The sequence below is a fragment of the Cytobacillus oceanisediminis 2691 genome (genome assembly GCF_000294775.2).
Taxonomy (GTDB): Bacteria; Bacillota; Bacilli; order Bacillales; family Cytobacillaceae; genus Cytobacillus; species Cytobacillus pseudoceanisediminis.
This window is the reverse complement of the sequence record NZ_CP015506.1, coordinates 960,245-1,075,587: the sequence shown is the minus strand read 5'-3', so window position 1 is coordinate 1,075,587 and position 115,343 is coordinate 960,245. Positions and strand designations below refer to the sequence as shown.

The following is a 115,343-nucleotide window of genomic DNA, read 5'->3' as shown; positions in this document are numbered from 1 at the left end:
ATAAAATGATTAATTCACAAGAAGTCCAATATACTAATGAATTTGTAAAACATTTAGTAAGCATTCTTAATCCCAATAACATCACCATTACTCTTAGTCATTTTAATATTTTATCAGCATCAAGTTGGTTATTAAATCAATTTAAAGAAATTACAGATTTATTACCAAGGGAATTTGAAAATAAATTAATTGAAGTATTAAAGGAACATTTAGAAAATCCTAATAACATTTTATATCTAGAATCTATCTGGCCTATTCTTCAAGAATTCGGAGAGAATGAAGTTTTAAGTAAGTTATATTCATATTGGATGGATCATGAAGGGAAAGTGTGGGGAGAAGAGTTTTCAGAATTACAAAGATTAGCTAATTTATTCTTAGATTTATCTAAAGGTGTGATTGATTCATCTAGGATATTAGCTGCTGAAAATATTTTATCATCTAAATTTCTTGGGTATATTGGCAGGAAAGAATATTCGTTATTCAATTTACTCGAATGGTTCGAGATTGTATCAGATAATCACCCAGCTATTTGGAAAACAACAGGGATTGAATTATTAAATATCAACAATATAGCTTCTGAATTAGGCGATAATAGAGCTTCAATTTATTTAAAAAACGCTGTTTCTAAAGCTGCTATAAACAGTGGTCCCAATGATTTTAATAGATTTTTTAATCTAGAGCATATGTACGACCCTGAATGGATGAGAACAATTTTTGATGGAATTATCTCTAATATGGAAAGTCATATATTCACAGATGATGAATGCAATTTTCTTATAAAGGCAGCTAAAAGAGTATTCCCCTGTAATGAATCTTTTAGAAATCAAAGCTTTTACAACTTAAATTGTATTTATCTTTCAGATGTTAGAGATGCCATAATAGCAAGCAAAAATAGAGAAGATAATATAGCTTACATTGAGAAAATGAAAAAACAATATTCATTTTTATTTAAACTACCTAAGGTGTCTAGAGATGCGTATAGAATTGAGGAACGTTTTTTCAATAAAAAGGAACCGAATATCAAATTAAAAAGTGTGATAGAGATTCCACAAATTTTAGATTTAATTAAAGAAAATCATTTTGAGAAGGATAAGTACGTCAACTTTAATGAACTATTAGATGATATTAAATGTATAGATCCACTTATATCTCGAAAAAATGCAAAAATGCTCTACAACTCTATATATCATTTAATTTGTACTAGAGAAAATACTCCCTGGTTCTATGATGGCGTAGGCACTATATATAAGCATATTGTTTCTTCTATTGATGAGGAATATAAAAAACAAATTCTCTCAAATATAATTCAATTATTTAGAAAGCCAAATCAATTACTTGATAGTAAAATATACTCCTTAGCTAGTGATATAGAAAACTATATTATTGCTTACTGTAAAGGATTACCTCTTGAAAAGAAAAAATCTTTTTTAAATGAATTAATAAATCTGCATAAATTGTGGATTACGGGTAATTATACAATCACATTTAAGATTAAATATAAAATTAATAGCAAAGATGATGTCGTTGATAATTGGTCAGAATTTTTTTCTATATTATAATTAGAAAACTAAAGCAGCTTATAAATGTATAGCTGCTTTAGTTTTAACTTTATTCAGATTTAAAACCTTTTAATAAATCAGCAAAAGGATTATTTAAAGGTACCTCTTTCTCCTGCTGCTTCATATACTTCTGTACACTTCGCTTATCTACTTTACCGCTGCCTTCTTTTTTACGACGAGCTTCAAATGCAGATAGCTTTTCACGGTGACCACATTTACATACGAAAATTTGACCATCGCCTTCGCCTCTAAGCTCCAGCTTTTTCTTACATTGAGGACAACGAGCATTTGTTACACGTGCCACAATTTTCTTATGGCCACATTCACGATCTTGGCAGACAAGCATTTTACCTTTCTTACCATTCACTTCAAGCATTGGCTTACTGCAATCAGGACATGATTTTGTTGAAATATTATCGTGCTTATATTTCTTATCGCTTGATTTGATTTCAGCAACAATTTTTTGTGTATGCTGCTTCATTTCATTGATAAATACTTCTTTTTTTAATTTCCCTTTTGCAATTAATTCTAGCTTTTGTTCCCATTCAGCAGTAGTTGCAGGTGAGCGTAATTCTTCAGGCACTAGATCTAAAAGTTGACGACCTTTTGAAGTAATATAGATTTCTTTACCGCCACGTTGCTCAATCATAAATGAATTGAAAAGCTTATCGATAATATCCGCACGAGTTGCTACAGTACCTAATCCACCAGTTGATTTTAAAGTATCAGCTAACTGTTTATCGGTAGTTTCTAAATACTTTGTTGGGTTTTCCATTGTAGATAGTAATGTTGCTTCGTTAAAGCGAGCTGGAGGCTTTGTTTGGCCTGAGGTTTGAGCAATTAAACGAACTTCTAACGTTGAACCATTTTCGATTAGTGGGAAAACCTGTTCCTTTAAATCGTCATTTGATTCTTCGTCATCAAAGCGATTTTCATATACTTCTTTCCAACCTGGCACTGTAATTGTTTTACCTTTTGCAACAAAGTTTTCATCACCAATTTTTGCACGTAACGTTAGTTGCTCATATTCATGAGCAGGGAATAAAACTGCTAGGAAACGTTTTACGACTAAATCATAAATTTTACGTTCCTTATCATTAAAGTTTGCGAAGTTTACGTATTCTTCCGTTGGGATAATTGCATGGTGATCAGATACCTTAGAATCATCTACAAACGCTTTTGTTGCTTTTATAGGCTTAGATAATACTTTGTTAGCAAACGGGCGGTATTCGCCAATACCACACGCTTTTAGACGTTCTGGTAACGTTGCTACGATATCACTTGATATATAGCGTGAATCAGTACGAGGATACGTTAATACTTTATGTTGCTCATATAGCTTCTGCATAATATTCAAAGTATCTTTTGCAGAGTAACCAAAAATTTTATTCGCATCACGTTGTAATTCTGTTAAATCATAAAGGCCAGGTGCAAATAATTTTTTAGGCTTGCGTTCCACTTCAGTAACTTTTGCATTGTTATTACCTAATTTTTTTATAATGCTATCGATTTTTCCTTTATCAAAGCTACGGCTATTGCCCTTTGCATCTTGCCAAGTAAGTTTTAAATTATCTTTTGTTTTTGCTTCAATACCATAGTATGTTTGAGGCTTAAAGTTTTTAATTTCATCTTCACGAACTGCAACCATGGCAACGACTGGCGTTTGTACACGACCACAGTTTAATTGCGCATTAAAACGTGTAGTTAAAGCACGTGTAGCATTCAAACCAATATACCAGTCTGCTTCAGAACGAGCGACTGCCGCATGATAAAGGTTTTCGTAGTCTTTACCTGGCTTTAAATTCGCGAAGCCTTCTTTAATAGCCTTATCCGTTACCGATGAAATCCATAGGCGTTTAATAGGCTTTTTCACGTTTGCTTTTTCAATAATCCAACGTGCAACTAATTCGCCTTCTCTCCCTGCATCCGTAGCTACAATTATTTCGTTTACATCACTACGACTTAATTGCGATTTCACTGTATTAAACTGTTTACCTGTTTGCTTCATTACGACTAATTTCATCTTTTCAGGTAACATCGGTAAATCTTCTAAATTCCATGTTTTATATTTAGAATCATATGTTTCTGGATCTGCTAATGTTACAAGATGTCCAAGTGCCCAAGTAACAATATATTTATCACCTTCTAAAAAACCATTCCCTTTTTTTGAACACTTCAGCACATTTGCTATGTCACGTGCTACTGAAGGCTTCTCGGCAATTACTAAACTTTTTACCATATTAAAAACTCCTTTATTTACATCTGTAATGTTAAATATACCATAAGTAAGAGTTTCCTTTATTTAATACAGCATTACTTAGTAGCCAAAATAGTCATTGCTTGTTTTAGAATAGCTACTTCCTTTTTTAATCTCTCATTTTCTATCTGTACGAATTGATACTGCGGAGATTTCTGGCCATTTTCCATAACCCTTATAAGTATGAAACCATCCATGCTTCGATAGAAGTTAACAGTGAGACATTCACTGCCAGGGAAACAGCAGTTATCGACCTGGGTTATCGCAAGGTTGAACGCAGCAGTGATGAAGAAACAGGAAAACAGAGCCTTAGGAACATCTCAAAAGGACAGAGCTTTACGGTACAAACGGCTGAATTGTCCGCCAAGCTTACTGAACCTCCTCTTCGCTATTCCGAAGCTGACATATTGACCCAGATGGAAAAATACAGCTTGGGAACACCTGCGACTAGAGCGGAAATCATTGAACGGCTCCTTGATACGGAAGCGATCGAAAGGCAAAATGGACGTCTGTTTCCGACTAAAAAGGGCAAACAGCTGATGGACCTGGTGAATGAAGATCTGAAATCACCGGAACTGACTGCTAAATGGGAACAGGAATTGGAGAAAATCGCACGCGGAAAAGCAGATCCCAAAGAGTTTTTGCAGAATATCCGCAAGCAGACACGGACATTGGTTTCAGAAATTAAAAAGAGCGATAAATCTTACCGTGCCCATAATCTCACGGGCTCAAAATGTCCAGAATGCGATTCCTTCCTAAAAGAAAGAAATACCAAGGACGGAAAAATACTTGTCTGTTCCAATCTTGATTGTAATTTCCGAAAGCGCAAAGATCCAAAGCTTTCAAACCGCCGCTGCCCTCAGTGCCGCAAAAAAATGGAAATCCACCAGGGCAAAGCAGGAGCCTACTTCCAGTGCCGGCCATGCAATGTGGTGGAAAAAGCACAGGACAAAAAGAAAGCCGTCAACAAACGGGAAGAGCGAAAACTTGTTCAGAAATACACCCAGAAGGAAGATTCCTTTGGAACAAGCCTTGGCGATTTGCTTAAGGCTGCCATGGAAGATAAGGATTAATATATAGCCCTGGCTGATGCCAGGGCTCTTTCTTTATGAACAGGCATACACAGCTTGTCCTCTCCATAGCATGTACTAATACTGAAAGGAGAGTGAAGAGATGTTAACCAGAGTGGCAGACCGTTTCTCCAAGCTTGTGGAAAGGTATCTCCCAGACGCCTTTGTCATTGCGGTATTAATGACTCTGTTTGTGTTTATTGCAGGGTTTTTCATGAAGCCTTCCGAACCTGTTGAGCTATTTAAATCCTTCGGTGACGGCTTCTGGGTGTATCTTGCTTTTACCATGCAAATGGTGCTCCTCCTAATGACAGGCATGGCGCTTGCTTCAGTTCCTTCTGTACAGCGTATACTTGAAAAGCTGTCCTCAAAAGCGAAGACTGCCAACCAGGCCTACGTGCTGACTTTTCTCGTTTCATCTGCTGCTTATTATATTAACTGGGGCCTTGCTGTTGTCGTTGGCGCCATTATTGCCCGTGAAGTTGGGAAAAGAAATCAGAACGCACACTTCCCCCTATTGGTGGCTGCAGCCTATGCACCAACTGCTCTTTATACGGCTGGTTTATCAAGCTCAATTGGTTTGACTGTTGCGACCAAGGGCCATTTTCTCGAGGAAGCGGCTGGCGTCATCCCCACTTCGGAGACCATTTTCCATCCTGGAACAATTGCGATTTTAATTGCTCTTGTAATGACTATGCCAATTTTCATTGTGCTGATGGCACCCAAAAAAGGCATTATCTCATACGTTCCCCCTAAGGCACCCAAGCAGGACGCTGAACAGAAGGAAGTTTTAAAAACTCCCGCCGGAAAGCTTGAAAGAACACCCTTTCTCGGCATCATTACCGGATTAATCGGGGTAATCTATGTCATATTTGAGTTTGTAAACGGGCGTGACCTTGACTTGAATATTATCAATATTGCCTTTTTATCGTTAGGCCTCATCCTTCATAAATCGCTCGTACAATACGCCAATGCTTTTAAAGAAGCGGGTTCTGCCATTTCTCCTATCATTCTGCAATTTCCATTTTACGCCGGGATTATCGCCGTTCTCGGCAGCTCCGGGTTAGCAGAGTCTATAATTAATGGGATGGCATCCATAGCAAGTAAAGACACCTTTGATATATTCACCTATTGGTCCGCCGGTCTCGTCAATATTCTTGCTCCTTCAGGCGGCGGGCAGTGGGCATTGCAGGGGCCGCTTCAAGTGCCTGCCGGTCTCCAGCTTGGTGTGGATCCTGCCATTACGGCTATGGCTGTAGGCTGGGGTGATGCCTGGACGAATCTGATCCAGCCTTTCTGGGCCCTTCCTATACTGAGTGTGGTTGGCCTTCATATTCGTCATATAATGGGCTACTGTGCATTACTGGCCATATGGGTTGGCATAGTTACTACGGTCTTGATGTTTTTTGTATATTGATTAAGAAAAGCCAAGCCTAATCAAGGCTTGGCTTCAGTTTGTAGACAAAAAGAGTTCGGAATAGTCTCATTCCGAACTCTTTTTGTCATTTTTTGTAGGACTTCAAGTAATTACAGAGAATTGCAGACCTCTCCGAGGTTATCATTTAGGCCATTTCTGGACCTTGCCAAGTCCAGTTGGCCATTTTCTTCAAATTCATGGCAGCGAAAGTAAGCATCGCCTGCATCGACATTTTTTTAAGTCCCCTGAGGGTTGTCCAACGCATGCCATGCTTTTCTTTTGCATCTGCGAATACTCGTTCAATTGTTTCTTTGCGTTTTTCATAGATCGGTTTGACGTCTTGATGGTGGCGAAGATGATCTGCTTCTTCCACATGTTCCTCCCACACATGACGTTGAATCAGTTTTTGATGTGCTTGACTCTGTGTGCATTGAGACAAGAAAGGGCATCCAGCACAAATTCGAGGATCTGATTTATATTGACGATACCCTTCCTTTGTAGTTGTAGTATATTTTAATATCTCACCAGTTGGGCAAATGTAACAGTCAAAATGCTCATCATAAACATACTCATGTTTTCTGAAGAAACCCTCTTTTGTGCGAGGTCGTGTGTAAGGTAAAGCAGGTGTGATGTCGTTTTTCAATAAGTAGCTCGTGATAGCAGGTGTTTTATAGGCTGCGTCTGCCGCAACAGCTTTTGGTTTACTAACTTTCTCAATGACTTGTTCTACCAATGGCTCTAAAATATGACTATCATGCGTGTTACCAGGGGTTACAATTGCGCCTAACACGAAGCCGTTGCGGTCTGCGGCCGCATGGAAAGAATAAGCGAACTGTTTTGTACGCTCATCTTTTACATAGTAGCCACTCTCTGGATCTGTTGTACTTTCCTTGATTTCTTTGTATTCTTCTTTATCAAACTTATCTGGTGGAAACGGCTTTTTTCCATGATCCTCGCGGTCTTGGTTAATCTCCTCTTGAAGGCGTTCTTGATAAGCACGGGTTTCTTTTCGAACAACTTTCTTTTCAAATTTGCGTTTATTTGCACTCGCTTTTACATGAGTAGAATCTACAAAAACGTGTTCAGCACTAATTAAATTCTTTTCAGCTGCGGTTTTTAAGATTCGGTAAAATATTTGTTCAAAGAGATCGGTGTCTTTAAATCGGCGCTCATAATTTTTACCGAAAGTTGAGAAGTGAGGAACTTTATCGTGAAAGCCATATCCTAAAAACCATCGATAAGCCATATTCGTTTTCAATTCTTCAATTGTTTGACGCATGGAGCGAATACCGAAGGTATATTGAATAAATGTGAGTTTAATTAATATTACAGGGTCAATACTTGGGCGGCCTTTTTCTGAATACTTATCTTTTACCAAGTCATAGATGAATGAGAAATTAATCGCCGCTTCAATTTTGCGGACCAAATGGTCCGCCGGTACAAGTTCGTCTAAAGCAACCATTTCAATTTGATCCCGTTGAATTGGATTATGTTTTGAAAGCATTTAAATCACCTCAAGCATTGTATTACTTCTATTTTAAAATAAAAAAGACTGCAGACAAGCACGATTTTCATCGAGTTTGTCGACAGTCTGAAGCCAAGCCTAATCAAGGCTTGGCTTTTTTGGAAAAAGTCTTCTTGTGTTTTTTTCAATTTTGGTAGTATGATAGCGTTATTCTGAGATTGAAGTTGGGGAAACAGCATGAAAATAAAAGATTGGGATAAGAATTTAAAAGTAAGGTTATTTGGGGAAGCGCTTATGAATATTACATTCTGGATGTTCTTCCCGTTTTTAACGATTTATTTCGCGGATGAATTCGGAAAAGACAAGGCTGGTTTATTGCTCATTTTTTCTCAGGTATTCTCCGTACTTGCCAACTTAATGGGCGGTTATACAGCTGACCGCTTTGGCCGCAAGAAAATGATGGTTCTCTCTGCATTTGGACAGGGACTTTCATTCATCATTTTTGGATTTGCCAGTTCACCCTGGCTGGATTCTCCGGTGCTTGGCTTTATCTGCTTTGCTTTTGTGGGAATATTCGGTTCATTTTATTGGCCGGCAAGCCAGGCAATGGTTGCAGATGTGGTCGAGGAAAAGGACAGAAGCCAGGTATTTGCTATTTTTTACACTTCAATTAATATTGCTGTTGTGGTGGGTCCCATTTTAGGAGCCATTTTCTATGTCCATTACCGTTTTCAGCTTCTTATGGCCGCCGGCATTATCTGTATCCTATTATCTTTCATCCTTTCCCGGTGGACAAGGGAAACATTGCCAATACAAATACTTGCAGAAAGCGGAAATAGTAAATGGCATGCAGTTTTATTAAAGCAAACGAAAGATTATGGCATTATCTTCAGGGACAAAACCTTTCTCCTTTTTATCATAGCAGGTGTTCTGGCTGCACAGACTTTTATGCAGCTTGATCTATTATTACCTGTCTATACAAATGAAGCTGTTCATAATCAGGCGCTTTTTAAATGGAATGACTGGTACTTTTCTGTTCAGGGAGAACAGGCTTTTGGCATTCTGCTGTCTGAGAACGGCTTCCTCGTAGCCTTATTTACCGTAGCCGTAACGAAAATGATGTTAAAGTACAAAGAAAGAAATGTCTTTATTTTATCATCTCTTACTTATGCAGCAGCCATCATCATGTTAGGGCAAACGCAATGGATATGGGGATTAATTCTGGCTATGGCCGTTTTCACTATGGGTGAATTAATGACAGCCGGCCTTCAGCAGAGCTATGTATCAAAAATTGCTCCAGATCATATGCGGGGTCAGTACTTTGCAGCTGCCTCCCTTCGATTTACAATCGGGAAAACCATTGCACCTATCTCCATTCCGCTTACAGTCTGGATCGGATATGACTGGACGTTCTTCATACTGGCGCTGCTGGCTGTTGGAAGTGCGTTTTTGTATTGGCTGATGTTTGCTTTGCCTGAAAGAAATAATGCATCCCATGCCAAAAAGGAATCTGTATAAGGTTCCTTTTTAATTATGTCTCCGTCCATAGATGGAGACCCAAGGTTCTCGAGCACGAATTTCAATTCAATAGGTTTCTTTTTGCGAACAGAACAGCTACAATGAAAATGAAGATTCTGACAAAGGAGAATACATAATGAGTCATTTTCAAACGAATTTAGAGAAATACGCAGAGCTTGCCGTAAAAGTTGGTGTAAACGTACAAAAGGGACAGACGCTTGTAATTAACACAACGCTTGATGCAGCTGAACTGGTTCGTACAATTGTTAAAAAGGCCTATGAAGCAGGAGCTCATAACGTAGTTGTGAACTGGAGCGATGATGCGGTCACTCGCACAAAGTACGACTTGGCACCGGATGAGTCTTTCTCCGAATACCCTGAATGGCGTGCGAAGGAAGTCGAAGATTTAGCTGAAAAGGGTGCGGCATTCATGTCAATCGTTTCGGCAAGCCCTGATTTGCTGAAAGGCGTGAAATCAGAACGAATCTCAAGCTTCCAGAAAGCTGCAGGACAGGCGCTGGCAAAATACCGCAAATTCATCCAGTCCGATAAAGTAAGCTGGACAGTCATTGCAGCTCCATCTAAAGCCTGGGCAAACATGGTATTCCCTGACGCACCGGAAGAATCACGTGTGGATATGCTTTGGGAAGCTATATTCAAAGCAACTCGCGCTGATTTGGATAACCCGGTTGAAGCCTGGAAAAAGCATGATGAAACACTTCATGAAAAAGTGGATTATTTGAACAGCAAGCGATATCAGAAGCTTCATTATAAAGCTCCAGGTACAGACCTGACAATCGAGCTTCCAAAAGGCCACTTATGGGTGGGGGCAGGCAGCATAAATGAACAGGGACACGAATTCATGGCTAACATGCCAACTGAAGAAGTATTTACGGTACCTTACAAGACAGGTGTTAACGGCACGGTTTCCAGCACAAAACCTTTAAGCTATGGCGGAAATATCATCGACAAATTCAGCCTGACATTTGAAAACGGCCGTATTATCGATGTGAAGGCCGAAGAAGGCGAAGAGATTCTTAAGCAGCTTGTTGAGACAGATGAAGGCTCCCACTATCTTGGTGAAGTGGCTCTGGTTCCTTTCAACTCGCCAATTTCACAGTCCAACCTGCTTTTCTATAATACTTTATTTGATGAAAATGCTTCAAACCACCTTGCGATCGGCAGTGCGTATGCATTCTGCATTGAAGGCGGCAAGAAAATGTCTAGTGAAGAACTGGCTGAAAACGGCTTGAACGAAAGCTTAACACATGTTGACTTCATGATCGGCTCCGCTGAAATGGATATCGATGGAATTACTGAAGACGGCAACGCTGAACCCGTGTTCAGGAAAGGTGATTGGGCATTTTAAAGCTGAACCGCATTGCCCGGAACGCAGACTAAGTACGCCACGTCCTGTGGCAACGTCTGCATGACCCACATCCTGTGGGCCTCAAGCACAAGACGAGCCTCCCGGAAAGGCGTCCTTTGCCTTTTGGGTGGCTTGCCCGAAATGTGGAGGCGACTGCCCAGGGACGACAGGCATAAGACGGTTCCTGTAAGAAGGCATTATTCCTTCTGAAAGGAAATGGCTTATGACCCCGAGTCCCTAGGAGCCGGAGCTAGACAAGCTTGTGACCCTGAGGGGGTAGGCTGCTTGCGCTAGACGGTTCTTGAAGTTCAAAGTATAATACTTTCTTATTTTACAAAAAAATCATGCGGTCATTGTGCCGCATGGTTTTTTGTTTTCATCAATACTATTTCACTAACATTTCCTTCAAAATCGGAAATGAATTCGATGGAATATTTATCTGCCAGGTAGGTGGAAATGGTTTTACCTGACAGCACCTCTTCCCTTACTTCAAGAGGAGTGCCAAACATAGCAGTAATCTCGTCAATGAAAGTTCTCACCCGCTGTCCAGGAATAGAAATTGCGGTTACATTTCCGGTTTCCCGTTCAAAATAATAGCTGATTTCAGGGTACATGACAAAAGGGCTTCCATTTTCAAACCCTTCCTTAATATAATTTGGATCTGACTTCTTAATTTCAGATATGTTTGTGCCAATTGGATAAGGGCTTCCGAGCGGAATTCCCTGTTTGGCTTTTTCAATGGCATCCACGCTGAGTGCCAGGTTTTTAAAAGGATAGTATAGGGCTTCCTCTTTTAACCACAGATTCATCCAGTCGATATCAGAATGATCTTCTTTGTTCAGCTCTATTCGGTCATGCAGGCTCATCGAAAGGGTTTCTTCATTAAATAGCCATGTTGAAATAACCCATCTATCATTCTTATTTTGGGCAGTTTGAAGATACTTCTGATTAATATTTTTTATTTTCGCTTTGGAGGAAGTGACCACTTCTTTTTCTGTATTGATTTTAAGCACTTCTCCATCTTTAATCGCCAGCAGCTGGCCCTTAACCGCATTTTCCCCCTTGGACTGAAAAATCGAAATGATGGTTTTATTCCTCATTTTCTGAGTGTAAACCTGCTCCTTCGAAGGGTTAAATGACAATTCAGCACTGTTATTCAAAGCTTCCTGTCTATAAGCCTCTTTCGACCCTTTCTCAGCCAGGTAAACTGAGTAATGTCCTGTAAAATAAGAATCGCCTTTCTTCCCTTTCGCACTGTCCTCTTCCAGAATGGTTCTTCTTTCATCTTCAGCATATAGATAAACTGTATATTTCATTTTTCCATCTGTTGCGTCCACCTGGAATAGTGACTTGCCTTCAAGCCAAACAGTATCTTTTTTCTCTTTCCCGACCTCTTGTACAGCTGATGTATTCTGTTCAGCTTCCACTTTATCTTCTTTTTCAAATTTTATTTCTTCTGTATTTAAAGATGCATTTATTTCATTTGAACATCCTGCTATAACGGATGACAGCATGGCAATCATGATCATATTTATTAAATTTTTCATTATATTCTCCCTAATGTTATAAAAACATTTCCATTTAAAGTCAAATGTTACAATTACGTTTCAACTAATTAAGTGTAACAAATAGGGATCGTTTCTACAAACCTATCAATATGCTCATTTTTTTACAAAAACAAGGGTTTCCTCCCGTTTCCTTTATATATGACTCTTCTCCTGCTTTACTTACACGGTTGAATAAAACGCCATATGCCCTATTTATCAGCGTTTTACAGTAAGAGACAAGAGGCCCCGGAATAGTTTCCGGAGCCTAATGCTTATATTTCTGCTGGTGCCGATGCATGTTTTTCGGTCAATAGACTTACAGATACGTATGCAGCAAGTGACAAAGCAATAGGCAATACGACTGTATTCATGCCTAATGCATTTGGATAAAAAGTATGGAATAAAATATACGAAGCAGTTCCGGTTATCATCGAGGCCACAGCCCCATATCTATTTCCCTTAGCCCAATATAGGCCCAGCACAACTGGCCATATGAATGCTGCTTCCAGTCCCCCAAAAGAAAAGAGATTCAGCCAGATCAGCAAATCGGGCGGACTGAGAGCCATGATGCAAACCAGAATTCCAAGCAGGGCTGTAACCGCAAAACTCAGTTTCTTTATGGCAGCTTCTTTGGCATCAGGCTTAATGTAATTAATATAGACATCTTTCACAATCGCCGAGCTGACCAGGAGGAGCAGGGAATCCACTGTTGACATGATGGCAGCCATCGGTGCAGCCAGTACAATTCCCGCAAGCCATGGAGGAAGAACTTCCATGGCAATCAACGGCATAACTTTATCTCCCACTTCAATCCCCGGAAGAATAGGACGGGCAAATACGCCAATTAAATGCATGCCAAGCATGATAAAGCCGACTACTATTGTTCCGATTATAATGGCCCTGTGCATGGCTCTGGCATTTTTATATGACATGGCCCTCACTGCGACCTGAGGAAGGCCTACAACTCCAACTCCCACAAGAATCCAGAATGAGGATACATATAAAGGAGTCAATCCGCCATCAAAGCCAAACGGTGTAATCAGATTCGGATTTTCTGAAGACAGGTCGCTGATAATATTCGGTATTCCTCCACCTGCCATAATAACAGCAACCAGAAGGATCATGGTGCCGATGAACATGATTCCGCCTTGGACAGCATCCGTTACGGCAACAGCACGGAAGCCGCCGATAACCACGTAGACCATAACAGAAGCCGCAAAAATGAATAAAGCAGACAAATAGCTTAATCCTGTCAGTGACTCAATTAATCTTGCTCCGCCAACCCATTGGGCAGCCATGGCAGAAAAAAGGAAAATAATGATGCTGAGAGAGGATAGCCAGACAACCCATCTGCTGTTATATCGTTCTTTTAGAAAATCGATGAGCGTCACAGCATTATACTTTCTTGCTGTGATGGCAAACTTTTTCCCCAGTACCATGAGAACGAAATAACCTGTGACAACCTGTGACATCGCAAGCAGCACCCAGCCAAGCCCCTGTGTGTAAGCAACGCCGGGACCTCCAATGAAACTGCTGGCACTTCCGTAGGTTGCAATCATCGTCATAGCCAGAATAAAACCGCCAAGCTGCCTTCCCCCAAGAAAATAATCCTGCAGGAACGAACTCCCGGTATCAATCTTTCTGCTGGACCATAAGCCTACGAGAAAAATAATAATTAAAAAGATGAGAAGAGGAAAAATTACCTGCCAATTCATTCAGATTCTCCCCCTTCCCCGTTTTCTTCAAACGGCACTTCTTTAAACAGGAACTTAACAGCTGCTGTTACCAGAATCACCATTACGGCAAATCCTGCTGCGCAGCTCCAGAAAAACCAGGCAGGCAACCCCCAAATATATGTATACTCACCAGCAGGCCCAGACCCCATCCCATAGGCAAACCCATACCACCATACAAAATTGAAGAGCACCAGACCAATGCCAATCCACGCCTCTCTCTCTGCGATTTTAAAGCGCGGATCTTTTTTATGTACGCCTTTCTTCATTTTGTCCCCCTTCAGAGCTTTATTATAGTAACGTACCATAAAATACAGAATATTCCCTGAATATAATCCCACTTATGTATATTTTCTGCAACAAAAAAAGCAGATTGCTCTGCCTTTTTGATATTATTTTAAAATTTCACTTTAAGCAAGCTAGGATCTTAACGATTGTCAATTGTCTCCGGGTAAAGGTCATGGTTCATTAAACGGTATTCTGCCATTTTTTCATATTTCGTCCCCGGCTTGCCGTAGTTGCAATACGGATCAATGGAGATTCCGCCACGTGGCGTAAATTTGCCCCAAACCTCAATATAGCGCGGGTCCATTAATTCAATAAGGTCGTTCATAATGATGTTCATGCAGTCTTCATGGAAATCGCCATGATTTCTAAAGCTGAAAAGATATAGCTTTAATGACTTGCTCTCTACCATTTTCTGATCCGGAATATAGCTGATATAGATGGTCGCAAAATCCGGCTGTCCTGTTTTCGGGCAAAGACTCGTAAACTCAGGGCAATTAAACTTTACAAAATAATCGCGGTTTGGATGCTTATTGTCAAAAGCCTCCAGAATATCAGGCGAGTATTCAAAAAGATATTTTGTACCCTGATTTCCCAATAGCGTAATATCCGTTAATTCCTCATCTTTTCTTCCTGACATAAAAAAGCCTCCCTTTATACGATCCCGCTGATCTTAAGAAGAGGTCCAAAAGTACAGCTTAAAAAATAAAAACCATATCCTCTTATGGATATGGTTGATTATTATAATCAAAGCCATAGTTTTTTATAGAGGGTGAAGCTATGAACCTCTCCCGCTCACACGGGAATATTCGAAATATAATTGTCATTGTTACTATAGAGAAAAAGCCTGTTTCTGTCAATAGGGGCTTCTTTATCTGGTTTTCATTTATTCTTCTATAGTATAATTACGTTAATTTTATTAGAAAGGTGACATGTTATGTGGAATGAGTTTAAAAAATTTGCCCTGAAGGGAAATGTGCTTGATTTGGCTGTCGGGGTTGTTATCGGAGCTGCCTTCGGAAAGATTGTATCTTCTCTTGTAGATGATATCATCATGCCGCTTGTTGGATTGCTGATGGGCGGAGTTGACTTTACGGATCTGATGGTAAAAGTTGGAGGAGCTGAGGTCAAATACGGTTTATTCATACAGAATGTGGTTGATTTCTTCATCGTGGCATTCTCTATTTTCATCTTTATCAGGATTATCAACAATCGTTTTAAAAAGAAAGAAGAAGCAACACCTGCACCAGCTGTGGATAAAAACGTTGAGCTATTAACGGAAATAAGAGACCTTTTAAAAAACCAATAAATGATGAAACTTATATAATAGTTTTGACGTATATACATATACAAATGATTTTAGGGGAGAAATGAAACAAATGTATGTACAGCAAACCGCAAATAATAGTTATTTGCCTTCTGTTTTACGGGCATTCGCCTTATCATTGGGTATTGCTTTTATCGGAACGATGGCGGGTGTTTTCGTCCCTCCAGCCCTGTTTTTACCGCTCATGATTCTTGAACTCGGAATGCTGCTTTTCGCTTTCCTGCTTCGCCGCAAAAAGGCCATCGGGTATCCATTCCTGTATGTATTTACATTTATTTCAGGGATGACGACCTATCCGATTGTTGCCCATTACCTGGCTGCCATTGGCCCGAACCCCGTACTGGTCGCACTTGCAGCGACAACGGTTGTGTTTACAGGCCTGGCTGTATACGCTACGACAACCAAGCGGGATTTATCTTTTCTTGGCGGCATGCTGATGGCAGCATTGCTTGCCCTTATTGCAATCTCTATTTTCAGCATCTTCTGGCCGTTAAGCTCTAACGCGATGCTGGCATTCTCCTTCATCGGAGTGCTTGTATTCAGCGGATATGTGCTATTCGATTTCAACCGCATGAAGCATTATGGAGTTTCACCGGAAGAAGTGCCTTTAATGGCTCTTAACCTATACCTTGATTTTATTAACCTGTTCATTAATATTCTTCGTATTTTTGGAATTTTGGGGAGCAGGGACTAAACAGGAGTGCGAACTCCTGTTTTTTTATGTGCAAGCATCATTTCTTTATTCCTTCAAAAAGATTAGGTATGATCAGAAGTAAATCCGAAAGGCGGGATAATAATGAATTATATTTTGGAAACCCAAAATCCTGATAAAAATATTACGCTTGAACAGGCCATTAATGGCCAATATACAATGGCTGTTTTCGTCCGCCATCTTGGCTGACCGGTGTGCAGAGAATATCTTGCGCAGTTGCGCGAGCGCATAAGTGAATTGGAAGCCAGAGGTTTTCAAGTCATTGTCATTGCTCCTTCTAAAGGAACATTCATCAATCAATTCCTTGAGCAATTCGGCCCGTTCCCTTTTCCAATCCTTAGCGATCCATCCCGGGAAGCTTATAGAGGAATGGGACATAAAACAATGCCAAAGTGGAAGCTCCTTTCAAAAGCAGCATTTGGATTTATAACAGGAAAAGTGAAGGGCTTTGTCCCTGATAATGAAAAACAGAAGGAATTTGTCATGAAATCCATGAAGACCCAGGATGTCTACATTCAAGGCGGGACATGGCTTTTCTCGCCACAGGGAAAGATTTTATGGAAGCATATTGATGAATCCCCTGAAAATCACGCAAAGATTGATGATGTTTTAAAGAAAATGGATGAAGTGAAAGCTTGAAAGGCAGTCAATTACTTGGCTGCCTTTCCTTTTGTTAACTCCCATATTTCACGCAAAACCGGCATCTCTTCCATTTCCTTCTCCGTTACAAGATCCCATTGAATCCCGTTTGGTTTTGGATATGGCGTGTTGGTTTTGATCAGTTCCTTTTCAGTGGCAATCCAGTCGATAGTCAAATCATATGGGTCCCTCGGGATATCTGCCTCTGTAACCTGGGCGCTATTCACTGTTCCAATTACAGGGATTTCGGGATTTCCCAATTCTCTGATTATCGCATATTCACGGTCGGCATAGCCCTCCCCTTTTCCGACACGCCGGCCATCCCGGTGAAGACCCACTGATCCGGCAAAAAACAAATCAATTTTCGGCAATTCGGTGAGAGGAACTTCTTTACCATATGAGTGGATATGCTTAAGGCTCGCTGCTTTTCTCTCCTCCCCGGCTGGGACCCATTCCGGCTTTACCATAATAAATCCTGCTTTCAGCCTTGGAGTTGGAACCAGCAATGTCTTTCCATCTTTCAAAATTTGTGCACGGACCGGCAGCTGCGGAGAATCAGGATTAACTTTAATTACCTTAGCCTCTTTATACTCAGGCATAGTAAAAACAAATGCAGCCGCTTTTTCAGCTCCTTTGAAATTGGGGATTCTATTTTTTAAAGGAAACGGAAAGCGGCCAAGCTTGTTTTCCTCGAGAAAATTCCATATGTACTCACGGATTTCTTTCTTCGTATTCATTGCGTTTCACTTCCTTTCTTTTATTTTATCCATAAGGGATAAAACTGAATAGAAAAAGAACTTCATTTTTTTAAAGAAATAGGTTTTAAGTCAAGATCTCGTGGTAAACAAATAATGCAAGGCCAATAACAAAACAGAAGGGACTGGTTGACGATGAAAAGCGTAACAGCGACTTCAAGGTTCGTCATTGGCATTGCAAGAAACCAGGGAGGGTTTGCAGAGCGTTCGAAAGGCACTCTCGTCTATAACCGATATATTTAAAATCGGTTCGGCCCTATGCAAATCATAATCCTCAGGTTGTCCGTCATCGGACTTAAAAAAGGTGCAGACCAATCGGTTTGCATCTTTTTTAATGCCTTAAATCCCCTAAAACCCCTCTTCTTTTCTCCCTATCTGCTAAAAAAATTCCTGATCATTGTTTAGACATGTATTTTTTTCACCATAATGGCAAATAAAAGGAGGTTTCTAGATAAATGTCTGAACATGAACAAAAACAAGAATCAACCATGTCCCGGAGGAGATTCATCCGTAATTCCGGGTTAGTTGCCGGCGGTTTGGTAGGAGGCGGCATTCTTGGCGGCTTAATTGGCGCAAACATGAATAAAGACGGTACAGCAACGGAAGAGAATGCCCATACAAACGGGCATGATCAGGTTGCCTATCAGCAGTCACCTTTATATTTCACAAACCCCGAGATATTCGGAATCCTTCAGGCGGCCGTTGAGAGAATTTATCCAAAGGATGAAAATGGCCCTGGCGCTAATGATTTGGATGTTCCATTTTTTATTGACCACCAGCTTGCGGGCTCATGGGGAAACAATACAAGGGAATATATGCAGGGCCCTTTCTTCCCAGGCTCAAACTTTCAGGGTTACCAGTCCCCTTTAAAACGGCATGAAGTCTTTGATGTCGGCCTTGTTGCCCTGCAGACCTACAGCAATGATAAGTTCAATAAGCCTTTCGCTGAACTGGAGGGTGAACAGCAGGATGAAATCCTTACCGCTTTTGAGGAGGATAAAGTAGAGCTCCGGGGTGTCACTTCCAGGACATTTTTTAATATTCTCCGGGCAGCAACTATTGAAGGCGTTTACGCAGATCCTGCCTATGCCGGAAACAAGAATATGGAAGGCTGGAAAATGAAAGACTTTCCTGGCCATCAGATGAGCTATATCAATCAAATTGAGTCTGAAAAATTTGTGGAAATTGAACCAAATAGCCTCCATTCATATACGAAATAGAACTATCTCTTAAGGAAGTGATAAAAAATGGCTAAAACATTGCCTAAAACCGATGCCGTCATTGTAGGAGTTGGATGGGCCGGCGGAATCATTGCGGCTGAACTAGGGAAACAGGGATTAAAAGTGGTCGGCCTGGAGCGGGGAAAAGAGCGCGGTGTCAAGGACTACTATGTTGTCCATGATGAACTTCGCTATGGAATCCGCTATGAATTAATGCAGGACCTTTCAAAAGAAACGATTACCTTCCGTAACCAGGGGAAAGAAAGAGCTCTTCCGATGCGTCAGCTTGGTTCCTTTTTGCTTGGTGAAGGCTTAGGAGGATCCGGTGTCCACTGGAATGGCCATACTTTCCGCTTTTTGCCTTATGACTTCGAAATTAAATCACAGACGGTTAAAAAATATGGAGAAGCAAAGATTAAGGGGCTTCAAGTTCAGGATTGGGGCATTACATACGATGAATTGGAGCCTTATTTCTATGAATTTGAGAAAGCAGCAGGAATTGGCGGTGAGGAAGGTGAGCTAGGGCCAAAGAGAGCGAATCCGTTCCCAAATCCTCCAATGAAGGAAACACCCATTACAGCAAGATTTAAAGAGGCAGCGAAATCATTGGGAATGAAACCTTACCATATGCCATCCGGCAATATGAGCCAGGCATATGAAAACCAATATGGCGCCAAGCTGGCTCCATGTCAGTATTGTGCGTTTTGTGAACGCTTCGGCTGTGAATATGGTGCCAAGGCAGATCCGACCGTTGCCGTCATTCCGTTTGCCAAAGAAACTGGCAATGTGGATATCCGCAACTTTTCGAATGTAACAGAAATTATTCACGACGGCAAAAAAGCAACTGGAGTACGCTATGTGGATGTGCAAACGAAGGAAGAATTCATCCAGCCGGCAGAAATGGTTATTCTGACAAGCTATGTCATGAACAACACCCGCCTGCTGCTGACATCCAAACTGGGGCGTCCATACAATCCTGACACAGGGTCAGGGGTTATTGGAAAGAATTATTGCTACCAGATCCTTCCCGGATCAGCTGGATTTTTTGATGAAGAACAATTTAATACATTCATGGGTGCCGGTGCTCTTGGTGCTACTGTGGATGATTACAATGGAGACAATTTTGACCACTCGGATCTGGGCTTTATCCATGGGGGCTCCATTTCCCTCAACCAATCAGGATACCGTCCGATTCAATATAATATGGTTCCGACTGATACACCGAAATGGGGCAGCAAGTTCAAGGAGAATTCCATTAAGTATTTCACAAGGGCTTTAAGCATTGGGACACAGGGAGCTTCCATGCCTGTGCAGCACAATTATATGGACTTAGACCCTTCTTATAAAGATGCCTACGGGCTTCCTCTGCTTCGTCTGACATATGATTTTACCGAGCAGGATAAGAACCTTTATAACTATATTGGAAAAATCACAGACAACATCATGAAGGAGATGGGACCATCAAAAATTAACGACCGACAGCAGCTGGAGCACTATGACATCGTCCCTTATCAGACAACACACAATACCGGCGGCGTGATCATGGGGGCTGAGCCCGAAACATCAGCTGTAAACAACTATCTGCAGATGTGGGATGCAGAAAATGTATTTGTCATTGGCGCATCCGCTTTCCCTCACAACGGAGGGTATAACCCGACAGGAACAGTTGGTGCACTCGCCTACCGTGCTGCTGAAGGAATCATCAAGTACAGCAAAGAAGGCGGCCTGCTTGCATAAGAAAGGCGGAAGCGCCTTGCCCACCCCCGAAACCAAAGGGGGCAGGCGCACTTACTCACCTTTTTAAAAATCCACAAAAAGGAGTGAACATCATGGGGCTTTCAAATATCGGAATTCCCGGATTAATTATCATCCTTGTTATTACCTTAATTATCTTTGGTCCTAAAAAGCTTCCGGAAATCGGGTCTGCCTTTGGAAGGACCTTATCAGAATTCAAGAAATCAGCCAGAGAAATTATGAGTGATGATGAGGAACCCGATTCAAAAAAACGTCCAATCGAAACGGCTGACCGGAAGGATAAACCGCTTTAATAGGAGGGTTTAGATTGAAAACGGATGAACAAACCCTTGTAGAGCATTTAACAGATCTAAGAAAAGTGCTGATTCGATCACTGATTTTCTTTATAGCCAGCTTTGCCCTTTGTCTGTTTTTCATCAACAGACTGATCCCTATGCTCGCGAATGATCATGAGCTTGTCATGCTTGGACCGCTGGATGTGATTAAGATGTACACGGGAATTGCAGGAAGCATCAGCCTTGGGCTTTCGCTTCCTTTTATCTCATATCAGGTCTGGCTATTTGTGAGGCCCGCATTAACGGAAAAAGAAAGCAAAGTATCATTGATATTTTTTCCGGCTATTCTCTTCAGCTTTATCGGCGGTCTTTGCTTCGGCTTTTTTATTATATTCCCTGCTATTTATCAGTTTTTAATGCTATTGGGTGAATCTCATTTTGCGATGATGATCACTGCCAGGGAATATTTTTCTTTTCTGCTGATGTCGACCATTCCTTTTGGTTTTCTGTTTGAAGTGCCTTTGCTGTTATTGTTTCTGACAACTATCGGCATTGTTACCCCAGTCATGCTCAGCTCGATGCGAAAATACGCTTACTTGATCATGGCTGTTGTATCAGCTCTAATTACACCGCCTGATTTATTTTCACAGATTCTTGTCCTTGTGCCCCTTATCGGGCTATATGAAATTGGCGTTATTATGTCAAAATTAAAATTCAAGAAATTGAAAGCTGTTCAGGAATCTCCATCCAGCGAGATATAAACAAGTTTAGGTTGGCCCCCAAAAGGATATTTAATAAGAAAACGTTCTTTTGGGAGGTCTGTTAAATGAATGAACAGGATCATGTAATCAAACAAGATGGTGAATTTGATACAAAAAATATCAAGAATGTAATGGACAAAATGTCAAATGAAAGGGCCGAAGATATTTTAAGCAATTTCGACGAGTTTAAAAGCTATCTGGCTGAAAGAATCGAGCTTGGCAAAAAGCTGGGATTAAATGAGGAACAGCTTGCGGTAACAGCGGAAAAGGTGGCTGGCTACCTGGCTGAAAATGTGGAGCCAAAAAACCGCGAGGAACAGCTTCTGAAAGAATTATGGAAAGCTGGCAATGATAAAGAGAAGCATAAGCTGGCCCATATGCTTGTACGACTGGCCGAACAGGCTTAATAACAAAGCCGGAATTGTTGTGCATGACAATTCCGGCTTTATTACTTTTTCAGATTTCTATAAAGATTTATAAACTGGTTTGGCTCAGACTTTACTTGAAAAGAGAATAGCCCCCGATTGGTATGAAGATAGAGAAAACCAATTTCGCAATTGGAAGATCTGTATGACATATCCCAAACTTCATCAAGGAGAAATTTATCCGTTGGCGAAAGGATGTGATCCTCAAATAAATGAAGATAAAGTTCCTTTTCAATGTATTGCTGCTGATTCCAATCGATCTTCCGGCTGACTGTTATAAAAGGATGGGAAGCAATGATCCGCACATGAACCTCCATATAAAAAATGATTTGCTTCCATTGAAACATAATGCGGACAGCGATTCAAATGGCTGAACCTTCCCCTATATATTCCTCCAGCAATATCGCATAATAAGTCAGGTCTACCGGCCTGCCGTCTTTTATTACATGCTGGCGCAAAATTCCTTCATGCTTCATTCCTGACTTCTCCATAATCCTCCATGACCCAGGATTGTCTGTAAAAGCAAGGGCATAAATGCGGTTATGGTTCAGCTCTTCGAATCCATATTTAATAACTGCCCTGGCTGCCTCTGTACCATAACCTTTCCCCCAGAACGGCTTGCCGATCCAATAGCCGATTTCTGCTCTTCTGTTTGCATTAGTGCCTGTAATATTGATGAGTCCTATTAAGCTATTATCCTCTTTTTTCGTTATGGCGAAAATCGCGATTTTACCTTTTCTCTCTGCTTCCAGGATGCTTGTAATAAACTCCCTTGCTCCCCCTTCCGGATAGGGATGGGGAATATTTAGTGTTGTTTTGGCCACATCATAATCACTGGCATATTCTTCTACCTTGAGTGCATCGTCAAGGGTAAGACTGCGAAGAATTAGGCGGCTGGTTTCAATTAGGTCCATCTCATTGCCTCCTTTTTTGTTTAACAGCAATATTTCTATTCTTTGAAAGAATATCCTTTATTTTTCCAGAAGACTTTTCAGCTTATACAGCAGCTTATTATTTATATCTAGATACTTTTAATTCTCACACAATTAAAAAAGCACACCACGATTACAGTAGTGTGCCATTATCTTTTAATTATTCAACCGTCACAGCCAGTTCCCTGATTAATAGAGATGGCGAACCAATGTAGCCTGTGGCCATGAATCCCATCGAAAATTCCAGGTCTGAGCCGATGGCTTCAATATTATTCAATAGCTCATAGAAGTTTCCGGCAATCGTCATTTGGTTTACTGCATTTTGCACTTTACCGTCTTTGACATAATAGCCATTAGCCGCAATGGAGAAGTCCCCTGATACGGTGTTGGCACCGGAATGGAGGCCGGATAATTCGGTTATGATTATGCCCTCTGACAGCGATGATAACAGCTCGTCATAGCCTTGATCAGATGGAATGACATGAAGGTTCGTTGGAGCTACCGTTAAAGCGCCCTTATAAGAAGCTTTGTAAGCATTGCCCGTCGATTCCACACCATCTTTTTGAGCCGTTTTGCGGTTATGCATCAAGGTAACAAGTCTGCCGTCTTTCACAATATCTTTCCTGGCAGTGGCGACCCCTTCGCTGTCGAAATTTGAGCTTAGCAGACCTTCCTCTAAAAATGGATCATCCACTATATTCAATGACGCTGCCGCAATGATCTCCCCTGTTTTGCCCTTTAAAGCCGATTGCCCTTTTTGAGTATTTTCCGCTGAGAAGATAGGGATGTATGTCTGAAGGAGGGCGCTGGCAGCATCATTTCTCAATAATACGGGATATTTCTTGCTTTCAGCACTTCTGGCATTAAGCTGAGATAATGCTTCTTCTACTGCATGCTTGGCAATTTCCTCAGGATTCAAGATGGAAAAGTCTCTCGTAAACTTGGAGTATTCTCCGTTTTTCACTAGATCTCCCTGCTTAACGATAACTGATACATAAATGCCGGCATGATTGTTCTTTTCGCTGAGTTTCAGGCCTTTGCTGTTGAGAAGAACCCTTTCCGTTTCACCGCTTTTCAGCATGAAATAATCAGTCCCGGTTACCCGCTCATCATATGCATAGATGTGCTTTTCTATTTCCTTAAGCAAATTTATTTTTTCAGCGATCGTAACTTCAGCAAGACTGCTTGAATAGTAGCTTCCTGCCTCATACTTTTCGCTGCCGGCAAAGATTTCTTCCTGTACTTCATCTTCAATAAACTGAGAGTTTTCCTTTGCATTCTCGACTAGAAAAGACAGGGATTCCTCATCCAGTTTCTCCGTAAAAGCATAGCCCATCCTGCCTTCGTAAAGGCCTCGGAAGGAGGTTCCGAATACTTCGGAAGTGTCGTAGGAGTCAATTTCTCCTTTGTAAAGCTCGCAGGCGAACTTTTCCTCCCTCTCATAATAAAGCTCCATATCTGTAAAACCATGCTGCTCGCCAAGCTGAAATAGTTTTTCCTTAAATTCCTGCACGTTCATATTATTCGCCCCCCTTTGTTCCGCCAACAGTCATTTCGCTTACGCGGATCATCGGCTGGCCAACATTGACAGGGATGCTTCCGCTTTGTGAACCGCACATGCCTGCACCATGGTCCAAATTATTCCCCACCATATCAACCAGCTGAAGCGTTTTCGGGCCATTCCCTATTAAAGTAGCACCTTTTAACGGTTTGCCGATTTTTCCATCTTTCACAAGGTACGCTTCCATAACGGCAAAATTATAATCACCAGTTGTTGTATTGACCTGGCCGCCACCCATGTATTTTGTATAAATTCCGTACTCTGTATTTGATACGATTTCTTTCGGAGTGGATTTGCCGTTCGCAATATACGTATTGGTCATCCTCGAAGTCGGTGCATAGCGGTAGGACTGCCGTCTTCCCGATCCTGTCGACTCCATGCCCATTCTGCGTCCGCCGAATTTATCAATCAAGTAACCTTTTAAAATCCCATTTTCAATCAGCACATTTTTACGGGCCTTTTCGCCTTCATCATCTATCGTAATTGATCCCCACTCATTGGCAAGCGTGCCGTCATCTACGTATGTAACGACATCTGAGGCAACTTTTTCGCCGATCCGGTTTGCAAAAACGGAGTTATCCTTCGCCACAGATGTAGCTTCAAGGCCATGTCCGCATGCTTCATGGAAAATAACGCCGCCGAATTCATTATCGATGATGACAGGAAATTTCCCACTCGGGCATGGGTCCGCTCCAAGCATCGTAACCGCGATGCGGGAAGCTTCATTGGCATAATGTTCAAGGTTAAGGTTTTCCATGAATTCAAAGCCTTTATGGGCTCCAGGTCCATAGAATCCAGGCTGCATTTGATTTCCTTCTGCAGCAATCGACTGAATGGCAAGGCGGCTTCGCACCCGGCGATCTTCAACAAACTTACCTTCCGAGTTGGCAATCAGCACATTCTGTTCTTCATCCAAATACCTGACCGTAACCTGCTGGATGCTGCTGTGATAGTTTTTGGCAATTTCGGATGCCTTTTTCATCACATCTACTTTGCGGATCTTCTCCACTTCGCGCGGATTCAGAGATATAGGATGTACTGCCGGAATAATTTCCTTTTGCAGCCGTGCAGGCTGTATGATTTTCTCACCTCTGATCGCCTGGGCAGCATTGCCCGCAGCTTTCAGCAAACCTTCCTTTGATCCATCCGTTGTGTAAGCATAAACACTCTGCAGTCCCTTAAACACGCGAATGCCTATCCCATAATCCCTGCCTGATAAGCTGCTCTCAATTTTCCCGCCCTGAAGTGCAAGGTTATTGGTGAAACGATCCTCAACAAACACTTCCGCAAAATCCCCGCCAGTGGTCAAGGCTGCTGTAATTACATCATGAATGACTGATTGTGAAAGCATAAAAACCCTCCCTCTTTCTAACTTTTCAAACTATTCTAATCATATCGTACTGATCTTTATTTTAGTATGATTTTTTCCTTTTTTGACCAATAAGGAGGATGATTACGCCTCGGTCTGGAGACTTAAATGGGTTATTGGCAAGTTCGGATTTCTATTTGTACGGGGCTTGGTCTATTTGCAGGTTTACTTATTTATTTGCTAGGTTTGGTACTCTATTTGCAATTTCGTTATTTATTTGCAAGTTGAGCTGCTTTGTTTGCAATTTCACTTATTTATTTGCAAGTTCAGCTGCTTTATTTGCAATTTCGTTTATTTATTTGCAAGTTCAACTGCTTTATTTGCAGCTTCACCATTATTTGTTAGTTATGTCGCTCTATTTGCCGCCTCACTAATTTATTTGCCAAATCAACTGCTTTATTTGCAATTTCACTAATTTATTTGCAAATTGAGCTGCTTTATTTGCAAAGCTGTTTTCCACACAAAAAAAAGCGCCACATCCATGGCACTTTCTTTATAAGACCCCGGAAAACAGCCGGGCGAAGGATTCCTTCGATCTTTCCGCCAATCCGCGTTTATAATACTGGACGGGGCTTATTTTTTCGCTTTCTTCCAGATCCTCCTCATAATGGGCGACAAGATCACGGATGGAGCTTGTACCGTATAGGAAGACGTTGACTTCAAAGTTCAAGTGGAAGCTGCGCATATCCATGTTCGCAGTTCCTATTGAAGCGAGGATTCCGTCAACGATAATGATCTTCTGATGCAAAAAGCCTTTTTTATAGGAATAAATTTCAACGCCATATCGAAGCAGTTCCGCAAAATAGGACCGGCTTGCGTATTGTGTCAGGAAGCTGTCATTGATCTCAGGGACCAGGATGCGCACTTCCACTCCTTTAGCCGCAGCCACCCTTAATGCAGTGCGAATGGATTCATCAGGGACAAAATAAGGTGTGGCAATCCAAATGGATCTGGTCGCGCAGGATATCATTGAATAATATAAATCGCTCATAATTCCCTGCTGTGTGTCGGGTCCGCTGGCCACCACCTGCACGGCACCATCGAGCACATCATCATCTATCGGATATTTTACATTTCTGTATTCCTCCAGCACATCTTCCTTGCTTACATATTCCCAGTCCAAGAGAAAGACCGTATGCAGTGTGTACACAGCCTCCCCCTTCAGAAGCATGTGAGTATCCCGCCAGAAACCGATTTTTTCATTTTCGCCCAGGTATTCAACGCCCACATTCAGTCCGCCCACAAAGCCGACTTTCCCGTCTATAACAACTATCTTGCGATGGTTTCTAAAGTTGAATTTCTGATTGAAAAAACCGTACTTCAACGGAGAAAATGGACGTATCTTAATGCCTGCATCCTCCATGGACTGCAAATCCTCCAGTGTAATCCCCATGCTGCCTGCCGCATCAAAAATAAACAGCACCTCCACACCCTGCCTAGCTTTATCCATCAAAATATTGATGATTTCCTTGCCAAGTCTGTCAGAGCGGAAAATATAGTACTCCATATGAATAAACTCTTCTGCTTCATGCAGCTTTTTCTTGATTTCATTAAAAGTCTCTTCGCCATTTTTGAGGATTTTTGCCCTTGAATTAGTGCTTAGCGGAGTCAGTGCTACATTATTGGCGAATTTTGCAAAGCAGTGCTGGCTGTCCTGCAGGAATGATATATCAGGCGTGTCTTCTCTTTTCATCAGCTTCTTCCATTCATCCCTGTCTCTGCTTCTTTTGCTTTTAAACAGGTGGCCCTTCAAATAAAGCTGTCCGGAAAACAAATAAAACAGATAGCCGGCAACCGGAAAAAATACAAGCACATACATCCACAGCAAGGTCTGGTTAGGGCTGCGATTCTCAAGCATCAAGGAATAGGCGCTGATAAAAATAACAGCTGCATACAGCATGACAGCACCGATTTTTATTGGCGAACCGGCATCCGTGAAAAATATCGTATACACAGATGCAATCAGAATAAAAACAAATAGGGATTCTACTCTTCTTTTTTTCATAGCCCACTTCTCCAAATCTAAAAAGGTTACAATATGTATGTTTCCTTATACCCTTTTTGATGCCCTGTAGAAACCAGGCAACCTTAGCTTTTCCCATTTTCAGGAGAAGAAAGCATGATCCGGAAAAAAAGAAGAGCCTTGCTGATAACGCAAAACTCCATGGCTATTGTCCGCCTCCGGTATAATGATTATCACCCATCGTATAATTCGTGCTTTCCCCCGGTTTATCACTTGGGCTGATTCCTTTTTGGATAGTATTATTTATCTTTTTCCTTCTTCGGTCGATCCCATAAGCGAAGGCCAGAGTCGCGATAATTAAACCAAACAGCACTCCCATTCTGCATCCCCCTTTTTATATGTATATTCAATAGGAGTAACCCATTGCTTACTATTCGGGGCGGGAGTCATTTTTCCTTTTTAAAAAGAGAGCTATTCTGCACATAACCCTGTCAAGTAGACATTGAAAAAAGAGTATACTAAGCTGCGGCCTTTTCTCGATATTCTATCGGGGAAAGGTCGTTTAATTTACTTTGAAAACGGTCTTGATTGTAAAAATGTATATAATCCTGAATTGCTACGTAAGCTTCTTCCATTGTTTTGGGACGTACTAAATAAACTTTCTCCGTCTTTAAATGAGAAAAGAAACACTCTATACAAGCATTATCATGACAGTTTCCTCTTCTTGAATGGCTGCCTATAACTTGGAGGTCCTCCTTCACTTGTTTTTCGTATGCTTTGGTTGTATATTGAAACCCCTGATCTGAGTGGATTAAAGCATTTTTTGCGAACTGCTTGCCTTCTAGCTGTTTTATAGTATCTATGACTAACTTAAGATCGTTCCTTTCAGATAACTGCCATGAAACAATTTCATTGTTATATAAGTCTAAAACAGCTGACAGATAGACAAACTCATCCCCAACTCGGATGTAAGTAATATCTGTGACGAGTTTTTCATACGGTTTTTCAGCAAAGAACTCCCGATTTAAGACATTGGGAAATAAAACGGATCCTTTTCGTCCATAGAATGGACGTTTCTTGCGAATGACAGAACGAATACCTAATTCCCTCATTAATCTTCTGACCCGTTTATGATTAGCTACAATTCCCTCCCGGGAAAGAGCCCTTGTCATTCGTTTATATCCGTAGTAAGGATGCATTTTGTGGATGGCTAAGATATGCTCTTTTACTAAAATATTCTCCTCAAGACGGATTCTTCGTATAGGATTTGTATTGCGCCACTTGTAATATCCTGCTTTTGAAACTTCCCCAATTTTCAGTAGCCACGCAAGGGGATACTTTTCCCTTAAATTATCAATAATTTGAAATCGATCTGCTTTTAGGACCATTCCTTCCCATGTAGATTTGGATTGCGCTTTTTTAAGTATTCCACCTGCGCTTTCAGATAGGCATTCTCTTCTTCCAAATTATTAAAGTTTTTCTTATTCCAATGCCCACGCTGGTCATCAAATGATTCTCCGTTTCGTACTTTTTTAACCCAATTTGCAATTTGGGCATCACTTTTAATACCAAAATGTTCTCGAAGCTGTTTATAAGACCATTTCTCCTCCAACTTCAAACGAACAACTTCTCGCTTAAACCCCTCTGTATAGGTTTTAAAGGTTTGTCCTTTTTTGGCCATAGAAAAAACCCCTCCAAGTAGACTAGTAAGAACATCATATCATGTTCTCTTTTTTTACTGTCTACCTGAAGGGGATAATAACATTCTTCATAGCTCTCTTAAAACTACTTCCTCATATTCTCCTGGTCCTTCAAACGGTTTTGCTGATCCGGCTTACGCTCCTGATCTTTCAATGACTGTTCTTGTTTCTGCGCGGAATTCTGCCCTTTTACAATATCCTTTAAGTCCTTGCTGTTTTCCTGAGACATTCCAATCCCTCCTGTACTTTTTTTATCCTGTTCCCTTATACAAGCAGAAAAAAACTTTTCTTAGAAAAATGTTAAAGGAGTTTGTCCTGTTAACTAGAATCTAAGGGTTAGGAAAAATAAAGGAGTGTCCAGGATGGAAATTAGGCTTCTGCGTCCAGATGATGCTGAAATCTACAAAGAGATTAGATTGGAAGGGTTAAAAAAGAATCCGGAAGCATTTGGTTCAAGCTATGAGGAGGAAGCCGGGAGGCCTCCTGAAGTGTATGGTGAAAGATTTAAGGGGGATAACTCCTTTCACTTCGGCGCATTTGAAAATGGAAAACTTATAGGTGTAGTCAGTTTAGTACGAGAAACCGGATTGAAAGTAAATCATCGGTCCAATATTTATGCGATGTACGTTACAGAGTCATGGCGTCAGAATGGCGTTGGCAAGTGCCTGGTGGGCAAAGCTGTGGAAAAGGCACGCTCCTGGGATGGGGTTGAACAAATCCACCTGGCTGTAATGTCTGAAAATATTCCTGCTAAAAAGCTATATGCTTCTTTTGGCTTCGAGGTTTACGGAAAGGAGAGGCACGCTCTTAAGATTGACGGAAAGTACTATGATGAAGACCTGATGGCACTGTTTTTATCATAAAATAAGGCAGCTTCCTGTTTGAGGGGGCTGCCTTATTATCATTGATATTTCTTTACAATTTCCTGCAGCTTCAGGGCCAGCCCCATTTTACCGTCAACTTTCAGACTGCCTGTCATAAATGCCATCGTCGTGTTAAGATCATCTTTTAATAACTTAGAAAAGTTTTTATCTGACAGTTTCAGTGTCACTTCAGGCTCATGGGAAGCCCCTTCTTCCACTATGACTTTCCCCTCCTTTAATAAAATCTGGATTGGGCCGCTTTCCTCAAGGTCCACCTGAAATACCCGATTTTTCTCATCCTTGATATGAACGGGATCAGCGTTCATTTTATCTGCCAGCTGGTATAATTCATCTTTGACTGCCATGGCATGTTCCTCCTTCTTTTATGAATGCCTGCTTAAATTATATTTCAACAGATAAACATAAATTCCTGCCATAAAATGAACGACTATTCATTTCGCATCAAAAGAATAGCACCTTATTGATAAGGCGCTATTCTCACAAATCTTATTTGCTTTTCCCTTTTCCTTTCAAATCAACACCAATGGCAGCACCATTGCGGCTTGAATCTGCCACACCTTTGAAAATTCCTTTGTCCCGGTCGATCAAAATACTTTGGACGTTTCCAATCGTGGTCGGACTCGGACCGAAGCTATGCCCCATCCCTTTTAGCCTATTAATAACTTCTGAAGGAATTCCCTCTTCATAGCGGTAGGAATTCAGATTATTTGTATAGATTCGCGGTTCTTCAACTGCTGCTTTTAGCTCCATGTCATATTCAATGGCGTAAAGGATCGTCTGCAGTACTGATGTTATAATCGTTGGGCCGCCTGGTGAACCGACAGTCAGGACCGGCTCTCCATCTTCAAAGACAATCGTCGGGGTCATCGAGCTTAAAGGCCGCTTGTTTGGCTGGACTTCATTTGCCCCGCCCGGTACAGCATCAAAATCTGTCAGCTCATTATTCAGCATCAGCCCGTAGCCTGGAACCATGATTCCTGTTCCGAATACCTGTTCAATCGTTGTGGTATATGAGACAACATTTCCCCATCTGTCCGTTACAGAAAAATGAGTGGTCTCACCGTATTGGCGGTCATTCGGCTGTTCAGCTGCTTCATAATTGGCTTCACTGTTCTCATATTTCCAAGGATCTCCCGCTTCCGGGCTTGGATTCACTTCATTCAGGCTGATCAGTTCCTGGCGCTCCTTAATATAATCAGGGTGAAGCAGCCCATTGACTGGGACATTTACAAACTCTGGATCTCCTGCATATACGACGCGGTCTGCATAGGCAAGATGCATGGTCTCAGCAAGCAGGTGATATTTCTCCCAGGATTTTAAATCATATTGTGATAGATTAAAATCATCCAGAATCTTCAGCATCTGCAGCAAAAACACTCCGCCAGAGCTTGGGGGCGGCATGCTCGCAATTTCATACCCCTGGTAATCTCCCCAAATAGGCTCATCAATAGTCACTTCATATCCCGCAAGGTCTTCAGGTGTCATGGATCCGCCAAAATCCTGCACCACACCAGCAAGAGCTTCTGCGATTTTCCCATTATAAAAAGCGTCTGTCCCGCCAGCACGTATCATCTTCAGGGTTTTTGCAAGATCCTTCTGTACTAGACGCTCCCCTTCTTCAATAGGTTCGCCCTTAGGCAAAAACACTTTGCCGGCAGCTGTTCTGCCAAGCTTGTCCTGATTATCGGCAATCGCATCGGCTAATACAGAATCTATTGGGAATCCTTTATCTGCCAGCTTAATGGCAGGGCCGATCAGCTGCTGCATAGGGCGTGTTCCCCATTTTTCAAGGGCCGTTTCCAATCCTTTCAATGTGCCGGGCACACCGACTGCCGTACCGCCAGTTGAACGCTCCGCAAATGGAATCGGCTTTCCGTTTTCATCCAGGAACATATCTGGTGCGGCACCTGCTGGAGCGCGCTCACGGCTGTTAATAATGCTGGTTTCTTTCGTTTTGCCATCATAGACCATCATGAAACCACCCCCGCCAATTCCGGACATCATTGGTTCCACAACATTAAGGGCGAATTGGACTGCGACAGCCGCATCGATGGCATTACCGCCATTTTTCAAGACATCTGCCCCAATTTTTGATGCCAGCGGATGGGCTGAAGCCACCATTCCGTCCTTGCCAACATCAACCTGGCTATAGCCGCCATAGCCATCATCAGGCTTCGGCTTTTTCGCCTGCCCGGTTAAAGGCATGGTTCCGGCAACTAGTAAAATACTTAAAAGCATTAGGACACTAGCTTTCAAAACTCTTCTCATATTCATCCTCCTTCAGTTATGTTATACACGTCTAACTTAAGAGGAAGGAAAAGGATTATCAAGGAATAAGAGTTAATATTCTGAAAGTTAAATCTATTTTACTAGATTATGTGATACAAGCTAGGAAGAAATGAGGAGTTTATTTTTTAAAAGCAAGAATTTCTTCAACTCTGCAATCCCCAGCTCTGCAGAGGTTTCAACGTATCCGACAATCTGCTGAAATATAAACACTTCAAGGGGCTTCTCAGCGTCCTTTTTATCGTATTCAAATTCGTTTTAAACAAATGGAAGAAATAAGCTGACTTGTTTGGAAGAAATCTCTTCTAAGTCTGGCAGGTTCAAATTTCATAGGGCCGTAATGTCCAGAGAGCTTTGCATTACACAGGCGAAAATCATTATGATAGCGGGTAAAGACCTCGTCATCTTTTTCCATTCTGTTTTTCAGCCTGGGAAGATAGAATCCTGTCAGCCAGACATGGTCTGCAATTAAGTGGATGTAATAGCCGAGGATGTAAGGTGATGACTTATATTCCTGTATTTATAAACAATACTCTTATAATCATCCGTTCTCCCTTTATAAAAATGGACAAGATCCCTTTGGGAGAAACAGCGTCTGGTGCTATTCCCCCCAATAAAAAAGCTGCTCTGTCCTCTATTTTCATTCTGGATGCAATTTCATTGTTGATGATGCTATGCATCACTTTGGAACCCATTATTCTCCCCCTTATTTACCAGGGCAGACCTGTACCGTATGTCTTTGCCCTGGCTTCACTGTCCTTTCTCCGTTTTTTGCGAATTTCCGCACGTTCTTTTGCTGATTCATATAAGCTCTTTTCTTCATCTGTCTCAGGCACAACCGCCGGCACCGGGGTCGGCTTTCCATTCTCGTCAACCGCAACCATTGTCAAAAAGGACATAGCACACACATTTCGGTCCCCGGTCAGCAGGTCTTCTGCAATTACTTTTACAAAGATCTCCATTGATGTCCGGCCTGTATAGGTCACAAAGGCCTCCAGGCAGACTGAGTTGCCTTCATAAACCGGATGAAGAAAGTCAACAGAATCTGTAGAAGCGGTTACGACATTTCTTCTCCCGTGCCTCATCGCCGCGATGGCTGCCACATCATCAATATAAGCCATTAGCTTGCCGCCAAATAGTGTTCCATATGTATTCGTGTCTGGCGGAAGCACAATGCTTGTTTTTACCGTAAAAGATTCTCTGCATGTTTTTGTTTCATTCATGTTGTTCCCTCCTGTTTTATTAAAGCATATCAAAAGCTGATGGCTAATTAAAATTATTTGGATAGATAGTAAAAAAACATTGCCAAAAATATCCTATCATCATATAATTTTATTGACCAGTGTTCAATAACGAAAGGTGATTCCATGAGTCCAAGAAAATCAGCCCATGACGAACTAACAAAAGAAGCCATTATTTCTGTAGCACGTGACCTGTTTGTTCAGGAAGGATATGCCGCAGCATCCATGAGAAAAATTGCGGACACCCTTCAGTGCAGCCATGGTGCCATCTATTATCATTTCAAAAACAAGGCTCAATTATTTTATGAAATTGTTGAAGCCGATTTTCAAAAACTTGATCAAGTCCTCGACAGTGTCCTGAGAGAATCTGCAGATAGCAATGAACAAAAGCTTTTCAGCATTTTTTACCGTTATATACAATTTGGCCTGACCCATCAAAAGCATTATGAGCTGATGTTTTTAATTCGTGATGATGATGTGAAAGGCTATCTAAATAAAGGGCCAAACAAAAGCTACCTGCATTTTGCACAAGCGGTTAATTCACTCGCTCCCAACTCTCTCTCCATAAAGGATATTTGGTCTGTATTTCTAAGTCTGCACGGCTTTGTCACACATTATTGCAGAACGGAAACCACATTTGAAGAAGTGAAGGAACTCGCCTCTTCACATGCCCAATTTTTAATAAAAGCAATTTGTTAAAGAAATGTTACCGCATTTCTTTCATTTTTCCACTCAATTGAACAGTGGTCAATTAAATAAAAAGGATGATGAAAAATGATGAAAACAGCTGCAGTATTAGGAGCAACAGGCGGAATGGGCTATGCTTTGACAGAAGCATTATGCCGCAGAAATATTAAAACTATCGCTTTTGCAAGGTCTAACGAAAACCTGCTTAACTTTAAAAAAAGCTGGGGACAAAATGCTGTCATCCATGCTGGTGATGCCTTGAATCCAGATGATGTTGAGAAAGCAGTGTCCGAAGCAGATGCAGTGTTCCATGCCATCAATATCCCTTACCCGGACTGGGATCCCACACTCTCAATTATCTTAAATAATATCCTGCAGGCCTGCAGCAAACATCATAAGCCTTTTATATATGCTGATAATATATACTCCTATGGTCTTCAATCCAGCCCTGCAAACGAAGTTTCTCCCAAGAATCCGCACACGAAAAAAGGCATGCTGCGCCAGGACTTGATTGAGACTATTAAAAGATCAGGGGTACCATATATCATTGCCCACTTCCCTGACTTTTACGGTCCTCATACAGGAAACACACTCTTACACTATACTCTCAGCCAAATTATTGAAAAGAATAAGGGCATGTTTGTCGGCAAAACCAATATACCGAGAGAATTCATTTTCATTAAAGATGGAGCAGAAGCATTAGCCGAGCTTGCATTGAATGAAAACTCATATGGTGAAGCTTGGAATATCCCTGGTGCAGGAACCATTACCGGAGAAGAAATAGCCAGTATTGTATCTCAGCATCTTAGCAGAGGCGTTTCCTTCAGACCTGTCCATAAATGGATGATACGTGCAATCGGCCTATTTGATCCCATGATGAGAGAATATACAGAATTGATGTATTTGAATCAGACACCTGTTATATTGGACGGCAGTAAATATGAAGCGAGAATTGGCACTCTTCCTAAAACATCATACGAGGCTGGGATTAAAGTAACACTGGATCATTTACTAAACGAAAGGAATGCCGCATTCTAACGGCATTCCTTTATTTGAAGAATGAATTCTTCTTTTTTCCCCTTAGGATATCACCCATCCAGCCTTTTTTAATAAGCATGATATAGAGGGCTGCGGTAGAAGCGATGATTATGATAATGGAGAACAAATACCCATACTTCCATTCCAGTTCAGGCATAACTTTGAAGTTCATACCCCAGAGCGCTCCCCATGTTGCGATCGGAGTCATAAGGGTGGTAATGACCGTGAGTGTCTTCACGATTTCATTTCCCCGGTGCATGGATACCATTTCTTCAAAATTAACCAGGTCATCAATTTCCTGCTGATACTCCCGCACCAGCGTATAGCCCCTTTCAATTCGCTTGCACGTTCTTTTAAATTCAGTTCCATCGGTGACACCTTCACCAAACGTCTCTTCTACACCCAGCCTGATTTCCTTAACAGGAATCATAATATTCTTCCAAACCAGGATCTGGTGACGGAGCTCATAGATTTCCTCCAGGCGGTTAATATTATTTTTCTCTTTTATTTTCCATAGCAGCTCATTTAACCGTACTTCAAACTTATCAATCTTCTGGATGTTATCACTTAGGATCTCGCCTAAAATCACGAAAAATCCATCAATAGCATTATGGGTATAATCCATTTTTTTTAATAGCAATGAATCATCAGACTGAATGACAGACGAATCAAAGCTGACAGTGATGAGAAAATCCCTTGTCAGAAAATAGTGGAACAAACTATTTTCATGCTGCTCCTTTGTTTTTTGCTGATAAATGAGCGAACCGCTAATAAATTCCTTACCGCGGACTGAAGTATCAATTTTCATTACATTTGTTTTATTCTCGGATGTATTCTTGGCCCATTCCTTTAAGACATCTTTATAGTCACCAGCCACCTGGTAATCTATTTCCTCCAAATGATCGTAACGGTGCCATTTCCAGTTATCTTCGTTATATTCTTTTTCCATCCCCATCTTCCTTCCTAACATCGTATCCTTATTTATATTTAATACATAATTCCCTTCTTGCTGCCTGAATAAAACCATTCATAAGGTGTAATTATTTCTAGCACTGGAAACAATGTAATAAAGATTAAATGTTTGCTTTTAATTACGCCGGGTAAATAAACACCAAGACATACAAATCCAATTATTTGAAGGAGGAGCATAATCATGAATTCTCGTCCGTTAAATCCCTATCTGTTAGCCGGTGTTGGCATTACGAGCATTTTATTATTAGCCAGCAAAAACAATCGAAATAAGGTTCAGTCTCTTGCAGTTAAAATGAAGGGCATGCTTCCTGACCGCTTTCTAAATGATACAGTGCCAACAGAAAAGCTTGGCCACCCTGACCCACATAATATTGAAGATAATAAAATGGTAGATGAGGGTGCCATGTATTCAGTAAATTACTATAACGAAACTGTACAGCAATGACCTAAGGACTGGCTTCCTTAGGTTTTTTACATAATTCTACATTTTTGGAGGAGTCTAGATGGGTGTTCTATTCATCCTGATATACTTGGGAATCGTTTTGGCTGTTATTGAAATTCATACACTGATCTTCACATATACCGGGCTGGATAAGCCTATTGCGAGATTTCAGGTGATCAGCATGCTGACAGGAACCGGTTTTACAACCGGGGAATCTGAACTGATTATCGACCATCCAATCCGCAGAAGGTTCGGAGCCTTTCTAATTTTATTTGGCGCCTTTTCATTGGCAGTAATCATTTCGGCAATCAGCAGCATCCTATCAGATGAATTCTTTACTGCCAAGATCTCGGTCGTCGCCGCTGTCCTGATCCTGGTTATTTTTATTCTAAAGATTCCTAAGGTGCGCGATTATCTTTCGGGGAAACTGGAGCATGAGCTCGAAGAACATTATGATTTTCGCGATCTCCCGATAAGAGAAGCGCTGCTTACGGATGATACGGATCATGTATTGGACTATACCATCAATGAATCATGCGATTTCATTGGTAAAGAATTAAGGGAATTGATTGAAGATGACGAAGATATTAATGTGCTGTACGTCCAAAGAGGTGAAATAAAGATCAGAAAAGACCGGCTTATCACTGAGATTCAGGAGGGAGATCATATCATCCTGTACGGAGATGAACAAACGATTGAGAGCAAATTCGGGGAAAAAAATGAGGACAAAAAATAAAGCATCTGCCCATGACGGGAGATGCTTTCTCATTTTCAATTAAACTGCTTGGCTGGCGATAGATAGAGTGTCAGGCCAATTTTTCTGCATACTGTTACATAATGCATCATGGCCAGGAGGACAGCTCCCATATTCATGCCCATTATGATACCGTCCATCTGCAGGCTGTGCATGGATCCAAGCACGAACATGGCTGTAAATGAAACAACAGTTGACCATACTGAATGATAAAACGCATCTTTCATGAGGCCCAGGCCGATTAAATAGGCCTGCATCGGGATAATGAAAAAGTGGAGCAGAAAAAATGGCCACAGCAGCTGTAAATAAACGGCTGCATCTGTGGAGTGGAAAAACACCTCGGTCAGCGGCCGTGCAAAAAAATAGAAAAGAACGACCGATGGGATCCCGTATAAAAAGGTGACAAAGAACACCTGCTGAAGAAGTCTCCGAAGCTCCTCCAGATTTTTATCCGCATATTCTTTGGAGACTGTCGGAATCAGCATGATTAAAAATGAATGGGCAATAAAGGATGGGAAAAAACCGATCGTCATGGCGACACCAGCAAGCATTCCAAAATGTTCTGTTGCGACTTCGCCCGGCACTCCTGCCTTTAAAAGCGCCCCCTTAATCAAGAATGGCTGAACAGCATGTGTCAGGGCATGGAAAACTCTCAAAGCAGTCGTCGGCACTGAAACAGAGATTAAGTTCTGCCTGACACTACTTCCGCTTACAAACTCAGATGGCTCTTTTTTAATACGGTGATACTGGATAATAAACATATTCAGCAAATAGAGAAAAACAACAATCTCACTTCCTACAAACGTACAAAATGCAATAAAGACTGCTGTATTGACATCAAATTGAAAGGCCTGATAAAGAACCACGAGCAGAAGGAGCTGAACGGATTTGCGCAGAAAATTGGAGGCTGCAATTTTCCCCATTTGATGCTTGCCCATGAAAAAGCCTCTGGCAATTGAGGAAAAGGACACGATTGGGATGAACCCGATCACCACCCATCTCAGGAGCGGATGGTACTCATTAAAGACACTGACAAACGGAATGATTGCCGCTGCAATCGGAACCAAAACCGCTGTAAAGATAATGGTCAGCTTGATGACATGATGGAGCATACTGAGATGATACCTTTTATCCTTTTCAGCTATGAACTTGGAAATAGAGATTGGAAGCTCAAAACTGGCCAGCAGCACAATTAGAAATATGGTCGGCAAAATCGACATGTACATGCCGAGTCCCCTCTCCCCCAGTTCCCGGGCAAGCACCATATTTACCACAAACTCTATACATTCGCTTGCAAAAGCAGCCAGTGCAAGCAATATGACTCCTTTGAAGAATTTACTCATTGCGCCTCTCCTTATATAATGCAGATTCTATATAAGATATGAGACATGCCCCAATAATATATTGCCCTTTTTGAACTTTTAAGAAAATTAATATAACGAAAAGGAGGGCAGGCTACCTGCCACCCTCCTTCCAACTAAAATACAAAAACATGTGCAATCAGTACAATAACAGGTAACGTAATAACCGTTCTTTCAATAAAGATAACGAATAAATCCAAAAAGCTCAGCGGAATGTTTGAACGCAGGATCAGGATCCCGATTTCAGACATGTATACTAATTGTGTTAATGACAAGCCCGCCACGACAAATCTTGTCAGCTCGCTCTCAATCCCGCTTCCGATAACGGCAGGAAGGAACATATCAGCAAAGCCAACAAGCATAGTTTGTGCTGCTGCTCCTGCTTCCGGCAATTGCATAAACTCCAAAACAGGGATGAGCGGGTATGAAATAAACTCAAATACAGGCGTGTATTCCGCAATAATCAGGGCTGCTGCTCCCAAGCTCATAACAAGCGGAATCAGACCCATCCAAATATCTAAAACGGTTTCGATCCCATTGGTTAATAGCTTTTTGGGACCCGGGGCATTCCTGGCTTTATCAATTGCCTGCTCCCATCCCCATTTCAATTTCGAAACCCCTTCCGGAATGGTTTCATCAATCTGCTGTCCTACTGGCTCATAATAGGTATCCGGCTTCCGGGATAATGGCGGAATTCTAGGCATAATCAATGCTGCCACGACACAAGCTGCAGAAACGGTTAAATAAAAGGGAATGAATAAATGCCCAAGGCCAACCACATTCGCAACAACAAGACTGAAAGCAACTGATGCAATCGAAAAGGTCGTCGCAATGACCGCTGCTTCTCTTTTTGTATAAAAGCCTTCATCATATTGCTTCGTGGTAACCAAAACACCTACAGTTCCGGCGCCCATCCAGGACGCAAGGCAATCGATGGATGACCGTCCGGGAAGTGTAAAAAATGGTCTCATAAATTTTTGGACAAGTGCCCCAATGAATTCCATTAATCCAAATTCCACTAAAAGCGGCAGAAGGATGCCGGCAAAAAGGAACCACGTAAGCAAAACGGGAGCCAGGTCATAAAGAACCACTCCGCCTGTATTCCGTGACCAGATAAATTCAGGCCCGATCTCAAACAAAGTCATGATTCCTGCTGCGAATCCAAGAATTCTCATGGTTAATCCAAACTTGCCGGTATCAAATAATCCTTTTAAAAACTTATTATCCAGTATAAATGCCGGTTTTGCTGCTTTTGTCAGGATGGAAAGAAAAACCGATACTCCTAAAATGAAAATGATAATGGCAGGCATCTGCTCATTGAACGCATTACCTACTAGTGATGCTAAAATACCAACACCAATGGTTACGTCTCCCTGAAATTTAACTGGAACCAGAAATAGGAGCGACCCAATTAATGATGGAATGATAAATTTCCAATACTCTCCTGTGACAGCCTGCGGCTTAACCCTTGTCTCAGCTTTCATTCTCATACCTCCTTATGAATTGGAAACAACTGCTTCATGCTCTGTAAGTGCTTCTTCCAATACTTTCAGTCCCTGGTCGATTTGCTCCTTTGTTACGATAAGCGGCGGAATCATCCGAATCACTTCCCCTGAATTTCCGCAGAGATAGAAGAGGACGCCTTTATCAAGTGAAGAGTTCAGAATATCCATTACCGCTTTTCCATCCGGTTTTCCGGTTTGCGGATCGATTATTTCAATGCCAATCATCAGGCCCAGCCCTCTGACACTGCCAATTGCAGGATGTTCGGCTTTTAAATCCTGTAATTTCTTTAATGCATACTCTCCCATCTGCTTTGCGTTTTCCAAAAGATTCTCCGTTTTTAGTATTTCAAGAGAAGCTAAAGCTGCAGAGCAGGCAATCGGATTTCCGCCGAAGGTTGTTCCATGGGCACCCAGCGGCCATTTTTCCATCAGTTCTTTTGATGCTGCAGTTGCGCTTAAAGGCAGCCCTGCCGCGATTCCTTTTGCAATCGCCATGATATCCGGCACAACATCAAAAGCCTGAGCGGCAAACCATTCTCCAGTACGCCCAAAGCCTGTTTGCACTTCATCAAATATCAGCAGGATTCCATGCCGGTCACATATTTCCCTGATCTTCAGCATCCATTTCTTCGGAGGAATGATATAGCCTCCTTCTCCTAAAACCGGTTCAATGATCATGCAGGCAACCTCTTCAGGGTCCACCTGATGCTTGAACAGGGTTTCAGCATCCTCTTCCAGCTTTCTTGGGAAGTACTCCTCAGGATCTTCACCAAAAGGGCAATCGCGCTCATCCGCATATGGAAGCTGATAGGTCAGCCAGGACGGCTGCTGAAACTTGCGGTATTTGCTCTTCGATGTAGATACACTGAGTGCCCCCATCGACCTTCCATGGAAACAGCCTGTAAAGGAGATAACATAGGGCCTCCGCGTAACATACTTTGCCAATTTAATTGCGCCCTCAATTGCCTCTGTCCCGCTGTTTGCAAAGAAAAAGCAATCCAGATTTCCCGGCGTAATTTTTCCAAGTTCATCTGCGAGCCGCAAAATCGATTCATAGATGATAACGCCTGACGGGCCGTGCACCAAATGATCTGCACTGTCTTTAATGGCCTGTACAACCTTTGGATGTCGATGTCCCACATTTTCCACTGCGATGCCTGATGTAAAATCCAAATACTCTTTTCCGTCGACTCCGTAGTAATAGCAGCCTTCCGCCTTGACCACCGGCAAATTCGGGTGGTCCTTTGCCATGCTTGGTGCCAATAAGTTTGAAATATTTCCGACAAGATGACCCCAATTTTCTTCGTTCATACTAACCCCTCCTGAATCCTGCATTAGATGTAAATGCTATATTTGCTCTGCTATTCTTTAATGCAATATTCATGCCAAAGTATGTATTAACAATCATATTTTTTAATTTTCTTACTACTGAAGGCTGACTGATCCCCAGGGCCCCCGCTATTTCAGTAGTGGTTCGGTAACGCTTCCTTGCATTGATTAATACTTTCCTCTCTACCTCTTCCAAAACAGCAGGAAGAGATTGTCCCTCATAATCTATAAAACCATCTTTTTTTCCTTGCATATGGTATTCATAAGGCAGGTCCTCTTTCGTGATCATCAGGCTGGTGCTTGTCACGATAAGCCGTTCCATCAGGTTTTCAAGTTCTCTTACGTTCCCCTTCCATTCCAGCTGCAGCAAGTGATCGACCAGGGATCTTTCCAGCTGCCTTTCCCGATTATGCCGTTTGGAGATAGAGTGAAGAAAATAATGAATGAGCGCAAACAAATCCTCTTTCCTCTCCCTTAAAGGCGGTATCTTCAATGGCACCACATTCAGCCGGAAAAATAAGTCCTGCCTGAAATCCTTGGATTCAACTGCTTTTTCGAGATCCTTATTTGTAGCCGCAAGGAGCCGAAAGTCTGCCTGAACAGGCTTTGTTCCCCCCACTCTATAAAACTGCTTGTCTTGTATGAATTTCAGCAGCTTTGCCTGCAGATGGGCTGAAAGTTCGCCAATTTCATCAAGAAATAGCGTGCCTCCTTTTGCCATTTCAGCAAATCCCATTTTGCCTTTATTCTTTGCCCCTGTAAAAGCACCGCCTTCATACCCGAAAAACTCAGCTTCAAAGATGGATTCCGGAATGGCACTGCAGTTTACTTCTATGAAGGGTCCGTCTTTTCTTGTACTGTTTTGATGAATCCATTTAGCGAGAGCCGATTTTCCGACACCTGATTCACCCAGGAGCAGGACTGTGACATCTACATCCCGGATTCTTCTGATGGTTTCGGCTATATTTCTCATCGCCAGACTGTCAGCTATCATGCCATCCATTTTGATGCTCTTATTGCGCAGGAGATCCAGTTCGCTCTTCACCCTGGCCATTTCTTCTTCAACACTGTTCAGGTATTCCTTTATAACAAGAAGCTCTGAAACATCGTAGGAATAGCTGACAATATGATCGATTTTTCCTGTTTCATTGAATACCGGAATACCAGTAACCAGAATCTTTTTGCCTGAGCCGGCTTTTTGCACAAGAATGACTTTTTTCTTTTTCTTTAATACTTCAGGAGTAATCGCAGGCTTAAAGACCCCTTTTCTTTCCAGATCATAAACAGATTCGCCAAGGAGAGATTCAGGTTCAACACCATAATGACTGCCGCTGCCTTTACTGACTTTTATAATTATGCCGTCTGCATTAGTAACCATAATGTCTTCTTCCATTGAAGATATGACTTCTTTGTCATTATTCCAATCCATGAAAAAGCTGTTCATTTGGGTCCTCCGAAAAAATTATTCAATATTGAATAGCGGTTCTTCTTTTGAAAGATCTTATTATTAAAAGAAAATCTCGTGAAATTATTCAGATTTAAATAATTATTCAAATTTGTATATTACTATACAGGAAATAGATGAAAACTGAAAGGTTTATTTGAAAAAAATTTATATTCATTCGATAAAATGCATAAAAAAAGGCTAACTCATTTGTTAGCCTTAACTTTTCTTTATAAAATAGCATCCAATTTCCTGTACAGCTCTTCCCTCTTCTTTTCAAGCTCTTCTTTTTCATTATAAAATGTTTGCAGTTTCTCCAGGTCCATTTCCGATTCCAGAACCGTTTCTAATTTCATAAGAGTTGTTTCAAGTTGTTCAATTGCGTTTTCCAATTCCTCTGTTTCCTGCACTTTATCCTTTTTTTTCGGAGAAACAGCTGCTATTTTAGCCTTTTTCACAGGAGGAACTTCCATCACTGCTCTCCACTTCTCATCCATTTTCTTTCTGGCCCGATCATAATTCCCTTCATAGTAATGAAGTTCTTTTTGATCAATCCAGTATATTTTGCTGAATATTCGATTGATAAAGTAACGATCATGGGAGACAGCCAAAATGGTTCCATTGAATTCTTCCAATGCCTCTTCGAGTACCTCTCTAGATTCGATATCAAGATGATTGGTCGGTTCATCAAGAATAAGAAAGTTAATGTCCCTGTGCATAAGCTGAGCCAAACGAAGCCTCATTTTTTCACCGCCGCTCAATTGTGAAACTTTACGAAAAACAGTGTAGCCATAAAAGAGGAAACCGGCCAGAATATGGCGTGCCTCTCCCTCTGTTACAGCAAGCCCTTCCTTAAAGGCATCAATCACCGATTGATCATCTGCATCTGCGAAAACATGCTGTGACAAATAGCCGACTTTCAGGTTGCTCCCTCTGCGAATTTCCCCTGCATCAGGTTTTAGCTCTCCCAGGATCATTTTGACCAAAGTCGATTTTCCAGTCCCATTATCCCCGACAATAGCTGTCCGGTCGCGGAATTGGATGTGTATGCTGACGTTTTGGAATAAGTGCTTACTCCCAAAAGACTTGCTTACTTCTTTCATCAAGACCACATCTTTTCCGCTCCGTTCAGATGCTTCAAGATCCATATTCATTTTTTTGCGGTTTAATACAGGCCGGTCCAGCTTCTCCATCCGATGGAGGGCTTTTTCCATGCTGCTTGCCCGTTTATGAAGGCCCGCGTTAGGCGGAGTGCATTGATTGGCCCACTCTCTTAACCTCTTGATGGCTTCCTTCATCTTCTTGATTTTCTTTTGCTGCTCCTCATATTGCTGAAACTCTCTCATTAGCCTTTCTTCTTTCTCTTTTACAAAGCCTGAATAGTTTGTCTGGTAAAGAGTGATCTCTCCACCTTCCAAATCCAGAATCCTGCCGGCCGTTTTCATCTAAAAAATAGCGATCATGTGAAATGAGCACTACTGTCCCTTCATAATTCTTTATAAAATCAGCCAGCCATTCCACTGCCTTAATATCCAGGTGGTTGGTCGGCTCATCCAGCAGAAGCAGATTCGGGCTTTTCAGGAGCATGTGGGCGAGGCATACCTTTGTTTTTTCACCACCGCTTAGAATGCTGAAATCCTTGTTCAGAAGACTGCTGATATCAAGGCCATTTGAGATGCGTTCTATCTGGCTATCCATTTCATAACCATTGTTCAGTGCAAACTGATCCTGCAGCTCTCCATACTCTCCAATAAGTTTATTTAATTGATCCGGAACATTTTCATTTGCCATTTGCTGTTCCATTTTCTTCATTGTTTTTTCCATCTCCAGCAGATAAGTAAAAGCTGTTTTTAAAACATCAATTGCCTTCATACCTGCCGGATAGTCCGGAATTTGTGCAAGATAGCCAATCTCACACCCTTTTCGCCAATGAATCTTGCCTGTATCCGGGACTTCTGCTCCAGCCAGCAATTTAAACAGAGTCGTTTTTCCGCTTCCATTTCTTCCTGTCAAACCAACCCTGTCCCTCTCATGAATTTCAAAGCACATATTTTCAAACACGGTATTTCCGCCGTAACTTTTTCCGACTTGCTGTGCGCTGCATGCGATCATAGATATTTCCTCCAAATTTATAAAAATATACATAAAAAAGCCATAGGAAACATACTCCTATGGCCTGGGTAAAATCTGATAAATGAAGCTTTCACTGGACGATTTTCTGCTCACAGTTAGCTGTACGGCAATGCGCCGGCCACTCAGCTGCTGCCAAAATGCGGCTGCTTTATACTGAGTTCATTTAATCGGACTTTTATTGGAAGCTTGGTGCAACAAGATTTCTTAATCTTGCTGCGAAGCTTACCGCAATGAAACGGGATAAAAAAAAAGAGAGCTTGAAGAAGCTCCCTTCACCGTTCTATATAATGGCGTAAAAGAGATGTTCTCACTGTTTTGTTTTCATATAAAATTTGCTAAAAAAGGGCAGACTTGTCCCGTTAACAGCAAAACCATGAAAAATCGCACGGTAAATTGTCAGGAATTCAATCCATTCACCTCGTGCCAAAACAGTTCCACTCATCTCTTCTCCACCTCATTTCAAATAAGTTAGTTTTATTTTAATATTTCTTCAATTTAAAAGCAATGGGTATTTTTCCAGCATAATGAGCGCTAAAAAAAGAAGCCTTTAGTGCGGGCTTCCTTTTCAATATTATTTCCACGTCTGGATTTGATCTGTCTCAAGAATACCAAGTGTTACGTCACTGATATCAGGGTCATCCAGCAGCTGATTTCTGACACCAATTTTTATATCATCCGCATCGGCAAGCGTAAGGCCTTCGACCAGCTCAATGTAACCTTCCACATGATATCTTCTTCCCTCCTGAATCAGCCGCAGCTGTTTAATATCCACGACCTGAGGATCTCCGAGAATAATTTGGGCGATACGGTCTTCAATATCTTTTGGTGCCGCTACACCAATCAGACCTAGCGTATTTTCAAATCCGATTTTTACAGCGATCCCCACCAAAAGCAGTCCAATTAAAATTGTGCCGACTCCATCCAGGAAGTAAAGTCCTGTAAAATGAGCAATTAATATCGAAACAAGGGCAAGCAAGGCGCCAAATGTCGCAATAATATCTTCATAAAAGACCAGCCGTGTTGGAGGGGAGGCTAACCTTACATTTTTAAAGGCAACAGGCACAATGCCAAATCCTTTGGCAGGATTCCTGGTTTCATGGCCGATTTCCTTCATGGCTTTTAATAAAATAAAACCATCGACAGCAACGGCAAGAAGCATAACTCCTACATTGAGCCAGAGGTCGGTTGATTCCTTTGGATGCTGAATCAATTCCCAGCCTTTATGTATCGTTTCATAGGCCATGATGGAAATAACGATAACAGCAATTAATACGAACAGGTTGATCACCCGGCCAAATCCTGTGGGGAACCTTTTGGTTGGCGCCTTTTCGGCAAGCGCACTGCCAAAAAACACAAACCCCTGGTTCAGTGCATCAGCAAGGGAATGGAGGGTTGTGGCAAGCATGGCCCCGCTGCCGCTTGCAAAAGCTGCCAGCCCTTTAGCAATCGCCAGTGCCGTATTTCCGATTGCTGCCATTCCCGATGATTTATTTCCTTTTTTCAATAAAGCAATCACAGACATTTCATCACCGCCAAATTTTTTTGTTTGGTTTTATTGTTACCCTCATGAACAGATTCTGAATCATTTTTTTCTGGTTCATCATTCAGGCAAAATAAAAAGAGCTAATATCACAATTAGCTCTCCAGAACATTATTTAACCAGCGAGTGCTTGAAGGCATAAATGACTGCCTGGGTTCTGTCCTGCACCTGCAGCTTGCTTAATATATTGCTTACATGTGTTTTGACTGTTTTTAAGGCAATGAAAAGTTCGTCGGCGATGTCCTGATTCGTTTTGCCTTGTGTCATTAAAAGAAGGATTTCCATCTCGCGGCTTGTCAGCTCTTCATGGGGCAGCTGGTGATTTTTCTGCCTCATTTTCACCATCATTTTGCCGGTCACTTCCGGTTCCAGCACCGATTGTCCATGATAGGTCGAACGGACTGCCTCAGCTATCTCACTGGCTTTCGAGGTTTTCAGCATATAGCTTGTCGCCCCTGCCTCCAAAGCCGGATAAACCTTTTCATCATCAAGGAAGCTTGTCACAATAATGATCTTAGCTTCTGGCCATTGCTCGATGATTCTTCTTGTCGCTTCAATACCATCCATTTCTTTCATAACAAGATCCATCAAAATGATATCCGGCCTCAATTCGAGTGCCAGATCAATAGCTGTTTTCCCATTATCCGCTTCTCCTATAACCTCAATATCCGGCTGTGCCGTAAGGTAGGAAGACACTCCAATCCGAACCATTTCATGGTCATCCACAAATAAAACTTTAATCATTGGCCTCACCCTCAGAATTTAGTCTTGCCTAACAGCAGACATTATTTACATAATCGGAACCTTAACTTCAAGACGGGTTCCTTTGTTTCTTAGACTGATGATTTTCATGCTTCCGCCAACTTCAGCGGCACGTTCATACATGTTCTGCAAACCGTAGGAGCCAGCCCTCGTCTCCTCTACATCAAAACCGACTCCATCATCAGCTACACGTAGTATGGCATAATCATCTCTTTGAATCAGGAGCACTTCAAGGTTTTGCGATTTGGAATGGCGGAGTGTATTGGACACCGCTTCCTGGAGGATGCGGAATAGGTGGTCTTCCACCCCTTTATCAAGTGGAAAATCCTCTACCTTCCATTCAATCTCCATCGCTACTTTTTGAAGCAATTCGACCAGAAGCTCTTCAATTCCTTCCTGCAGGCTTTTGCCCTTAAGGGCCGCTGGACGAAGGTGCAGCAGCAGGGCTCGCATTTCCAGCTGTGATTGATGGATCATTTCTTCCACCATTTTCAGCTGCTTTGCCTGCCTTTCTTCCGGATCCTGCTGGGTTTCAGTAATCGCAGACATCATCATGGATGCTGCAAACAGCTGCTGGCTGACAGAATCGTGAAGCTCGCGTGCAAGCCTGTTCCGTTCCTGGGAAACAATTTCCTGCATCCTGTTCTCGAAATCTTCCGCTTTTTCATTTGCCAGCTTTTGAGAAATCTTTGCCTGATCTGCCATATGCTGTTGAATCTTCTCGGCCCTGACTGCTATGGAATGCAATTCTTTACCTGTTTCCTGCACATCCAATTGACGGCCTTCCTCCACCTGGTGGAGCATTGTATCTACGGCAAAAAGCTGCCTGCGCCAGTAAATGCCTGACAATAATCCAAAAGTCAGGCCAAGAGCCAGGCTTACGCTCGGCACAAATAGGATAAACGGAATATCGAGTATTTCCGTTTCCCACAGATCCCGCCATCCGGGAATGGGAAACATCGTAAAAAAAGAAGCTGTCAAAACAGCAAGAATACAAAGGGACATGCCCGCTCCCCATGCAATTTGCCGCTGAATGATACTCATACGCGCTTCACCTCGATATCCCCTACTGCGAGTGAAGTGAAAATCTTAACGCGCTGTCCTGATTGATCATAGCCGGGAGTCTGAAGCTGAAGGAGCTGGTTAAACATCTTTGATTCCTCGTGCTCTAATATTCTGGCCTTACCCACAATAGCTGAATGGCTGACACTAACCTCAACGTCATAGGGAACAAGCACCTGCACGTTTCCGATGAAGTTCCGGATGAAAATAACGGTTTCTCCCTTGGGAATAACCGTATAGCTTAAATCTATGACCGTATCACCAATGCCGGTCTGGATATTGATATCATTCCATTCGTATACTTGCTCAGGTGTTTTTTGCTGGCCGACAAATATATTGGAAAAAAGAGGACTCTTCTTTATGACTGTTTCTTTCTGGAGATTTACTGCCGGTTCATTGAACTCCGGCTGAATCCGTTTAGGATCCTTTTTGGACTGCCCAAACTGAATCAGCAGGTGAATCAAAATCGCCAGGAGGAAAAATTTCAGCGTCATCATGCTGAAAATATTGATGAGCAGAAAAATTAGCCCCAGCCAGAAAAGCCATTTTCCGGAGCTCTTAGGCATCCTCTTCCTTCCGATATATACCATTCCAATTGGCACAAGAAGAGAGAATATCACACCGCTATTAAAAAAGGCTATTTCCACAAAGAGAAAGACAATGCCCAATATGATAATCCAGCTCATATAATCGCTTTTGTTGTTAATGTTCATGTGGCATCCCCCCTTTTGTGTATATGGAATGATAAGAAATGCGGCAGCGCCTTCGGAACAAGCCAAAACGCTTGTTCCTGCGAAGAACATCCAAGGAAGCCTTGCTTGGTGCTAACCCCCGACAAGCACAAGACGAGCCTCACGGAAAGGCGTCCTTTGCCTTTTTGAGAGGCTCGGCTTGTGACCTCGAGGGGGTGGCGCTGGAGCTAGCAGTTATAGACTTAAAAGGCGCAGTATCTCTACGCCTTTTTAGAATACCATTTTTTGTTCATAAAATAGAAAGAGTTTTTATCTTTTTTGGGAAAAAGATAATACAGGCAGGCTTCATTTTTGTTTTATTGCATGTTCCAAACTATTTCTGACTTATTTTCGAATATTACAATACAGGCTTCTTCTCAAGCTCTTTTTCCAGCTGTGCGATGCGGGCATCAATTGTGCTGCGGTGATAGGAGCTTTTCACCTGATGTTCAAGATGGTCAAGATAGGATTCGATTTCCTGGAATCTTGTAAAGTTTTTATCATTGTTTTGATCAAGCACCTTATCCATTTGGTGATTTGCGCGTGTGATGTTTTCACGGCCCATCAGCTCCATGCGGCGGATATGCATATCCTTCAGTTTATGCTTCATTTCCTCGTATTTTCTTTCAAGGTCACCCATTTGCTGTACAGCCTGGTTCAGAAGATCCTTCAAACGGCTGGCACGCTCTTCATACTGCATTTGCTCCTGAGCTGCAAACTGATAGAGTTCTTCCTCACCTGCCTGCGATGCAACCTCTGCCTGGCGCTTGCGTTTGTCTGCAAGGTTTTTCGCCTGCTCGTATTCTCGAGTGAACTCTTCTTTCAATGTATATTGACGTTCCAAAAGCTTGCGGACCTTTTCGGTTTCACGCTCACATTCACGAAGGTATTGGTTTAAAAGTGCGATTGGATTCTTTTTCTCCTTTTTATCCAACACTTCGTGAAGGTCTGCCATTACTGTATCTTTGATTCTCGTTAATAGGTTAGCCATATCTATCTCTCCTTTTTTAGTTTCTGTTTAAATCCGCCCATTGCTTTTCAAAGTTAGCAAAAGGGTCATTTTCTTCTTCCACTGCACTTGAGCTTGAATCGTTCCATTTTTTATAGACCAGATATAGAACATATGCAGCTGCAAGCCCTAAAATTGCCGGGAAGTTGGAAGCGGTTGCCATCAAAGCGATGAACCCGATGATTCCATAGCCGATTTTTGCCATCGTGCTTTCTGCTTTTATAAATTGTTTAAACACAAAGTATAGAATCGCCGCGCTTACTGCCAGACCCACTATTGGTCCAAGATTTGAAACCAGCACCATGGCTGCAATTCCACCTGCTATCAGTAATCCAAGTTTTTTCATTTTCGTTTCCTCCTTTCTTGATTTCATCTTACCTGTTTCGTGTAAATGCTATAACGAGCCTCAGCTTTATTTTCAAATAAGACCTGAGACGTAGCAGATAGTCGGCCTCTTTCGACCCAGATGGGAAATATGGAAAAAGAATGTACGTTAATGCGGAAAAATGCGGGGTACACATGGGGTAGGCAAACAAATAATGAAGCTGCATCGCGCAGATTTTTCATACAGCTATGGAAATGGAGGTCCTCCCATGTTTGGGTATGATGATTTTTTGAAATTTATTCAAGCCTTTTTTGTGGTTTACCCGGCGGTCACACTGATTCATTTATTGGGGCATATATTCTTTGCAGGCATTTTTGGCGGAAAAGGGATCCGTGTTATCATTGGCACAGGCAAAATCCTATTCTCAATGAGGTTTTTAGAGGTTAGACGGTTTTACTTCTGGTATGGAGGATGTGAGTTTTCAGCATTAAAATACAGCAATAAACTGACCAAATCTCTTATTTTTTTAGGAGGGTCTATTTTTAACATAGGCAGTATTTTTATTGTGAATTACCTGATCCGGCTGGGCATTCTGGATGCAAACATGCTGTGGTACCAATTTGTATATTTCTCCTTTTATTACGTCTTTTTCGCCCTGCTGCCAATGGATATGGCAGATGGCACACTTAGTGACGGGAAGGCTATGTACAAGCTATTGTTTAATAAAAATAAAGATGATTCCTCAGCAGACTGCCAGCTGGTTGATGAGGAGAAAAGATAGGTGAGCTGCCAAAATTCTGTTTTTTTGGACGGAATTACAAAGTTATGAGCGAAACCTCAAAATTATCCGCAAAAACCCTGATTAATAAGCCAATAAAAAAGGAAGCCCCGATCATTCGGAGCTTCCTTTTTGCATGAATTTCTTTTCATAATGGCCTAGTGCCAATAGCGGCCAAATATACCGGTAACTGTGATAGTGCATGTATAGGAAACCGGCCATTCCCTGACCTTTTGGGTAATCTGTCGTCCAGTCATTTCTTTGGCCTTCGCGAATCAGGAAAGCCATGCCTTTTCTGATCTCAGGGCTGTTTTCATGGGAAACGGCAATTAAAGCATCAACGGCCCAGGCAGTATGTGTTAATGTACTGCTTCCCAATGGAACATAGCGTTTTTCAATATCGCTTCTGCAGGATTCTCCCCAGCCGCCGTCCTCATTCTGGACAGACTTCAGCCACTCAACCGCTTTTCTGATGTACTTCTTATCTTCCTTTTCCCCTGCAGCGGCGAGGCCGGTAAGGGCTGCCCAGGTTCCATACAGATAGCAAATCCCCCAGCGCCCATACCAGGAACCGTCTCTTCTCTGATTCTTTTTCAGCCAGCTTATTCCTCTTTTAATTGAAGTTTCAGCTCCTGTAGTGAAGGTACATAAATATTCAATGGTTCTGCCAGTTAAATCTGCTGTGGATGGATCAGTGAGAATAAACTCTGCTCCTTGAATAGGAATTAGATTCAGAAGGCGGTTATCTACGTTTTTTTCAAATGCCGGCCATCCTCCATCACGGTTTTGCATGGATAGAGCCCATTGGTCTCCTCTCTGCCTGGATTTCTTGGCAGCTGCTCCCGTTTGATTGTGAAGGCTCCTCAGACTGGCGGTCGTATCATCCACATCGGGATGCATGGTATTGAAGTCTGAAAATCCCCAGCCTCCAGGAAGCCCCTTGCGGTTGTGGACCGTCCAGTCTCCGTGACGGGTTTGCTGCCTTGAAAGCAAATAGTTATTCGCGTTTAAAATCGCCGTATCTGATTCATCTACACCTGCCTCCTGGAGAGCGTGGGAAATTAAAGCCGTATTCCATACTTTAGCGTCTGTTAACTGAAAATGGATATGTCCATCTATTGTGCAGGACATTCCCTTTAATCCCTTTACCGCCTTGATGATCACTGGATCTTTTGGAGAGCAGCCGAGAGCGAGGAGGGCAAATATCATATAAAAAGTGCTGCTGAAATAATTTAATGATGTTCCATCCGGTTCAATCCGCTCGAGCAAATATTGCTTTGTTCCCTCATATGCCATGCTGCGGAGCCGATCAGGCAATCCAATTAAGCTTTCGGCCATATCGGTAAGAATATCAGCAAGTTTTCTCCATTCATCAGAACGGCTTTCTTCCCATAGTTCTTCCCTGTCCCTTGTTCCATAGATTTCATCCAAATCAGGACTATTTTCCGTTCTTCGCCTGAATTTTTTGCTGCCAAGCAGGATCACCGGCAAGAGATGAATTCTGGCAAAGCTCGAAAGCTGGTAGATGCTGATTGGGCTGGATGGAGGAAGCAGCACTATTTCGATTGGCACTGGAAAAACAGCCGGCCATGGATATTGGCCTGTCATGGCAAGCATGATTTTCGTAAATATTCCTCCTTTTTTTATCCCGCCCTTTGATAAAATAAATTTCCGTGCAGCTGAAAGAGCCGGGTCATTCTTCTGCCTATAGCCTGAGTACAAAAGGGCGTAGTACGCTTCAATGGTCAAAGATAGATTTCCTTCTTTTTCGTCTCTAAAAAGCTTCCACGCACCACTCTCATCCTGGCGGCTTTCTATTCTTTCCGCCAGTTTCCGAATTAGCTCTTCATCCTTCGTTTTGAGCGTCCTCAGCAGGATAATCATATAAACATCAGTCATGATTCCAATTTCAAACGGATATGCCCATGAGCCATCCTGTGATTGGCTCCTTTTCAGCAAATCGGTTAGCCGGGTAATTTCTGCCTTGACTAGCTGCACATTCCTCATTCCCTCACTAAAGTTTTATTACACTATATTCCTTAATCAATTAAAGAATTCGGCCTTCCGGGAGAATGTGCCAGGGGCTTTTTAACGGACAGAGGATGCAGAAGTCCGGGGGCATGATGACAGAGCTTCATGGCAGCTTCAAAGAGAAGCCAATAATCAATCATTTTTTCGGCACATGAAACAATTCTCTCCTGTCCATACTAAGGACGGAGGTGCACCTGCGATATGAAATTCTCATGGGTATTGGGGATCATGCTATTAACACAAACACAAACTGCCAGTCTTCCTGATGACTTATCCATTGAAAATGACGGCAAATCCATTGCGAGAGTCAACAGGACGGAATATGAAATGCCTTTTCCCGGGCTTCCGCTAGTGGACGGTGAACGGTTCACTCAGCTACTGGAAAAATTAAATCGCCAGACGTATATTCCGCCTAGGAACGCGTACATAGGCGAAAGCGGACGCATCGTTGCTGAGAAGCCTGGAAAAATACTGCACCGCAAAGCATTCACAGATATTTTTTATACATATTTTTATAATAACGGGCCAGCCAGAATTGAGATCCCAACGCTCCCCGTATACCCGAGAGTGGATCGTGATCTTATCTCCCATATCCGAGTTAAAATGATCGGCCAGTACGTTACGTATTTTAATCCGAATAACACCTCACGCTCCCATAATATTCAGCTTGCAGCCGAAGCCCTTGATAATTATGTTGTTTTTCCGAATGAAGTATTTTCTTTTAACCGTGCTGTCGGCAAAAGAACGGCGGGGAAAGGCTATCAGCGTGCTCCGGTCATCGTTAGAGGAGAACTGTCAGAAGATATCGGGGGCGGGATCTGCCAGGTATCCTCCACTCTGTTCAACGCAGTTGACCGGGCAGGTGTCAAAGTGATCGAGCGTTATTCCCACAGCAAAAAGGTTCCCTATGTACCGCCTGGCCGGGATGCAACGGTAAGCTGGTATGGCCCAGATTTCACCTTTAAAAACCGTTACAGTTCTCCCCTGCTCATTCGGGCACAAGCTATGCATGGCCAAGTGGTAATCAGAGTATACTCCTCTGATGAAATTGACTATGAGCCCCGAAGGGTCCCGGAAGCTTCAACAATGCTGCCGGAAGAAATCAGCATTGAAAAGGAAGCAGTTTTAGAGAACTGATAGCTTTGTCAGCTGCATTCAGGCAGGCATCCAAATCTGACAAATTTAATGTCATCTATAAAAAAAGGCTGATGACCATTATTGCCAGCCCGAAGATCGCAGAGCCGCGCTTCACGCTTCTATTTTGCCGGGGCTTTAGGAATAAACTGATTATAAAACCAACTGGCAATACCATGCCATTAATGCTAAAAGTAAATGTGCCTAACAGATAATAACCAATCAGTTTCAGGATCAAATGCTCTTCTTCCTCATTCCTGCTGCGGAACAAAAGATAAATGCCGGCTGCCCAAAATAGTATAAATATTATAAACATATGTGCACCCCCTCTTAATACGGTATTCTGTGTTAAGCAGGAAAGTGCTATAAAAGGAAACACCCGCTTTTCAGCGGGTGTTCAGCTTTATATGAGGGCTTTTGATGAGACAATCACGCCATCTTCATCTGCATAGACATATTCTCCCGGCTTCCAGTCAATCCCTCCGAACGTAACCGGGATGTTTCGATCCCCTTTTCCTTCTTTTCGGCTTTTTAAAGGATTGCTGCCTAGTGCGAGGATGCCTGTATCAAGGCTTCCGAGCTCTACTGTATCCCGGACGCACCCATAAATGATCACACCGGCAAGCTTTCTCGATTGAGCAATTTCACCAAGCCTGTCACCCATTAAGGCGCATCTTTTTGATCCGCCGCCATCCACCACCAGCACACTTCCCTCTGGAATGGACTCCAGTGCCTCTACTACCAGCACGTTATCTTCAAACACTCTAACCGTTGAAATGGGACCGGAAAACTTTCTTTTTTGCCCATAAGATTTAAACTCCTGCTGACAAATGAGCAGTTCTTTGCTGTGGTCATCACATAAATCGGCCGTTTTGAAATCCAAAAGAGATCCCCTCCTTTAGCGCTTTTGGCTGTAAAACACTTTATGCCATCTTCTTTACTTCGATATGCAGCACCCTGTTCCCTTCCTTTTTTAATAATCGAAAGGGAAAGATTGAAGATTTCAGGCATATACCTTTTAGTAAGGAAACGCTCTTGGTTCAGAAAAGCGGAAGCGCCTTGCCCACAAAGGAATGCAGACTCGCTTTCGGTCGTGCGATGTTTATGCTTTCGAAGCCTTCCCTGTCCTGCGGGCCTCAGGCATAAGACGGTTCCTGTAAGAAGGCGTTCATCCTTCTGATAGTAAAGGCATAGATCTGAGACTCCCCATGAGCCGCAACAAGACATCTTGCAGCATCGGGTGGGCAGGCGGCTGCTTGCGCTGGACAGTTATCGGCGTTCAAAATTCTATCTTTTAAAAATAGGGAGGTTAAAGGATGGCTCTAATGTGGGCAATTACAATCGGTTTTATGGTTTCATTGGGACTGGCCGGATTTATGCTTGTCCATTTTTTAAAGGGTGCAATGGATTCCAGTGATTCCACGACAGTTGATAGGATTCAGAGTGATCCGGAAGAGTAGAGAAAAGAGGCTGCAGTATGTGCAGCCTCTTTCTTAGTTTTGGCAATTTGCGCAGTAGAATGTTTTCCGGGAAGATATTTCTTCTTTCACTAAAGGGCTGCTGCAGCGGAGGCAGGGTTCTCCTTCTCTGTCATACACTCTGCACTGCTCATTATATCCCCCGGTTTTGGCATCTCCTTTAAACAAAGGCTCTTCCATATAGCCCCCAAACTGAATGGCCCGGGTTAATACGCCCTTCATGGACTGATACAGGATTTTTATTTCATCCTCATCCAATTCATCTGCTTTTCTCATAGGCAGCAGCCCAGCCTCAAAACAGATTTCATCGCTGTAGCAGTTGCCGATTCCCGAAAGAAACTGCTGATTGATGAATGTCGTTTTCAGCATGCCTCTTCTGCTTCCGATCAGTTCGCGGAAAGCCGGATATCCCAGCGTTTGACCCAGAGGCTCCGGCCCAAGATCTGAAAGCTCCTTTTCCACCTCTGTGTCTGTCAGCAAGTGCAGATAGCCAAGTCTTAGTCCAATAAAATAGAGCTTTTTATCTCCAAAAGAAATAATAACCTGTTTCGTGCGGTCAGGATTGTCCGCTTCATTGCCAATATACATCCAGCCGCCCAGCATCAGGTGCAGCAATAGATTTTTACCGGAACTCAGCTTGAAAATAAGATGTTTAGCCCTTCGGGTGATTTCGATTATTTGTGCATTTATCAGCTGACTTTTAAATTGGGCAGGCTGGATGTTGATGGACTTTTCCCGATTTACTTCTACATCAGTAATGACTTTACGGGCCAGCTGCTCCGTTAACAGCCTTCTGTAGGTTTCCATTTCCGGAAGTTCAGGCATAGTGTCAGCTCCTTCCTAAAATACTGTATCCTTAGTATTTAATGGAAGGAATCACTTCATTCCTGAAAACTGCCACCTTGAATTTTTTTACAATTGTTCAATATTTCGCAACAGTAGTTTCCAATATTTTGATGTTGGAAATGTTGAAATTAAAGGGAGGTTTTTCCAAATGAGAAAGAACTATTCCAGCAAGCAAACTTTTATGTTTTTTATTATTTATTTTGCGTTATTATGCTGTTTAATTTTTGCGGCTGTCACCCTTAAACCTTCTTTTCAAAAAGAACAGACTTCAGAAATTTCTTCTGCTTTTTCAAAAGAACTCCAGATTCAGAAGAACAAACAGGAAATGAAAGCAGCTGAGAATGAAGGGAAATGGCAGCCATCCAATACCTTTGTGATCACAGCCATTTCCATTGGCTCTTGCCTGGATATCATCGTTGTGCTACTTTGGGCCCGTCATGAAAATAAAAAGATACAGCAAGGGCAATTCTCCAACCCGAATAGATTGACCAATAAGAAGTGGTTCTGGTACTTGGTTTCAATGGGCATTGTTCTGCCCAAGGATGGCAAATTGACATTCAGCCTGAAAAACTTCGTCTTAACTGTTACCTTGTTGGTTTAATTGAAGCATTGGCTGTTTGACCAGCTTGAGAGCATCTAATAGTCATCCCAGACTCCGAATAATAGCCTTATTCAGCTGCGCAATAATATCATCCGCATGTTCAATTCCGATGGATATCCGGACCACCTGCTTAGTAATGCCAAGTTCCCTGCATACTTCAGGAGGCAGTGCCCTGTGCGATGTGGTCAGCGGATGGGATACGGACGTTTCAACACCCGCAAGTGTCGGCACAATTTTAATCCACCCCAGCTCTTTAAAAAACTCATTCACATCAGCACTGTCAGCCAATTCAATCGTAACAATGGCGCCGAATCCTTCTTCACCATGCTGAAAAGGATAATAGACATTTTTTATTTCTTGATTTTGCCTTAATGCCCTTGCCACTCTTCCGGCATTTGCTGACTGCTGCTTCATTCTGAGAGCCAGAGTTTTCGCTCCCCTGCATGTCAGCCAGGCTTCAAACGGACTTAAATTAACCCCGAGGTTTACAATTTTTCCGCGTGCTCTTCCGATCAGCTCTTCATCTCCAGCCAGGACACCTGCTGTAATATCGCTATGCCCGCCTAGATATTTGGTTGCACTGTGGACGACTAAATCAATGCCTATCAAATAAGGCTGACAATGATATGGAGTGGCAAATGTATTATCGATCAGGGTAACGAGATTATGCTTCTTCGCCAGGCGGACGACTTCTTCAAGGTTTTCCACCCGCAATAAAGGATTTGTGATGGATTCAGAATAAAGAAGCTTTGTATTCTCCTGTATGGCTTCCTCCACCTGCGCAGCATCAGAAAAAGGAACAACGGTTACTTCTATACCGAGCTGTGTCAGCTCTTCCTTGATTAAATGGAAGCTGCCGCCGTACAGGTCATCCGCTGCCACAATATGGTCGCCGCTTTTGACTACAGCAAGCACTCCCGCCAGAATGGCGGATAGACCGGATGAGGCAGCCGTCCCGGCCGGTGCTCCTTCCAGAGTGGCAATTAATTCACCAAGCTCATCCGTATTCGGATTGCCGACCCGGGAATAAAGATAATTGCCGTTTCCCTGATAAAATCCCTCCAGCTCATCCAGATCATTGAATGCGAAGGCGGAAGTTTGATAGATCGGTGTTACTTTACTTTTAATCTTGCGTTTGCTCTTATTTTTCAAGTGCAGAACAGAAGTCTCGAATTTCATTTGGCCTTTCCCCTTTAAAAGAAATAAGGGCTGGACAATGCCCAGACCTTCAAAAATTAGCTGAATTATAGAAAAATTATATCAATACAGCTTTTATGCGTCAATGAAGGAAAGAATCTCTATTTTACTTCCTTCAGAAAGCTTTTAGTCCTGATGCCTGTTCGCCGAATGATTAAAGTTGTGTCTACATTTATATCAGCATCAGCAAATTTTTCGTCCCAGTTTTTCTGGACTTCTTTGAAATTCTGATAATCCTGTCTAAGCACATCTTCACCAAAGCCAAAAATATCGGTGCCATATTCCTGCTGAACCTTCTCAATCGTTTTTGTGACCATTTCATTAATCTGTTTTTGGGCAGTTTCTCCACTTTCTTTATATGTCTTTGCTTTATCAAGCTGATTGTTGCAATGAGTTCCATCAATATATGCCTCTGCTCTGATTTTTACATTAATCTTTGCTTTCCCATTTTCGAGTTTCCCTTTAATCTTTGTCCTTGTATCATATACTCTAAGCCCCATATACTCGCTTTCACTGCATTTTACGGTAATGGATGTTTTATTGATTTTATTCTGAATCCATAAGTAATTTCTTGAATCCTCCAGTGTCAGAAATCCTTCGAGCTTATCACCTTTGAATATAGCCAGTGAGTCCAGGACCACAAGCGCATCCGGGGTGACCTTCATCATATTTTCCGCACTCGCGCCAGCTTCCGGGTCACCCTTAATCCTGACAGCGGCCATTACAGGCTGACGTCCCGGTGCGGTCCAGGCTGTAATGACATCATTCATCCTCACTCCTGGGTCTCCCCCCCAATCCTTCATCATGGTGTCCAGCTGAGTGTGCAATTTTAAAGAAGTAGATTTCTGAAATTGATACGTCACTTTTAATACATCGGATCCCTTCCCCCCCCTTGCAATCAATATATTAAAATCATCCCGGATTTCCCGGTTTCTCTCCAGAAAATCAATAAAGTCAATAATGCCTTCTTTAGCAAGTTCCTCCCCAATAACCAAAGTGCGCATGTGGGAATAGATCAAATGCCTGGATATCCCTTCATTCACTCTATAGGTCAGTTCTGCCAGAGTGTTTCCTTCAGCAGAATAAACAATAGATGGCGCATTTCCGCTGGCGGTGCGGTTATTCAATTCTGTCGCATTTATGCCTTCTACAGTCAGGATATACTTATCGTTCTCGCCCTTATCCACAGCCATTCCTGTTACAACAGTTATTTCACTCAGCTCTCTCTGATCCCAGCATCCTGAAAGCAGAATAGCCGTCAAAATAACGGCAAACATCACACCATATTTTCTCAATTGGACTGCTCTCCTTCCATTGGAGGAGGAGAAGGCGACCCGGTCTTTGGAAACTTTTCAGGATTCTGTGACTTTAGATAAGCTGGCCGCTTCCTCATGCTCCAAACCGGGAATCGGAAAAAGACATCTTTCTGCTGCTCGATGATAAATGGAGCAACCGGTGAAAGATACGGAACGCCAAAGGATCTGAGTGAGCTTAAATGGGCGACAATAAAAACAAGTACTATTAGGACCCCATACAGGCCCAGGAAAGCCGATACAATGATCAGCAGGAATCTTAACAGCCTTGCTGCTGCAGCAAAACTATAAGTGGGTGATACAAAATTGGCAATGGCTGTAATGGCAACAATGATGACCATTATATTCGATATAATCCCTGCTTCAGCTGCAGCCTGTCCGATGACGAGTGCGCCAACAATTGAAACAGTCTGCCCGACAGCCCTTGGCATTCGAACACCGGCTTCACGCAGAATCTCAAAGGTAACTTCCATCAATAACACTTCAATGACTGCCGGAAATGGCACCCCTTCCCGCTGTGCAATGATCCCGAGAAGCAGAGGTGTAGGCAGAAGCTCATGATGAAAGGTTAAGATTCCGACATATAAGGATGGCGTAATCAAGGCAATCATAAACGATAAATACCTGATCATTCTTAAAAAGCTTCCCATCATGAAGTTTTGATAATAATCTTCTGCAATGGAAAAGAAATCTACCAGAACAGCCGGAACCACCAGCACAAAAGGAGTCCCATCAACAAGGATGGCAATTTTCCCTTCAAGCAAATTGGATGCCACGGCATCAGGCCTCTCTGTATTCAGTGCCAGCGGAAAGGGTGTAGCGGATTTGTCTGCAATCAGCTCTTCAATATTTCCAGATTCAAAGATTGCGTTCACTTTGATTTGACCAAGCCTTTTGCGGACTTCCTGGACGATCTTCTCATTTGATATGCCTTCCATATATCCGATGTATACGGAAGTATTAGTCTCAGATCCAATGATGAATTTTTCAAAACGAAGATTTCTGTTCTTAATTCTTCTCCTCAGGAGACGAACATTTGTTGAAATCGATTCTACAAACCCATCCTTTGGACCCCTTATCACGGTCTGGGTGCTTGGCTCTGTTACTGACCGGTCTTCACCTGAAGCCATGGAAAGGGAAAGCGCTTTTTCCATATCTTTAAAAAAGATAATGATGTTTCCATAAAGCAGAGCAGTAATGATATTATCGAACGATTCAACCAGCTGGTAGCCTGCCCCTCCGAATTTCTCCTTGCATAGTGATTTCAGATCGTCCTCCGTTGTTAACTCAATGCCATCCTCCTTCCCGCTGAGTGATTGAAGAATCGTTTCCTTTAATAACTTTGTATCAATCATAGTTGTAAGGTAGATGAGCAAAGCATCTTTCCCTTCTGTTTTCAGCTCATCCATGCTTAAATCAACCGTGCTTCCGAACTCTGCATTTATTCTGTTTTTCAGCTGTTCCAGGCTCATGCTTTTAAGATCTGGGTCAGTGTTTGCAGCTTCCTGAGGCTGAACAGGATATTCTTTTTTGCGCATTTTTAATAGTGATTTAAGAATACTCAAAACTTCATCCCCTTCACACCGGGTTTAGCCTTTTTCTTTCGCCGCTTCCATAAAACCGCGATCAGCAGAAGTGATGGCAGTCCGAACTGCAATGGCAAGTGCAAAAAGTATGGGACCATCTCAAGCCCCTCCTGCCAATGATCACCGAAGTTCACGGATATTAATATAGAAAAGGATGAAACAATCATGGCTACAGGCAATGAAAAATACCGGTAAGGAAGGCGGAAGGTGTACTCAAGGCCTTTCAATCCTGCAAACATGAACACAGAACCCTTTACCAGAATCCCCAGCATCATAATAAATACAACGAGTGCATCAATTCTTTCAATGAAATTGCCGATGGAGACCTCACGAGCTGAGCTGAGCATGGGAAAATTGGAACGCTGCAAAGCATCAGCCCCCAGTGTGACAATCATCAGAAACATTGCAAATAATAAAAGCGCACCTGCAATTCCCACTCCGAGCATGGACACACGCAGGCAATATTTAAAGTTGGTTACAACTGGAAGAATGAGTGTAAATGCAATAAGCTCTCCGAAAGGGAACACGATCAAAGTTGGAAATAGCGCATTCAAAACCGGTTTAAGCCCATCTCCGAGCACAGGCTTAATCTCATATAAATTGGCATTGCCGCTTGCAAATAATAGGATGGTCAAAAGAAACAAAAAGCCGAATAAATAAGGAGTAAAAATTTCCGAGGTTCTGCCAAGGACTTCAAGACCGAGATATAAAATATAGGCCATCAGCAGACAGATAGTCAGCGAGATAATTTCAATCGGCGTCGACGGCAGAATGGCCGAAGCAATCAATTCGCCAAAATCCCGGACCACCCTGCAGGCAAGGTATAAGAAATAAACCACGTAAGTAATAGAAAAAATAATTGCAATCGGCCTTTTAAAGCCAAACTCCATAATCTCGAAAAAATTTTTTCCAGGCACCCGGCTAATTAGGAGGTAATAGAATAGCATGACTCCAAACCCTATCATTATGGCGGCTGCGATCGCAATCCAGGCATCCTTCTTGGCATCCCCGCCTACTCCGACAACAATGGCGCTTCCTAAAAGGAAATTGATCAACAATGTCAGCAGCTGGCTGAGAGAGATATTCTCTTTTAACATTCCATCACCAATCCCTTTTAAAATGTTCGTTCAGTTAGCATGTCCCAGCGATTCCTTACCTGGATGACCCTGATTTTTTTTTCGCTTTAAAAAGACGAAAATCAATGACTGCACTTGAAAGCAGTCCAATAAGTACAGAAACAACAACGATCATTCTTCCAGTGGCAATTTCTGTATACAGTAAATTCCTCAAAGCTTCCAATATCGTATAATCAAATATTTTCATATCAAAAAGTGCAGCTAATATAGTCAATAGCAGAAAAATGCTCAGATAGCTAAATGTAATCATGACTGTACCCCATTAACATTCGATACTGTATATCTTTTCTCGGCCTGCACATTTTATCCAGAAATGATGAAAAAAACAGTGAAAAACCGGTTTTACCCTTCCACCTGATTAATTAACAATTTAATGGGTATGGTTATAGAAGGAGAATTTGTATAGGAATAGGATTTGCAGGAAAAATTATGAACGAATATAACGTTACAGGAGGACAGGGTATGACGACATCCAACCACAAAACGCCCCAATATCCAGAGCCTTATTGGAGGGAGGAGGAACTTCCGGCCTTCGATAAGCTCAGAGAAGATGCTCAAACGGAAATTGCCATTGTAGGCGGCGGCATCACAGGCATTACAGCGGGTTACCTTCTTGCCAAAGAAGGCTTTAAAGTGTCCATTCTTGAAGCCGGCAATATATTAAACGGGACTACCGGCCATACGACAGCAAAATTAACAGCACAGCATGGATTAATTTATGATGAATTGATCAGTCATTTTGGCGAGGAAAAAACCAAACTCTATTATCAGGCTTCAACAGATGCTATAGAATTTGTCCGGAACATTGTATCAGAAAAACAAATTGATTGTGATTTCAGCAACGAAGAAGCAACCATATATGCTGTTTCAGAAGAGTATGCACGAAAAGTTGAAAAAGAGCGGCAAGCATACGAAAAACTCGGAATTCCAAGCGGAATGAAAGAGAGCATTCCTTTTAACATCAACACAACAGCGGTGCTCTCCATGTTTGATCAAGCCCAGTTTCATCCGCTGAAATACCTGAAAAAGCTTCTTAAAGACTTTGTGGATTTGGGCGGTATTGTTTATGAAAATACAACAGCTGCAGACATTGAAGATGGCAGCCTGCCTGATGTCGTGACCAGAGAAGGCCATCGCCTGAAATGCAAATATGTCATTGCAGCTTCCCACTTCCCTTTTGCGGATAAGAAAGGTTTTTATTTTGCCAGATTATCTCCGGAAAGATCTTATGTACTTGGCGTAAAAACTAAAGAGGATTTTCCTGGAGGCATGTATTATAGTGCCGATTCACCGACCCGCTCACTGAGGTACACACCCTATAACGGAGACAAACTCATTTTAGTGAGCGGCGACAGCCACAAGACGGGTCATGGACCAGATACGATGAAGCATTACGAAGCCCTTGAAGCCTTTGCGGAAGAGGTGCTCGGCATAACCGATTATCCTTATCGCTGGTCTGCCCAGGATTTATATACGCTTGATAAAGTCCCGTATATCGGCCCAATTACGTCCAAACAGAAGAATATCTTTGTCGCAACAGGCTACCGGAAATGGGGAATGACAAACGGGACAGCAGCTGCTATGCTGATAAAAGATCAGATTATGGAAAGGGACAACCCTTATGCCGAGCTGTTTACCCCATCCAGATTTCAGGCTGACCCAAGCATCAAGAAATTTATTGCAGCCAATACTGATGTAGCTGGACAGCTGATTAAAGGGAAGCTTGAATTTGTGCCTAAAGAAACGGCAGATCTGTCTCATGATGAAGGCGGAGTCGTAATGATCAATGGCAAGCGTACTGGTGCTTACAGGGATCCTGAAGGCAGCCTCCATCTTGTAGATACAACCTGCACCCACATGGGATGTGAATGCGAATGGAACCACGGCGACCGCACCTGGGACTGCCCATGCCACGGCTCCCGCTTCTCCTATGACGGAACAGTCGTTGAAGGTCCGGCAGCCAAGCCTCTGAAAAAGGTTGAAGAATAACTTGAAGAAAAAAGACAGTTCTCCCGAGGAAACTGTCTTTTTCTATGGATTTATCAGCATTTTTGCGAGGATTCACTTGCTTGTTTTGGAGATAGTACCGATTTATGAGCGGATAAGCACTTTTCTGTGCAGATACCCCACTTTTATGTGCGGATAGCTTATTTTTATGTGCGGAAGCACTTTTACTATATAAATCTGGCTGCCTGAGAGATTGTGACTGCTTTTACTTTCGGATAGCTGGGTTTTACTTGCAGATAGCTCTTTTTTATTTTCGGATAAACCCTTTTATTGCCGTATAACTCATTTTTATTTTCAGATAGCCTTTTTCACGCCTAACAAAAAATCCTCCTTCTATAAAGGAGGATTTGCTCATCAGTCCTGCACGTTGTTTTCTTTCTTTTCTTTGCTTCCCGTTGTGAATTCAACAAGCTCTTCGCTTGTGCGCTGCGGTCTGTGTTTATTGTTATTGCGCTGTGCATTGCCGTTTCCGCGTTTAGTTCTGCCCATATTCTCATCTGCTCCTTTTTTGTTTTTCAGAAGTAGTATGAGTCAATTAACCGGCAGTTATTCTATGCCAGCACTCCAAGTTCTGGAGCTTTCCTATGCCTGGTGGCATGCTCAAAGGCATAAGCAAGCTTAATAAGGAGCGGCTCACTGTAGGCAAGTCCTGTAAATGTAATGCCCACAGGCTCACCTTCAGGCGTATAGCCGGCCGGTACTGTGATGGATGGATATCCCGCTTTTGCAGGGATGCCTGCTCCATAATTATTCGGAAACACGATGGCATCGAGGTGATGCTCTTTCATCACGTAATCAATGCCCTTCTCTCTTGAAAAATAAATATCTTTCTCAAGTGCAGATATATAGGCCATTTCCGTCAGATTTCCGCTTGTCTCCTCTGCCTCAATCAGGATGGATTGGCCGTATTTTAAGCACTTTTCGCTATTATTTTCATTAAAATGAATGACATCGGACAGGGTGCGAATATTAAGGTGCGGTGCGACCGTTCGCAGGTAAGCATTCAAATCTGCCTTAAATTCATATGTCAGGACATCTCGGCTCCACTCCTCTTTAGTGGATGGGATCACCACCTCGTCTACCACCTCTGCACCCAGCTCCTTTAAATCGTTTACTGCCTTATTCATGACTGAGAGCTTTTCAGAACTTAGGTAGTCAAAATAAGTCTCCCGGGCAATGCCGATTCGTGTACCTTCTAATCCGGCTTCATCAAGGAAAACGGTAAAATCCTTGCCCCGCAGATCTTTATTTGTCATGGTAATCGGATCATTTTCGTCAGGTACTGCAAGTACGTTTAATAATAAAGCGGCATCCTTAACCGTTCTCGCCATAGGACCGGCAGTATCCTGGCTATGGGCAATTGGAATAATGCCGGTTCGGCTGACAAGTCCGACTGTCGGCTTAATTCCAACGAGAGAATTCTGACTGGCAGGACTTAAAATGGAACCTGATGTCTCCGTTCCGATGGCTGCGGCCGCAAAATTAGCGGCGATGGCTGCACCCGATCCTGCACTGGAGCCACCCACATCAAATTTACCCGGTCCATATGGATTCAGCGTCTGTCCGCCTCGTGAGCTGTATCCGCTTGGCATCCCTTCCGTCATAAAATTGGCCCATTCTGTCATATTGGTTTTTCCTAAAATGACGGCTCCCGCTTGCCTTAATTGAGAGGCCACAAACGAATCCTTCTGTGCACAATGATTCTTCAAGGCGAGTGAACCTGCAGTTGTCTGCATTTTGTCCCCTGTATCGATATTATCCTTTAACAATATGGGAATGCCGTGAAGAGGGCTGCGCGGCCCCTGTTCTTCTCTTTCCGCATCTAGAGCAGCTGCAATATGCAATGCATCCGGATTGAGTTCTAACACAGAATGAATGTTTTCATCCAGCTGTCCAATCCGGTTCATGTACATCATTACAAGGTCTTTGGAGGTAATTTCCCCATTCTGCAATTTTTCCTGCAATTCATCTATCGTCGCTTCAAGCAGATCTTCATCATGAAAGCTCTTTAGCCTTGGATTCTCCATTATTTGATTTCCCCTTATTCTTTAGTTAAATAAAGCTCCACTTACTAATTCGCTTAGAAAAGGGGAAATTCCTTTATATAAGAAAAATGCCAGGCACCAACTGATATAGGTGCCTGGCTGTTTGATCTTTATACGATATGGCCGCCTCGCATTACTTTCTTTTCTGCAGTGTGGCCTAGTTCTTTTGCCATTTTCTTGAGTTCGCGCTCTTCTCTTTCAGTAACCAGAGAGATAACGGTTCCGCTTGCACCGAATCTTCCTGTTCTTCCCGAGCGATGGACATATTGATTCATATCTTTCGGGAAGTCGAAATGCACCACATGGGTGACTCCTTTGATGTCCAGCCCTCTTGCCGCAACATCTGTAGCAATCAGCATATTGGTTTTGCCTGTGCGGAAGTTTTTGATTGCTTTCTGTCTGTCGAATTTGCTCAGATCGCTGTGCAAAGTGCTTGAAGAGATGTTTTTAAAATCAAGCTTTTCTGCCATGACGGTCAGGTTGCCAATATCCTTAACGAATACCAGTGCTTTAATGTCCTCAAGCCTTGAGATTTTTTCGAGCATCTTAATTTTATCCCTTGCTTCTGCCACAAAATAAATATGGTCCACACCTGCAGCCTGAATGGTTTCATCCTTCTCAACACGAATCACTTCAGCATCAGCTGTCAGCTCTTTCGCAAGCTGTTCAACAACCGGAGGCAGTGTGGCTGAGAATAGCAGGACCTGGCGTTCTTTAAGCGTAGACTTAACAATATTTTGGACAGTCTGAGCATGTTCTGGAACAAGAAGCTGGTCTCCTTCATCGAGAACAACTGTTTTCACTTCATGCATTTTCAGCTTTTTCTGTTTAATCAGCTCAAGCACCCGGCCTGGCGTTCCCAAAGCAATATGCGGATGCTTCTTCAATTTTTCAAGCTGCCTTTTTACGTTGGCTCCGCCAATAAAAGAAGCGGCTTTAATCCCGCTGCCTTCTGCCCATTTTTGGATCTCGCTTAATATCTGCATCACAAGCTCCTGTGAAGAGGCTAAAATGACGGCCTGAACCGCCTGTTTATCCGGGTCAATATTTTCAAGGACCGGCAGCAGGTAAGCAAGTGTTTTGCCTGTTCCAGTCGGGGACTCGGCAATAATATCCCTGCCTTCCAAAGCCAGCGGAACCGCCTCTGCCTGAACGGTCGTCGGCTGTGCAAATGCAGACTTTTCCCATGCCTTCTGGATAAATGGCTTCATATCTTCAATAAAAGATTGTGTCATATGTTACTCCTTTTAACTTTATTACGTGTAATCAAATAATTATTTTTAGTATAGCCGAAAATCGGAAAAAACTAGTATCGGTAATGATACTAGCTTATAGGCAGGAAGTTGTCCACCCTTAACAGAAAAAGGCGCGAAGCCATTTCTGGCTCGCACCTTTAAATCTTATTTGTGAATCCATACTGCTCCGGCAGAGTTGTCCTTTGCTTCACCGACCACTTGGAATTTCAGGCCATGTTCCGGAACAATTCGTCCAGCATCAGGAATGAGGCTGTTGATGTATGTTTTAGAATCATCAAAAACAGATATTCCCTTTAAACCTGGGTAGTCATAATCACCTCGGGTTGGCGAGCTTACTTCCCATGCTGGTGTTTTGTCCAAGGAAAACGCAGCATCTGCAATCTGATATCTTGTGCTTTGAGATACCGTTTCTTTTCCATCTAGCAGACCGGTAATGGCTTCCGGATGTGAATCCACCACTCCAAGGAAACCTTCTCCAGGATGAACGCCAACCCAGTTATCTGTGTGGCTGTCATCTGCATACCAAACAACTAAACCAGTGTTATATTTTACTCCTCTTGATTGGGCAAGTGCCGTATCAGAGCCTGAGTAGTTTCTCCACTCCAGATAATAATGGTTCTTCGCATAGCTGATTCCGTTGGAAACAATGAATCCGTCAAGAGTCATCTGAGATTCGCCTTCAGCATCATCGGTAAAAATAACTTCCTCATCAGCCGTTACGGAAATATTATCAATAGCAAATCCATCTAATGCCAGTCCGCCATCTGTTACATATTCGAATGTCAGGCTAACTTTTTTACCGGCAAATTCGCTTAAGTCATATGTCTTATCTGCCCATTGTCCTTTTGAAGATTCAGCACGGGCATCGCCATCTGTATCATCATCACCAATTACATCGAGCTCAGCTTCTGTCCCATCGGCTGCTTTTGCAGTAACCGTTAGATAATCATAATCAAACTCAATATCATAATAAACTTTCGCATTGAAGGCAGCTGTTTCAGCATTTGTTAAGTCAAATTCAGGTGTCGTCAAAGTGGTATGAAGGTCATCGCCTTTTGTGCTGTAGTAATATTTCTCACCGAACGCAGGTGCAATTCCCTTCACTTCTTTTTCAGGAAGATTTACTTTTACAATTCCCGGGTTTTTAGATTTGGTTACACTTTGGTCAATAACAGTTGCCAAGCCTTTTTTATCAATATCTTCATAATTTATTTCCATAATATTGGCCCAGTTTCCGCCCATGCCTTTTTGAAAGAATTCTTTGTTTTGTGGCGAGAAGCTTGTAGGCTCAGTACCTGCAATTTTTCCGTTCCAGCTGCCGCCGCTCATGATGGACCAGGAAGCAACCGGCTCACCTTGACCGGTGTATTGTGTATCATACTCATCCGGCAATCCCAAATCATGTCCGAACTCATGTGCAAACACCCCGACAGCTCCGTCTTCAGGCTGAATCGTATAATCAAATGCGCCCATTTTTCCGCCCCAATAATCTACCTTGGCAGTTGTATTCGGAACTGCAAATACTCCGTCAAGCGTCCAGCGGTGAGACCAGATGGCATCATCACCGAGCGCACCTCCGCCAGCTTCCTGCCCTGTACCAGCGTGGATAATCATGAGATGGTCAACTAATCCATCAGGCTCATTAAAGTTACCATCTCCATCTAAATCATATAGATCAAATTCATCGTATGCAGAAAGATCCATTCCAGCGTCTGCAGCTGCTTTTAAAGCCTCTTTTACTAAGTCCCGTGGCCCAAGAGGAGATAGATTGTCATGGCCTCCGTTAGGGCTATCATCACCATAATCACTCGCATTTCCAGGGACCGTCAGCCATTCAGAAACAGTGCCGTCAACCGTATAGCTGCCTCCGGACTGTTCTTCATAGAACTGCTTAAATGTTTTTACTTTATCTCCATTAAATAATTCAAATTCAGTATCGCCAAACATTAGTTTTTCATAGTGCTCTTTGCTGAAATCATCAGCATACATATAGCCCTCTTCCTGTATTACATTGTTATGCTTGAAATCTTCAAATTCAGTTAATAGCACAAGCACTTTGTCTGTTCTGACACCGCCATTGTAGTTTGCTTCTTTGGCCGGATCTACTTTTACATAGCCGTCCGGTTTGCCCTTTTTATAGTTTTTATGGCCTTTATTCAGCTGCTTTGACAGCTTGTCTTTTTGTTTGGTTAAGAAATCTTTTGTTTTTTTGTCAAACTCATCCTTATGGTCATGGCTATTTTTTGTACTTCCAGGCTGCTTTTCACCTTGTTTTTCATTTATGTAATCCTTTACTGCCTTTTCTACTTCTTTTGAGGAAGCATCCTTTTTAACTAATCCTCTTTCTTTTAATGCCTTTCCCAGGCGTTCTTCATTCACAATGTTCAAATCAATCGGTGCAGAAAGTTCCTCAGCTGAAGCTTTTGAAGGAGCTGCTGTTGTCCCGGCAAAAGATCCCGCAAATAGTGCAGCTGCCATCATCGTGCTGGCTGTAATGGAAGATACAACCTTAAAAGGTTTATTCTTATTACTCATTCTTATAGCCTCCTATTTAGTTTTTCTGAATTTTCGAAGTGCGAGATTAATTCTATCAAACTAACATAAAGTTTTTAATAGTCTAACAATACTGTTATTTTAATATTTTGATAATATTTGAGTGGGTAATTGTAATTAATTCATTCGCTGAAACGAGAAAAAATAGGTACTTTCACCTATTTTGAGGACATATAGAAAAGGGAGCATCAGACTGCTCTGATGCTCCCTTCCTATTATTTATTCAATTTTGTAATCCTTCCTTCAACCGCTGGGTTTACTTCTTTCTGTTCTTTGATGTAGCTGATTAAAGCATCAAGGTCGACAATATCCACTGTGCGGTTTTTACCGTTTAAAAGAGCGCTGTAGCCGTCTCCGCCATCAGCCATATAGTTGTTTACCGTCACAGAATATTCCTGTTCAGCAGCGATTGGCGTTCCATCTGTCTTTACTAAAGATACGATCCGGTCTCCGGCAGCTCTCGAAGAATCATACGTTACCTTTAAGCCGGAAACATGCATGATTCTCTCTTTTGAACCCCATTGCTGTTCAAAAAGTTCTTTTATCTGGGCACCGGTCAATGTCAATGTCACAAGGTCATTTCCGAAAGGCTGTACCGTAAAAGCTTCTTTCCACGTAATATCTCCAGCATCAATGCCTGCACGGACGCCGCCTGAGTTCATGAAGGCAAAATCGGTATTGGTCTGCGCAATCATGGAATCTGCAATCAGGTTGCCCATCGGAGATTCTCCATCAGCATTTACCTCTCTCGTAATACCTGTTGAAGAATGACCGATGACTTCATTTAAAATCGGAGCGACATCAGCAATATAAGCATCAAGCATTTGCTTAATTTCTGCAACAGGTTCAACGTCACGTGTGGCGCTTACGATTTCAGCCTTTTTAGCAACAATATCTTTTGTCACTGGATCAATTGTTAAGTCCACATCGGAAAAAGCAGTTCCATACGAATAAGATTGAACAAGCAATTTCCCGTCCACCACAGTATTTGTGTACTGATGGTTATGGCCGCCAAACATCACATCCACTTCATCATCAACTGCATTCGCAATGTCAGCGAGTTCCTCTTGAGGGTTAGACCCATCTATATCGGACTTTACAGGGTTATGAGTAATGACCACAATCGATTTAACACCCTGTTCCTTCAGCTCAGCTGTGTACTTGTTGATTGCTTCCGCTTCGTCCGTGAATTCTACACCTGCCGTTCCGCTTGGCGTAACAATTCCAGGAGTATCGGAATAGGCAATGCCAATAAAGCCGACTGGCACTCCATTTACTTCTTTAATTACATAGGGATCAAGGATTGGCTCCTTTGTTGTTTCATCCACTACATTAGCTGCAACATACGGGAAGTTTGCTCCTTCAAACTCGCCATACTTCTCCACAGTTTTTGGATGGGCCCCGCCATTGATAAGGCGTCGCATTTCGTCTACCCCTTCATCGAATTCATGGTTGCCGACTGTACCTATATCAAAGCCGATCTCATTAAGCATTTTAATTGTTGGCTCGTCCTGAAGAAGGGCCGAAACAGGGGAGCTCGCCCCTATTGCATCACCTGCATGCAGCATAATTGTATTGGGATTCTCTGCTTCACGCTGTTTTAAGTGTGCAGCTAAATACTCGATTCCACCCGCATTCAAACCGGAATTAAATGTATCAAGCTGACCATGGAAATCATTGATCCCCAAAAGTTGGACTTCAAATGGCTTTGGCTCCGGGAATTGAAGCGAATATTTCGCAAAGCCATTGGCTGCTTCCCCCGCATAGCCGATTCCGCTGCCTTCAGCAATCGCATCCTTTGCATCCGGTGAAGATTCGAACGTTACATTTACGCCACCGGCAACCGGTGCAAATGACCAATTGGCATCTGCAGAAGGATCGATGGTTTGTTCTTCTCGGATATAATCAATGATCGCCTGGCGGTTTTCATCCGGATAAAGCTCTACTGCCGTGTTGTTTCTAACTCCAGGGAAAGTGCCGCTGGCCCGATAATTATTTGTCACAACGATGAATTCCTGATCCGGATCAATAGGTGCTCCGTTATACTGAAGATTTTTGATTCTGTTTGCATCAGCATTAACCTGCTTGCCATCTTTATCATACTTAGCAGGTTCTGTTACATCGATCTCATATGTCACACCATCGATTACATCATAGTTATAAGTAGGGAAATCATTATTAATGAGTGACTGTTCTCCCGCTTCATTATCTTTTATCTGATTGAACTGGCCTGCAGACATTTCAAGCCATTCCTTCACATCTGCCCCTTTAATTTTTACCGTAGCGACTGTATTCGGATACAGGTATAGATCGGCTACATTTTTAATGGCGATTGTGCCTTCAGGGATATATGTGTAATAGCTTGCCCCGTTGCGGCCGCCTGCTTTAAAAGGAGCTCCCGCCGAAAGCACTGGTGTATTTTCATCTGGTGTTCCTTTTAATTGCTTCTCAATATACCACTTCTGTGCATTCGTCACAATTTGAATGGACGGGTCATCTTTTACAAGTGCAAAATAGCTGTGGATATCAGCTTTTGTTTCCCCGACAGGCTGGCGGACATAATTCACGGTTCCTTCATGCTCTTCCTTTACAGCTTTCAAAATAGCAGGATCTGCATCTGCAAGACTTTCCTTGACGGTCGCGCCGGATTCATTTTTATAACTTCTAAAAATAGACCTTAAAGATGACTGGGAATCCTTAACCTCCCACTTGCCCTTTACCTTGGCAATAGTCAGGTCCATAACGCCAAGCTGATTGCCCCAGCTGCCAGGCATGATGAAGGGCACCCCGTTGACCGTTCCCTTTTCTGCATCCACTTCAGGAAGATCGGTGAAATCTCCCGGAAAATTCTTATGGTTGTGTCCGGAAATAACCGCATCAATGCCTTCTACTTTTGTTAAGTCGTAGGCTGCATTCTCTTCCATCTCAGCATATGCTGCGTCCCCCATGCCGGAGTGCGCAAGTGCAATGATAATGTCCGCACCTTCTTCTTTCATTTTAGGAATATTGGCTTCTACTGATTTTACAATGTCTTTTGTGATGATTTTTCCATCAAGATTGGCTTTGTCCCATTGTGTAATCTGCGGAGTCACAGCACCGATAACCCCAACCTTAATGACCTGTTTTCTTCCTTTTTCATCAACGACTTTTTTCTTGATGATTTTATATGGTTTAAAGTAATTTTTATCGTTTTCCGGATTATTATCATCGTCGTCTTTGTAGACATTGGCATTTACATAAGGAAATGGCGCATCATCCAGAACCTCATCCAGATATTCGAGGCCATAATTGAATTCATGGTTTCCTACCGTAGCGGCATCATAATCTAATAGTTCCATAGCCTTGAACACGGGATGCATTTCCCCATCCTCAAGCTGATCTACTTTTGCTTTATAATCGCCAAGCGGATTACCCTGAATGAGGTCTCCGTTGTCAAATAATAATGTATTCTTTGCTTCTTTTCTTGCCTGTTTGATTAAGGTAGCTGTTTTAGCCAGACCAAATTCAATGGTTTCTGCATCTTTATAGTAATCATAGTTATAAAGGTGTGTATGTATATCTGTTGTTCCCAGTATCCGCAGGCTTACTTCATGGCTGAATTTAAGTTCCGGTTTCCCTGCATGATCAGGCTTTGCCGCCATGACAGAATCATATGAAATAGGAGCTGCTAAGACAGATAGGGCCATCGTTGTTGCGAGTATCGTCTTTCCAAGTTTGCGCATAGGCTTTTTCAAATGAATACATCTCCTCAAATTATAGTAGATTAGGATGATAACATTCATAATTCTATCTATTTTTAGACTTATTTGAGAATGAGCAATTAGTCGGAATTAACATAGGAAAATTATTAAATTTTTGTAAAAAGAAGCCTATTTGCCTAATAAAATACAGCACCCTCATAGGGTGCTGTACGATTTCGAATAGTATTATTATAATGTCAGTTACTAATTTCCAGGTCTGCCCTGTATATTAAATGACATCACCCTGAATTCTTTTATTGGGTTGGCTGCTCTATAGGAATAGTAAGAGTCACAATTGTCCCTATCCCCTTTTCACTTTCAAACGTGATTTCCGCCTTGTGTTCATCCACAATCTGCTTGGTAACCATCAGCCCTAAACCGGTTCCATCCGGCTTAGTTGTATAAAATGGATCCACGACCCGTTCCATATTCTCAGCATCAATCCCGCAGCCTTCATCTTTAATGCTGATTAAAACCTTGTCACCCTCCGCCACTTTGGCCGAAATCAGGATCGTGCCGCCTTCTGGCATAGATTCCATCGCATTCTTGATCAAATTAATAAAAGACTGCTTCAGCATATTTTCGTCACACTGAACTTTAGGAACAGCTTCCAGATTTTCTGTTTCGACACGGATATTCTGATTGGCTGCCTGTTCATGTATGATCGAGATGACATAGTTAATCACTGCATTCAGTTCAACTTTTTTAAACAGAGGAAGCCTTGGCTTGCTTAGGATCATAAGGTCATCGGCAATCAGATTAATGCGGTCGATTTCCTCAATCATGATCTTGTAGCGGTCCTGGTCTTCAGGATGTTTTTCCATCTGCAGCTGAGTAAATCCTCTTAAAGCTGCTAAAGGATTTCTTACTTCATGGCCGACTGCGGAAGCCATCTGTCCGACAGCAGCCAGCTTTTCAGTCTGGCGGAGCTCCTGGAAAACATGTGTAAGCGAGTGAATATAGGAATAGAAGCGATTCAGCAGAACATATGAAACACTTGAAAAAATGGCCATAAGCACGATTGGCACCATTACCTTTTGGCTGCTCAACAGTAAACCAGCCAGAAGATACTTCGCAATCATTCCGCCGGTTACTATCCAAAAATAGCGCTTATTCACAAAAATCGGCGCAAATATAATAAATAAAAGTTCTACTGCGCTTCCGCTCTGAAATTCCTTCGACTCACCGAAATAGATCAGCATGCTGTTACTAAAATCTATCAGGAAAAAGCCTGCAAAAAATAAGTATTTTACCTGAAAAGGGCGTTTTGTCCTGATTAAATACAGCGCTAAGGGCAGGAGTCCGATAATAGCCAGATAATACCCCCATCCAAGCCCGCCCTTTGGCAGGCCGGTACTGCCGCCAGTATTGAGGGGAAACAGATAATAATAAAACAAATCATAAAGTGTTAATATAATAAAGAATAGCCATATAAAAAGCTTAACTGCTTTTGTTTCTTCTTTTATCAAAGTCTGTTGGTTAAAGCCTTTCATTTCCATGCTCCTTGGTTAACTCTATTAATAATGTGTCTTTAGCACTATTATATACGTTTATGTCGAAATATGTATATTATGTTATATTCTTAAACTTCAAAAAACCAGCCAGGGTATATCCAGGCTGGTTTGTGTTTGTTAAGGTTTTAAGATGACTTTAATGCAGTCATCTTCATGGTCATTAAAAATTTTATACGCCCGATCAGCTTCTTCGAGCGGAATCTGATGGGTGATGATAGACTTCGGATCGAATTCCTTATTCGTTATTTTTTTAAATAGCTCAGGCATGTAGTGAACCACAGGCGCCTGGCCCATTTTAATGGTGATGTTTCTCGAGAAAAATTCCTCCAGCGGGAACATATTATAAGTCAGCCCGTACACACCTGTCAGCTGGACAGTTCCGAATTTGCGGACAGCTTTCGTCGCGATTTGGATCGGGCCCAGCGTTCCGCCCTGGAGCTTAAGCTTCTGCTCGATTTTTTCAACAGCGGATTTCTTCCCGTCCATGCCGACACAATCAATGACTACATCAGCTCCGCCCTGGGTGATTTCTTTTAGATAAGCTCCCATGTCATCATATTTCGTAAAGTCATAGACTTCCACATCATTGGTAAGCTTGGCGTGATTGAGACGGTAATCGAGATGATCTACTGCAATTACCCGTTTAGCTCCTTTCATCCAGGCAAATTTCTGGGTCATTAACCCGATGGGACCGCAGCCGAGGACGACGACTGTGTCTCCCGCTTTAACGCCTGAATGTTCTACACTCCAATAGGCTGTCGGCAGAACATCCGATAAAAAGAGCAGTGATTCATCCTCCAGTTCGCACGATTCCGGTATAACAAATGGCATGAAATTGCCAAACGGCACCTTTAGAAACTCTGCCTGGCCGCCCGGATGGTTTCCGTATTTCTCGGTATAGCCAAAGTAGCCGCCTGAATCATTATGCGGGTTCGAATTATCACATTGGCTTTCCATATCATGCTGGCAATAGAAGCAATGCCCGCACGATACATTAAATGGGATGACCACCCTGTCGCCTTTTTTTACCCGTGTCACATCAGGACCTGTCTCCTCAACGATCCCCATGGGTTCATGCCCGATAACATAACCTGGCCGCAATGGCATATTCCCCTGATATAAATGAAGGTCCGATCCGCAAATGGCGGTTGAGGTGATGCGGACAATGACATCATCCCGCTTTTCAATTCTGGGATCCTCTACATTTTTTACTTGAATATCTTTCGCTCCCTGGTAGGTTACAGCTCTCATATTTCACACTCCTTTATTGACTTAATAGGCTATACCCTCGTTGGGGATCAAATAACTCCATTTATATCCAATTTACAGATTGAAATATTTTCCTCGAATGTAAATTTTCATTAAAATCAGAAAAATAGTACAAAAGGTCCGTTTAATTATTCTGAATTTTGTAAATATAATAGAGTCACAGCTATTCAGCTGTGACCATACATATTCTGAGAGGAGATTTTGGATGAAGAAAAAAAGAGTCATTGGGTCAGCATTACTAAGTGCAGCAATGGGACTATCTGTATTTGCGTCAGGGGCATTCGGTCAGCAGGTTGAGAGCAATGAAACCTATCGGGTTGTCATTCAGGGCCCAAGTGCAGAAAAAGCAAAGGCAAAATCGAACTATGGAGCACGATGGGATTTTGGCCAGAAAGGTTTTACTACTACGGTTAATGCTAAACAGTATCAGGCACTTTTAAAAAATAAAAACTTAAAGATTGATAAAGTTGAAGAAGTAAAGAACTCACCTGTGACCGCAGCAAAACCTGGATCAGGGGCTGCATCAGCTCCGGCAGACGGTACACCTTGGGGAATTGAGGCCATTTATAATGACAGCTCCATCCAAAGCACTTCAGGCGGAAACGGGGTAAAGGTTGCCGTGCTGGACACAGGTGTAAATACAGCACATGCTGATCTTGCCGGACAAGCTGAACAGTGTAAGGACTTTACACAAAGAAAGTCACCTTTAATTGACGGCAGCTGCGGGGATAAGAACGGACACGGCACACATGTTGCGGGTACTGTACTGGCTCATGGCGGTGATAACGGACAAGGTGTTTATGGGGTAGCCCCAGACGCAGATCTCTGGGCATATAAAGTGTTAAATGACAGAGGATCAGGGTATTCTGATGACATCGCCGGAGCTATTAAGCATGCGGCCGATGAAGCGGTCCGCACAGGATCTAAAGTGGTCATTTCCATGTCATTGGGTTCAAGCTCTAAAAGCACATTGATTGCAGATGCAGTTGATTACGCCTACAGCAAAGGTGTCCTGGTAGTTGCTGCTGCCGGAAATGATGGTCCTGCCGATAACACGATTGGCTATCCTGGCGCATTGGTGAATGCTGTTGCAGTAGCGGCTCTTGAAAATGTTCAGCAAAATGGTTCTTACCGTGTTGCAGATTTTTCATCAAGGGGCAACCCTGCTACTGATGGCGACTACCTAATCCAGGAGCGTGATGTCGAGCTCTCTGCACCAGGCAGAGCAATTGAATCCACCTGGTATGATGGCAGCTACAGCACAATCAGCGGTACATCCATGGCTACTCCTCATGTATCCGGATTAGCTGCTAAGATCTGGGCTCAGAATCCATCCATGAGCCACACCCAGCTTCGCAGCGAGCTTCAGAACCGGGCCAAGCAAAATGATATTCTTGGCGGAACAGGAGCTGCAGCTGGTGACGATTATGCATCAGGCTTTGGCTTCCCTCGTGTTAAGTAAGAGAATAATAGAAAAGCTTGGACATTTACGGTCCAAGCTTTTTTTGTGTTTTGATTTTTATTATAGTTACTGCAAAACAGCCTGCTTTTTCTGCTTTCGGTTATAAATGATTTTGGACAGGCTTACACTCACCTCGTACAGCAGCAGGAGAGGCAATGTAACCAAAATATCTGAAATAAAATCGGGCGGTGTAACTAAAATCGCCACCACAATCAGCACGAAATAGGCATACTTCCTTATCTTCTGCAGCGAATAGGGATTGAGGATGCCAAGGCTGGTCAGGAACATAATCACAACCGGAAGCTCGAACAGAAAGCCGAATGGCAGTGTTAAATGGAGCACGAATTGAAAGTATTTTTCCGTTGTAAAAAAGGCGGTGAACATATCTCCCGATAAGGTCATTAAAAAATTCAGAACCAGCGGCAAAAGAATGAAATATCCGAATGCTATACCGGTAATGAACAGGAAAAATAACGCGGGAATATAGGATAAGGCTACCTTTTTTTCCATTCCGGTAAGCGCCGGGCTGACGAACAGCCAGATTTGATGGGCAGCTACCGGGATGGCGGCTGCAATGGCGACAACAGACGCAAGCATAAAATAGACCCATAGAATCTCAGAAGGACCGAGAACAGCCAATTTAAAATCCAGATCCCTAACCAGCCACTGGTAAATGTCGCTGACAAAAATAAAGGATAGTGCCAAGAACGCTATAAAGACAGCCGCTATAATCATCAGCCTCTTCCGAAGCTCTTCAAAATGCTGGAGGACATTTACTGCCTCATTATTCATATTATTCACCTCACTATAAAAGGAAGGAAGATATCTCTCCCTTCCCTATTCATTCTTATAGCAATTCTTTTTTCTTTTCTTCCGGCTGTTCGTCTGAAACCAGTTCGCGTGTGGATTTTTTAAATTCTTTCAGGGTTGTGCCGAATGCCCTGCCGATTTCAGGAAGCTTGGATGGGCCGAAAATGATCAGCGCCAGCACTAGAACAATAATCAATCCTGGTATCCCGATATTTGATAGCATAATAACCTCCTAGTATTTGAAGCCTGTAATCGCCACAACTCCCGGGCGCGGCATAGTATCTCCCTTGCGGTGCGGCCATTTGCTTGTCAGATTGTTCAGGTCTTCCGTCTCTTCTCCCGGATGCTGAATGGACAGGAACAGGGTTGTTTCGTTTGGTGTAAAGGATGGTCCAGTTAGTTCTGCTTCAACGGGAGCTGAAGCAAACTGAAAGGCTTCGCCGGTATTTTTTCCGATAGTCGGGATGACGAACATGCCATTGTTGGCGAAATGCGTGTAGATTCCTGTATTCAGCTTGCTTGATGACATATCTGTTACCGTCCAGAGATTGCCAAGGCTATCGAAAGTTAGATTATCAGGTGCACTGAAGCCACTCTGTTTTCCGCCGGCTGCGAAAATTTCAAAATCAAAAGTCAGTGCACCCAAGTCATCTCCCTCTTCAATAAATCTAGTAATATGGCCGTGAAAGTTGCCATGTTTGTCATTGTTGGTGTGGGCAATGAATACCGTTTTATCGAACGGGCTGATTTCCACATCTTCCGGACGGTCAGTAGGTGTTCCGCCAACAAGCAGAGCTGCTTCATGGCAGTGAACAGCCACATCGGCCTGTGTTTGGAATTTCTTTAAAAGATCTGCATTCCCCTTGACAGCTTTCTGCACATTTTCGATAGTTAATGGCACCCATTTTCCGCTGCCCATATTAGCCACATAAAGCGTCCCTTCTTCAAGAAGGTCTGCATTTGCTTTTCCGCGGGATTTTACATATTTATTTTTGCTGATGAACTTATACACGCATGCATCTTTCTTATCATCACCCATATAAACCACAACCCGATTGTCATTGGTCAGGCCGACTGCTGCATTTTCATGGTTAAAGCGACCAAGGGCGGTGTGCTTGCGCGGCTTGAAATTAGGATCAAACGGATCGATTTCCACAATCCAGCCATAATGTGTTTCATTTAATCCTGCATCCTTTGAGGTAGATTCGAAATTCTCCTCAGCTGATAAAACCGTGCCCCACAATGTCATGCCGCCAGAACAATTAGCAAAAGTTCCCTGTACATTCGTTGCACCACCCACTGCTTTTGAACCTTTGGCAGGACCTGTGAGCTGGAATGGAGTCAAGCCTGTAATACGGCGCGCATATTTGGAATCCGTGTCCATTTTCCAGGTGCCTTCTTTATCACGGTATACCTCGATAATTGATCCTCCCTGGTTGTATAGCATTTTCTGAATTTGCGCTGCCGTATACTTGCCATTTGCCGGCCTTGCACCATGAACAAATAGATCGCTTGAATATTCATGATTCACCCATAAGAGACCACGCTTGTCCTTATCAATTGGAAAATATAATGTAAAGTCATTGTTAAAGCCGAATGTATCGCCTTTTTTGTTAATGACATCTCCATATGCTGCCACAACATCGTATTTGTATCCACGTGGTAAAACAAGGTCATCTTTATCTGTCGGGTCAATCGGCTTAAAATTTAATCCAGAGATTTTCTTCTGGAATCCGAATAAATGGGAGGCTGCCTCAACACCCTTAGCCTCCGCTTTTGGTACCATTGCCCCCAAACCTGTCGAAGCGACAGTCAATGCTCCAACACCTGTACCTACATACGTTAAAAACTTGCGGCGATTCAATTCAGTCATCCTAAGCACCTCTTCATATTATTCAATAATATTTGCATCGTATTTATGTACCAAACCCAAGTACAATACTAAAAGATGAATATTAAGAGAATGCTAAGAAATAACCTGAAAATTGTAAAAGTAGTTTAAAGATTGTAAAAAAAATGCCCGGCATCTGCCGGACATCTCTTATCTTCTATTAAGATACTTTTTCTTCCTGCGGCTTGTATTCCTCTTCCCAATACTCAGCATTTTTAATGCCAAGCTTTTTGGAATTGAATACTGGATCAAGACCTTGTTTCTTCTGGGCTTCGTAATCTTTCAGTGCAATCAGGGCCGGTTTTCTTAAGATAACGATGGCAATTAAGTTCAGCCAAACCATCAGTCCCAAACCAACATCTCCGAGCGCCCACGCCAGGCCTGCTGTTTTAACAGCGCCATAGAATGTTGCAGCAAGCAAGACAATTTTCAGGATAAACATAGCCAGCTTGCTGTTCTTGCCATTAATTAAGTAAGCTACATTTGTTTCAGCTATATAATAGTAAGCCATAATTGTTGTAAAAGCGAAGAAGAACAGAGAAACAGCAACGAATCCGGCACCAAAACCAGGAAGTGCAGATTCAACTGCCGCCTGTGTGAAACCAGGGCCGGCTTCCACTCCAGGAAGGTTTTCTACAATTGGAGTCTTTCCATCAGCTCCAACTGTATTGAACATGCCTGTAAATAGAATCATGAAAGCAGTTGCGGAACATACGAATAACGTATCAATGTATACAGAGAATGCCTGCACGAGACCTTGCTTAGCAGGGTGGGAAACCTCAGCAGCTGCAGCTGCATGCGGGCCTGTACCCTGACCAGCTTCGTTTGAATAGATACCGCGCTTTACTCCCCAGGCGATCGCGCTTCCGATAATTCCGCCAAACATGGAATCTGCACCAAAGGCACTGCTGAAAATTAACGAAATAACACCAGGCAGTTCGCCAATGTTCATGCCAATAATAATTAAAGCGACTAAAATATAACCCACAGCCATAAATGGTACAGCATATTGAGCAACATTTGCAATACGCTTAACACCGCCGAAAATAATCAGTGCAAGTAACCCGATTATAATAAGGCCTGTTACTGTTTTATCAATGCCAAACGCATTTTCCATTCCAAGTGCAATTGAGTTTGACTGGATGCCAGGCATTAAAAGCGCCATAGCCAGCAATGCAGAAATAGCGAAAAGGACGGCAAACCATTTAATTCCGATTCCCTTTTCAATATAATAGGCCGGACCGCCTCGGTATAGCCCGTCTTTTTTCACTTTGTAAATCTGTGCCAGCGTCGATTCAACGAATGCACTGCCTGCTCCGATAAAAGCAATGGCCCACATCCAGAATACAGCACCAGGTCCACCCATTGCGATGGCAGTGGCAGTACCTGCGATGTTACCAGTTCCTACACGGCCGGAAAGAGCAATAGATAAGGCCTGGAAAGACGAAACGCCCGCTGCGGAACTTTTCCCTTTAAACATGAGCAGTACCATATCCTTGATATGGCGGACCTGTAAAAATCGAGTTAAGACTGAGAAGAACAACCCTATAGCTAAACAGATATAAATAACAGGTGTACTCCATAAAATGCCGTTTAGCTGATTAACAAAAGCTTCCAAACAACTTCCCCCTTTTTCATATATATTCTGAATCTTTTTCCTATTAGGAATTATAGAATAAATACTGTTATAAGACAATGTTTTTTTCACGGACTCTGGTAAAAATGTCATAGAAAATTCGGCCTTTCCTTAAAAAAGCCGTTTTTATCATGGTTATCAGGATATATAAAAATTAGATTGATAGCATAACCCTTCCTCTTTTTAGAAATTTTTAGTATTATATATTTAGGGAAACGAAATGTTTACCGGAAAGAAGTGTTTCAAATATGATAAAACAGACGAAAAGAAATCTAATGATCATGTGGTTTGCCAATTTCTTTGTGGCAGGCAGCATGACGATGGTGCTTCCCTTTATTTCGTTATATATAGAAAGTTTTGGCGACTACTCTCCAACTTATGTACAGCATTGGTCAGGGTGGACATTTGCGATCACATTTGTGACTGCATTTCTTTTTTCTCCTGTGTGGGGAAGAATCGGGGACCTTTTTGGGCGCAGGAAAATATTGATACTGTCCGGAATCGGGATGGGCATATCCATATTCCTGATGGGGTACGTGACAAACGTCTGGCAGCTGTTTTTTCTCAGACTGTTTACGGGGATTTTTACCGGCTTCATCGGAATGTCCCAGGCGTTTATATCCACACAGACTCCGAAGGAAATTGCCGGCAGGGTGATGGGGACACTGCAGACCGGAAGCATTACAGGTTCATTGATGGGCCCCCTTCTCGGCGGAGTCCTAGCTGATTTATTCGGTTTTTCAGATACCTTTAAATGGACCTCCATCGCCATCTTTGTTTCTGCCTTTCTTGTCTTTTTTACAAAAGAACACAAAGTCCAAACAAAAAAGGGCGAGAAAACGCGGTATTCAAGCAAGGCGGTCATCCAGCGTATTATCAGCAACCCCGTTTTGCTGACAGTTATGCTGATCTCAACGCTTGTTCAAATCGCACACTTCAGCATTCAGCCTATATTATCTTTATATGTCAGTGAATTGCATGGACCTGAAAATCTGGCGTTCTTTGCGGGAATTGCCTTTTCGGCTGCAGGGCTTGGCAATCTGCTGATGGCCAAGCAATGGGGAAAAATCGGGGACCAGCATGGCTATATAAAAACATTGGTTATTCTCCTCTTCCTCGCAGGCGTGTTTTATCTGCCGGGAGGATTTGTCTCAAACATGTGGCAGCTTGTACTTGTCCGCTTTGCGCTTGGAATAACCATCGGGGGCATCATCCCTGTCCGGATCGCTTATATCCGCCAGGAAGCCCCGGTTGCCATGCAAGGTGAAGTGCTCGGCTACAACACTAGCCTCCGCTTCTTCGGCAACATTATCGGTCCGGTCATCGGCGGTTTGATCTCCGGCTATCTGGGTTTTTCTGCAGTCTTCGTTGTCACAAGCTTACTCCTCATCCTGAGCGGGCTGATTCTGCTCGGAGCGATGAATCGCCATCCCAAGCTTGCGAAGGATTCTTATTGATAACTGAAAAAGCTGCCATAAAGTGAGGCAGCTTTTTCCTTATTCTTTAAAATGGCATACGCCCAGCTTATTGCCGTCAGGGTCTTCAAACTCAAACCACTTTACCGTTCCATCATCCTGGATTGGGCCGGCTTTCACCTTATGCCCTGCCAGATGCTGATGTGCTTCAACAATATCGGAAACATAAAAGTTAAATGGCATATGAGAGGAAGGAATTACTCTTTCAGAACGGACAAGGGTTAAAGGTGTTTCCCCGATTTCCAAGGCTGCATACCCTCCCTGGTCATCCCTCCATCTTACCGGGAAGCCAAGCACAGTGCTATACCATTCAATGGCTTTTCCGAAATCAATTACCTGCAGAAAGACTGTATCGATTCTTGTAAACATTTCAGCCTCCATAAAAGGGATTTTATATGGACAATATTCAACATCTTCTTGCAAAAACCTCCTGAGAAAACTAAAAAGCCAGCGTTTCCGCTGACTTTAATCTATTTTTTCGCTGCGTTGCTTGCGATATGGACAGCATCCCAGACACCCGCAAAAGGCGGGGCATAACAAAGATCCACCATGCCAAGTTCTTCTGCTGCCATATTATTATGGATGGCAACGGCAAATACATCGATTCGGAGGACCGCCCCTTTATTGCCGATGGCGTGGGCTCCGAGGATTCGGTTTGTTCCTTTTTCACAGATCAGCTTGATCCAGATAGGGGTCTGATTCGGGTAATAGCTTGGATGATCTGCGGCTTTCACAAATTCAGTTGTATAGCTGACGCCAAGCTTCTTTGCATCTTCCTCGGAAAGTCCCGTTCTTCCAAGCTCCATATTAAAAATTTTAATCGCGGCGCTTCCCAGAGTTCCCACATAGTTTTCATGGCTGCCGGCTATATTGGCCCCAGCCAGGCGGCCGCATTTATTCGCGTTTGTTCCCAGCGGGATATAATCATTTTCTTCAAGCACTTTGTGATAAACCTGAGCGCAGTCCCCCGCTGCATAAACACCTTCAATATTTGTCCGCATTTCACGGTCGATGATGATGGCTCCATTTTCCGCCAGCTCTATACCCGAACCTTCCAGAAACTTGGTAGCAGGTTTTACACCTACAGCAACAAGCACTAAATCAGCTTTATAAGTTCCTTTATCCGTTTTCACACTCTCCACTTTCCCATTGCCGCTGAAGCTCTCTACCTTTTCTCCCAGATTCAATTCTACACCGTGATCACGAATTTCTTTTTCAGCGATATCTGTTATTTCCTTATCGAAAGGAGCCAGGATTCTCTCGCTCATTTCAATGACACGCACATTTTTGCCGAGGGTTTTCATCGCTTCGACCACTTCGATTCCAATATAGCCTCCGCCAACAATGACAACATCTTTCACTTCTGATTTGCGGGAAATTTCTTTTAATACCATCCCATCTTCCATTGTTTTCAGCACCTGAACATTCTCAAGATCAGCTCCAGGAAATGGAGGCATGATGGGAAACGTGCCTGTTCCGATCATCAGCTTATCGTATGTATCCGTAAACATTTCTCCTGATACAAGGTCTTTAACAGTTACTTCCTTCTTGCTTGTATCCACTTTTAATACTTCATGCTGAAGATGTGTTTTGATGTTCCTCTCAGAAAATTGCTCCTGTGTTCTTGCGATCATTTTCCGGTAATCATCATTTTCTCCAGATATATAATAAGGAAGACCGCAGGCACCGTAAGATAAAAACTTGCCTTTTTCGTAGACGGTAATTTCAGCTTTTTCATCCATTCTCCTTAATTTTGATGCGGCTGACATACTTGCAGCCACCCCGCCAATGACCAGCAGTTTCATCGGAATCTCTCCTCGCGTTTCAATAAGGTATTCAAGATAGGTTTCGTTAAAAGGTTGAAATTATACAACATTACTATACCCTTATAGCTATCCCACTTCGGCTATTTTAAAACGTTTTTCAAGACTTCTTCGGTTACTTTTTGAACAATGCTTTCGATCATTTCTTCTTGCAGACCGGGAGCTGTCAGGATATTCTTATCATTGCCAGGAACCGGTATTCCGCCTGTTTTAATGCCCATTTCCTCACGGATTGAGATCAAATCTGCAATTTGTCCTGTGCTTAGTTCGTTTGACTTCTGCATGATGTGTTCTGAATACATCAGCATGAGTGCATAGTGTTCCAGTGATTCCATTCGAAAATAGGCCTCTGTGATGTCCCTGCCCCAGGTTAGGGCGCCATGGTTGGCAAGAAGAACGGCATTGTAATCCCTGCAGTATGGGGCAATTGAATCAGGAACTTCCTGTGTGCCCGGAGTGGCATACGGGGCAACCGGCACTTTGCCAAGCAGGACTATCGCTTCCGGTGATACAGGTTTTTCCAGGCTGATTCCGGCTATGGCAAACGAAGTGGCGACAGGCGGATGGGCATGGACAACTGCCTTTGCTTCAGGGTTTTCCTGATACACTCTGAGGTGCATCTTCACTTCGGAAGAAGGCTTCAGATTGCCCTCTAGCACGTTGCCTAAAAGATCCATTTTGACCATCATTTCAGGGGTCATAAATCCTTTGCTTACTCCAGTTGGTGTTGTCCAGAGTTCATGGTCGCCCACCTTAATGGAGATATTTCCGTCGTTTGCTGCAACGAAGCTTTTATTGTACACTCTTTTGCCGATTTCACAGATCAGTTCCTTTGCTTCCCGATCGCTTATATATGTATTTTGAACAGCCATGGCTGTCAGCTCCCTTCTATTTACATCCACTCCCTATTGTATATTCAAAAGTGATTTGCATCAGCAATTTTTACAAGTTTTCATTTTTCGCTAAAATATGATCATTTCCGCGGAAATATTATGTAATTCGAGGAGATTCATTCTACTAAAAAAAACCGCCCGATCAGAGGATCGGACGGTTCTTCGGGGGTATGTTGCTGATTGCTTATTTCACGCGGGGATATCCAAAGCCTGATGCATAGTCATCACCAGCTGCTGCTCCGTATCCGCCTTTAATGTCATATTGCTTGGCACGGTTTTGAAGCTCTGTGCGAAGCTGAGTATGGCTCATGGATGGGCTGGATGACCAAATTTTTGCTGCAAGGCCAGCTACGTGAGGTGTAGCCATGGATGTTCCGCTGATCGTGTTATAGCCTCCGTTATACCATGTAGACTCGATGCTTGCTCCCGGTGCAGACACTTCCACGTCTTTTTCCTGAATGACATAGTCACCGTCAGTGCTAGGATTTCCGCGGGACGAGAAGTTGGCTACACGGTATGTACCGTTTTGCTGGACGTTTTCAAGGGCTGCAACTGCAATCGCATTCTTTAATGCTCCAGGATAGCCGATTGTATTAGCGCTGTATCCGGAATTTCCTGCTGCGGCAACAACAAGGACACCTTTGCTGTAGGCATAATCAACCGCACTGCTGATTAGAGAATCTTTGCCGCTTGAACCAAGTGACATATTGATGACTACTTTTGATCCTGTGCGGGATGCTTCGTCCGCAACGTGGCGGATTGCTGCTGCAATATCATCTGAGTAGCCTGAGCCATTATCGCCAAGTACCTTGTATGCCCATAATTTCGCCTGTGGAGCTACTCCATAGATTCCCTGGCCGTCGTATCCCCCATGTGCTAAAACCGTCCCAGCTACATGTGTACCATGTCCCTGACGATCAGTACATGAGCCATTTACAATCGGGCTGGATTGAGTGAAATCCTTACATTGCTCTGCAGAGCCTTCCAGGTCAATATGGCTTGTATGAACGCCTGTATCAAGAACAGCAACCTTAATGCCGCTTCCGCCTGACGTACTGGTAATGCTGCTGTTATTATAGATGGAAGCAATTCCCCATGGTGTCTGATCACTAGGATATCCCGCTGCCTGAATAGAAACCGAATCTTTCTTGGACACTTCCGTTCTGGCAGTATCAAGAGTAACTTCGCTTACCTTTTCAATCTTTAAGTTCTTATTTTTGAGCAATGCCTGGTATTGCTTTGCATTGACTTCAGCAGTCATGCCATCACTGCCAAAATCCCAGCGCTTGTCCACCTGTGAATTCACAGAAGCTTTAGCGTTTGACGGCCCCTGGATCAATACCCGGTAGGTTTCGTTTTGAGTCTCTGGTTCTTTTGCAAATGCCCCCGCTGTAAAAACTGATAAACCCATTGTCATACTTAGAAGTGCTGCTCCTAATGCCCTTTTTTTCTTCATCCTTTTTCTCCTCTCGAATCTATATTTTTTCTGTCGGTTCTTGTTGTATTTAAAGTATATTTAAAATATTCAGACTCTAACAATATGCTAAATTATTTAATTCTCATACTTTAGAATCAGGTACAGAAACATAGTTTCTTAAAAAGTATCAGGTATTTTGGAGGGTTTACAAATACTTTCTACTATCTGAATGGTAATTACTTCATAATTTTTCCATAAACTATAGGATTACCCCAAATAAAATAGCACTTTTGATTGATGAAAAGAGTTAAATTACACTCTATTTTTATCGGAATCAGGGATATTTTCCTAGTTAAACGCTTTAAAGATATAAAGAATAGAAGTGGAAGCATGAAAATGCCCCCTGACCACTTGGCCAGGAGGCGGAATTCTTCCTATTTAAACATCTTAGACAGACTTTCAGTAAACGGTGCATAAGCTATGCCATTCTCCGTAATAATGCCTGTAATCAAATCATGATCTGTGACATCGAATGCGGGGTTATAGGTTTGTACACCTTCTGGCGCCATCGGCTTTTCGTACCATTTAGAAGTAATTTCTTCTGAATCTCTTAATTCAATATGGATATCGTCCCCTGTTTTGCATGCGAGATCGACTGTTGACAGAGGGGCACAAACATAAAAAGGTATTTTGTAATGTTTTGCGAGAATCGCAACGCCAGAAGTTCCAATCTTATTGGCTGCATCCCCATTGGCTGCCACGCGGTCACAGCCGACAAGTACCGCTTGAATCTTGCCTTCTTTCATTACGATGCTGGCCATATTGTCACAGATCAGCGTAACATCGACACCTGCTTCTTCGAGCTCCCATGCTGTCAGGCGGGCCCCCTGCAAAAGCGGGCGGGTTTCATCAGCGTATACTTTAAAATCATATCCCTTTTCCTGGCCTAAATAAATCGGAGCAAGAGCTGTTCCATATTTAGCGGTGGCAATCGTACCTGCATTGCAGTGTGTCAGAATACCCCAACCAGGCTCAAGTACAGAAAGCGCGTGCTGTCCAATCGACTCGCAAACCTTTTCATCCTCAGCCCGTATTTTTTCTGCTTCCACTTTTAGGGCTTGCTTTATTTCGGCTGCAGCTTTGCCTTCTTCCTTCAGGAAACGGGCTTCCATGCGGTCGAGCGCCCAAAACAGATTAACTGCAGTTGGCCGTGATGACGCCAGGTATTCCTTCGCCTTTTTAAAATCCATATAAAGTTCTTCATAGCTTACTGCTGCTGATTGCTTTGTGCCCAAATAGACACCGTAAGCCGCCGCTATTCCAATGGCAGGTGCACCCCGGACCTTCAAATGATAGATTGCTTCCCATATATCCTTTAATTCTTTCAAATGCAAAAAGTTCTTTTCATTCGGCAGAACTGTTTGATCTAATAGAATGAGCGTGTCGTTTTCATCATCCAATCTGACAGACTGGATGACATCCACTGGTTTTCCCATCATGCTGCCTCCTTTAGAACCTTTTTTCACAGTCTTTTAGAATACGTACAAAATCCTCACCTGTTTTAAAAGATTCCCTATCCATAATAAACATTTTTCCGGCTGCCAGACAAATCTTTTCCGCTGCAGCTCTGCTGCTGTATTCTTCAATGGAAGTGACATCCTTGACAGATGCCAGCCCGATAATTCTTCTGCACAGTTCAAGTCCCGTGACAGCTGCTGTGTCACGCAGGACTGCATCCAGATAATATTCTTTAAACCCATCATAACGGGCTGTTTGCTCAGTTGCTTTCTCCTCCCATGCCCGGAGGAATTTCTTTTTGAACAAGTCTATAATATCTTCCATTGTATTTTCGAGATATTCCAGCTGAACCTGTCTTTCTTCACCATCTGCCATTGTATATTTCGCGTTCACATAGGCGAAAATCAGGTTGGCGATCACGTTGCCGACATCGTAGCCGGCAGGGCCGCAGAATGCGAATTCGGGATCAATGATTTTAGTAGAATCTTCTTTTACAAAAATCGAGCCTGTGTGCAGATCGCCATGCAGAAGGGACTGGGCATGGGTCATAAACTCGAATTTAAGCTTTGCAGTTTCAAGCTGAAGCTTCGGGTCTTCCCATATTTCCCTTTTGGCAAATTCCCTGGTGCCTTCAAACACTTCATTTCTCGGACAATCGTAAAACGGTTCTGTGAAGACGAGGTCCTCTGAAATTTCGCATAATTCCGGGTTGGTGAATTTTTGGACCAGCTCTTTCTTTTCCTTATGCCCCATTACAACATCGGAAGTAAGCAAAAGGGTATTTACCAGGAAAGTCGAGATATGGTCAGCAAACAGCGGGAATTTTTCATGCCGCATTAAGGCTGTTCTCATGATGGTATAATCAGACAGATCCTCCATCGCGGTACAGTTCATAATGGGATCGTAGCTAAACACTTTTGGCACAAAACCTGGAGCGAGTTTGTTTTGCAGATCCAGAATTTCGTATTCAATGCGGTTGCGGTCAGGAGACAGCTTAAATTCATCAGAGATTCTGGCAACCGGACCAGCCTGCTTGATGATCAGAGACTTATTGTGTTTATGGTCCGTCAGCTTGAACACATAGTTTAAATTGCCATCGCCAATTTCCCTGCAGTCCAATTCGGCATCTGGAGCAAAATAATTCAGTCTTGTTTTGGCATATTCAATGGCTTCCTGTTCAGTCATTGTAAAATAGGCGGATGTAAAAACAGTCATGCAAAAAGCCTCCAATACGAATCTTTTTTGATAGTAGCTATGTTTTGTGAATTTAATATATTTGAAAATATCTAAATACTATCATGGGAGTGGGGGTTCGACAATATTTTTTTATATAAAAAGAAGCCGCTTCAGCAGCTTCAATCATTTAATTTATTTAATGCTTCTAATCGCCTGCAGGACGTTCGAATATACTTCAAGGGATGATAAGTCAATGCCAAGGGTAACGGCTTTCTTTGCCAAATCCGGTCTGACACCTGTGGCAATGGTGTTGACACCGATCAGCAGGAGGATATTCCGGATATCAAAGATGTGCTTGGCGATTTCAATATCTATATTCACCGTGCCGGAAAAGTCGATAATTAAGGTTTCAATTCCCAGCTGGCTTACCCGCGGGACTGTTTTCTCAATGATGATTTGTGCTCTGTCGTAGTCTATGCTGCCGATCAACGGCAGAATGGCAATGCTGTCCTGAATCGGTACAATGGCAGCAGACAGTTCATTTACCTGGGATTGGGTCTCCTTTAATTGTTCCTCCGAGTGCCGTTCAAAAGCAAATACGGTTTCATTAATGCTGATGTCGAGTATGTAGTTTACTTTTTTCACAATAGAAATAACTTCATCCGCTGTTAACTCAAATTCCATCCCTATATTACGTAATCTATCAGTAAAAACAATGCGGGTGTCCGGATATCGGGTGACTATATCGGAAATTTTTCCTCCCAGGGAGGCAGCCCGTTCGCCGTTTCCTTTACTCCACTCGACCAGTCCTTCAGGAACCCGATTTTCGCTGTTAGCAATCATGACTCCCAGATAATTTATAAACTCAACATACATCGAAACGGCCGCATCAATTTCCTGTTTGGGAATTTCGAAACCAAACCGGCTTACGATTTCTGCAACAATCTCTTCTGATAATACCTCCGCATTTTGAGTAAGATACGCTGAAACTTTTCGAATAGGCTCCATCTGTATGTATATCCCCTCTCTTATGTCCTGCTTCGATTATATCCTACTATATCTTCAAAATAACAGAATGGAGAATAAATAGGAGGATTTCCTTAAGAGGAAGAGTCATTAACTATGGTTTTAAAGCCATTCCTCATAATCTTCTTCCTTTATTTCGCTGATCAGCAGAGATTCAAACCTTCTGTAAAGCTCCTGAATGTCGGCATTGCTGTTAATCAGCGGCAGCTTGTTTTGATAGTCTTCTTCCGACTTAAAAAAACTGATTTCTGTCCACTTTGTCTCATCTATCTTGTTTTTTAACATTTTGGTCTGAACATCGATGTAATTCCGGTAGATATGACCGGCTTTCCGCTGGAGCAGCATCAGTTCCTGTTCGTTTTCCGGGCGGATATGATATTGATAGAGTTTTATGTACATGGCAGCTCCTTTAGTTCCTGGCGTTATGGGCAAGCTTGAGATGTTTTGAGTGATTTTTTGTGTTTATGGGCGAAAGTCAGATCTTATGAGCGAATCCAGTTTTTGAGTGACATTCAGATAAAAAGATTCTCAACCAGCATCAGTTTTTCAATCTCCCAGCTTCTTATAGAAGCCCAATGCTTCAATTAAAAATTCCTTATCATACCCTGTCTTTTCATGAATCCGGGCAGACCATTCTTCAATAGTATCCACAGGAGAGTCATGATACAGGCCTTCTGTTGTACTGAGGAAGCTTTCCCAATTATAAAATTCCCAATGGGCGGTTTCATTTTTATAGGGAATCCGCTGTTCCAGCAATGCCTTTGGATAAATAGTGTTCTGAGATCGTTCAGCTGCTTCCAGGAAAATGTTCATGGCTGCCGGATCCGTATCATAACTCTGCCGCGATATTTTTCCGTTTGGGCGGTGATAAGCAATTTCCAGCTGTCCGTCTTCAGATGAGACCTGAACATCTGCTGCCGGGAAAAATCCGCTTACTTTTTCCGGCGTAAAGTCTCTTGCCTCCGGATCAATTAATATGGGCTGCAGCCATTGGTCGCCCAGGTCACATAGAAAGCGGCGCCCCTCTTCATCCACTGCCACCACTGCTGCATGGGCTGAAGATGTTTTCAATTCGTGGCCAACCGGATAGGCATCGATTCCAGCCTGCTTAAATTCATGAAGAAGCCAGATCGCCAGGTCAAAACAGTTTCCGGTAATGCCATACTGATCATGGTGCTCCTTCATTAAGGAAACCTCCCGCTGCTTTTTAATGCCGGCTTTATCGTAAAACCATGCTTTTGTCAGGGTCTCCATCGGAAAGCGATCAAATTTTTTCCAAACTGACAAAATCGAATGGGGTGCGTTCAACATAATCATCCTTTCGTATATATACCATTTTACTATTCTTTGTCGATTGTAAAATTCCTCTTCCTTTTGTTTGAACCGCTATGTATGATAGAGTAATTTTAGAAGAAAGCATTTAAAGGAGGCTTCATATGGCCAAGTACAGAGGATACATAGGAACATACACAAAGGGTGAAAGTGAAGGGATTTATTCATTTGTTCTGGATGCAGAAGCAGGCAGAATTTCCGATGTGAAAACGGCAGCAAAACTGGATAATCCCACTTATTTAACAATCAGCCAGGATAATCAATTTTTATACTCGGTTGCCAAGGAAGGCGAATCCGGCGGAGTAGCTGCCTATCGTTTGGACAGCTGCGGTTCACTTGAGAAAATCAACAGCCAGGTGGCAGATGGCTCTCCTCCTTGCCACGTCAGTGTCGATACATCTGTCCGAAATGTTTTCAGTGCAAACTACCATAAAGGGACAGTGGAGTCCTACTTAACAAATGAAGACGGCTCTCTAAACCCTGCCGTTTCGGTAATTGAACATAGCGGATCCGGACCTGACAGCAGGCAGGAAAAACCGCATACTCACTATGCAGGACTTACTCCGGACGAAAAATATTTAGTTGCAGTTGACCTGGGAACGGACCAGGTGATTACGTATGAAGTGAATGATGGAATTCTGAAGGAAAAAAGCATCCTGTCTGTAAAGCCGGGCTGCGGTCCGAGACACCTTGTGTTCCACCCAAATGGAAGGTACGCCTATGTAATGACTGAGTTTAGCTCAGAGGTTCTTTTGCTTCAGTACCATGAGGATGGAAGCTTAGTTCAAAAGCAGGCTATTTCCACGATTCCGGAAGGTTTTACGGAAAATAACCAGGGAAGCGCCATTCATATTTCTTCAGACGGCCGCTTCATTTATGCCGGCAACCGCGGACACGACAGCATTGCGGTGTTCTCCGTCAATCCCGATAATGGAGAGCTTGCTTTTGTGGAGCATACCTCCACAGAAGGAAACTGGCCGCGCGACTTTGTGCTTGATCCAACCGAGAAATTTTTGATTGGCTCCAACCAGAATTCCAGCAATATTGTTTTGTATTCCCGTGATGAGAATACCGGGAAGCTTTCATTACTTCAATCTGATGTTATGGTTCCGGATCCGGTTTGTGTGAAGTTTTTACATGTGTAAGAAAAGCGAAAGAGCCTTGCCCGCCCCCGGCACCTCGAGGGGGCAGGCTCTGGAGCTAGACAGGAAGAAACAGGGTGAGACACTGCTTTTCGCAGAATCTCACCCCTTTTTTATACACTAATTTTAAAAGCAATCTTCCCCCATTGTTCTGCGTTATCGAGTCTGTCAAAAGCTTTCTCGAATTCTTCCAGCGGAAGCGCCTGATCCAATACCGGCCTGATTTGATGCTTTTCAATAAACTGGAGCATTTCATGGTATTCCTCCGCGCTACCCATTGTTGAGCCAAGCAGGTTTTGCTGGGCATAAAAAAGGCTGCGGAGATTTAGTTCCAGCTGATCTCCTGTGGAGGAGCCAAATGTTACGATGGTGCCGCCATTACGCAGGATTTCGAGCGATTTATTGAATGTCGCAGGGCCAACTGATTCAATGACAAGATCCACTTTTTCCCCGCCAAGGACTCCATTCCAGTCTTCACTGCTGTTCAGGGCTTTATCCGCACCGAGTTCAAGTGCTCTCTGACATTTTTCCTCCGAACGGGAAGCTGCGTAAACGGTTGCTCCCGCTGCTTTTGCAAATTGCATTAAGAAGGTTGCAACTCCTCCTCCAATCCCTGGAATGAACACCTTCATGCCTGACTGAAGCTTTCCTCTTGTGAACAATGCTCTGTAGGCGGTTAGTGCAGACAGGGATAGGACGCCCGCTTCCTCCCAGGTTAAATACGCCGGCTTGGGTGCTGTGTTTTCAGCAGGAATGGTGATATATTCGGCGAATGTGCCATGAAACGGCAAGCCGACGATTTCAAAGCCTGCTGGCGGTGCATCGCTCTTTTCCTTCCATCCCAGTCCGGGATTGATGATGACCTCATCACCTGGCTTCACGTGTGTAACGCCTTCTCCGACTGAGTCTATGACTCCCGCTCCGTCTGAACCGATGACAAGCGCAGGATCTTCTGGCTTGTGGCGGTTCAGGACAAATAAATCACGATGATTCAAGCCTGCCGTTTTTAATTTCACCCTCACCTCGCCGTTACCCGGATCGGACTTTTCCAGTTCACCATAAGATAATCCCGCGCGGCCTGCTACTCCTTCATGAATGATCGCTTTCATTTCCTTCACCTGCTTTTCTTTAAAAATTTCGTCTATTCTATCATATCTTGAAAGTGCCAGGAGGAAAAAGCGATATGCCTACTTTGCACTGCTAAGCCTTAGTTTCACAAATTTTCTTTTGCCTGCCTGCAGAACTAATCCGTCTGTGATTTTCACGAGCATCTGAACATCGCCGACTTTCTGTCCGTTTAAACGGATGCCGCCGCCCGCAATCATTTTTCTGGCTTCCGTTTTGGAGGAAAGCAGGCCGAGGCCGGCAAGCAGGTCTGTAATGAGGACTTCACCTTCACCCTTCCATTCGGCTTCCGGGATCTCATCCGGCATGGCTCCCTTTTGGAAAATAGTTTTGAAATGCAGTTCGGCTTTATCGGCTTCACCTGTGCCATGGTACATGCGGACGATTGTTTTACCTAAAAGCATTTTGGCGTCACGCGGATGAAGTGTGCCGTTTTCGAGCCCCTCTGCGATTTGCTGTTTTTCTTTTACTGGCAGATCTGTTGCGAGATTGAAGTATTTTGGAATCAGCTCATCCGGGATGGACATGGTTTTGCCGTACATATTATTGGGATCTTCATCGACACCAATGTAATTGTTTTTTGATTTGGACATTTTCTCTTTGCCATCCAGGCCTTCAAGGAGCGGCATCAGGATGACCACCTGCTTTTCTTTTTGGAAATGCTCCTGCAGATGGCGTCCCATCAGGACATTGAAGTGCTGATCATTCCCGCCAAGCTCGATATCGCTTTCGAGTACAACCGAGTCATATCCCTGCATCAGCGGGTAGAAAAATTCATGAAGAGAGATCGGTTTGCCTGTGGACAGGCGCTCTGAAAAGTCATTGCGTTCCAGCAGGCGGGCAACTGTTATGCTGGCAGACAGGCGGATGACGTCTTCAAGCTGGAGATCCGAAAGCCATGCTGAGTTGTAGTGAAGATCGACCTTATTCATGTCCAGCACTTTGCTGAATTGCTCGAAGTATGTTTTGGCATTACGTTTCACCTCTTCATCGGTGAGCTGGTTTCGGGCTGCGGATTTGCCTGTCGGGTCGCCAATTTTTCCGGTAAAATCGCCAATAATCAGCTGGATGATATGGCCATTGTCCTGGAACTGCTTTAGTTTATTCAGCACAACCGTATGGCCGATATGGACATCCGGTGCAGAAGGATCAAGCCCCAGCTTAATTTTTAAAGGCTGGTTTTGAAAAATGGACTTGGCTATTTTATTCTTTAGCTCTGCTTCAGGCAGAATATCCTGGACACCATTGCGGTATACCTCCAGCTGCCTCTCTGTTTCGTGTTTTTGCTGGGCTGTTAATTTTCCAAAAAAATCCCCCATGTCCCCTATCCTTTCTATTATCGGAATACAAAAAACCACGCCCCTAAAGAAAGGGACGTGGCTAACGCGGTACCACCCTTTTTGAAGATTGCTCTTCCACTCAGCGGATTAACGGCCCGTGCCGTTCCCTGCTACTCCTGTTCACAGAGAAAGTTCAAGAAGGTAATTCACTGTTATCTTTGTGCTGATTTTCACCAGGCATCAGCTCTCTAAAACAGGGAGATAAGCAGCTACTTGTTTCTGTCATTACGTTTAAATTTGAAATTTTTATTATTTTAGCGGAATGGAGGACATTGTTCAAGTGTTTTTTCTCAAGCAATATTAGATGAAGTTTTTTCAACCGTAATACTATATAAAAACCAGGAACATGCAATGCCCCTGGTCCATGGTTATTTCGTTAAGATAATCGGTCCTTCTTTTGTGATGACAACGGTGTGTTCACATTGAGCGACATGGCTTTTGTTAGGTGTAACGAACGTCCAGCCGTCGCTCATTTCCCTTACTTCTTCATCACCGCTTGAGATAAAAGGCTCAAAGGCAACAACCATGCCTTCTCTTAACAGCTGTTTATCCCATGGATCAAAATAGTTCAGGATATGGTCCGGCTTTTCATGAAGGGAGCGGCCGACACCGTGTCCAGTCAGATTCATGATAACGTTGAATCCATTGTTTTTGGCAACCTTGTGAACTGTCTTTCCGACAAGGCTCAGCTTGCCGCCCGGCTTTAATTTTTTCAGTCCTTCATCGAATGCCTCCTGAGCCGCATCACATAATTTTTGCAGTTTCTCGTCTTCACCAACGACAAATGATAGGCCTGTGTCTGCGAAGTAGCCATCTTTTGATCCTGAAACATCAATATTTACAAGATCGCCCTCTTTAATCACCCGGCTTCCAGGAATGCCATGGGCCACTTCTTCATTCACGCTTATGCATGTGAAGCCTGGAAAATCGTATTCTCCTTTAGGGCCTGAAATCGCTCCGTGCTTTTCAAAAAGCTCTCCGGCTAAGTCATCAAGCTCCTTGGTTGTTACACCTGGCTTAGTTTTTTCAATCATCTCATCGCGGATCTCCGCGACAATTCTGCCGATTTCCTTCAGTTTTGCTAATTCTTCTTCATTTTTTACAATCATAAGAATCCTGCCTTTTCAATAGTTGTTATTTCTCTATTATAATCTAAATGTGGCGTGCTTAATAAGATTTCGCCTTTTCTGTTGCTAAAAACCTAATAATCAACAGGAAAGTGATAAGGCCTGTTAAGGAAAACAGCAATGCTTCGAGCAGATGTCCTCCATCATTATTAGATTCTGCACGACTTGGTGTTCTTGCTTCACCGCTCAGTATTTTTCCGTAAAAACCCTCATGACCTGATAAAATTCTGCCATCCTGCACTTGGACCATTCCATTGGGACCGGCAACGGGAACAAGAAAGCGGGCTTCCTTTGTTTTCTCCAAAAATAACAGGAACTTGCCTCCATCCTGCTGATATTCCTCAGCCCATCCTTTATCGTAAACATCAATGCCTGCCGTGATGGTTTCTGTTGCTTTTCCTTTATATACTTTCTCGACTTGAAACTGCCTTCCGTAAAAATTCCCCTTGCTTGATTTTTGTTTGCTTTTAAAATTATATGTTCCCAGCACAATAACTTGTGAGCGGGATTCGACCATTTCGGGATTAAGTTCAAGCCATTTTGTTGCGAATGATGATGAACCCCCTGCCAGCAAAAGCGCAAAAAGTATGAAGAACACCTTTCTCATTGTCTTCTTCCCTTCAATCATACCTTTGATTGAACAATCTGTTCACGCATCGAATGCAGCACACGCTTATAATAGTAATCCTGATGCGGGACAAAGTCCGTTTTCCTTACATTTATGGAGTTGGGGATTCTTATGCCATTATCCACCTGGAATCCTTCTGCCTCAATGAGTTCTTTTCCGCCAAACCACAGTCCATAAAACTCCTCCATTGCAATCTGGTATATCCCAGTAACCTCTTCAGGCTGCGGGCTAAACTCTTCTAAGGAATAATTGCTGTGATACAGGAAAACGTGGGCCAGTTCTTTGTCGATAAAATTTTCTTTCTCTGCTATGTAATCAATGACGCCCAGTGGCACCAAGTCCGCAAAATCAACATGAATCCCCAGTTCTTCCTCCACTTCTCTCATGCCGTCCATGACAGATTCATGGCTTAAGAGGTGGCCAGCAGCAGTTATATCCAAAAGGCCAGGGTAATCCTTTTTCTCCTTGCTGCGGTATTGAAAATAAATATAATCCTGATCTTTTTCCCTGCTGACGAACCAGCAATGGAACGTTTCATGCCAGTGGCCTTGTTTATGGACCTCTTTACGAGATGCGACACCGATTTGTTTTCGGTTATCATCAAATATATTCAGAAGTTCTGTTTCCAATTAAATGGCCTCCTTGATTATATAGCTATTAAATATTTCATGCGGGTCTGCCTGATATAAATCCCGATACCTCTCAATCTTCTCCTGCTCCGCATAATGCCTTACCATTTTATAAGCAAAAGAATAGCCGGCAAATACCGGGATTCCCATCTCTTTATTGCCAAAACAGATTTTGCTTTTTAAGACATCGTCTGCTGTACTCAGGTTTTGCCGGGCAATTTCTATATAATTCTGCTCGATTTCCTCAGTAAATTCCTTCTTCCACCAGCGTTTATCCTTATAAAGCGAAAGACTGAAATACTCGGCGCCCCCCTCCATTTTATACCAGTCCGCGAGAGTAAAGGTTTCCAATGTAAGATTGTAGATCGGATTTTCAGGGGAAGCATGATGGAGCTCATGGGCAATCATATAGTTTAAAAAGTCGGTGTCCGGCTGTGGGGGAATAGCTATAATGATGGTATCTGGACCTATTGTGTAGCCATTTGTCCACATGGATTGATCAAAACTCTGAAACCATGGGAAAGGAAGTGCTGGAACGATTGTTATGGTTAGGCTTTCAAAGTGAAGATGGCTCTCAGCTTCTTTGCACGTTTCTTCAACGATCGCTTCGATTTCCTTAGGATTCCAGCTGTATTTAAGAGCATCCGCTTCTGGCAAAGCTGCAAATGCAAATAGCTGAAATCTTTTGGCGAGCTGTTCCCAGTCCTGCATCCAGGATTTCCTGCCGATTAAGGGACTGATCTGAGATTGAAGGAAGCCCTTTAGGTTTATCCGGTTTTCAATTAGTTCTTCAGGTGTAATTTGATTGAGGGTGTACTTCATAGAAAGTCCTCCTTATTAGAGGTAAGCAGAAGGGATACTCATCTTCCGCCATCCCCTGTCACTGCTTTCCTGATTGGTTCTGATAATTCCGCTGCACCATTCCGGATGATTTAATCATTCCGAACTTTTCATAAAACGGCTGTAATTCAGGGTCACACATAATATCGATCATATAAATACCGTCCAGCTCTTCCAGCATGCGGGTGACCAGCTTTTGACCGATTCCCTGCTGCTGATAATCAGGCAGTACTTCAAGCAGCGGAATGTAGGCTGATAGCACTCCATCGCTGATTGCTGTGATGAACCCAACCACTGCATGTTTATCACGGTCAATGGCAAGCACGATTTTCGTGCTGTTTTTTAGAAGCTTCAGATGCTTTTCAGGGCTCGGCGGATTTTGCCACCCATCAAAAAAACCGTCCAGCATATCTGCTGATATTCCTTCTGGATCCACTGCATATTTGATCATTTTATCAGCTCCAATTTCTATCAGAAAGAAGCATCCAAAAATCCTCCTGACCTTTTAATCAATTAATTTTCGACAAATATGCAGGAAAAGCCTGTACATTTTTTTGAAAAATTCAAACGGGTTATTTTTCATTTACTCTTTAATCCATTAGAATAATGTTAACTAACTTGGTTAAAGGGGTTCTGAGGATGCTGGAACTGCTGATTACGATGCTGGAGCGGCTTGGAATCATTGTCACCATTGCGCTGATTCTGACAAGGTTCCGCTTTTTCAGAGAGATGATTTATGGCGAAAGATTAAAACGGCAGCAGGAGTATAAAGCCATTCTTTTTTTCGGCTTCTTTGGCATCATTGGAACCTATTCAGGGCTGGCCTTCAATACGGACACACTGCAGTTTAACCGCTGGGCATCCGAACTTGCTACAGATGAAGCCATTGCCAATTCCAGGGTGATCGGGGTTGTGCTCGCCGGATTGCTTGGCGGTCCTAAAGTAGGAGTTGGGGCAGGAATTATAGCAGGATTCCACCGATTTACGCTTGGCGGCTTTACCGGGATTGCCTGCGGTTTGGCGTCGATAGTGGCGGGGCTACTTGCCGGATTTTTCCGCCGGAAAAATGAACATGTGAAGCTATCGTCGGCATTCTTCATCGGTGCTACGGCTGAAGCCGTACAGATGCTGATTATTCTCGGTATGTCACGGCCTATAGAAAAAGCGGTTGCGCTAGTCGAAATGATTGGAATTCCCATGATTATAGCAAATGGTCTTGGCAGTGCCCTATTTTTACTGATCATAAAAAATGTCATAAACGAAGAAGAAAAAGCAGGAGCTTTTCATGCACAGAAAACACTTCGGATTGCTGACCAGACGCTTGCACACCTTCGTGAAGGGATTAATCATAAGTCCGCACTGGCAGTCTGCCTGATTTTACATAAGGAACTCCAGATGAAAGCAGTTGCAATCACCAATCACACCGAAATCCTTGCCCATGTCGGCCTTGGAAATGACCACCACCGCTCCGGAAGCCCGATCCAGACCCAGATAACACGGGATGTCATTCAAAACGGGGAAATTGTGGTTGCCAATGACCAGACCATTCACTGCCGGCAGGAAAACTGTCCTCTTGGCGCAGCCATTGTCGCTCCTTTAAAGCTGCGCGGCGAAACCATCGGAACGCTGAAGTTTTACTTCACTTCGGAAAAAGAAATGACTAATCTCGTGATGGAGCTAATTTCCGGGCTAAGTGTACTGCTCAGCAATCAGCTCGAAATCGCTGAGGCTGATAAAGCCTACCAGCTGGCAAAGGAAGCTGAAATTAAAGCACTGCAGGCGCAAATATCACCGCATTTTTTATTTAATTCATTAAATACGATTATTTCCCTTGTGCGGATCGAGCCTGCCCAGGCAAGGAAATTGCTCGTTTCCTTATCTCATTTTCTGCGGCAAAATCTGACGGCCACAACAGTCAGCTGTACGACCCTTGAACAGGAGCTCAGACATGTAAAGGCCTATCTGTCAATTGAAGAAACCCGGTTTGTGGATCGGCTCGAAGTTATATACGACATTGATGAAGATGCCCTTTTGGAAAGAATCCCGCCGCTCACTCTGCAGCCGATTGTGGAAAATGCCGTAAAGCATGGGATTAAGAACAAGGAACAGGACTGTATCATTATGATCAAAATTCAGAAACAGGATGGAATGACGTTAGTAAAAGTGAAGGATAATGGACAGGGAATGAGCCGGGAAAGAGCCGAACAGCTCGGCAAAGAAACCCTGCAGTCAGAATCGGGCTCCGGACTTGCATTGTACAATGTAAACCGCCGGCTGACCATGATGTTTGGTGAGGAAGCTTCGCTGCAAATTGCCAGCACTCCAGGCTTCGGCACTGACATACAATTCGCCATTCCGCAAACGGAGGAAAAAACTGATGGAAAAAACGATCCGAATTTTAATCGCTGATGACGAACGATACAGCAGAGATGAATTAAAGCATTTACTCGAGGAGTTTCCTGCTATCCAGGTTGTCGGCGAGGCTGAATCTGGCGAAGCGGCCGTGATGAAAGCCATCCAGCTTCAGCCGGACGTCGTTTTCCTTGATGTGGAGATGCCCAGGATGAACGGGATGGAAGCTGCCAAATCATTGCAGGAGCTAAAAAAGGTGCCGCTCATTATCTTTGCAACCGCCTACCCGCAGTTTGCTGCTGAAGCCTTCCGCTATGAAGCAACCGATTATTTACTGAAGCCCTACGACGAGGAGCAGCTCGAACAGACCATCAGGCGAGTGGAAAAATTGATTGGTGCCAAAAAAGAAAATGACACCAGCAAGCCCGCCGGCAAGCTGGCTGTTGAAGAAGATGGGGAAATACTTTACTTGGAGCCAAAAGAAATCCTCTATATCTACCGGGATGAAAAAGTATCCAGAATTATAACCAGAACCGGTGAGCATGAAACTAAAACCCCGCTGAAAGATTTGGAGAGCCGGCTGCTTCCCTTTAGCTTTTTCCGGATTCATAAAAGCTATCTGGTGAATCTGGATTATGTCACACGACTCACCCCCTGGTTCAACGGGGCATACCAGCTTGAGATGGAAGGCCGGGAAGAACTTCTGTCTGTGAGCCGGAACTATGTGAAGGCACTGCGGGTGCGATTGGAATTGTGAAAATGCATCGGTGACGGTGCCTTTTTGTTTTTTGTGGGGGGAAGTTTTTGAGGGGGATTGCAGTGATTCAGAGATTGATTGCTTTTCTGAGGGGGGTTCTGAAATCGGGTTTGGGCTCTTTTATTGGGAATTGCGCCAAAATCGATGGGGATTGCACTCTCCAAATCGCTTTGGCACTATATATTTAGTTTAACTGGACTGCTAACCACTAAATATAACGAATTTTCTATACATTCCCACCCTTCGATGCATGTTAATCCCCCATCACTGCATTTTAATCTTTGTTTTTTACATGTTGGACACAAATTGTTCAAATTTCCTTCTCTTCTTATATAATTAATGTAAACGCATTCATAAAGGGGGATAATGATGATTACTTTTTTAGTCTGTATTGCACTTTTAATTATTGGTTATTTTACGTACGGCAAGTTTGTTGAAAAAGTATTCGGTGTGAAGGAGGCACGGACGACTCCGGCCTACACGCATGCTGACGGTGTGGACTATATCGCAATGAGCACACCAAAGAACTCGTTGATTCAGCTATTGAATATTGCAGGTACTGGTCCGATTTTCGGCCCGATTATGGGAGCGCTTTACGGACCTGTAGCCTTTATCTGGATCGTGGTCGGCTGTATTTTTGCCGGTGCCGTTCATGATTATTTAACTGGAATGATTTCGATCCGCAACCGCGGCGCGCATTTGCCTGAGCTTGCGAGCAAGTTCCTCGGGAAAGTCATGAAGCATGTTGTGAACGCTTTCGCCGTTCTTCTTCTGTTATTGGTTGGTACGGTGTTTGTTACAACTCCGGCTGATCTGCTTTATGTGGTAATGGATCAAAAAATCTCACTAACTCTAATCATTGCTGCAATTTTCATCTATTATATTTTGGCGACTTTGCTGCCTGTTGATAAAATCATCGGACGCCTGTACCCATACTTTGGCGCATTGCTTTTAATCAGCGCACTTGGCGTAGGTATTGGTTTAGTGGCAACTGGTGCCGATATTCCGGAAATTTCTCTGCAGAATTTCCATCCGGCTAACGCACCTATTTTCCCATTGCTGTTTTTCACTATCACTTGCGGTGCTCTTTCCGGTTTCCATGCAACACAGACGCCGATTATTTCCCGTACAACTCAGAATGAAAATCAGGGACGCAAGATTTTCTATGGCATGATGATTGCAGAAGGTGTTATCGCCATGATCTGGGCTGCTGCCGCGATGAGCTTATTCGATGGTTATAACGGATTAAGTGATTTCCTTGCTAACGGAGGTCCTGGTGCTGTGGTAAGCGAAGCTTCTACCTTAATGCTTGGGGCAATCGGCGGAACACTTGCGATTCTTGGTGTCGTGGTCCTTCCGATCACTTCCGGAGATACAGCTTTCCGAAGTGCACGTATGATTATTGCTGACTATATTAACTTCTCCCAGAAGAAAATTTCCAGCCGTTTGTGGATCGCTATCCCATTGTTTGCTCTTTCTTTGGCACTTACGCAAATCGACTTTAACATTTTATGGAGATACTTCAGCTGGGCTAACCAATCAACTGCGGTTATCGCGCTGTTTGTCGGTGCCATGTACTTGTATATCGCGAAGAAAAATTACTGGATTTCCCTTATACCTGGAATCTTCATGCTGTTAATGGTCCTAACGTATATCTTTAATGCGCAAATCGGGTTCGGTTTATCAATGAATGCTTCATGGATTGGCGGAGCCATCGGTACCGTCATTCTAGTGGCACTATTCTTCTCCGCTGCTAAAAAGGCTCGGGCGAATAACCTGCCGCTGGAAGAAGATATTTCCGGCTGGAAGAAATCCGCTTAATGGGCTGCTGCAGTCCAAAATACCGTGAAACGGTAAATGAGGAAGAGAAGAAAGTAAACGAAAAAGGGACAGATTCTCTTCCTCTCCTTGCCAAATTGATTTTTGGTGCAATATTTGTAATCGGATTATTCTACTATTTAACTTAGCAAAAGTGCACGTTCATGCGTGCACTTTTCCATTTAACCTAAGGAGGCACAAAAAAAAATGAGAATATTAGTTATCGGAGCCGGCGCCATTGGCGGCTATTTTGGCGGAAGACTTTTGGAAAAAGGCGAGGATGTTACTTTTTTGGTAAGGGAGAAACGAAAGCAGCAGCTTGAGAAATACGGGCTTCTGGCGGAAAGTGTGCATGGGGATATGACTTTTCCTGAGCCGAAAACGATCCAGGCCGGAGAAAAGGCAGATGCATTCGATGTCATCCTGCTCTCTACAAAAGCCTATCATCTTGAGGGAGCTATAGAGGATATCCGTCCCTTCACAGGCGATAGTACCTTGATTCTTCCTCTCTTAAATGGAATCGCACATATGGATCAACTAACAGCCGCTTTTGGGGCAGCGAACGTTCTTGGCGGTCTTTGCTTTATTGAAACCACTCTTGGTGAAAATGGGAAAGTGATTCAGACAAGCCCGGTCCATGACTTTGTTTTTGGGGAACGATCCGGTGAAAAAACAGAGCGGATCCTGAAGCTTCAAGAGGCATTTTCAGGTACAAAAGCAAACTTCCGCCTATCCGAAAATATCGAACAGGAGATGTGGCATAAGTACCTCTTTATCTCCACACTTTCTGGTGTCACTTCCCTGTTCCGTTCACCCATCGGGCCGATTCGAGATCAGGCATTCGGATTAAATACCGTTAAAATAGTTTTGAAGGAAGCATCTGCTATTATGAGGGGCTTGGATGCTCCGCTGGCTGATGGGATTGAAGATGCGCAGGTGCAAAAAATAAACGAAATGGGCTATGAAATGAAATCCTCCCTGCAGCGCGATATGGAAAAGCAGCAGGCTATCGAAGCCGATCATTTCTTTGGATATTTGCTGAAAAAAGCTGAGCTGCTGGATTTGGATGCTCCTGTTATCGGTGCGATTTATGCTAACTTAAAAGTTTATGAAAAAAATAGTCTTTAAACCAAAATCCGAGCAGGCCAACCCGCTCGGATTTTTAGTTTATTATTTTTTGCTGCTGTTTGTATTATAGTAGAATTTCGCCGTGATGGATCCATCGGCATTTTCTTTAATGTCAGTTACATGGATTCCGGAATCAGCCGGCGTTGAGCTATAGCCCTTCCAGAAGTAGTAAGAACCAGTGTGAACATTTCCGGATACAGGTGTGATTTTCCCTCCGGTTTTGAAGAAATCTCCTGCATCACCGCGGTTTAGATTTTTCTCCAAGTCATACTTGCCATCAGCCTGAAGAACAGATAAACCGTAGTGAGTTACAACTGTACCATCACTTGCTGTTTCAGATTGGTTGTACTGGAAGCGTTTGTTCATCCAGTTTTCCACGTTGTTTGGACGGAAGCCGGCAGTCTGGTACAGGTTGATGATGTTCTCATCTACGTGCCATGCCATTAACCCTTTAGAATCTGCCCCCTGGCGAATTAAGCCTTTGTTAAAGCCATCCTGCTGAACGTTTTCAAATAGGAAGTATTCAGTGCCATTAGAGCCCGGCACTTCCATTTTGACGATGCCGTTATCAGCAGTTGCTTTATTGATCGCCGGAAGCGTGATTTCTTTCACGCCATCTTCAGGCTTTACTTCAATTGGATTTACCCACCCCAAGAATATCTTAGAGAACGGATCAAAGTGCGTTGGAGAGTTTCCTGCATAAGCTGCAGCATCCGGATAGCGCATCCAGGAGCCGCCTGCCATCATTGAGTAGTTTCCTACACCTTCAGAGCTGTAAACCGTATCATAGAAATCAGGCAATCCTAGCGCATGTCCAAATTCATGAGCGTAAACCCCGGTTTGTGCAGGGAATGGACCCGTTTTTGCTTCTTCTTTGTAGGTATTAGTAGCTGCATCGAAACCGGCAACGTTTCCGCCGATGCCTGGCTGAATGTTGTAGTTATTGACTACTACTCCGTCATAGGTCATATCTTCTGCAACTGTTTTATTAATCCATTCATTTTGAGACATGCCAGCATGTACATCTGCAGGTTTGCCAGTTTCATAGTATTTCCCATAATATAAAGCACTTAGCAGGCTCCACTTATGTGACCAGAACTGTGCCGGGTCACGGCTGAATTCAGCTCCTGTACCTTCATGAATGACGAAGATATTAGGCACTTCCCCATTCTCAGCATACTTCGAGAAGTCAACCTGCTCGTCTGCCGCTTTCAGCAAGTCACGGATGAATTCGCCTGTATGGGCATCCCCATTCACATTGCCATTAACGTATGTACCATTTTCAGCATATTTACCTTCCTGATCCAAGTAGTATGAAGCACCTTTAGGCATCTCTACCCATACAAATTCGGTGTTTTCCTTGCGGACCAGGTTGGTTTTTCCATAGCTGGATTCTTTATAAGCATTTTGCATCGTGCGGTCCTTTGGAACATTCTCACCATCATATTTCTGGAATTGAGGAAGCTCATAAGGATTATACTCTGTTCCAAAAATTAAATCCTCATAATACTCAGCTGGAACTTGTCCAGGCATATCACCGACCGGCTCATCACCATCCGAATACTTTGCCAGAAGAACAAGAACCGGTATATCTCCTGTTGCTGCTTTATACGCCACATGATTGTCACCAGGCTGCTGGAACTTTGCTCCTGCCTTTGCTGCTTTCTCAGCCGGATCGACCTTTGATAGATCGATTCCCAATTCCTTTGCTTTTGCAGCAAGCTCCGGCGACGCACCTACATGATGGGCAAGACTGATTTGATATTTACTTTCCTGCTTTGCCTGAGTATCTGCCGGTCCCGCTCCTGCAAAAACGGCACTTCCTGCTAAAGCAAGGGATAAAGCTGAAGTGGATAGAACTTTTAACATTTGACTCACTCCCTATAATCTGTTTCTGTAATCTAAATAGTACAAAATATTCAGTATTTTCAAAATAGGAACAAAGGATGGTTTATAAGATTTCTCGTGGTCTAAAAGACTTATTTTTCTGAAAAGTTACAGGTAAAAAGATTATTTCTCTGTGAAATTTCCTTTAACTGTTTAATGATTTATAATAGAGGGATATGTAGATAAAGGAGACTCTAACATGACTCATATAGAAGACAATAATCGAAAAAAAATCAGCTTAAAAGAAGCAATGAAACAGCAGCTTATGAATAAAAAACAAGAGCAGGCAGGCGGAAAGTTCAATAATACTCCGGTTAAATCGGCGAAAGCATTGAAAAGCCAGCAGACAAAGAAGACCAATAACCAGCGGAAACGGACGGGTGTATAATGGAAGGGCAGAATCGCGCTGCAATCGCGCCTGGGTTAAAAGTAAAAATTGTTCTTAAAAAGGATCAGCGGACAGGTGTGCTGACAGAAGGAATAGTGAAAGACATTCTAACAAAGTCACCTTCTCACCCGCACGGTATAAAAGTGAGACTCGAAGATGGACAGGTTGGCCGGGTAAAACAAATTTTACGTTAATAGGGACAGTTCCCTTACACTAGATTTGGTTATACTGGGAGGAGACTATTGGTTACACTGATCAAGCCTTTACTGGTAAACATTACAATACTTTTTTCATTTACGTTTAACGGGAATTTGTTTTTTCCATATCAGACAAAGACCCCTCTTACCCTTAAACAAAAATTGATTTACGGACTTCTCGGCTCATTCGGAGCACTTTTATGCATGTTTTATCCTATTGAAACGCTGGGGGAAACCCATTTTGATTTGCGCATGGTCGCCATCATGATCGTGACGCTGTATACAGGATGGCTTCCCGGCTCTATTGTGATGCTGAGTACCGTCATTACCCGCTATTTAATAGGCGGACAGTTCATTTATATTGGAATTTTGGTTTCCATTCTGGCATTTGTGATTACCCTTTCCCTAAGACGAGTGTTTCTTAATTCCAGCCATCGGGTAGTGACTGGTTCTTTTATTCTGTTCTTTTATTTTTACTTATATATATCCATCATTGCCACAGCCGTCATTTTTCTTGATACATTCTTTTACCTGACTTACTTCGTTGCGTTTTACCTGACATTTATTGCACTTATTTTTGTCATCGAAAATCTTTTCAAAACGAATAAACAGATCAGTGAAATGATGTATATGGATAAGCTGACAATGGTCGGCCAGCTGGCAGCTTCCATCGCACATGAAATCAGAAATCCTTTATCCACTGTGAGGGGCTTCATTCAATATTTGAGCCAGGATACGTCGGATGAGAGCTTAAAAAAGTTCTCCCCGCTCATTATTGAGGAATTGGATCGTACAAACAGCATCATTACAAACTATTTAAAAGTCTCAAAGCCCGAGCAGTTCCATCTGGCTAATGTCCCCCTGCATGACGTGATTCAGGATTGCGTACTGCTCATGAGACCCCTTGCTTCTTATGCCAATGTGGTGATTGAATACGCGGATAAAGGGCCTTTTTATGTGCAGGGAGATGAACACCACCTAAAACAGGCCATCATGAATGTGATCAAGAATGGTATAGAATCAGTCCCGGAAAAGGGAAGGATTCAAATTTTCACCTCTGCTGATTATTTTCACAACACGGTTGAAATAACCATTTCAGACAACGGCCGGGGCATGACATCCGAGCAATTAGAGAATATCGGACTGCCTTTTTATACAACAAAGACGAAGGGAACTGGACTTGGCAGCATGGTTACGAACAAAATCATCCGTGAAATGCAAGGAACGATAGAATATGACAGCGATATTGGCAAGGGAACGACAGTGAAAATCATACTGCCCCTGCTGAAGAGTGAATAAGGAAAGAAAAATTGCCAAAAAAAAGAGTGCCTGAGTGCACTCTTTTGCTGTATTGCCTTTTAACCAAGCCGGCCCTGAATCGCAGGCTGGTATTTTCTCATCGGACCTTTTGCCAGAACATCACGCATATAGAAATCCCCGGCAGGATTTGTTTTTTTCAGCAGTTCTAAGAGGTATGTAATATCATCCATAGCCCTATGCGTCTGGCTTTCTGCAATCTGATGGGACTGAAGGAGCGTCAGCAGCTTGCTGTCTGTAAAACCATATTCCTTCCATGGGACACTTCTCATTGTGCAATACCATTTTAATTCGTTGATGTCTTCAGGATACATCCGGTATAAAAAGCTGCGGTCAAAGGATGCATTATGAGCGAAAACGGAATCGGCATGAAAGAAATATTTTTTTATTTTGATATCATCAAAGCATTTACCGCTGACAGCTTCATAAGGAATTCCGTGAACTCTAAAAGCGCGGCTGTAATTGTTTTTGGCCGATTTGCTTATGGGCTCCCGCAGGAATGCAGCTTTATCCTTAATATCAAGGATCTCCCCTGTATCCGCACGGTAGGAAAACAGCTTTAATGCCAGTTCGATGATTTCATCGGAATTTGGTCCAAGTCCCGTCGTCTCCACATCCAGCAGCAGCCCCATCTTTTCCTTGTTTCTCATGGCCAGCCTCCTCTATTCATTTTAAATTAAGCATATAATAGAGGAGTGCTGAATGCCAGCGGAACCGCTCTTAGATCTTTTTATCGTTCTTTAATCGGTCCACATAGTCGGCATGATAATTCTGATGCATATATTCCCGGTTTTTCATGGAATAGAAATATCCTGTGGAAAGAGACAGAAATGCGAACAGAAACCCTACCCCAAAGCCGAAGGTATGATAGCCCATAACAATGCTGACAACGGTAGTGAGCAAAAGTACCAGCAATATATAAAATAAAATATTTTTGCTTTTCAAGGATGTTCCTCCCCTTATTTCAATACATTTTTTAAAAGATACTGTCTTATTATTATACCAAATACGAAACAAAACGGCGGTTTTCTCCGTAAGAATAGTAAGGAGGTTTTTCCCATGATCGGACTTGTCATTACACAAATTGCCGTGATCGCGCTCTTCCTGATTCTCGGGTGGGCTGTAAGATTCAAAAAGGCTTACTGGCTCATTTCCGGATTCGCATCGCGGCCCGAAGAAGAGAAAGAATCATTAATAGAAAACAGGTATCTGCAAAAAATCGGAAGCCTGCTTATAGGCACCGCTATCGGAATGCTGGTGCTCCTGCCTCTCTCGTTTACCGAATTCAGATTCGCAGCCGAAGCGCAATTCGGCTTCATGCTGGTCATATTGCTTGGCGGACTCGTCTACTTATCCAGATATGAAGTGCCGGCCAAAAGAAAACGCAGTTATATAATTGCCAGCATTCTCTTCATTGTAACGTTTGGCCCTATCGTTTATCTGACCGTCTCCAGTCATAAAGGCTATGAAATGGCATTAGAGGAGGATTCATTTGAAATCTCCGGGATGTACGGAGATAAGTGGGATTATCGGGATATTCAGTCCGTACAATTATTGGAGGAGATGCCTGAAGTAACCTGGAAACAAAATGGTATCGGCCTCCCTACTCTTGCACAGGGACATTTCAAAGTGACTGGCTATGGCAGCAGCCTATTATTCATCCAAAAAGAGCATACGCCCATTCTATACATTGAGGTCAAAGATGAGCAGATATTTGTTAACAGCAAAGATTCCTCAGAAACTCAGATCTGGTATGAGGAGCTCAAAAAAGAAGCGGAAAAACAAACGAAGCCGCCGGCATAACATTCCGGTGGCTTTTAGTTGAAGATTTACTAAATACAATCCATAATTGGATAATCATAGTAATTATAGGAGGTGCTTCGAAAAGTGTCATATTTACTTCTGATCATAGGATTTGCCCTTTTAATAGCAGGGGCAAACTTCTTTGTGGATGGCGCTTCAAAAATTGCCGGGTTTCTCAAGATTTCTCCGCTGCTGGTCGGGCTGACAATCGTTGCGTTTGGAACAAGTTCGCCTGAAGCCACAGTCAGCATTCTGGCAGCGCTCGATGGCAATGCCGATGTGGCTATCGGGAATGTCGTCGGCAGTAATATTTTTAACATCACACTGGTTGTCGGCATTACCGCCATGATTTTTCCCCTGAAAGTGGAGAGCACCACCATCCGCAAGGAGATTCCATTCACTTTGCTTGCCACTGCCGCACTTATGATTTTCATTAGTGATACATATCTGGACTCAATCGGCAGCAATGTGGTTTCACGCAGTGATGGCCTTGTTTTGCTGCTGATTTTTGCTGTATTCATGTACTATTTATTTGAAGTGGCCCGGGAAAGCCGAAGCAGTACCCATGCTGATCCTATAAAAACAAGCGCTGGACAATGGACGAAGCAAAGCCTTTTGACGATTGCCGGATTGGCTGCCATTATTTTTGGCGGTGATTTGGTAGTCAGAAGCAGTACAGAGATTGCTTACTCTTTGGGAATGAGTGAAACATTGGTTGGCTTAACGATTGTTGCCATCGGAACCTCTCTGCCGGAACTGGTGACCTCTGTCGCCGCAGCCATAAAAAAAGAAAGTGAAATCGCTCTTGGAAATATTGTTGGGAGCAATATCTTTAACATCCTGTTTGTCCTCGGGGCTTCAGCCGCCATATCACCGCTCCCTGTGGACCCTAAGATATTCGTCGATATTACGATATTAATTTTAATCACATTTGTGCTACTCATCTTCTCAAGAAGCCATTATGCTGTAGGAAAATATGAGGGCGGCTTTCTCGCAGCCTCTTACATTATGTATTTGATTTATATCATTATGAGGAATTAATGCCCGCGCCGGTCCAATTGGGCCGGCGTTTCTTTTAAGAGGAGGTTGTTTCTGAAAAATACTGCTGCTTCCCCGGCTTCAGCAGCTGCCGGCAGACATAAAGAGAAAGGATTAAATTCAGGACTGCTAAAATGACAATCGTATAACGGAGCGGAAACAGATCTCCGAGAACACCGATTCCAAAGAGCAGGATAATCTGAGCAAAGCTTTGGATGACACCGATCACACTTGTCATTCTGCCCATAATTTCCACAGGCACATTATTCTGATAAAAGGTTTGGTATCCCGCACTTGAGAAAGCATTAAAAATGCCCAGTACAGTGAATCCCATGACCACCAGCATAAAGGAGTCTGCCAATGCATAAATCAGATAACCCGCTGCGGTCAAAAGCATGCCATAGCCCATGAGCTGTTTGATGCTAAGCATTCTTGAAACGATGGTGATAAAGAGAGCTCCCAGCGCAAAACCAATCCCGCTGATGCTGACAAGGAAACTATAATCCGCTTCTGTCAGCCCCACAACATCCTGGATAAACACAACTTCTTGGGAATCCATTGCGAGCGAGAACAAACCGAATGCCAGAAAACACCCGTAAACAGAAATGATAAAAACCTCTCTCCCGGCAAACATGATAACCTGCTTCCAATCATCCCGGAGCGTTTCATAGGCTGATGTTTGTACAGAAGGGGACTTTAAATCTTTATCCATATCTGGAAGCACCCAGATGATGACAGCTGAAAAGACAAAGGAAGCCGCATTTAAATAGATGGCAGTTTCGATGGTTCCAATCAGAAATAATCCGCCTGCGATGGCTGGCCCCACGATAAAAGCGCCTGAGGTAACAAGACTGTTGATGGAGTTGAACCTTTTTCTGCTTTCAATTGGAACCAGCTTGGCTATATACGTTGCGGAAGCCGGCATAAATAGAGCCTTCGCCATACTGATTAGAAAGAGGACTGCATAAATGAAGCCAATGCTTCCGAGAAATGGTATCAGAGCTACACCCATGGCTCTGGCCAAGTCCGTCCAAATCATAATGCTCTTTTTATTTTTCCGATCTATCAAGCCTCCGCTCCATGAATTGGTTAAAACGGAAGTGACTGGACCTATGATCCATAATCCTGCTACAGCAGCTGCTGATCCGGTCATGTCATAGACAATCAAATTAATAGCAATCAGGTAAATAAAATCTCCCAGTCTGGATATTCCAATCCCTGTCAGCAGAAAGGACGCCATTTTCCAATTAAATATTTTCATAGATCACCTTTATGTATTTATAATATTCTTAATTATCACTATATCATAAAAAAAGCCCTGGAGAAGAATCTCCAGAGCGCCTATTTCTCAGCCAGCTGCTGATTTTTTTTGGTAAGGAACCTGACTGCCAACACATCTTAACCCGGAAAAAAATCTTGCGGTGAAGATGATTGCGGCCAGAACGATAAAGATTCCGCTGACTGCGCCTACCTGGTCGGACAGCACCCATTGCGGCAGGTGTTCTGACCATCTTCTTGGTGCACTGATTCCGCCTGCATAAAGGAAAGAGCCCACAAGTCCCATAAAAAAAACAAAATAGAGAGCAATGGTGAACGTATCGATTCCCCTGTGCTCCTGATTGCCTTCGGTCTTATTAAAATAATACATAAACCCAATAATCATGGCGACTACACCCATTCCCATATACGTATGGAAATGGCCCGGAACCCATTTCGTGTTATGCATTACATGATTGACGACAATGGTGGCATCAATGATAGCCGG

At 42.9% G+C, this 115,343-nt stretch carries 108 protein-coding genes, 2 pseudogenes and 1 other annotated feature (2 of these 111 running past the window's edge); of the genes and pseudogenes, 36 read left to right on the top strand and 74 right to left on the bottom strand.

Going from position 1 to position 115,343, the window contains the following annotated elements; genetic code table 11:
* On the top strand, positions 1–1,559 hold the 3' portion of the coding sequence (locus A361_RS05515) for an ATP-binding protein (protein ID WP_019382434.1). It extends 3,010 nt beyond the left edge of the window; the window shows 1,559 of its 4,569 coding nt (coding positions 3,011–4,569); its start codon lies beyond the left edge, outside the window; the stop codon is at positions 1,557–1,559.
* Between the two features lie 49 nt (positions 1,560–1,608).
* On the opposite strand, the gene A361_RS05510 is transcribed toward A361_RS05515, so the two are convergent.
* Complete coding sequence (locus A361_RS05510) at positions 1,609–3,798, bottom strand: DNA topoisomerase III (protein ID WP_019382435.1); 2,190 nt, start codon at positions 3,796–3,798, stop codon at positions 1,609–1,611.
* A gap of 146 nt (positions 3,799–3,944) precedes the next feature.
* On the opposite strand from A361_RS05510, the pseudogene A361_RS05505 reads away from it, so the two are divergent.
* Both A361_RS05505 and A361_RS05500 read left to right on the top strand, forming a co-directional pair.
* Positions 3,945–4,889, top strand: a pseudogene (locus A361_RS05505) (DNA topoisomerase); the annotation flags it as partial.
* 100 nt (positions 4,890–4,989) lie between these two features.
* Positions 4,990–6,303, top strand: a complete 1,314-nt coding sequence (locus A361_RS05500) for a short-chain fatty acid transporter (RefSeq protein WP_019382437.1) — start codon at positions 4,990–4,992, stop codon at positions 6,301–6,303.
* 145 nt (positions 6,304–6,448) lie between these two features.
* Here the strand turns inward: A361_RS05500 and A361_RS05495 are convergent, their stop codons facing one another.
* The gene (locus tag A361_RS05495; RefSeq protein ID WP_009336809.1) at positions 6,449–7,807 is read right to left on the bottom strand and encodes an IS1182 family transposase; all 1,359 of its coding nucleotides are present in this window, start codon (positions 7,805–7,807) and stop codon (positions 6,449–6,451) included.
* 198 nt (positions 7,808–8,005) lie between these two features.
* On the opposite strand from A361_RS05495, the gene A361_RS05490 reads away from it, so the two are divergent.
* Together A361_RS05490 and A361_RS05485 are read left to right on the top strand one after the other, a co-directional pair.
* Positions 8,006–9,286 carry an MDR family MFS transporter gene (locus A361_RS05490; protein WP_019380275.1) on the top strand — a complete coding sequence of 427 codons (1,281 nt, stop codon included), beginning with the start codon at positions 8,006–8,008 and terminating at the stop codon, positions 9,284–9,286.
* Between the two features lie 136 nt (positions 9,287–9,422).
* On the top strand, positions 9,423–10,655 hold the full coding sequence (locus A361_RS05485) for an aminopeptidase (RefSeq protein ID WP_019380276.1): 1,233 nt from the start codon (positions 9,423–9,425) through the stop codon (positions 10,653–10,655).
* 350 nt (positions 10,656–11,005) lie between these two features.
* Here the strand turns inward: A361_RS05485 and A361_RS05480 are convergent, their stop codons facing one another.
* From A361_RS05480 to queF, 4 genes are all read right to left on the bottom strand, one after another.
* The gene (locus A361_RS05480) at positions 11,006–12,202 is read right to left on the bottom strand and encodes a hypothetical protein (protein WP_019380278.1); all 1,197 of its coding nucleotides are present in this window, start codon (positions 12,200–12,202) and stop codon (positions 11,006–11,008) included.
* Positions 12,203–12,474: 272 nt separating this feature from the next.
* Complete coding sequence (gene panF / locus A361_RS05475) at positions 12,475–13,917, bottom strand: sodium/pantothenate symporter (RefSeq protein WP_019380279.1); 1,443 nt, start codon at positions 13,915–13,917, stop codon at positions 12,475–12,477.
* Positions 13,914–14,204, bottom strand: a complete 291-nt coding sequence (locus A361_RS05470) for a YhdT family protein (protein ID WP_009334931.1) — start codon at positions 14,202–14,204, stop codon at positions 13,914–13,916. The genes panF and A361_RS05470 overlap by 4 nt, the downstream gene beginning before the upstream one ends.
* A 158-nt stretch (positions 14,205–14,362) precedes the next feature.
* Positions 14,363–14,860 carry a preQ(1) synthase gene (gene queF, locus A361_RS05465; RefSeq protein WP_009334932.1) on the bottom strand — a complete coding sequence of 166 codons (498 nt, stop codon included), beginning with the start codon at positions 14,858–14,860 and terminating at the stop codon, positions 14,363–14,365.
* Positions 14,861–15,157: 297 nt separating this feature from the next.
* Here queF and mscL point away from each other — a divergent pair, with 297 nt between their 5' ends.
* The 3 genes from mscL to A361_RS05450 all read left to right on the top strand — a co-directional run bounded on the left by mscL (position 15,158) and on the right by A361_RS05450 (position 16,898).
* On the top strand, positions 15,158–15,529 hold the full coding sequence (gene mscL / locus A361_RS05460) for a large conductance mechanosensitive channel protein MscL (RefSeq protein ID WP_019380280.1): 372 nt from the start codon (positions 15,158–15,160) through the stop codon (positions 15,527–15,529).
* Between the two features lie 70 nt (positions 15,530–15,599).
* Positions 15,600–16,241 carry a Bax inhibitor-1 family protein gene (locus A361_RS05455; protein WP_009334934.1) on the top strand — a complete coding sequence of 214 codons (642 nt, stop codon included), beginning with the start codon at positions 15,600–15,602 and terminating at the stop codon, positions 16,239–16,241.
* A 210-nt stretch (positions 16,242–16,451) separates the two neighbouring features.
* Positions 16,452–16,898 (top strand): peroxiredoxin-like family protein, encoded by a 447-nt coding sequence (locus A361_RS05450; RefSeq protein ID WP_082919365.1) that lies wholly within the window; start codon positions 16,452–16,454, stop codon positions 16,896–16,898.
* An 11-nt stretch (positions 16,899–16,909) separates the two neighbouring features.
* On the opposite strand, the gene A361_RS05445 is transcribed toward A361_RS05450, so the two are convergent.
* Positions 16,910–17,635 carry a 5-formyltetrahydrofolate cyclo-ligase gene (locus A361_RS05445; RefSeq protein WP_019380283.1) on the bottom strand — a complete coding sequence of 242 codons (726 nt, stop codon included), beginning with the start codon at positions 17,633–17,635 and terminating at the stop codon, positions 16,910–16,912.
* Between the two features lie 473 nt (positions 17,636–18,108).
* Between A361_RS05445 and A361_RS05440 the strand changes: the two genes are divergently transcribed.
* From A361_RS05440 to A361_RS05420, 5 genes are all read left to right on the top strand, one after another.
* Complete coding sequence (locus A361_RS05440; protein WP_009334937.1) at positions 18,109–18,873, top strand: gluconate 2-dehydrogenase subunit 3 family protein; 765 nt, start codon at positions 18,109–18,111, stop codon at positions 18,871–18,873.
* 27 nt (positions 18,874–18,900) lie between these two features.
* On the top strand, positions 18,901–20,610 hold the full coding sequence (locus A361_RS05435; protein ID WP_009334938.1) for a GMC family oxidoreductase: 1,710 nt from the start codon (positions 18,901–18,903) through the stop codon (positions 20,608–20,610).
* A gap of 92 nt (positions 20,611–20,702) precedes the next feature.
* Positions 20,703–20,921: a twin-arginine translocase TatA/TatE family subunit gene (tatA, locus tag A361_RS05430; protein ID WP_009334939.1), complete on the top strand. Its 219-nt coding sequence runs from the start codon at positions 20,703–20,705 to the stop codon at positions 20,919–20,921.
* A gap of 14 nt (positions 20,922–20,935) precedes the next feature.
* On the top strand, positions 20,936–21,664 hold the full coding sequence (tatC, locus tag A361_RS05425; RefSeq protein ID WP_009334940.1) for a twin-arginine translocase subunit TatC: 729 nt from the start codon (positions 20,936–20,938) through the stop codon (positions 21,662–21,664).
* A 65-nt stretch (positions 21,665–21,729) separates the two neighbouring features.
* The gene (locus A361_RS05420; RefSeq protein ID WP_019380284.1) at positions 21,730–22,071 is read left to right on the top strand and encodes a DUF3243 domain-containing protein; all 342 of its coding nucleotides are present in this window, start codon (positions 21,730–21,732) and stop codon (positions 22,069–22,071) included.
* 41 nt (positions 22,072–22,112) lie between these two features.
* On the opposite strand, the gene A361_RS05415 is transcribed toward A361_RS05420, so the two are convergent.
* The 8 genes from A361_RS05415 to A361_RS29840 form a co-directional block, all read right to left on the bottom strand.
* On the bottom strand, positions 22,113–22,436 hold the full coding sequence (locus A361_RS05415; RefSeq protein WP_019380285.1) for a hypothetical protein: 324 nt from the start codon (positions 22,434–22,436) through the stop codon (positions 22,113–22,115).
* Between the two features lie 15 nt (positions 22,437–22,451).
* Complete coding sequence (locus A361_RS05410) at positions 22,452–23,003, bottom strand: GNAT family N-acetyltransferase (RefSeq protein ID WP_019380286.1); 552 nt, start codon at positions 23,001–23,003, stop codon at positions 22,452–22,454.
* Between the two features lie 178 nt (positions 23,004–23,181).
* A complete protein-coding gene (locus tag A361_RS05405; protein WP_019380287.1) occupies positions 23,182–24,540 on the bottom strand; it encodes a TldD/PmbA family protein in 1,359 nt (452 codons plus the stop codon).
* 1 nt (position 24,541) lies between these two features.
* Positions 24,542–25,933: a TldD/PmbA family protein gene (locus A361_RS05400; protein WP_019380288.1), complete on the bottom strand. Its 1,392-nt coding sequence runs from the start codon at positions 25,931–25,933 to the stop codon at positions 24,542–24,544.
* A gap of 511 nt (positions 25,934–26,444) precedes the next feature.
* A complete protein-coding gene (gene cls, locus A361_RS05395; RefSeq protein WP_009334946.1) occupies positions 26,445–27,956 on the bottom strand; it encodes a cardiolipin synthase in 1,512 nt (503 codons plus the stop codon).
* A gap of 163 nt (positions 27,957–28,119) precedes the next feature.
* A complete protein-coding gene (locus A361_RS30410; protein WP_009334947.1) occupies positions 28,120–28,293 on the bottom strand; it encodes a hypothetical protein in 174 nt (57 codons plus the stop codon).
* Positions 28,294–28,432: 139 nt separating this feature from the next.
* A protein-coding gene (locus A361_RS05390) for an IS3 family transposase (RefSeq protein ID WP_099049166.1) occupies positions 28,433–29,595 on the bottom strand; the annotation gives its coding sequence in 2 pieces (ribosomal slippage) (positions 28,433–29,337 and positions 29,337–29,595; 1,164 coding nt in all).
* A gap of 104 nt (positions 29,596–29,699) precedes the next feature.
* Entirely contained in the window at positions 29,700–29,843 is a 144-nt protein-coding gene (locus A361_RS29840; RefSeq protein ID WP_019382565.1) for a hypothetical protein, read from the bottom strand.
* A 133-nt stretch (positions 29,844–29,976) separates the two neighbouring features.
* Between A361_RS29840 and A361_RS05380 the strand changes: the two genes are divergently transcribed.
* Positions 29,977–30,477, top strand: a complete 501-nt coding sequence (locus tag A361_RS05380) for a GNAT family N-acetyltransferase (RefSeq protein WP_009334948.1) — start codon at positions 29,977–29,979, stop codon at positions 30,475–30,477.
* A gap of 38 nt (positions 30,478–30,515) precedes the next feature.
* On the opposite strand, the gene A361_RS05375 is transcribed toward A361_RS05380, so the two are convergent.
* The 5 genes from A361_RS05375 to A361_RS05360 form a co-directional block, all read right to left on the bottom strand.
* Entirely contained in the window at positions 30,516–30,842 is a 327-nt protein-coding gene (locus A361_RS05375; protein ID WP_019382566.1) for an SCP2 sterol-binding domain-containing protein, read from the bottom strand.
* Between the two features lie 142 nt (positions 30,843–30,984).
* Positions 30,985–32,766, bottom strand: coding sequence for a gamma-glutamyltransferase (ggt, locus tag A361_RS05370; RefSeq protein ID WP_019382567.1), 1,782 nt, complete (start codon positions 32,764–32,766; stop codon positions 30,985–30,987).
* A gap of 265 nt (positions 32,767–33,031) precedes the next feature.
* Positions 33,032–33,199, bottom strand: coding sequence for a hypothetical protein (locus tag A361_RS31380; RefSeq protein ID WP_335582808.1), 168 nt, complete (start codon positions 33,197–33,199; stop codon positions 33,032–33,034).
* A gap of 91 nt (positions 33,200–33,290) precedes the next feature.
* On the bottom strand, positions 33,291–33,479 hold the full coding sequence (locus A361_RS31375) for a hypothetical protein (protein ID WP_026041767.1): 189 nt from the start codon (positions 33,477–33,479) through the stop codon (positions 33,291–33,293).
* A 15-nt stretch (positions 33,480–33,494) separates the two neighbouring features.
* Positions 33,495–34,007: an acyl-CoA thioesterase gene (locus A361_RS05360; protein WP_009334951.1), complete on the bottom strand. Its 513-nt coding sequence runs from the start codon at positions 34,005–34,007 to the stop codon at positions 33,495–33,497.
* Positions 34,008–34,151: 144 nt separating this feature from the next.
* Between A361_RS05360 and A361_RS05355 the strand changes: the two genes are divergently transcribed.
* Positions 34,152–34,724, top strand: coding sequence for a TetR/AcrR family transcriptional regulator (locus A361_RS05355; protein ID WP_019382569.1), 573 nt, complete (start codon positions 34,152–34,154; stop codon positions 34,722–34,724).
* A 75-nt stretch (positions 34,725–34,799) separates the two neighbouring features.
* Positions 34,800–35,750 (top strand): SDR family NAD(P)-dependent oxidoreductase, encoded by a 951-nt coding sequence (locus A361_RS05350; RefSeq protein WP_019382570.1) that lies wholly within the window; start codon positions 34,800–34,802, stop codon positions 35,748–35,750.
* A 10-nt stretch (positions 35,751–35,760) separates the two neighbouring features.
* Here the strand turns inward: A361_RS05350 and A361_RS05345 are convergent, their stop codons facing one another.
* On the bottom strand, positions 35,761–36,699 hold the full coding sequence (locus tag A361_RS05345) for a magnesium transporter CorA family protein (RefSeq protein WP_019382571.1): 939 nt from the start codon (positions 36,697–36,699) through the stop codon (positions 35,761–35,763).
* Between the two features lie 204 nt (positions 36,700–36,903).
* On the opposite strand from A361_RS05345, the gene A361_RS05340 reads away from it, so the two are divergent.
* Positions 36,904–37,167: a hypothetical protein gene (locus tag A361_RS05340; RefSeq protein WP_009334955.1), complete on the top strand. Its 264-nt coding sequence runs from the start codon at positions 36,904–36,906 to the stop codon at positions 37,165–37,167.
* A 58-nt stretch (positions 37,168–37,225) separates the two neighbouring features.
* Entirely contained in the window at positions 37,226–37,900 is a 675-nt protein-coding gene (locus A361_RS05335; protein WP_009334956.1) for a TrkA C-terminal domain-containing protein, read from the top strand.
* Between the two features lie 35 nt (positions 37,901–37,935).
* Here the strand turns inward: A361_RS05335 and A361_RS05330 are convergent, their stop codons facing one another.
* From A361_RS05330 to A361_RS05275, 12 genes and pseudogenes are all read right to left on the bottom strand, one after another.
* Positions 37,936–39,261 (bottom strand): polysaccharide biosynthesis protein, encoded by a 1,326-nt coding sequence (locus A361_RS05330; RefSeq protein WP_009334957.1) that lies wholly within the window; start codon positions 39,259–39,261, stop codon positions 37,936–37,938.
* Positions 39,262–39,395: 134 nt separating this feature from the next.
* Entirely contained in the window at positions 39,396–40,763 is a 1,368-nt protein-coding gene (locus tag A361_RS05325) for a YjiH family protein (RefSeq protein ID WP_019382573.1), read from the bottom strand.
* Positions 40,764–40,775: 12 nt separating this feature from the next.
* A complete protein-coding gene (locus tag A361_RS05320) occupies positions 40,776–42,095 on the bottom strand; it encodes an aspartate aminotransferase family protein (protein WP_019382574.1) in 1,320 nt (439 codons plus the stop codon).
* Between the two features lies 1 nt (position 42,096).
* A complete protein-coding gene (locus A361_RS05315) occupies positions 42,097–43,557 on the bottom strand; it encodes a sigma-54 interaction domain-containing protein (protein ID WP_019382575.1) in 1,461 nt (486 codons plus the stop codon).
* A 230-nt stretch (positions 43,558–43,787) separates the two neighbouring features.
* Positions 43,788–45,669, bottom strand: a pseudogene (gene abc-f / locus A361_RS05310) (ribosomal protection-like ABC-F family protein).
* Between the two features lie 328 nt (positions 45,670–45,997).
* Entirely contained in the window at positions 45,998–46,132 is a 135-nt protein-coding gene (locus A361_RS31190) for an RAxF-45 family protein (RefSeq protein WP_019382576.1), read from the bottom strand.
* 129 nt (positions 46,133–46,261) lie between these two features.
* A complete protein-coding gene (locus tag A361_RS05305; RefSeq protein ID WP_019382577.1) occupies positions 46,262–47,212 on the bottom strand; it encodes a cation diffusion facilitator family transporter in 951 nt (316 codons plus the stop codon).
* 129 nt (positions 47,213–47,341) lie between these two features.
* Entirely contained in the window at positions 47,342–47,974 is a 633-nt protein-coding gene (locus A361_RS05300) for a response regulator transcription factor (protein ID WP_009334963.1), read from the bottom strand.
* A 45-nt stretch (positions 47,975–48,019) separates the two neighbouring features.
* Complete coding sequence (locus tag A361_RS05295; protein WP_019382578.1) at positions 48,020–49,036, bottom strand: sensor histidine kinase; 1,017 nt, start codon at positions 49,034–49,036, stop codon at positions 48,020–48,022.
* Positions 49,033–49,767 (bottom strand): cell wall-active antibiotics response protein LiaF, encoded by a 735-nt coding sequence (gene liaF, locus A361_RS05290; protein ID WP_009334965.1) that lies wholly within the window; start codon positions 49,765–49,767, stop codon positions 49,033–49,035. Before liaF ends, A361_RS05295 begins: the two co-directional genes overlap by 4 nt.
* A 376-nt stretch (positions 49,768–50,143) precedes the next feature.
* Positions 50,144–50,776 carry a PspA/IM30 family protein gene (locus A361_RS05280; RefSeq protein ID WP_009334966.1) on the bottom strand — a complete coding sequence of 211 codons (633 nt, stop codon included), beginning with the start codon at positions 50,774–50,776 and terminating at the stop codon, positions 50,144–50,146.
* Positions 50,777–50,792: 16 nt separating this feature from the next.
* Positions 50,793–51,140, bottom strand: coding sequence for a hypothetical protein (locus tag A361_RS05275; protein ID WP_009334967.1), 348 nt, complete (start codon positions 51,138–51,140; stop codon positions 50,793–50,795).
* A 247-nt stretch (positions 51,141–51,387) separates the two neighbouring features.
* Between A361_RS05275 and A361_RS05270 the strand changes: the two genes are divergently transcribed.
* Entirely contained in the window at positions 51,388–51,900 is a 513-nt protein-coding gene (locus tag A361_RS05270; protein WP_009334968.1) for a hypothetical protein, read from the top strand.
* A gap of 111 nt (positions 51,901–52,011) precedes the next feature.
* Here A361_RS05270 and shc read toward each other — a convergent pair whose 3' ends face one another.
* Entirely contained in the window at positions 52,012–53,904 is a 1,893-nt protein-coding gene (gene shc / locus A361_RS05265; RefSeq protein WP_033196603.1) for a squalene--hopene cyclase, read from the bottom strand.
* A 225-nt stretch (positions 53,905–54,129) separates the two neighbouring features.
* Between shc and A361_RS05260 the strand changes: the two genes are divergently transcribed.
* A complete protein-coding gene (locus tag A361_RS05260) occupies positions 54,130–55,065 on the top strand; it encodes a VanW family protein (RefSeq protein WP_019382582.1) in 936 nt (311 codons plus the stop codon).
* 55 nt (positions 55,066–55,120) lie between these two features.
* Here the strand turns inward: A361_RS05260 and A361_RS05255 are convergent, their stop codons facing one another.
* Together A361_RS05255 and rraA are read right to left on the bottom strand one after the other, a co-directional pair.
* Complete coding sequence (locus tag A361_RS05255) at positions 55,121–55,378, bottom strand: hypothetical protein (RefSeq protein WP_019382583.1); 258 nt, start codon at positions 55,376–55,378, stop codon at positions 55,121–55,123.
* Positions 55,379–55,465: 87 nt separating this feature from the next.
* On the bottom strand, positions 55,466–55,945 hold the full coding sequence (gene rraA, locus A361_RS05250) for a ribonuclease E activity regulator RraA (protein WP_009334972.1): 480 nt from the start codon (positions 55,943–55,945) through the stop codon (positions 55,466–55,468).
* A gap of 433 nt (positions 55,946–56,378) precedes the next feature.
* On the opposite strand from rraA, the gene A361_RS30405 reads away from it, so the two are divergent.
* Positions 56,379–56,522: a hypothetical protein gene (locus A361_RS30405; protein WP_019382584.1), complete on the top strand. Its 144-nt coding sequence runs from the start codon at positions 56,379–56,381 to the stop codon at positions 56,520–56,522.
* 33 nt (positions 56,523–56,555) lie between these two features.
* On the opposite strand, the gene A361_RS05245 is transcribed toward A361_RS30405, so the two are convergent.
* Positions 56,556–57,365, bottom strand: coding sequence for an Fpg/Nei family DNA glycosylase (locus A361_RS05245; protein WP_019382585.1), 810 nt, complete (start codon positions 57,363–57,365; stop codon positions 56,556–56,558).
* 169 nt (positions 57,366–57,534) lie between these two features.
* Here A361_RS05245 and A361_RS05240 point away from each other — a divergent pair, with 169 nt between their 5' ends.
* Positions 57,535–57,987, top strand: a complete 453-nt coding sequence (locus tag A361_RS05240) for a hypothetical protein (protein WP_019382586.1) — start codon at positions 57,535–57,537, stop codon at positions 57,985–57,987.
* Positions 57,988–58,029: 42 nt separating this feature from the next.
* On the opposite strand, the gene A361_RS05235 is transcribed toward A361_RS05240, so the two are convergent.
* The 5 genes from A361_RS05235 to A361_RS05215 all read right to left on the bottom strand — a co-directional run bounded on the left by A361_RS05235 (position 58,030) and on the right by A361_RS05215 (position 63,469).
* Positions 58,030–59,166: a trans-sulfuration enzyme family protein gene (locus A361_RS05235; protein WP_019382587.1), complete on the bottom strand. Its 1,137-nt coding sequence runs from the start codon at positions 59,164–59,166 to the stop codon at positions 58,030–58,032.
* A 119-nt stretch (positions 59,167–59,285) separates the two neighbouring features.
* Positions 59,286–60,479, bottom strand: coding sequence for a Ger(x)C family spore germination protein (locus tag A361_RS05230; RefSeq protein WP_019382588.1), 1,194 nt, complete (start codon positions 60,477–60,479; stop codon positions 59,286–59,288).
* On the bottom strand, positions 60,476–62,062 hold the full coding sequence (locus A361_RS05225; protein WP_019382589.1) for a spore germination protein: 1,587 nt from the start codon (positions 62,060–62,062) through the stop codon (positions 60,476–60,478). The genes A361_RS05230 and A361_RS05225 overlap by 4 nt, the downstream gene beginning before the upstream one ends.
* A complete protein-coding gene (locus A361_RS05220) occupies positions 62,059–63,180 on the bottom strand; it encodes a GerAB/ArcD/ProY family transporter (protein ID WP_009334982.1) in 1,122 nt (373 codons plus the stop codon). The genes A361_RS05225 and A361_RS05220 overlap by 4 nt, the downstream gene beginning before the upstream one ends.
* A gap of 55 nt (positions 63,181–63,235) precedes the next feature.
* The gene (locus tag A361_RS05215) at positions 63,236–63,469 is read right to left on the bottom strand and encodes a hypothetical protein (protein ID WP_019382590.1); all 234 of its coding nucleotides are present in this window, start codon (positions 63,467–63,469) and stop codon (positions 63,236–63,238) included.
* 212 nt (positions 63,470–63,681) lie between these two features.
* Here A361_RS05215 and A361_RS05210 point away from each other — a divergent pair, with 212 nt between their 5' ends.
* Complete coding sequence (locus tag A361_RS05210) at positions 63,682–65,208, top strand: FAD-dependent oxidoreductase (RefSeq protein WP_019382591.1); 1,527 nt, start codon at positions 63,682–63,684, stop codon at positions 65,206–65,208.
* A gap of 372 nt (positions 65,209–65,580) precedes the next feature.
* Here A361_RS05210 and A361_RS31185 read toward each other — a convergent pair whose 3' ends face one another.
* From A361_RS31185 to A361_RS05180, 7 genes are all read right to left on the bottom strand, one after another.
* The gene (locus A361_RS31185; protein WP_019382593.1) at positions 65,581–65,715 is read right to left on the bottom strand and encodes a hypothetical protein; all 135 of its coding nucleotides are present in this window, start codon (positions 65,713–65,715) and stop codon (positions 65,581–65,583) included.
* Between the two features lie 62 nt (positions 65,716–65,777).
* Complete coding sequence (locus A361_RS05205; protein ID WP_019382594.1) at positions 65,778–67,253, bottom strand: amidase family protein; 1,476 nt, start codon at positions 67,251–67,253, stop codon at positions 65,778–65,780.
* 128 nt (positions 67,254–67,381) lie between these two features.
* Positions 67,382–68,506, bottom strand: a complete 1,125-nt coding sequence (locus A361_RS05200) for a DEAD/DEAH box helicase (RefSeq protein WP_009334990.1) — start codon at positions 68,504–68,506, stop codon at positions 67,382–67,384.
* 165 nt (positions 68,507–68,671) lie between these two features.
* Positions 68,672–71,062, bottom strand: a complete 2,391-nt coding sequence (locus tag A361_RS05195; RefSeq protein WP_019382595.1) for an immune inhibitor A domain-containing protein — start codon at positions 71,060–71,062, stop codon at positions 68,672–68,674.
* Positions 71,063–71,295: 233 nt separating this feature from the next.
* On the bottom strand, positions 71,296–74,814 hold the full coding sequence (locus A361_RS05190; protein WP_019382596.1) for a bifunctional 2',3'-cyclic-nucleotide 2'-phosphodiesterase/3'-nucleotidase: 3,519 nt from the start codon (positions 74,812–74,814) through the stop codon (positions 71,296–71,298).
* Positions 74,815–75,074: 260 nt separating this feature from the next.
* Positions 75,075–76,313, bottom strand: coding sequence for an ATP-binding protein (locus A361_RS05185; RefSeq protein WP_019382597.1), 1,239 nt, complete (start codon positions 76,311–76,313; stop codon positions 75,075–75,077).
* A 138-nt stretch (positions 76,314–76,451) separates the two neighbouring features.
* Positions 76,452–77,585, bottom strand: coding sequence for a zinc-dependent alcohol dehydrogenase (locus A361_RS05180; protein WP_019382598.1), 1,134 nt, complete (start codon positions 77,583–77,585; stop codon positions 76,452–76,454).
* Positions 77,586–77,808: 223 nt separating this feature from the next.
* Here A361_RS05180 and A361_RS05175 point away from each other — a divergent pair, with 223 nt between their 5' ends.
* Entirely contained in the window at positions 77,809–79,065 is a 1,257-nt protein-coding gene (locus tag A361_RS05175) for a S8 family peptidase (RefSeq protein ID WP_009335000.1), read from the top strand.
* Between the two features lie 66 nt (positions 79,066–79,131).
* Here A361_RS05175 and tatC (A361_RS05170) read toward each other — a convergent pair whose 3' ends face one another.
* From tatC (A361_RS05170) to A361_RS05155, 4 genes are all read right to left on the bottom strand, one after another.
* Entirely contained in the window at positions 79,132–79,857 is a 726-nt protein-coding gene (gene tatC / locus A361_RS05170) for a twin-arginine translocase subunit TatC (protein WP_019382599.1), read from the bottom strand.
* Positions 79,858–79,912: 55 nt separating this feature from the next.
* Positions 79,913–80,098, bottom strand: coding sequence for a twin-arginine translocase TatA/TatE family subunit (locus A361_RS05165; protein WP_009335004.1), 186 nt, complete (start codon positions 80,096–80,098; stop codon positions 79,913–79,915).
* A 9-nt stretch (positions 80,099–80,107) separates the two neighbouring features.
* Entirely contained in the window at positions 80,108–81,748 is a 1,641-nt protein-coding gene (locus A361_RS05160) for a PhoX family protein (RefSeq protein WP_009335006.1), read from the bottom strand.
* Between the two features lie 178 nt (positions 81,749–81,926).
* Positions 81,927–83,384 (bottom strand): alanine/glycine:cation symporter family protein, encoded by a 1,458-nt coding sequence (locus tag A361_RS05155; protein ID WP_009335008.1) that lies wholly within the window; start codon positions 83,382–83,384, stop codon positions 81,927–81,929.
* A 266-nt stretch (positions 83,385–83,650) separates the two neighbouring features.
* Between A361_RS05155 and A361_RS05150 the strand changes: the two genes are divergently transcribed.
* Positions 83,651–84,859, top strand: a complete 1,209-nt coding sequence (locus tag A361_RS05150; protein WP_019382600.1) for an MFS transporter — start codon at positions 83,651–83,653, stop codon at positions 84,857–84,859.
* A 39-nt stretch (positions 84,860–84,898) separates the two neighbouring features.
* Here A361_RS05150 and A361_RS05145 read toward each other — a convergent pair whose 3' ends face one another.
* The 9 genes from A361_RS05145 to A361_RS05105 form a co-directional block, all read right to left on the bottom strand.
* Positions 84,899–85,246 (bottom strand): VOC family protein, encoded by a 348-nt coding sequence (locus A361_RS05145; protein WP_064328232.1) that lies wholly within the window; start codon positions 85,244–85,246, stop codon positions 84,899–84,901.
* A gap of 101 nt (positions 85,247–85,347) precedes the next feature.
* Positions 85,348–86,682 carry a CoA-disulfide reductase gene (locus A361_RS05140; protein ID WP_019382602.1) on the bottom strand — a complete coding sequence of 445 codons (1,335 nt, stop codon included), beginning with the start codon at positions 86,680–86,682 and terminating at the stop codon, positions 85,348–85,350.
* Positions 86,683–86,783: 101 nt separating this feature from the next.
* Entirely contained in the window at positions 86,784–87,572 is a 789-nt protein-coding gene (locus A361_RS05135; RefSeq protein ID WP_019382603.1) for a class II aldolase/adducin family protein, read from the bottom strand.
* Between the two features lie 205 nt (positions 87,573–87,777).
* The gene (locus tag A361_RS05130) at positions 87,778–89,049 is read right to left on the bottom strand and encodes a S8 family peptidase (RefSeq protein ID WP_009335017.1); all 1,272 of its coding nucleotides are present in this window, start codon (positions 89,047–89,049) and stop codon (positions 87,778–87,780) included.
* A gap of 395 nt (positions 89,050–89,444) precedes the next feature.
* Positions 89,445–90,506, bottom strand: coding sequence for an S-methyl-5-thioribose-1-phosphate isomerase (mtnA, locus tag A361_RS05125; protein WP_019382605.1), 1,062 nt, complete (start codon positions 90,504–90,506; stop codon positions 89,445–89,447).
* A 13-nt stretch (positions 90,507–90,519) separates the two neighbouring features.
* A complete protein-coding gene (gene mtnK, locus A361_RS05120) occupies positions 90,520–91,743 on the bottom strand; it encodes an S-methyl-5-thioribose kinase (protein WP_019382606.1) in 1,224 nt (407 codons plus the stop codon).
* 153 nt (positions 91,744–91,896) lie between these two features.
* On the bottom strand, positions 91,897–92,712 hold the full coding sequence (locus A361_RS05115; RefSeq protein WP_009335020.1) for an STAS domain-containing protein: 816 nt from the start codon (positions 92,710–92,712) through the stop codon (positions 91,897–91,899).
* Positions 92,713–92,832: 120 nt separating this feature from the next.
* Positions 92,833–93,129 carry a hypothetical protein gene (locus A361_RS05110; RefSeq protein ID WP_009335021.1) on the bottom strand — a complete coding sequence of 99 codons (297 nt, stop codon included), beginning with the start codon at positions 93,127–93,129 and terminating at the stop codon, positions 92,833–92,835.
* Between the two features lie 147 nt (positions 93,130–93,276).
* Positions 93,277–94,041, bottom strand: coding sequence for a hypothetical protein (locus A361_RS05105; protein ID WP_026041772.1), 765 nt, complete (start codon positions 94,039–94,041; stop codon positions 93,277–93,279).
* A gap of 125 nt (positions 94,042–94,166) precedes the next feature.
* Here A361_RS05105 and A361_RS05100 point away from each other — a divergent pair, with 125 nt between their 5' ends.
* On the top strand, positions 94,167–95,207 hold the full coding sequence (locus A361_RS05100; protein WP_019382608.1) for a lactonase family protein: 1,041 nt from the start codon (positions 94,167–94,169) through the stop codon (positions 95,205–95,207).
* Between the two features lie 110 nt (positions 95,208–95,317).
* On the opposite strand, the gene A361_RS05095 is transcribed toward A361_RS05100, so the two are convergent.
* From A361_RS05095 to A361_RS05065, 7 genes are all read right to left on the bottom strand, one after another.
* Positions 95,318–96,313 carry a zinc-binding dehydrogenase gene (locus tag A361_RS05095; protein ID WP_019382609.1) on the bottom strand — a complete coding sequence of 332 codons (996 nt, stop codon included), beginning with the start codon at positions 96,311–96,313 and terminating at the stop codon, positions 95,318–95,320.
* Between the two features lie 78 nt (positions 96,314–96,391).
* A complete protein-coding gene (gene tyrS / locus A361_RS05090) occupies positions 96,392–97,648 on the bottom strand; it encodes a tyrosine--tRNA ligase (RefSeq protein WP_019382610.1) in 1,257 nt (418 codons plus the stop codon).
* 48 nt (positions 97,649–97,696) lie between these two features.
* Positions 97,697–97,904, bottom strand: a binding site (T-box leader).
* A gap of 133 nt (positions 97,905–98,037) precedes the next feature.
* Positions 98,038–98,778 carry a type I methionyl aminopeptidase gene (map, locus tag A361_RS05085; RefSeq protein ID WP_009335026.1) on the bottom strand — a complete coding sequence of 247 codons (741 nt, stop codon included), beginning with the start codon at positions 98,776–98,778 and terminating at the stop codon, positions 98,038–98,040.
* A gap of 58 nt (positions 98,779–98,836) precedes the next feature.
* The gene (locus tag A361_RS05080; protein ID WP_019382611.1) at positions 98,837–99,403 is read right to left on the bottom strand and encodes a hypothetical protein; all 567 of its coding nucleotides are present in this window, start codon (positions 99,401–99,403) and stop codon (positions 98,837–98,839) included.
* A gap of 17 nt (positions 99,404–99,420) precedes the next feature.
* Positions 99,421–100,053: an NUDIX hydrolase gene (locus tag A361_RS05075; RefSeq protein ID WP_009335028.1), complete on the bottom strand. Its 633-nt coding sequence runs from the start codon at positions 100,051–100,053 to the stop codon at positions 99,421–99,423.
* Positions 100,054–100,875 (bottom strand): DUF2268 domain-containing putative Zn-dependent protease, encoded by an 822-nt coding sequence (locus tag A361_RS05070; protein ID WP_019382612.1) that lies wholly within the window; start codon positions 100,873–100,875, stop codon positions 100,054–100,056.
* A gap of 58 nt (positions 100,876–100,933) precedes the next feature.
* The gene (locus tag A361_RS05065) at positions 100,934–101,344 is read right to left on the bottom strand and encodes a GNAT family N-acetyltransferase (RefSeq protein WP_019382613.1); all 411 of its coding nucleotides are present in this window, start codon (positions 101,342–101,344) and stop codon (positions 100,934–100,936) included.
* Between the two features lie 188 nt (positions 101,345–101,532).
* On the opposite strand from A361_RS05065, the gene A361_RS05060 reads away from it, so the two are divergent.
* From A361_RS05060 to A361_RS05045, 5 genes are all read left to right on the top strand, one after another.
* On the top strand, positions 101,533–103,302 hold the full coding sequence (locus tag A361_RS05060; RefSeq protein ID WP_009335031.1) for a sensor histidine kinase: 1,770 nt from the start codon (positions 101,533–101,535) through the stop codon (positions 103,300–103,302).
* The gene (locus A361_RS05055; RefSeq protein WP_009335032.1) at positions 103,271–104,002 is read left to right on the top strand and encodes a LytR/AlgR family response regulator transcription factor; all 732 of its coding nucleotides are present in this window, start codon (positions 103,271–103,273) and stop codon (positions 104,000–104,002) included. Before A361_RS05060 ends, A361_RS05055 begins: the two co-directional genes overlap by 32 nt.
* A gap of 369 nt (positions 104,003–104,371) precedes the next feature.
* On the top strand, positions 104,372–105,823 hold the full coding sequence (locus A361_RS05050; protein WP_019382615.1) for a carbon starvation protein A: 1,452 nt from the start codon (positions 104,372–104,374) through the stop codon (positions 105,821–105,823).
* Positions 105,823–105,969, top strand: a complete 147-nt coding sequence (locus A361_RS30400) for a hypothetical protein (RefSeq protein WP_019382616.1) — start codon at positions 105,823–105,825, stop codon at positions 105,967–105,969. Before A361_RS05050 ends, A361_RS30400 begins: the two co-directional genes overlap by 1 nt.
* 58 nt (positions 105,970–106,027) lie before the next feature.
* On the top strand, positions 106,028–106,948 hold the full coding sequence (locus A361_RS05045) for a ketopantoate reductase family protein (RefSeq protein WP_019382617.1): 921 nt from the start codon (positions 106,028–106,030) through the stop codon (positions 106,946–106,948).
* Between the two features lie 42 nt (positions 106,949–106,990).
* Here the strand turns inward: A361_RS05045 and A361_RS05040 are convergent, their stop codons facing one another.
* A complete protein-coding gene (locus tag A361_RS05040; RefSeq protein WP_009335035.1) occupies positions 106,991–108,817 on the bottom strand; it encodes a M6 family metalloprotease domain-containing protein in 1,827 nt (608 codons plus the stop codon).
* A gap of 217 nt (positions 108,818–109,034) precedes the next feature.
* Between A361_RS05040 and A361_RS05035 the strand changes: the two genes are divergently transcribed.
* The 3 genes from A361_RS05035 to A361_RS05025 are packed head-to-tail and all read left to right on the top strand — an operon-like array spanning position 109,035 to position 110,719.
* On the top strand, positions 109,035–109,223 hold the full coding sequence (locus A361_RS05035; protein WP_009335036.1) for a hypothetical protein: 189 nt from the start codon (positions 109,035–109,037) through the stop codon (positions 109,221–109,223).
* On the top strand, positions 109,223–109,417 hold the full coding sequence (locus A361_RS05030; RefSeq protein ID WP_009335037.1) for a YwbE family protein: 195 nt from the start codon (positions 109,223–109,225) through the stop codon (positions 109,415–109,417). Before A361_RS05035 ends, A361_RS05030 begins: the two co-directional genes overlap by 1 nt.
* Positions 109,418–109,465: 48 nt before the next feature.
* Positions 109,466–110,719, top strand: a complete 1,254-nt coding sequence (locus A361_RS05025; protein ID WP_009335038.1) for an ATP-binding protein — start codon at positions 109,466–109,468, stop codon at positions 110,717–110,719.
* Positions 110,720–110,778: 59 nt separating this feature from the next.
* On the opposite strand, the gene A361_RS05020 is transcribed toward A361_RS05025, so the two are convergent.
* The gene (locus A361_RS05020; RefSeq protein ID WP_009335039.1) at positions 110,779–111,387 is read right to left on the bottom strand and encodes an exonuclease domain-containing protein; all 609 of its coding nucleotides are present in this window, start codon (positions 111,385–111,387) and stop codon (positions 110,779–110,781) included.
* Between the two features lie 70 nt (positions 111,388–111,457).
* Positions 111,458–111,682, bottom strand: a complete 225-nt coding sequence (locus A361_RS05015) for a hypothetical protein (protein WP_009335040.1) — start codon at positions 111,680–111,682, stop codon at positions 111,458–111,460.
* 114 nt (positions 111,683–111,796) lie between these two features.
* Here A361_RS05015 and A361_RS05010 point away from each other — a divergent pair, with 114 nt between their 5' ends.
* Both A361_RS05010 and A361_RS05005 read left to right on the top strand, forming a co-directional pair.
* A complete protein-coding gene (locus A361_RS05010) occupies positions 111,797–112,540 on the top strand; it encodes a DUF3784 domain-containing protein (protein WP_019382618.1) in 744 nt (247 codons plus the stop codon).
* 84 nt (positions 112,541–112,624) lie between these two features.
* A complete protein-coding gene (locus A361_RS05005) occupies positions 112,625–113,581 on the top strand; it encodes a calcium/sodium antiporter (protein ID WP_009335042.1) in 957 nt (318 codons plus the stop codon).
* 34 nt (positions 113,582–113,615) lie between these two features.
* Here the strand turns inward: A361_RS05005 and A361_RS05000 are convergent, their stop codons facing one another.
* The gene (locus tag A361_RS05000; RefSeq protein ID WP_009335043.1) at positions 113,616–114,839 is read right to left on the bottom strand and encodes an MFS transporter; all 1,224 of its coding nucleotides are present in this window, start codon (positions 114,837–114,839) and stop codon (positions 113,616–113,618) included.
* Between the two features lie 87 nt (positions 114,840–114,926).
* A protein-coding gene (locus tag A361_RS04995) for a cbb3-type cytochrome c oxidase subunit I (RefSeq protein WP_019382619.1) crosses the window boundary here: on the bottom strand, positions 114,927–115,343 show its end. It continues 1,050 nt past the right edge of the window; only the last 417 of its 1,467 coding nucleotides appear in the window; its start codon lies beyond the right edge, outside the window; the stop codon is at positions 114,927–114,929.

What these genes read in the sequence shown, in the direction of transcription:
- A361_RS05185 (WP_019382597.1), bottom strand. Translation starts at nt 76,313, where the DNA reads ATGAAAGGCTTTAACCAACAGACTTTGATAAAAGAAGAAACAAAAGCA.
- A361_RS05220 (WP_009334982.1), bottom strand. Translation starts at nt 63,180, where the DNA reads ATGTTAAAAGAGAATATCTCTCTCAGCCAGCTGCTGACATTGTTGATC.
- A361_RS05180 (WP_019382598.1), bottom strand. Translation starts at nt 77,585, where the DNA reads ATGAGAGCTGTAACCTACCAGGGAGCGAAAGATATTCAAGTAAAAAAT.
- A361_RS05135 (WP_019382603.1), bottom strand. Translation starts at nt 87,572, where the DNA reads ATGGCTGTTCAAAATACATATATAAGCGATCGGGAAGCAAAGGAACTG.
- A361_RS05145 (WP_064328232.1), bottom strand. Translation starts at nt 85,246, where the DNA reads ATGTTTACAAGAATCGATACAGTCTTTCTGCAGGTAATTGATTTCGGA.
- A361_RS30400 (WP_019382616.1), top strand. Translation starts at nt 105,823, where the DNA reads ATGGGCTGCTGCAGTCCAAAATACCGTGAAACGGTAAATGAGGAAGAG.
- cls (WP_009334946.1), bottom strand. Translation starts at nt 27,956, where the DNA reads ATGAAAAAAAGAAGAGTAGAATCCCTATTTGTTTTTATTCTGATTGCA.
- A361_RS05080 (WP_019382611.1), bottom strand. Translation starts at nt 99,403, where the DNA reads ATGAGAAAGGTGTTCTTCATACTTTTTGCGCTTTTGCTGGCAGGGGGT.
- A361_RS05020 (WP_009335039.1), bottom strand. Translation starts at nt 111,387, where the DNA reads ATGAGAAACAAGGAAAAGATGGGGCTGCTGCTGGATGTGGAGACGACG.
- A361_RS29840 (WP_019382565.1), bottom strand. Translation starts at nt 29,843, where the DNA reads ATGTCTCAGGAAAACAGCAAGGACTTAAAGGATATTGTAAAAGGGCAG.
- A361_RS05455 (WP_009334934.1), top strand. Translation starts at nt 15,600, where the DNA reads ATGTATGTACAGCAAACCGCAAATAATAGTTATTTGCCTTCTGTTTTA.
- A361_RS05270 (WP_009334968.1), top strand. Translation starts at nt 51,388, where the DNA reads ATGTTTGGGTATGATGATTTTTTGAAATTTATTCAAGCCTTTTTTGTG.
- A361_RS05480 (WP_019380278.1), bottom strand. Translation starts at nt 12,202, where the DNA reads ATGAAAAATTTAATAAATATGATCATGATTGCCATGCTGTCATCCGTT.
- A361_RS05235 (WP_019382587.1), bottom strand. Translation starts at nt 59,166, where the DNA reads ATGAAATTCGAGACTTCTGTTCTGCACTTGAAAAATAAGAGCAAACGC.
- A361_RS05275 (WP_009334967.1), bottom strand. Translation starts at nt 51,140, where the DNA reads ATGAAAAAACTTGGATTACTGATAGCAGGTGGAATTGCAGCCATGGTG.
- A361_RS05165 (WP_009335004.1), bottom strand. Translation starts at nt 80,098, where the DNA reads ATGCTATCAAATATCGGGATACCAGGATTGATTATTGTTCTAGTGCTG.
- A361_RS05095 (WP_019382609.1), bottom strand. Translation starts at nt 96,313, where the DNA reads ATGAAAGCGATCATTCATGAAGGAGTAGCAGGCCGCGCGGGATTATCT.
- tyrS (WP_019382610.1), bottom strand. Translation starts at nt 97,648, where the DNA reads ATGGGGGATTTTTTTGGAAAATTAACAGCCCAGCAAAAACACGAAACA.
- A361_RS31185 (WP_019382593.1), bottom strand. Translation starts at nt 65,715, where the DNA reads ATGGGCAGAACTAAACGCGGAAACGGCAATGCACAGCGCAATAACAAT.
- A361_RS31375 (WP_026041767.1), bottom strand. Translation starts at nt 33,479, where the DNA reads ATGGGTTCCAAAGTGATGCATAGCATCATCAACAATGAAATTGCATCC.
- A361_RS05195 (WP_019382595.1), bottom strand. Translation starts at nt 71,062, where the DNA reads ATGAGTAATAAGAATAAACCTTTTAAGGTTGTATCTTCCATTACAGCC.
- tatC (WP_019382599.1), bottom strand. Translation starts at nt 79,857, where the DNA reads ATGAATAATGAGGCAGTAAATGTCCTCCAGCATTTTGAAGAGCTTCGG.
- panF (WP_019380279.1), bottom strand. Translation starts at nt 13,917, where the DNA reads ATGAATTGGCAGGTAATTTTTCCTCTTCTCATCTTTTTAATTATTATT.
- ggt (WP_019382567.1), bottom strand. Translation starts at nt 32,766, where the DNA reads ATGAGAAGAGTTTTGAAAGCTAGTGTCCTAATGCTTTTAAGTATTTTA.
- map (WP_009335026.1), bottom strand. Translation starts at nt 98,778, where the DNA reads ATGATTGTAAAAAATGAAGAAGAATTAGCAAAACTGAAGGAAATCGGC.
- A361_RS05400 (WP_019380288.1), bottom strand. Translation starts at nt 25,933, where the DNA reads ATGCTTTCACAATCAGTCATTCATGATGTAATTACAGCAGCCTTGACC.
- A361_RS05205 (WP_019382594.1), bottom strand. Translation starts at nt 67,253, where the DNA reads ATGGAGAATCCAAGGCTAAAGAGCTTTCATGATGAAGATCTGCTTGAA.
- A361_RS05470 (WP_009334931.1), bottom strand. Translation starts at nt 14,204, where the DNA reads ATGAAGAAAGGCGTACATAAAAAAGATCCGCGCTTTAAAATCGCAGAG.
- A361_RS05295 (WP_019382578.1), bottom strand. Translation starts at nt 49,036, where the DNA reads ATGAGTATCATTCAGCGGCAAATTGCATGGGGAGCGGGCATGTCCCTT.
- A361_RS05060 (WP_009335031.1), top strand. Translation starts at nt 101,533, where the DNA reads ATGCTGGAACTGCTGATTACGATGCTGGAGCGGCTTGGAATCATTGTC.
- A361_RS05035 (WP_009335036.1), top strand. Translation starts at nt 109,035, where the DNA reads ATGACTCATATAGAAGACAATAATCGAAAAAAAATCAGCTTAAAAGAA.
- A361_RS05105 (WP_026041772.1), bottom strand. Translation starts at nt 94,041, where the DNA reads ATGTTGAACGCACCCCATTCGATTTTGTCAGTTTGGAAAAAATTTGAT.
- A361_RS05160 (WP_009335006.1), bottom strand. Translation starts at nt 81,748, where the DNA reads ATGACTGAATTGAATCGCCGCAAGTTTTTAACGTATGTAGGTACAGGT.
- A361_RS05325 (WP_019382573.1), bottom strand. Translation starts at nt 40,763, where the DNA reads ATGAAAGCTGAGACAAGGGTTAAGCCGCAGGCTGTCACAGGAGAGTAT.
- A361_RS05305 (WP_019382577.1), bottom strand. Translation starts at nt 47,212, where the DNA reads ATGTCTGTGATTGCTTTATTGAAAAAAGGAAATAAATCATCGGGAATG.
- A361_RS05415 (WP_019380285.1), bottom strand. Translation starts at nt 22,436, where the DNA reads ATGTTTCAATGGAAGCAAATCATTTTTTATATGGAGGTTCATGTGCGG.
- A361_RS05435 (WP_009334938.1), top strand. Translation starts at nt 18,901, where the DNA reads ATGGCTAAAACATTGCCTAAAACCGATGCCGTCATTGTAGGAGTTGGA.
- A361_RS05045 (WP_019382617.1), top strand. Translation starts at nt 106,028, where the DNA reads ATGAGAATATTAGTTATCGGAGCCGGCGCCATTGGCGGCTATTTTGGC.
- A361_RS05280 (WP_009334966.1), bottom strand. Translation starts at nt 50,776, where the DNA reads ATGGCTAACCTATTAACGAGAATCAAAGATACAGTAATGGCAGACCTT.
- A361_RS05375 (WP_019382566.1), bottom strand. Translation starts at nt 30,842, where the DNA reads ATGGCAGTCAAAGATGAATTATACCAGCTGGCAGATAAAATGAACGCT.
- A361_RS05200 (WP_009334990.1), bottom strand. Translation starts at nt 68,506, where the DNA reads ATGACACAATCTTTTATTGAAGATATGAAGCCATTTATCCAGAAGGCA.
- A361_RS05100 (WP_019382608.1), top strand. Translation starts at nt 94,167, where the DNA reads ATGGCCAAGTACAGAGGATACATAGGAACATACACAAAGGGTGAAAGT.
- A361_RS05150 (WP_019382600.1), top strand. Translation starts at nt 83,651, where the DNA reads ATGATAAAACAGACGAAAAGAAATCTAATGATCATGTGGTTTGCCAAT.
- A361_RS30405 (WP_019382584.1), top strand. Translation starts at nt 56,379, where the DNA reads ATGGCTCTAATGTGGGCAATTACAATCGGTTTTATGGTTTCATTGGGA.
- A361_RS05420 (WP_019380284.1), top strand. Translation starts at nt 21,730, where the DNA reads ATGAATGAACAGGATCATGTAATCAAACAAGATGGTGAATTTGATACA.
- A361_RS05495 (WP_009336809.1), bottom strand. Translation starts at nt 7,807, where the DNA reads ATGCTTTCAAAACATAATCCAATTCAACGGGATCAAATTGAAATGGTT.
- A361_RS05175 (WP_009335000.1), top strand. Translation starts at nt 77,809, where the DNA reads ATGAAGAAAAAAAGAGTCATTGGGTCAGCATTACTAAGTGCAGCAATG.
- A361_RS05130 (WP_009335017.1), bottom strand. Translation starts at nt 89,049, where the DNA reads ATGAAGAAAAAAAGGGCATTAGGAGCAGCACTTCTAAGTATGACAATG.
- A361_RS05490 (WP_019380275.1), top strand. Translation starts at nt 8,006, where the DNA reads ATGAAAATAAAAGATTGGGATAAGAATTTAAAAGTAAGGTTATTTGGG.
- A361_RS05300 (WP_009334963.1), bottom strand. Translation starts at nt 47,974, where the DNA reads ATGATTAAAGTTTTATTTGTGGATGACCATGAAATGGTTCGGATTGGA.
- A361_RS05405 (WP_019380287.1), bottom strand. Translation starts at nt 24,540, where the DNA reads ATGAACGTGCAGGAATTTAAGGAAAAACTATTTCAGCTTGGCGAGCAG.
- A361_RS05360 (WP_009334951.1), bottom strand. Translation starts at nt 34,007, where the DNA reads ATGAATGAAACAAAAACATGCAGAGAATCTTTTACGGTAAAAACAAGC.
- A361_RS05350 (WP_019382570.1), top strand. Translation starts at nt 34,800, where the DNA reads ATGATGAAAACAGCTGCAGTATTAGGAGCAACAGGCGGAATGGGCTAT.
- A361_RS05315 (WP_019382575.1), bottom strand. Translation starts at nt 43,557, where the DNA reads ATGAACAGCTTTTTCATGGATTGGAATAATGACAAAGAAGTCATATCT.
- A361_RS05485 (WP_019380276.1), top strand. Translation starts at nt 9,423, where the DNA reads ATGAGTCATTTTCAAACGAATTTAGAGAAATACGCAGAGCTTGCCGTA.
- A361_RS30410 (WP_009334947.1), bottom strand. Translation starts at nt 28,293, where the DNA reads ATGGGAGTGCTGTTTGGTTTAATTATCGCGACTCTGGCCTTCGCTTAT.
- A361_RS05440 (WP_009334937.1), top strand. Translation starts at nt 18,109, where the DNA reads ATGTCTGAACATGAACAAAAACAAGAATCAACCATGTCCCGGAGGAGA.
- A361_RS05000 (WP_009335043.1), bottom strand. Translation starts at nt 114,839, where the DNA reads ATGAAAATATTTAATTGGAAAATGGCGTCCTTTCTGCTGACAGGGATT.
- A361_RS05500 (WP_019382437.1), top strand. Translation starts at nt 4,990, where the DNA reads ATGTTAACCAGAGTGGCAGACCGTTTCTCCAAGCTTGTGGAAAGGTAT.
- A361_RS31190 (WP_019382576.1), bottom strand. Translation starts at nt 46,132, where the DNA reads ATGAGTGGAACTGTTTTGGCACGAGGTGAATGGATTGAATTCCTGACA.
- A361_RS05065 (WP_019382613.1), bottom strand. Translation starts at nt 101,344, where the DNA reads ATGATCAAATATGCAGTGGATCCAGAAGGAATATCAGCAGATATGCTG.
- A361_RS05330 (WP_009334957.1), bottom strand. Translation starts at nt 39,261, where the DNA reads ATGAGTAAATTCTTCAAAGGAGTCATATTGCTTGCACTGGCTGCTTTT.
- A361_RS05510 (WP_019382435.1), bottom strand. Translation starts at nt 3,798, where the DNA reads ATGGTAAAAAGTTTAGTAATTGCCGAGAAGCCTTCAGTAGCACGTGAC.
- A361_RS05260 (WP_019382582.1), top strand. Translation starts at nt 54,130, where the DNA reads ATGAAATTCTCATGGGTATTGGGGATCATGCTATTAACACAAACACAA.
- A361_RS05245 (WP_019382585.1), bottom strand. Translation starts at nt 57,365, where the DNA reads ATGCCTGAACTTCCGGAAATGGAAACCTACAGAAGGCTGTTAACGGAG.
- A361_RS05345 (WP_019382571.1), bottom strand. Translation starts at nt 36,699, where the DNA reads ATGGAAAAAGAATATAACGAAGATAACTGGAAATGGCACCGTTACGAT.
- A361_RS31380 (WP_335582808.1), bottom strand. Translation starts at nt 33,199, where the DNA reads ATGGAAAAAGATGACGAGGTCTTTACCCGCTATCATAATGATTTTCGC.
- A361_RS05215 (WP_019382590.1), bottom strand. Translation starts at nt 63,469, where the DNA reads ATGATTACATTTAGCTATCTGAGCATTTTTCTGCTATTGACTATATTA.
- A361_RS05050 (WP_019382615.1), top strand. Translation starts at nt 104,372, where the DNA reads ATGATTACTTTTTTAGTCTGTATTGCACTTTTAATTATTGGTTATTTT.
- A361_RS05115 (WP_009335020.1), bottom strand. Translation starts at nt 92,712, where the DNA reads ATGGAGCCTATTCGAAAAGTTTCAGCGTATCTTACTCAAAATGCGGAG.
- tatA (WP_009334939.1), top strand. Translation starts at nt 20,703, where the DNA reads ATGGGGCTTTCAAATATCGGAATTCCCGGATTAATTATCATCCTTGTT.
- A361_RS05255 (WP_019382583.1), bottom strand. Translation starts at nt 55,378, where the DNA reads ATGTTTATAATATTTATACTATTTTGGGCAGCCGGCATTTATCTTTTG.
- A361_RS05340 (WP_009334955.1), top strand. Translation starts at nt 36,904, where the DNA reads ATGAATTCTCGTCCGTTAAATCCCTATCTGTTAGCCGGTGTTGGCATT.
- A361_RS05210 (WP_019382591.1), top strand. Translation starts at nt 63,682, where the DNA reads ATGACGACATCCAACCACAAAACGCCCCAATATCCAGAGCCTTATTGG.
- A361_RS05355 (WP_019382569.1), top strand. Translation starts at nt 34,152, where the DNA reads ATGAGTCCAAGAAAATCAGCCCATGACGAACTAACAAAAGAAGCCATT.
- liaF (WP_009334965.1), bottom strand. Translation starts at nt 49,767, where the DNA reads ATGAACATTAACAACAAAAGCGATTATATGAGCTGGATTATCATATTG.
- shc (WP_033196603.1), bottom strand. Translation starts at nt 53,904, where the DNA reads ATGAGGAATGTGCAGCTAGTCAAGGCAGAAATTACCCGGCTAACCGAT.
- mtnK (WP_019382606.1), bottom strand. Translation starts at nt 91,743, where the DNA reads ATGACTGTTTTTACATCCGCCTATTTTACAATGACTGAACAGGAAGCC.
- A361_RS05055 (WP_009335032.1), top strand. Translation starts at nt 103,271, where the DNA reads ATGGAAAAAACGATCCGAATTTTAATCGCTGATGACGAACGATACAGC.
- A361_RS05320 (WP_019382574.1), bottom strand. Translation starts at nt 42,095, where the DNA reads ATGAACGAAGAAAATTGGGGTCATCTTGTCGGAAATATTTCAAACTTA.
- queF (WP_009334932.1), bottom strand. Translation starts at nt 14,860, where the DNA reads ATGTCAGGAAGAAAAGATGAGGAATTAACGGATATTACGCTATTGGGA.
- A361_RS05445 (WP_019380283.1), bottom strand. Translation starts at nt 17,635, where the DNA reads ATGAATACGAAGAAAGAAATCCGTGAGTACATATGGAATTTTCTCGAG.
- A361_RS05030 (WP_009335037.1), top strand. Translation starts at nt 109,223, where the DNA reads ATGGAAGGGCAGAATCGCGCTGCAATCGCGCCTGGGTTAAAAGTAAAA.
- A361_RS05070 (WP_019382612.1), bottom strand. Translation starts at nt 100,875, where the DNA reads ATGAAGTACACCCTCAATCAAATTACACCTGAAGAACTAATTGAAAAC.
- A361_RS05380 (WP_009334948.1), top strand. Translation starts at nt 29,977, where the DNA reads ATGGAAATTAGGCTTCTGCGTCCAGATGATGCTGAAATCTACAAAGAG.
- A361_RS05140 (WP_019382602.1), bottom strand. Translation starts at nt 86,682, where the DNA reads ATGAAACTGCTGGTCATTGGCGGGGTGGCTGCAAGTATGTCAGCCGCA.
- A361_RS05010 (WP_019382618.1), top strand. Translation starts at nt 111,797, where the DNA reads ATGATCGGACTTGTCATTACACAAATTGCCGTGATCGCGCTCTTCCTG.
- A361_RS05410 (WP_019380286.1), bottom strand. Translation starts at nt 23,003, where the DNA reads ATGGACCTAATTGAAACCAGCCGCCTAATTCTTCGCAGTCTTACCCTT.
- A361_RS05240 (WP_019382586.1), top strand. Translation starts at nt 57,535, where the DNA reads ATGAGAAAGAACTATTCCAGCAAGCAAACTTTTATGTTTTTTATTATT.
- A361_RS05110 (WP_009335021.1), bottom strand. Translation starts at nt 93,129, where the DNA reads ATGTACATAAAACTCTATCAATATCATATCCGCCCGGAAAACGAACAG.
- mtnA (WP_019382605.1), bottom strand. Translation starts at nt 90,506, where the DNA reads ATGGGAAAACCAGTGGATGTCATCCAGTCTGTCAGATTGGATGATGAA.
- mscL (WP_019380280.1), top strand. Translation starts at nt 15,158, where the DNA reads ATGTGGAATGAGTTTAAAAAATTTGCCCTGAAGGGAAATGTGCTTGAT.
- A361_RS05335 (WP_009334956.1), top strand. Translation starts at nt 37,226, where the DNA reads ATGGGTGTTCTATTCATCCTGATATACTTGGGAATCGTTTTGGCTGTT.
- A361_RS05040 (WP_009335035.1), bottom strand. Translation starts at nt 108,817, where the DNA reads ATGTTAAAAGTTCTATCCACTTCAGCTTTATCCCTTGCTTTAGCAGGA.